This is a genomic window from Glaciibacter superstes DSM 21135 (genome assembly GCF_000421145.1).
Taxonomy (GTDB): Bacteria; Actinomycetota; Actinomycetes; order Actinomycetales; family Microbacteriaceae; genus Cryobacterium; species Cryobacterium superstes.
Genome location: NZ_ATWH01000017.1, coordinates 1 through 94076 on the forward strand (window position 1 = coordinate 1; position 94076 = coordinate 94076).

A 94076-nucleotide genomic window follows, 5' to 3' on the forward strand; every position below is an offset into this window, starting at 1 on the left:
AACTTTGCCCGCAGTGCCGCCTCAACCCCTACGCCAATGGCCATAACACAACGATAAAGCCCAAACCACGAAACACCGGCTTATTTACTGGCACGCCCTAAGTGCGCCTCCTCCGCCGTGCAGGAGGAGCACGGGGCGCCCGGCGCCAACTCGGCTCGCTGTGGCGGGGACGCCGCCGACGTCGACGACGGTGGTGCGCTGTTTCGGGGCAGTCGGGCTGCTTGCGTTCATCATATCAAGAACCTTATACAAGGGTCTGTATATATGCAAGGTTCCTGATATGTTTGACCCATGACGACTTCGCTCAAGGACGTCGGTCTCGCGGTGAAGCGGCTGCAGTGGTGCCATCACCGGGAGGGCAACCGACGACTCGCTCCGGTCGGCCTCTCTCTCGTGCAGTGGGACGTGCTGCGCCATCTCTCACTCGAGCCCGATGCGTCGCTGCACCGGCTCGCGGTGCTGACCTTCCAGACCGACCAGGCGATGGGCGAACTCGCGAGGCGTATGGTCGACCGCGGTCTGCTCCGGCGCGAGGCCGGTCCGGGCCGGATCGTGCAGCACAGACACACCGACGACGGCGAGCAGGCGCTGGCCGCCGGCGCCGACGTGCTCGACACAGTTCTCGACGAGACGATCGGCGCACTCACCTCGCACGAGCGCACCGAGCTCCTGCGCCTCCTCACAAAGGCTGGCAGCGCCTAACACACGGTCCGCTTCGAAGCGGTCAGTCGTTCAGTCGAGCGCGTGACCGTCAGGTGCGTGGCGCTTGAATTTCACCGTTACCACGAGTCCGCCACCCTCGGCCGGCACCAGGTGAAGCTCTGCACCGTGGGCGCTGACGATGTTTTCGACGATGGCCAGCCCGAGGCCACGAGACCTGTGATGTCCGTCGACGATCCGCCCCGTGTTGCGGTAGAACGGCTCTGTCAGCTTGCCGATCGCATCCGTGGGAACGATTGCACCCGAATTGGACACCGTCAACGTCGGCGCCTCATCGCTCCCACTTCCGGTGAATGACGTGGACACGGTGACGACGCCACCATCGTGATTGTGGCGGATCGCGTTGGCGACGAGGTTGGCGACGGCCTGGGCCAGCAGCGTCGGTTCGCCCTCAACGGGCACGTAATCCAGCGCGGTCTTCATGGTGATCCCTCTGGCGTCTGCCTCGGCCTGCGAGTCGGCAACAACGTCTGAAACGAGTGCGCCAAGGTCAATTTCCTGCGAGTGAAGCTCGAGGTTGTCCAGGTCTGCGAGATCGAGCATCGCCTCAACGGTTTCGATGCTTCGGTCGTTTGTTGCGCGCAATCTCTTGATCAGTTCCCGGGACGCCTGCTGATCGAAGGACTCTTCGCCCGCGGCGACATCGAGCATGGCCTGGGTCGCCGCGAGTGGGGTGCGCAATTCATGTGACGCGTTCGCTGCGAACCTTTGGTGAGCGTGAAACGACCTGTCGAGTCGCTCCAGCATGTGGTCGAACGTGTCGGACAGGTTGGTGATCTCGTCTCGTGGGCCCGCGAGCGCAATGCGGTGGTCAAAAGAGCCTGACGCTGCGCGCCCGGCCGCAGCGTTGATTTCCTGCAGTGGCCGCAGAAGTCGGCCTGAGAGCAACCATCCTGCCCATGCACTCGCGACGGTCAGAACGAGCAGAATGACAATCGAAGACACGAGCAATGTGTCGAGAATATCGGCCTCATCACTGACGATAATCGCAAAAGTCTGAGCGTCAGGCATAGCCTCGCCGAGGGGCGCCGGGGTGGACTGGATCGCGTCACGCACCGGCCGCGCGGACTCGGAGTCGGTTGAACCCCCAGTGATCGGCGTCGCCGCCCGAATTGCATAGGTGGGCACATAGCGCATGAAGGCGTAAATGAGCCCAAGCATCAGGGCGCCCGCTCCGCTGAAGAGCAGCGCATAAGTCAGCGTCAGGCGCATCCGAACGGTGAGTCTCTTCCTGCGCCCGTTCGACTCTGTCGCCCCAGTGTCGACGACGGCGTTGGCAGTGCTCAATCTGCGTCCACGATCCGATACCCGCTTCCCGACACCGTCTGAATGATCCACGGTGTGCCGAGCCGACGCCGCAAGTTCGAAATGGTCACTCGGATGGTGTTCGTGAACGGATTGGTATTCTCGTCCCAGGCCTTTTCCAGCAATGCCTCTGCACTGACCACCCCTCCCGCGGCGAGCATCAGCTGCTCGAGAATCGCGAACTCCTTTCGAGAAAGCTTCACGTAGTCGCCGTGGCGGTACACCTCGCGCCGGAAGGCGTCGAGGCGAATCCCGGCCAGCTCAAGGATCGGGGGCGTGGCCGTTGGGTTCCGGCGAGCCAGGGCACGCAGTCGGGCGACGAGCTCTGGGAACTCGAATGGCTTGGACAGGTAGTCGTCGGCGCCCAGGCTCAGGCCGAGCACTTTGTCGTTCAGTCGACGCGCCGCCGTGAGCATCAGCACACGCGTTGCGGGGTGCTCAGCGACGACAATACGACAGACATCATCGCCGTGAGTGCCTGGGAGGTCTCTATCGAGAATGACGACGTCATAGTCGTTGATCACGATCGCTTCAAGCGCAGCGTTTCCGTCGCCAACGAGATCGGCTGCGATTGCCTCTTGCCGGAGCCCCGCGCGAATGGCTTCGCCCAGGTATAACTCGTCTTCGGCGATGAGCACGCGCATGTCTCCCTCTTCCCTTCGTCGGCTGAACGGTCTAGATCCAGTGAAGCACGACTGCTGTTGCGCTTTCATAAAGGTTTTCCTTGACGCTGTGAGTACTCCCCCTCGGCTGGACTGAAGCCCATGACCAAAAAAACCATGCTCAACAACAACGCTGCTCACCCGAATCGACATCGTGGTGCGGGGCTTGCTGCGCTTTTCGCAGTCCCACTGCTCGTGGGAATGCTCTCGGCGTGTAGTCCGAGTGCAGAGAACACAGAATCCGGGCCAGAATCCTCGAGCGGTTCCAATTCGTCTGAGTTGTCCTTCGACGACTGGCAGGTGCAGTTCGCCTCGTGCATGCGCGACGAGGGCATCGACATGCCTGACCCGACCGAGAACGGGATGCAACAGGGCCTGAAAATCGATGAGGGCGGCATGGAGGCCTTTGAGGCTGCGTACGAGGCGTGCACGTCTCAGATCGGCGAACCGCCGGCCTCGCCCGGCGGTGAACTGAGCGACGAGGAATTCCTCGAGTCGCAGGTGGACATGGCGGAGTGTCTCCGTGAGCACGGCATCGATGTCGAAGATCCGAAGAAGGGTGAGGCGCTGACGCTGAGCATGGACATCCCCGCCGACGTCCGCGAGGAATGCGGAGGCTCTAACGGCGGTACTACTGGGGTGCGGCCGGAAGGATCGTGATGTCTGACGAACTCCGGGAACTCGCGCCCCCGTCTTCTACCGGCATGGGAACGCAGAAGAGACCTCGCAGGCGGGTGGTGGTCGTGGCAAGCATCTGCATCGGCGTGCTGGTGCTTGCGGCTGCCGGCGCGGCAGTGGTCGTGACCACCGCACAGGCACAGACCGCGCAGGGGCAGGCTGCCTCGAACACCGGTATCACCACCACCGAGGTGCGGAAGGGCACTCTCTCGGGTGTGAAGCAGGTTTCGGCCACCATGGACTATTCGGATGTTCGGGAGCTCGGGGGAGGCGGTTCGGGTATCGTCACGGCGGCACCAGAACCAGGCGCTGTTATCGGCCGGGGCCAGAGCCTCTTCTCGGTGAACAACGTCCCGGTGATCTTGCTTCACGGTGCGCTTCCGGCGTGGCGGCCGTTTGAGGCGGGCATGGAAGACGGCCCCGACGTCAGGCAACTTGAGGAGAACCTTACTGCCCTTGGATTCTTCGACCGCGAGCCAGACGAGGAATTCGCCTGGTCCACCATGAATGCAATTGAAAGATGGCAGGAAGCGTTGGGGCTCCAGGAAACGGGTCGAATCGATCTGGGCCTTGTGGTGTTCCAGCCTGGCGACGTGCGGATTTCATCCCTTGAGTCTGCGGTTGGTTCTCAGGCCGGCCCTGTTGTCGTGAAGGTGTCTTCCCTGACGAAACGCGTTGAGGCGGACCTCAGGCTGAGCGACCAGGCACTGGGTGTCGTGGGAAACAAGGTCGAGATTCAGCTCCCGGGTGGGACGACCACCGCGGGAACGATCACCGACGTCAGTGTCCCTGTGGAGAAGGAAGCGAACGGTGAAACGTCTGTCGTTGTACCAGTAGGAATAGCGATTGATGACGCCGCTGCTGTCGGCACCCTGCAGAGAGCCGCTGTCACTGTGGGATTCCCCGCTGAGCAACGTGAGAACGTGCTCTATGTCCCTGTTGAAGCTTTGATCGCCCTTGACAGTGAAACCTTTGGTGTGGAGGTTCGGGGCTCCCACGGGGATCTGAAGAAGATTCCCGTCGAGACCGGCCTTTTTGCCGACGGCAAGGTCGAGATCTCCGGCAAGGGGATCACGGCAGGCCTTGACGTGGTGGTGCCGTCGTGACCCGAGACATCGTTGCGCTCAGCGACGTCACTCGGAGCTATGGTGAACCGCCGACCCAGGCGCTGAAGGGTGTCGATCTCACCGTTGAGGAGGGAGAACTCGTCGCCATCGTCGGACCGAGCGGTTCTGGTAAGTCGACGATGCTCAACCTGATTGGAACGCTCGACCGACCCACGAGCGGCACCGCTTTCATCGACGGAGCCGATGTCTCCCGAATGTCGGATGTGCGTCTGTCTGCGTTGCGCGCATACCGGATCGGCTTTGTCTTCCAGCAGTTCCATCTCACTGAAGGATTCAGCGCGATTGACAACGTTGCCGACGGCTTGATCTACACCGGGATCTCCCGGAGACAACGGCGGCTCTTCGCGCGGAAGGCATTGGAACGGGTGGGGCTCGATCACCGCCTTGACCATAAGCCGAACCAGCTTTCGGGCGGTGAGCGCCAACGCGTTGCCATTGCTCGGGCAGTCGTCGGTGAGCCCTCGCTGCTGCTCGCCGACGAGCCAACGGGCAACCTTGACTCGACTTCCGGAGCCGGGGTGGTCGAATTGCTCCGCGATCTGAACGAAACCGGTACGACGGTGATCGTTATCACGCACGACATTGATCTCGCGGAATCACTCCCTCGACGCGTCTCACTCCGTGACGGCCGCATCGTCGCCGATTCTGGGCGTGTCGATTCTGGACGTGCAGCATGAGCGGCATCAACAATCCTGCGAGCAGGAAGAGATCCCGGCTCAGGGGCGGTGACGTGCTCTATCTCGGTACAGCAGGTCTCAGGGCGCGCCCGACGCGGGCAGTGCTGTCCGCGCTCGGGATCGCCATCGGTATCGCCGCGATGATTGCCGTTGTCGGTATCTCCTCGTCAAGTCAGGCCAAGCTCAATGAGCAACTCTCGACGCTGGGAACGAACCTTCTGTCGATGCAGGCTGGGAAGACGCTCTTCGGTAAAGATGCTCAGCTTCCCGAGGACTCCGTCAACAAGGTAGCCGCACTCGACGGCGTGCTGCGGGTTGGCTCAACGGGTAGGGTCACGGGAATCAGCATCTACCGCAGCAATCTCATCGACACCGCTGCGAGCGGCGGTCTGGGTGTCGACGTTGCCTCACTCGGCCTGCCCGCCGTTGTCGGCGCAACCTTCGACACGGGCACCTGGCTCAATGCGGCCAGCTCCGAGTACCCTGCTGTCGTACTGGGCTCGAAGGCCGCGGCGCGCCTGGGTATCGTGTCGGTCGGCTCGCTCGTCTGGCTTGGCGGGCAACAATTCAGCGTCGTTGGCGTTCTCGACCCCGTGGTGTTGGCACCAGAGCTTGACTCCACGGCACTCATCGGCGAAACGATCGCCGCTGAGCTCTTCGGATTCGACCACCACCCCACAACGATCTACGAACGCTCCGCCGACAAACTCGTCGGGCAGGTACGTTCTCTCCTGCCACGGACGGTGAACCCGGCCGCGCCAGACGAAGTCGATGTTGTGAGACCCTCTGACGCGCTTGCCGCAAAGAACGCAGCCGATCAGGCCTTCACCGGACTGCTACTAGCCCTGGGATCCGTCGCACTGCTGGTCGGCGGAATCGGTGTGGCGAACACCATGGTCATCTCCGTTCTCGAACGACGGCGAGAGATCGGCTTGCGGCGCGCGCTCGGTGCAACACGAGGACACATTCGTGCGCAATTCCTCACCGAAGCTCTTCTGCTCTCCGCACTGGGTGGAGTTGGCGGGGCCGCCATCGGCTCCGCTGCCACAGCGATGTTCGCGGTGGTCAACGGCTGGCAAGCCGTGATCCCACTACCGGTGCTCGGCGCCGGTATCGGAGCCACCGTGGTCATCGGGGCCATCGCAGGGATGTACCCGGCAGTTCGCGCTTCACGCACCCCGCCGACCTCGGCACTCGGTAGCTGAACCATCGGTTCCCTCGCACGGGTGAAGCGGTTGTCGGCGTAATCGGGCACGATGGAGGGGTGAGCAGCACTCGACGCGCGTCCCGCTGGATCGCGGTGGTGTGGCGCCGAGGCCTGTTCCTCCTGATCGGCGGGCTCGTTGCGATCCCTTACGCAATCATCCTGGTCTGGGCCGGCGCAGCATGGCTCGCCCCTGTCGAGACGCGCGTCCCTGGGATCTTTTGGCTGCGGGCTGCTGTCTTCCTCATCGTGGCGCTGCTCGCGGTCCCGGCTTTCCTCCCGGTCACCCGCACGCTCGAGCGCACTGCCGCAAACCAGCTACTCGACCTGTCGGTTCCCGAACCGACGCACCGTGCGAGTCCGGTCGACGTGGCCAGGGGCGCCCTGTATTTCGCCGGGCATCTGCTCTCTGGCGGACTTCTGCTCTTCGCGCTCGGCTTCGCGCTGCCGCTGGCGGTGACCTTCGTCGTCGACGCCGGGACCGGGTCTGCTGACGCGGTCGGGCTTGCGCGCGGGATCCTGCCAGGGATAGACACGGATACCGCGGTGATGCTCACTCTCGCGACAACCGGTGTTGCGTTGGTGTGCACTGTGGGTGCCGGCATCCTGCTGCCGTGGTACTCGACCATGCTCCTTGGCCCTTCGGCTGAGGAGCAGCTGCGTGTTGCAGCAGCCAGGGCTGCAACACTGGCGCGCCGGAACGACCTGGCTCGCGAACTGCACGACACCATCGGGCATGCACTCACGGTGACGACCATGCAGGCTGCGCTGGCTCGGCGAACCCTCGAGTCCGAACCGGAACGCACGCTCGCAGCGCTCGCAGCGCTCGCCGAGGTCGAACGTGCCGGTCGTGCGGCCGTCGCCGATCTCGACTACGCCCTCGGCATCCTGCGGCAGGCGGAACCGGGGGAGCCGGGAGCCGGTCGGCGCACCGCTTCGACGGCTCCGCAGCGCACGCTCGGCGAGCTGGACAAGCTCGTCACCGAGACCAGGGCGGCCGGAATCGACCTGCGAGTGATCATTGCAGACCACCTCTCCGCGCTGCCCACCAGTCTCGGCCGGGAGGCGTATCGGATCGTACAAGAGGGCCTGACGAATGCGCTCAGGCACGCGTCCATCGCTCGGGCGACGCTGACCGTCACGGTAACGGATGACGTGTCGATCACGGTGGTCAACCCGGCCATGCGCGTGAACGAACGTGCAGTAGACACCGGACGAGGCGGCAACGCGAGAGAAGGGCGAGGTCTCGCCGGCATCCGTGAGCGCGTCGCGTTGCTCGGTGGCACGTGCGTCGTCGGCCAGATCGGTGGCGAGTGGCGGCTCACGGTGCGCCTGCCGCTGGCAACTGCACCGATTCAGCGCACGGCGGAGTTGAAAACCACGGAGGAGAACCTGTGACCCTGTCCACACCGATCCGGTTGCTGATCGTCGACGATGAGCCGCTGGTGCGCGCCGGCCTTCACGCGATCCTCGAGACCGAACCCGGGTTCGAGGTGGTCGGCGAGGCGTCAGACGGCGATGAGGTCGACGCCCTGGTCACCCAAGTGCGCCCAGACGTCGTGCTGATGGACGTGCGAATGCCCCGGACGGATGGCCTTGAGGCGACTCGGCGGCTGGTCGCGCGCGGCGCGTCTGGCGCGATCGCCAGTGGCGATTCAGGCGAACGGATGCCGCGGGTGCTGATCCTGACGACGTTCGACAGTGACGACTACGTCTACGAGGCGCTGCGAATCGGTGCCGACGGCTTTGTGCTGAAGCGCGCGCAGCCAGAGGAACTCGTGCAGGCGATTCGCACGGTCGCGACGAGCGACGCACTGCTCTACCCGGTGGCGGTGCGGCGGCTGGCCGCCCTGCGCGGCGCCGGGAGCGGACAGGGAACCCGCGTGGCGACGACCCTGAGTGCGAGAGAGCAGGAGGTGTTGCGCCTGGTCGCGCGTGGGCTCAGCAATGCGGAGATCGCCGCAGAGCTGTTCGTCAGCGTCGAGACGGTGAAAACGCACATGGCCGGTATCCTCGCAAAGCTCGGGGTGCGCGATCGCACCCAGGCCGTGATCGAGGCCTACGAATCCGGCTTCATCTCGCCAACGGCATCCGGCTGAGAAGCGCACAGCTCATCGACCGTTACTCAGCCGGCGTTGTGAGTGCTCGAAACGAAGCACGCAGCTCGCGCGCGAAGATCTCGGGCTGTTCGAAGGCGGCGAAGTGCCCGCCGCGCTCCGGCTCACCCCAGTAACGGATGTCGAGGAACCGGCGCTCTGCCCACCTCCGCGATGGTCGCGGGACGTCCCGGAAGACTGCCGCTCCGGTCGGGACATGCACTGCCTCACCGGTACCGAGGGTGAACCATCCGTCCACCGTGGCGAAGCTCTCCCAGTACAGCCGCATCGACGACGCGCCGGTGCCGGTGAGCCAGTAGAGCGAGATGTTGTCGAGGATCTGGTCACGGCTGAGCACGGAGAAGATGTCGCCATCCGAGTCGGTCCACGAGACGAATTTCTCGAAGATCCATGCCGCCTGCCCTACTGGAGAGTCGAACAGGGCGTACCCGAGGGTCTGCGGGCGCGTGGAATGCACTGCAGCGTAGCCGGAACCGGTGGCCGCGGCGCTGGCAAGAGCGTCAAGACCCGCCTGTTCCGTCGAAGTCAGATCATCAAGCGTGGTGGCCTCCGGGGAGACGAGCGGCGGAGTGAGGTGAATACCGAGCACGTGCTCTGCATCCTGCAACCCGAGTATCGTGCTGATACTGGTGCCCCAGTCGCCGCCGCTTGCCCCGTAGCGGCTGTAACCCAGGCGTGCCATCAATACTGCCCAGGCCGCTGCAATTCTCTCAATCCCCCACCCGGTCTCTTCCGGCCGCGAACTGAACCCGTAGCCGGGCACGGAGGGAATCAGTCGTTCACTGTTTCGCGATCGGGCCAGCGCGTCGCCCGAACACGGGCACGCGAGTCGTCGAGGTCCGCTTGAGGAACGTTCACATGGAAAGGAAGAATGTCAGACACCCTCTTATTCTGCACTCGTCACACAGGAGGGTCGAGGCTCAAGCCGACGCGCGCGCGAGGCTACCGCGAGCATCAGCGCTCGGTGAGTTGCTTCCGCACCTCGCGCCGCAGTACCTTGCCGATCAGTGAGCGCGGCAGCTCGTCCACCGCGACAAACCGGCGCGGTACTTTGTAGGCCGAGAGGTGATCCTTGGCGAATCCACGCAGCGCGTCGACGTCGAGCTCCGCCCCCGCCGCGAGAATCACGGCTGCCGTCACCTCTTCCCCTCCGCCGTCGCTCGGCAAGCCGACAACGGCAATGTCGTCGATATCGGGGTGCTCCCGCAGCGCGACTTCGACCTCAGATGGCGCCACATTGAAGCCGCCGGTGATGATGAGCTCCTTCATCCGATCGACGATCGTGATGAAGCCGTCGCCGGAGACCCGCACGATATCGCCGGTGCGCAGCCACCCGCCCGGCAACAGCACCGCTGCACTCTCGTCGGCGCGATTCCAGTAACCGGCGAAGACCTGCGGCCCGCGAATGAGGAGTTCGCCTTCGGCATCCGTTCCCCGTTCGACCGTCACGTCCTCTGGATCGACAACCCGGATCTCTGTGCTCGGGAACGGCACTCCGACGGTGCCGGGGCGACGGCTGGGCCCAACCGGGTTGCCGGCTGCCACCGGCGAGGTCTCGGTCATGCCGTAGCCCTCAACCAGCAGCCCTCCGGTCGCCTCCTCCCAGCGTTCCACCGTCGACACCGGCAGGTTCATGGCGCCGGAGATGGCAAAACGGATGCCGGCCAGGTTCACTTTCCGTTCCGCGGCAGCGCGAACGAGGCGGTCGTAGATCGGCGGCACGGCCGGGAGGAACGTCGGCGGCGTCTTCTTCACCGCGTCGAGCACCAGGCCCTCGTCGAACTTGGGGAACAGCACCAGCCTGGCACCCATGCTCATGGCGAAGGTCAGGCAGAGGGTGAGGCCGTAGGCGTGGAACATCGGAAGCACTCCGTAGAACACCTCGTGCCCGCGTCGCAGCCCCGGCAGCCAGGCTTCACCCTGCACAGCGTTCGCGCGCAGGTTGAAGTGGCTCAGCACTGCGCCCTTCGGGGCGCCGGTCGTTCCGCTGGTGTACTGCAGGATGGCGATGTCGTGAACGCCGGGCCGTGGGTGGGAGCGCTTCAGACGACGGTTGCCCTGCAGACTCTCCCAGAGGATCGCGCGTTTGCCCAGCTTCCCCGCTGTGAGCGCCGACCTGACGGACCGCGCCTTGGCGACCGGAAGTCGCAGCGCCAGACGTGTGCCGAACGGCATCGCCCTGGTGACATCGACGGCGATGACCGTGTCGACGCCGATGTCATCGGGAAAGGCCTGAACGGTGCCGTGAACCTTGTCCCAGACGATGGAAACACGCGCACCATGGTCTTCAAACTGGTGGCGCAGCTCCCGCGGAGTGTAGAGCGGGTTGTGTTCGACGGCGATGGCGCCCAGGCGCAGGATCGCATAGAACGCCACGACGTGCTGCGGGCAGTTCGGCAGCACGATGGCAACGCGGTCGCCGGCGTTGACGCCAAGACGCTGCAGGCCTTCGGCCGCCCGGTCTATCTGCTCCCCCAACTCTGCGTACGTCGTGTCAGCGCCGAAGAAACTCAGGGCGACCCGGCCCCTGTAGGTCTTCACGGCGGTCTCGATCATGTCCACGAGCGACTCGGTTGGCGGTTCGATGGTGTGCGGAACGCCCTCTGCGTACGCGGCGAGCCAGGGCTTGGATGAGAGATCGGTCACCCTGCCATTCTCTCCCTCGATCTTGCGTGCTTGATAGATGACGCCTGGCAGGCAGCGTCATGGGGAGTCGTCCCCATAGGATTCCGCGAAAGACCGGGCTAACCTCTTTTTGAGGGGAACAACCCGGGGGGATGCACCAGTGCACCGGGTCGTCTCGCACCAATGGAGACGACCCAGTGCGCCTGTGCTGGTGGGGTCAGCCCGCCGCCAACTCCTGCTTCACGGCCGCGATGAACGCGTCGATGTCGTCTTCGGTGGTGTCGAAGCCGCACATCCAGCGCACCTCGCCCGTGGCGGGGTTCCAGTCGTAGAAGCGGAATGACTCACGCAGCCGGTCGGCGACACCGGGCGGAAGGATCGCGAACACCGCGTTCGACTCGGTCGGCTGGCTGAATGACAGGCCGGTGATGGAGGCATCCGTCACGCCCTGTTCGAGCGCCGCGCGCAGCTTGGCCGCCATCGCGTTGGCGTGGCCGGCGTTCTGCAGCCACAGGTCGCCCTCAAGCAGCGCGATGAACTGCGCAGACACGAACCGCATCTTCGACGCGAGCTGCATGTTGAGCTTGCGCAGGTAGGTGAGGCCGGTGGATGCCTCAGGGTTCAGAACCAGCACGCACTCGCCGAGCATAAGCCCGTTCTTGGTGCCCCCGAAGCTGAGCACGTCGACGCCGGCGTCGCGTGTGAACGCGCGGAGCGGCACGCCGAGGGTGGCAGCGGCGTTGGAGATGCGGGCGCCGTCCATGTGCAGTTTCATGCCGCGTTCGTGGGCGTGGTCGGCGATGGCCCGCACCTCGTCAACCGTGTACGCGGTGCCGAGCTCTGTGGTCTGGGTGATGGAGACGGCGAGTGGCTGGGCGCGGTGCTCATCGCCCCAGCCCCAGGCCTCCTGGTCGATGAGCTCGGGGGTGAGCTTGCCGTTCGGGGTGGAGACCGGAAGCAGTTTCAGGCCGGCGACGCGCTCAGGCGCCCCCGCCTCATCCGTGTTGATGTGTGCGGTGCTCGCGCAGATGACGGCGCCCCAACGTGGAAGCATCGACTGGAGGCCGATGACGTTGGCGCCGGTGCCGTTGAAGACCGGGAACGCCTCGACTCCCTCGCCGAAATGGCTGGCGAAGACCTCATGCAGCCTGGCCGTGTAGACATCTTCGCCGTAGGCGATCTGGTGGGCGCCGTTCGCTTCCACGATCGCGTCGAGGATTTCAGGGTGGATGCCGGAGTAGTTGTCTGAAGCGAAGCCGCGCGAGTGCAGGTCATGAAGTGGAGTCACCTATCTATCTTCGCGCATCCGTCGGCGCCGCCCATCCGCCTCCGTCGCCACCGCCATGATCCCCGAACACGCCCGCAAAGTCGGGACTCAGCACACTGTTACCCGGGACACGGGGCGAGCGACCCTGAACGGAAAGGTTCATTTCCATCAGAAAGGGTCGATATGTCTGACACACTTGCTCCCGTTCGCACCATCACGTCACCCGTCGGTTTCCGCCTCAGGAAGTCATGGATACTGTTCGCCATCTTCGCGGCACCCGTGTTCTTCACGGTAGGGCAGACGATTTTGCCCTCCCTCCCGGATAACTTCGCGGGAGCATACGAAGGGATGGTCGAGCATCGGGATGCGCTGCTTGCCTCCCGTCTGCTCACTGCGGTTGGCGCGTTCCTGTTCGTTCCGGCCATCGTCGGTATCTGGTCACTGGTTCCGCGAACCGCGCGGGCATCATGGCTCTGCCTGGTCGGCGGTATTGTGTTCGCCGTCGGAACATGGTGCAACGGGCTCTCTGAAGCAGTCCTGGGCTACGCGACCCACGCCGCAACGTCACCCGACGTCGAACTCGAGTCCGGCAAGTCGGTGGTCTTTGCCCTGGATTCTCTCGGTGCGGTCGCGCTGCCCATCTCCTATTTTGTTGTGATCGTGTTCGGCGTGGGCGTGCTGCTGCTTGCCATCGGGCTACTGATCGCCCGCACTATTGCCCTCTGGATGCCGCTGCTGATGATTCTCGGAGCACTGCTCTCGTTCACGTTCGCCGGCATGGGTCTGCTCGCCCTGGTCACGGGACTCCCCATCATCGCGGCGTTCTGGGGCATGGGCGTGCTGACGGCCCGCCGCACGAAAGCTGTCTCAAAGTGAGCGAGGCGCAAGCCTTGACACGTCTGCTGGGCTCAGTCAGTCTCAGTTCATGAGCTCTGAGTTCATGGGCCCAGTCGAAGTCAGCGTGCCGCCGCGGACGGGCGTAGCCCGACTGGCGCCCATAGTGGCCGCCCCCGCGGCGGTACTCGCTGTCGTTGGACTGGTCTTATCACTCCAGACCGATGTGGCCGTTGCTATTGGCGGGCATGTGTACGAAGACGTCATCCTCGCGATCGTGTGGTCTTCACTGGCGAGCCTGATTCTCCACCGGATGCCACGGCATCCGATCGGCTGGTTGTTCATTCTCGTCGGGGCCAGTCATGGCCTCGCGGTTGCGGCCGGCCAATTCGCGCTCGCCGCGGGAGTGAACGGCTGGCCGGGGCGCCTCATCGCGGGCTGGGTGTCGCAATGGGCCTGGGCGCCGGGAATGTTATTACCCCTGACTGTATTGCTTCTGCTGTTTCCTGATGGCCGGGTAGCCTCACCGCGATGGAAATTCGCGCTATGGATAGGCATTTCGGGTGTCATCGGCGTGAGCGCATCGCTCGCGCTTGATCCGCGGATAGCGCTCGGACCTGCGGAGAGTGCCGAGAATCCGATCGGCGTGCTGGGTGCCGACGTGGGCTTTGTTGTGTTCATCATGGTGGTCGTGTTCACTGGCATCGCATCCATCACGAGTCTCATTCTGCGCTTACGGGCTTCCAACGGTGACACCCGTCGGCAACTCGCACCCGTTGCAGTCGCCAGCGCGATCGCAATCCTCGCCCTGACCGCTGCGCCGATCCTGCCGAGCTGGGCACCCGTCATCCAGCTGGTGGCGCTCCCCCTGCTTCCACTCTCCGCTGCGCTCGCGCTGCTGCGGTATCGGCTCTACAACCTGGAGATCATCGTTCGACGTTCGGTGATCTGGGGTGGGCTCACCATCCTCGTCGTCGCGGGCTACGCACTCGTCGTGCAGGGCCTCAGTGCGCTGCTTCGCAGCGAAGACGCCGTGGCGGAATCGTTGTTGGCTGCCGGCGCGGTGGCGCTCGCCTTCCAGCCCGCACGCATCGCACTGCAGACGCTGGCGAACCGCTCCCTTTATGGGGAACGCGATACACCGATCACGGCCATCACGAACATCGGCGAGCGGATGGCGGGCGCCAGCGACCCCGACGCTGCCCTGCACATTGCAGCGGAAGGCCTGCGTGATGCTTTACGGGTTCCCTGGGTGGGAGTGTATGACTCTTCGGATGCCGGTCTCGTCGCTTCGTCGGGATCGGCGCCGGCATGGTCGGCGAACGCGATCAGCACGCGGGAACTGCTGCACCTCGGAAGCCCACGCGGACAGCTTGCCGTGTGCCGCCGGTCACCGCGCGAGACACTGAACGGTGCTGATGAGAGGCTGATCTCGGCTTTTCTCGCGCCGCTGGCCGCAACACTGGCATCCCGGCACTATGTGAGCGACCTGCGTGAATCCAATGAACGCCTTGTGCTTGCCAGGGAGGAGGAGAGACACCGGTTGCGGCGCGACATCCACGACGGTCTCGGCCCGATGCTCGCGGCAGTCGCCACCCAAGCGGACATCGCGATCCTGCGTCAGGAACGCACAGGAGAAATGGGCGACATTCTGGAGCAAGTGCGCACAACAGCGACGGATGCGATGGGCGACGTTCGCAGAATTATCGAGAATCTGCGGCCGCCCTCTCTCACCGAACTCGGTCTGATCGGTGCGATCAAGGAGTTCTGTGACGCGCGGTCGTCGCCGGAGAGTGCGCTTATCTCGGTCGACGGCACCCTTCCCCGCCTTGCCTCCGCCGTCGAGGTCGCCATGTATCGGATAGCCATCGAGGCGGTGACGAATTCGCTTCGGCATGCGGGAGCCGCACATGTTCGGGTTTCGTTTGCAGCAGCGGATGGCGGCGTCATCGTCACTGTCACAGACGACGGTCGGGGTTGGGATGTCGGGGCTACGACCACCGGGATCGGAGTGCCCAATATGCGGGAACGTTGTGAAGAGCTTGGCGGCGCTTTGAGCATCGTGTCGGGAGCCGACGGCACGGTGGTGCGGGCCACTCTTTGGGCGTCGGCCGGAGGCACCTGATGCGCGTGCTGATTTGCGACGATCATCCGGTCTATCGCGCTGGCCTTCGCTTGCTGCTGCTCGAAGTTGGGGTGGAGGTGATCGGTGAGGCGTGCGACGGCGATGAGGCCGTCGACCTCGCCAGGACGACGAGTCCGGACGTTGTAGTGATGGACCTGCATCTGCCCGGGATCAGCGGAGTCGAGGCGACCAGGCGCATACTCCAGGAGAACAAGGGCATGGCTGTCCTCATACTCTCGATGCTGGAAGACGATGTGTCGCTATTCGCTGCGTTGCGGGCTGGTGCGCGAGGTTACCTGCTCAAGGGTGCGGGACACGAAGACATTATGCGAGCCTTGACTGCGGTGAGACGCGGTGAACTCGTCATAGCGTCGGGCCTCGCCGCCGCTTTCCAATCGGCGCTTGCCGGTGCCGTGGGACAAAGCACCCACTTTCCGCAACTCACGCCGCGGGAGCGTGAGATCTTGGAGCTGGTGGCCCGTGGCCGGTCGAACGGGGAGATTGCCGCCGCACTCTTCCTCAGCGACAAGACGGTTCGCAACGTGGTGTCGAGCACACTGGGAAAGCTCAACGTGAGCACTCGGGCCGAAGCCGTGGCAATGGCCCGAGATGCGGGGATTGGTGGGTGACCGAGCGTCAGGCGCGCAGTGCCTTGCGCAGCGGCACCCTGGTGCCCATGCGCAGCAGCGAGTTGCGGTAGATGCGCGAGCCGAAGGCGATCACCAGTGCGGTGGTGACCAGCAGGATCGCCAGCGACAGGATCGGCTCCCACCATTCGGCGGATCCCAGGAAGACGCGCATCGGCATCCCGACCGGTGCGGAGAACGGAACGTACGACATGATCGCCAACACCGTCTCGTTGTCGTTGAAGAAGATCACCAGGAAGTACGGGATCATCACGAGCATCATCACCGGCGAGGTGACCGAAGCGACATCCTCCTGCCGGGAGACCATCGACGCCGTCGCCGCGTAGAGGGAGGCGAGCAGCACGAAGCCGAAGGCGAAGAACACAGCGAACCAGATGATCGACGGCCCGATGTCGACGAGCAGCACGTTCTGCCCGGTCACGGCCAATCCGGCGGAGACGAGCACGCCGATCAGCACGATCTGGCCGAACGCCATGATGCTGTTGCCGACCACCTTTCCGGCGAGCAGTGCCCGCACAGAGATGGTCGACATCAGAATCTCGACGACGCGCGTCTGCTTCTCCTCGACCACGCTCTGCGCGATGGTCGACCCGAAGGTGATGGCTGACATGAAGAACACCAGGCCGAAGCCGATCGCCACCAGGTAGATGAGGAAACCGCCCTGCGACGCCGGGTCGAGCAGCGTGACATCCGGACTGACGCTCAGGGCACCGACCACGTTGGTCGGGACGGAGTCGAGGGCGATGACCTCGACGTCGAGCAGGGAGTCGGCGTTCGAGGCGGGGACAACGGCGGCGCTGACGCTGCCGTCGCGCACCAGTGCTTCTGCGGCGGCGATGTCGTCGGCCGGCACGGACTCGAAGGCCTTGGTGTCTTCGACGGCCTGGCTCGCCGCTCCGACGACGGCGACCTTCGGCAGGCTGGGATTGGCCCCGACGATGCCGCCGACGATGACGGAGCCGACGGCGATGGCGAGCAGGATGCCGGTGGAGATGAGGAAGGACTTGCTGCGCAGTCGCGCGAGAATCTCCCGCGTCGCGACCAGCCAGGTGCTCTGGGCGAAGGTCGGTGCCGTGTGTGTGGGGCGGCCCGCACGCGGGCTGCCGGGCCCGCCGTGGCCTCCCGGCCTGATGGTGGTTGCGGTACTCACTGGACGACCTCCTTGAAGATGGTGGACAGCGACGGGCGCTGCTGGCTGAACGACTGAACCGGGCCGCGCGCTATTGCTTGCTGCAACACGGTCTGGCTGGCGGCATCCGTCTCGGCCTCGAACACGGCGAAGCCGCCGTCGAAGTCGACGACCGAGATGCCGGGAACCTCCCGAATCCAGCCGGCATCGTGCGCGGTCTGGATCTCGAAGCGCGGTTCGCTGTACTGCTCACGCAGCTGTTCGCGCGGCCCGTTCGCCCTGATCTCGCCCTCGGCGATGATGACCAGGTCGTCACAGAGGCGCTCGACGATATCGAGCTGGTGCGAGGAGAAGAGCACCGGTACGCCGGACGCTGCGTAGTCCTTGAGCACGTTCACCACAACTTCGACCGCCATCGGGTCGAGGCCGGAGAATGGTTCGTCGAGCACGAGGAACTCTGGGTCGTGCACGAGGGCGGCAGCGATCTGCGCCCGCTGCTGGTTTCCGAGCGAGAGTGCTTCGACCAGGTCGCCGGCGCGCTCGCCGAGCCCCAGGCGTTCGAGCAGGGTGTCGGTGTTGGCCTTGGCCGCTTGCGTGCTGAGGCCGTGCAGCCTGGCGAGGTAGACGAGTTGCTCGGCCACCTTCATCTTCGGGTAGAGGCCGCGTTCCTCCGGCATGTACCCGAAGCGGCGCCGGTCGCCGGTGGTGAGGGTCTCGCCGTCGAGGCGTACGGTTCCGGAGTCTGGCTGGAGCACTCCGAGGACGATGCGCATCGTGGTCGTCTTGCCTGCGCCGTTGGCGCCGACAAAGCCGGTCATCCGTCCGTTGCCGACGGTGAAGCTGACATCGGTCAGCACCTGGCGTGAGCCGTAGTGCTTGTTGACGTTGGAGATCTCCAGCATTGGCGAGCCTTTCGTTTGCTTCGTGCTTCCACGCTACGCAGGCGCGTCAGTTGCCACATCCGTCGCCAGGGTGAACGGATGCTCCGCCTGGCGGCGGAGACGCACGCGCCAGAATCATTCACCGACGATCATGCACCGACGATCATTTGCCGACGCGACCGATATGAGAATGTGCCTTGGGGTCATCCGGCGAGGCCGCAGCCCGCTGCGCTCGCCGGTAGGTTGAGTCGGGTGAGTCTGGTGAGTGGGAAAGACGCGGGGCGGCCCGGCACGCGACAGTCGAACGCACAGCAGGCAGCGCGCGGGGTGATCCTGCGCGGCCGGGGCATCGGTAGCTCATTCACCTACCTGCTGGCGGTCGGTGTGGCCCTCGCAGCCATATTCGGTCTGATCTGGGGCGCCGTGATGTTCGGCCTGCTCGGGTTGACATACGACGAAGCGGGGTTGGCCTTCGCCCCGACTCTCGCCGTGCTCGGCGGCTTCGCCGGTGCAATCGTCGGCGCCGCGATCGGGCTGGTTTCGGCATCCGTTGCCGCCTTCGTCCTGGTGGCGAGTGCGCTGTTGGTGCGCGTTCCCTGGTGGGGGAAGCCGATTCTGGGCGCCGTCGGAGCCGTGCTCGGGGTGCTCGCCACCGCGTTGGTCGTCGGCCACTGGATGTACGGCCAATTCAGTATGACCTTCCCACTGCTCGATGTGCGGCTGGTGTCGTTGCTCGCTGCCGTCAGCGCTGCTCTGGCGATCGGCTGGGCGGAGCGCTCGCGCATCCAACCGGCACTGGCCGACGTGCGGCCGCTGGCAAGCGACGCAGACCTTCCCGCGCGGGCGATCGTCGTACCAGGGTCGTTCGCCCGTTCTTCAGGCGCTCGCTTTGTCTTCGTCGGGCTGGCGCTGGCGTTCGCCTTGTTGGTCGTTGACCTGGCATTGGTGTTCTGGATGCCGGGCTGGGACCCATCTGAGGAGTGCCCACCGTATGGCGGCGGCAGGTATCTCGCCCACGAGTGGACCACCTTCCCGCCGCAGACCGTGTGCCAGCTCACCGGTGGCACCGTGCAGGTGGTGCCGCCTTTTGTCGCGCCACTGCTGACGATCGGCATCGTGCTGGCCATGGCGCTCATTTCGCTGGGCGCGGTGCTGCTGGCCAGGTCGGTCGACCGGGCCGACCGTGCCGCTGCGCTGACGGATGCGGCTGCGGCGACGGCTGCGGCGGCGGATGCGGTCGGCCGCGCGCGGCATCCGTTTGCCTCGCGGTCTCGGAGTGCCGGTGTGTTCCTGGCAGCGGTCGGTGTGATGTCGCCGGTCTGGATGCTGCTGCTCGGCTGGGGACTGAGCTCTGAGTACGCGACGTCGTCTGCGGAGACCGCGACCTGGTATTTCGTTCAGCTGCTGGTGGCAGCCGCGATTCCACTGACGTCGCTGGTGCTGTTGGGCCTGTCGCTGCCGTCGTCGCTTCCGGCGGCCTCCGCGCTCGGGCGCGGCACGCGCGAGCAGGTGCCGGCGGTGCTCGCCATCCTGTCGGTGTGCACGCTCGCCCTGACGGTGTGGAGTGGCGGGTCCCTGGTGTCGGCGACCGTCACGGGAGCGGCACGCCTCGCGCACCTGGACTCGTTGCCGCCGTATGAGACGGGGCCGGTCGCCCCTGACCCGACCCCTGGGGAGGGCGCCGTGGTTGTGCCCACTCCTGAGGCGCCGAGCACCCTCCTCACAGAAGCCGGGCTTCGAGCGGGGATGGAGGCGCTGCTCGACACAGCGGTCGATGCCGCTGGCCCGGCCGCCGACTGGAACGCCGGGTTGGGGCCGGAAAGTCTCACGTTGTCACCGGTCGCGTGCCTCGACGGCGCCGGCGTCTCGTATCCGTTTCCAGAAGCGACTTTCGCCACCGGTGTCATCACCGACACCAGCACCGACGAGCACGACAGGGAGGTGACCGACCGCAACGTGGCGGCATCCGAGCGGATCGTGGCCGCCTGGGAGCGGCTCGGCTACAACGAAGACAGCGGACTCGGCGGCAACCTCGACCTCGGCGCGCCAGAGGGAGCACCGGCGCTCAGTCTGCACGTTCGGTACTCGTTCGGCTTCGTGACGCTGACGGCCGAGAGCCGCTGCGTCGTCCCTGGGTGATGCGCGGCCTGAGCCTGCGCCGACCCGGGTGACGCGCGCCCCTGTGTACGAATTGCGAGGTCGGCTACAGGTCGGCTACAGAGCGGCGATGGTCCAGCGCGCGGTGGCGAGCTCGCCGGGCTCCAGCACGATGAGGTCGGTGCCGGAATTGAAGGCGTCTGGCGGGCAGGTCATCGGCTCGACGGCGAGGCCGATCCGGCTCTGCGCCGCGTCTGGCTGGTCGGCGGTGTGCACCTGCACCCAGGGGCAGGCGGTGTCCCAGCGCATGACGACGCCGGTTCCGGATGCGGCCGTCAAGCGCACTTCGGCTGCCCCGCCCGCGTCACGTTCCAACTCGGTGAACGCGTGGTCGATGAAGGTGTCGCCGATCACGCGGGGCGCGCCGAAGTCGAAGGCGCTGCCCGCGACATCCGTCAGCTCGACCGGAATCAAGCGATCGGCGGTCACCGTCAGCACCTGCGCGGCGGGGAGAGTGAGTGTCCAGTCGTCGACGCGACCCTCACCCGCGACCAGGTACGGATGCGGACCGGTGCCGTATGGTGCGGCATCCGTGCCCGTGTTGCGGGTGGTGATCGTGGTGCGCAGGCCATCGGCGCCGAGCGCGAACTCGACCCGCACCTGTAGGCGGAACGGGTAGCCGGCCTGCGCCTCGACGGTGGTCGCGAGTAACACGCGCTCTGGCGACTCGCCGATGGCGATGAAATCGAGCCAGCCGACGAGTCCGTGTAACGCATGCCCGCGGGCGGGCTCCGTAAGCGCGAGCTGGTGCTCTGTGCTGCCAGCCTCTGTGCTGCCGGCCGCTGTGCTGCCGAAGCTGTAGCGCCCGTCGACGACCCGGTTCGGCCAGGGCGCCAGCGTTGCGCCGCGGTATGCGGGTCGCACTTCGTCTGCCTCGAACGGCACAACGAGGTCGCGGCCCCGGTGCTGCAGGCGGCGGAGGGTTGCGCCAACACTGGCGATCGTGGCGGTGTAGTCGCCGAAGGCGAGCTCGAACTGGGTTCCGGAGAGGGGCGTCGTCATCCCTCAATTCTGCCGGTGATTCTGCGGGCCGGGTGCCGTGGCCGACTAACGGGGTGACGACGCTCAGGCTGGAGACGCGCCCGGCGTGACGATGCCGTGCTCGTAGGCGAAAACGACGGCCTGGATGCGGTCGCGGAGCCCCAGCTTCATCAGCACCTTCGACACATGCGTCTTCACCGTCGCCTCGCCGAGGTACAGCCGCCGGGCGATCTCGGAGTTCGCCAACCCCTGTGCGAGCAGCGCCAGCACCTCGGCCTCACGCGCGGTCAGCTCGTCGACCGTGGTCGGCATCGGGCGAACGGATGCCGCGGCCGGGCCCGCCTGCGCGTCGGCCGACCGTGCGAAACGTTCGATCACTCGGCGCGTCACATCGGGAGCGAGAAGCGCATCCCCCCTGGCCAGCACCTGCACGGCCTCGACGAGCGCTTCTGGCGACGAGTTCTTCAGGATGAATCCGCTCGCGCCGTGCTGCAACGCGTCGAAGAGGTAATCCTCACGGTCGAACGTCGTGAGGATGAGGACGGCAGAACGGATGCCGGGATCGGCGACGATCTCACGGGTGGCGGTGAGGCCGTCGATGCCGGGCATCTGCACGTCCATGCAGATCACGTCGGGGTTCAACTCTCGTGCCCTGTCGATTGCGCCGCGACCGTCAGCCGCTTCGCCGACAACCTCGATACCGGGCTCAGACCCGAGGATGATGCGGAATCCGGCGCGCACCAGTTCCTGGTCGTCTACCAGCAGAACCCTGATTGGTGCCGTCATCACGCGTCCTCTGGCGGGGTCGGGCGTGCCGCGCTCGCCAGCGGGAATCGGGCACGCACCAGGTAGCCTCCGCGCGGCCGCGCTCCGATGTGGATCTCGCCGCCAACGGCCGCCACCCGTTCCCGCATCCCTTGGTGTCCGAGCCCGACGCCCGATGATATTCCTTGTGCGACATGTGCTGTGGAACCCGCGCGAGGGCCGACGCCGTCGTCGGTGATCTCGAGCTCCGCGGCATCCGATTCATAACGCAGGCGGAGGTCGGCGGTCGCACCAGGTCCGGCGTGCTTGCGCGTGTTGGTGAGCGCCTCCTGGGCGATCCGGTAGATGCTCAGCGCGATGGTCCCCGGTACGTCACGTGGCTGCCCGATGATGCTGAGCGTCACCGGAATACCGGCCGATCGTGACTCTTCGGCGAGTTCCGTGAGCTGTGCCACGCCCCGCGTGCTGCTGCCTTCGCTCGCCGGGGCGGCATCCGTCGGCTGGTCGTCGCTACGCAGCGCGCCGAGCATCGTGTGTAATTCCTCGACGGCGCTCCGTGCGCTCTGCTCGATCTGGCCGAGGGACTGGCGAGCTGCAATGGGGTCGCGGTCAAGGATGCGCCTGGCTGCGCCGGCCTGCACCCCCATGACCGACACGTGGTGCGCAACAACATCGTGCAATTCGCGGGCGATGCGCACCCGTTCCAGCGCCACAGCCTGCGCGGCAGAGCGCTCTCGTTCAACTTCCAATTCACGTGTGCGAGCCTCGAGCGCGGCTTTTCGCCTGGCGGATTGCCACCCGGATTCGCCGAACAGGTAGGCGGCTCCGAAGTAGATGAGATTGATAAACACCTGAAGCATGCCGTAAGCGGCATACGGTGAGAATGCTCCCTCGCGAGACAGGTCTGGAAGCACATTGACCTGGTTCGCTGTGGTGAGCAGAGACCAGAATAGCCAGATGAACATGCCGACAATGATGATGATGCGAACCCACCGGGCGCGCAGGCGTCGCCGGCTCCAGGCACCGACAGTGTAGATGGCGAGATAGAGGCAGATGTTCGAGAACAGGGTGTCCATCGCGCCGAGAGTGGCGCCGACAACGAAGACAACGGCGACGATGACGGCCACCGCTTCCGGCCAGCGCCTGCGAACGGCGAGCGGCAGGGCGATGCAGACGACCCAGAGGGCCGTGAGCCAGACTGGTGCGTCATCGAATAGGCCGGCGGTACGGGTGAGGAAGGCGCTGATTGCGGTGCCGACCGCCAATGCGAGTGCGATCCAGATGTCGGCCCGATAGCCGGCTGGAGTCGGGCTCGGCCGACGCCACCCGTCGCCGAGCGGGTCGGTCGCCCGGGAGTTCTGCGCGGTCGCCACAGTCGGTGCGGTCATTACTCAACGCTAGTCGGGTCCCCCCGCCGCAGCATCCGTCGCGCGGCGGATGCCGGCCGGTAGCCGGGCGTCTTGCGGCACGGGGCAACGAAGGGGCACGGCCAGCCGGCCGCGCCCCGGATCGCTCGACTGCTACGCGTGCATGCGGCGACGACGGACGTACAGCATCGACCCGCCCAGGAGCAGCAGCACGGCCGCGCCGAACGGCACACCGGCATCGAAGCCGGTTGCGGCAAGCACTGCGGCGACGTTCAGCGACACGCTCGAGACATCACCGTAAAACTGACCGACGACAACGAGGGTGTGCGCCCCGGCGCCGAGCTTGGTAAGCACGTCGGCACTCAACGTGATCTGTGCCACGCCGTTGACGACCGGGAAGGTTCCGACCGAGATCGGCGACGAGTACAGGTAGGCGTCGACGAAGCTGTCCGCACCGTCGAAGCGCACGTTGGCGGTGTAGCTCTTCGTCGGGTCCAGGGCGCCGGCGGGAAGTCCCGTGGAGGTCTGTGACGCCGGCGTTGAACCGTTGGCCTCGAGGTACGCCGCCAGGTCGGCCGAATCTGCCACCGGTGCGGCTGCGGTCGGGAGCTCGGGGGCGGCGAGGAAGCCGCTCGTGTAGCTGTCTGCGAAGCCGTCCTTGTGGCCGGCGACCGCCACCCAGATCTGTTTGCCCATCATGTCAGCGGTCACAACGAGGGTCGACGTGTTGGCGCCCTCGATGTCACCCGAGTTCTGTTGGTGGGGAGCAACCGCACCCCACCCGTAGCTGAGCGTCACATCTGCCGCCCAGCCTGCCGGAACGGCGGTGAGCGTGCTGCCAACGGCCTGTGTGCCGGAGATGGTGACGGTGCCCGCGACAACCGAATCCTGCAGGAACACGTAGCGGGCACCGTTGAAGCTGATGCCGGTGACGGTGCTTTCCGTGCCGGTGGTCGTGAGAACACCGAAGCCGTTAACGACCGCGCCGTCTTCAGCGAGCAGGGCATCAGTCAGGGCCTGGAGCGAGACGACAGAGTTCGCCGCGATGTCGCCGATGGCCTTGGACGTCACCCAGGCGTCGGAAAGAGAGGCATTGTTGGTGCCAGTGAAGGGAGCGGACGGACGCAGGGTCGTCCACTTGCCGTCACCGAACGCGAGGGCAATCTGGAAGAAGGCCGGGTCGCTGTCCGCCGTTGTCGTCCACGACAATTCGCCTGCATTGATCGACTCAACCAGCGTGTCCACGCTGAGTTCAGCGCCCTCGTCCAGTCCGTTGAGGATCTGCGATTCGCCTGTGAGCTTCAGTCCCTCTGTGGTGACGCTGGCCCGGTCCGCTGCATCGGCGTAGCCCTGGTGCCAGCCGGCATACGTGCTCTCATCGGGGCGAATTTGGCTCGCGTACACCGTAACGTCGGTGGTCGCGGCCTGCGCTGGCGCGGCTGCGACGAGGGAGACCCCGCCGATCAGTGCCGCGCTGAGCCCAAGGGCGGCGGCCCGGCCCAGCCGTGTCTTGAGTGTGGCCATAGTCATAGTGTCGATACCTCAATCGCTAGATCTGACTCGCTTAATGAGCTAGTTGACCCAGACTGTGGCCGCACGAAAGCGGTAGGCCACAGGCCGTCGGCCAAGATACCCCTTAGCGAAGACTAGTGGCGCGTCGAGCCCGGAATCGTTGTTTGACCCGAACGGGGGCAGACTCTCACCAATACCGATTTCGGGCGGTCGAAACGTTCCGGCGTGCACGGCAGAATCCCGGTTGATCGTGCTGGCGGCGCGCTACTCTGCCGCGTCGGCAGCGACGTCGAACCGTTCGAGGTCTTTCAGCGCCGGGCCCTCCAGCCGCTGCCCATCATGCGAGAAGCGGGAGCCGTGAAGCGGGCAGTCCCACGACTGTTCGGCATCGTTCCAGCCGAGCACACCTCCGAGGTGCGTGCACACTCCAGACACCTTCGAAAGTGCGCCGTCGACCCGGCACAAGCCGACAGGGCTCATTCCCTCCCGGTAGACGTCGCCCTCTCCATCAGACAGCGGCGAGGCGGGCGGACGAGACACCGTTTGCGCCAGCCAGTCCTTGACCAGTTCCACACCGACGCCGGCACCGAGACCCGCGGCATCGGCCGCATCAGAGAGCGTCACCCTGCGCCCGTACAACGTTCGCGCCCACTCCATCTCGCCATCGAGCAGCTGCGACGACAGCGCCAGACTGGCCGCGACCGCATTCGTCATGCCCCACTTGTTGAAACCGGTGGCCAGGAAGATGCGCTCGTCGCCCGGCACGATCGACCCCACGTACGGCGCGTAGTCGAGCGAGCGATAGTCCTGTGCAGACCACGCGTGGGTGCGCACCGCCCCCGGAAAGTGCAGGGCCGTCCACGCCTCGAGGTCGCGCACCTGCGCTGCGGGCGAGTGTTCCCTGCCAACAAGGTGCCCGTTCCCGCCGACGACCAGGTACTCAGTGTCGCCGACTCGCGCCGTGCGCAGCGACCGCCCCGGCTCGTCGATCGAGAGGTACATTCCCTCCGGGATCGGCCCCGGCACGGTGAACGCCAGCGCATACGACCGCGACGGCTCCAAGCGGGCGAAGTGCGCGCCACGGCCCAGAATCGGAGTACCGGTCGCGAGGACAATACGCTGGGCACGAACGCGACCAGCGGATGTCGTGACCTCGAGGCCGTCGCCGTGATGGGCGACATCCGTCACCCTGGTGTTCTCAATCACCCTGCCGCGGCGCTCTTGCACGTCGCGAGCCAGGCGTTCGACGATGTCGAGCGGGTTGATTTGCGCCTGTTCGGCGAGCCGCACCGCGCCGAAGCTGGCAAACGGCAGGTCGCTCTCCGACTCGAGAGTGACATCGAGACCGGCGTTCCGGCAGGCCTCGAACTCCTTCTGCACCGACTCAGCACCTTCCGCCGTGCCCGCGTAGGTGAACGCGTCGCGCATCTGGAACGGCAGTTCGTGTTCAACGCAGTAGCGGAGCAGCCACTTCTGACCCTCGAGGTTCGCCTCGACGTAGGCGCGTGCGACCTCGGCGGAATTGTGGTGCGCGACCTTCGAGAGCTGGCCGCCATGCAGCAGGCTGAGCTTGCCCGTGGTGTTTCCGGTGGTGACGGATGCCAGCTGCCGCGCTTCGAACACCGCGACCGACTCCCCCGAGCGGGCCAGCAGCAGTGCGGTGCAGAGCCCGGCGAGGCCACCGCCGACCACGATCGTGTCGAATGAGGCGTCCGCCACGAAGAGATCAGGCTCAATGGTTCGTGGGCGATCGAGCCAGAGCGAGGTCATGGGTCACCTTCCGTCGTCAGTGCCGGTTGTGGCTCGACCCTACCCCGCGTTGGGTGAGGAATGAAGGGCTCACCCGTCGCCGAGCCCTCGCCAGTGCGGCCGAATCGTCGCTTTGAACGCCGCGGACCGACGATTTGCGCGCACGCGCGTGCTGGGCAAACGGCGATTACGCGCCGAGCCGCACCCGGGTGTTGTTGACGGATGCCGCCTCAGCGTCCCACAGGCCGACCACGTGTTCAGCCAGCTCGGCCTCGAGCCCCTCCAGGGCACGCACGACGAACACTACGGCGGCTGCCGCAGATTCGGCCTTCGCGAAACCCTGCCCGACGGCCCTGGTCCAGGTCTCGGCTGCGGCCTTCGCCGCGGCATAGTTGGCGCCGCCCGGCGTCGGCTTCTCCACCGATACCGACGAAACGATCGCGAGCCGACCGGCCACTGATGCGAGCAGGTCGGCATTGAACGCGCGCGTCGTGTTGCGCAGGGTCGTGACGATGTTGCGGTGCAGCACATCCCAGTCCTCGTCGGTCTGGCCCGCGAGACCGCCACCACCGCGCCAGCCGCCCACAAGGTGGATCAGGCCGTCGATCGTTCCGTGCTCCGCGTGAATCGTCGCCGCAAGCTCGGCGACGGCGTCGAAGGAGGCGAGATCGCAGACGTAGGTGGCGGCATCCGGAACCGCGCCGCGCACCGCGTCCAGACGCGAGGCGTTCGACCCGACCGCGACGACCTTCGCGCCGGCCTCAGCCAGCGCCGACGCCACGGCAATCCCCGCCGCACTGGTCGCACCGGCGATGAGCACGGTGCGACCAGCGGCGGGGAGTGGGCTGAGCCCGGCGGAATCAGTCACGTCCGGTGATTCCCACGGTCGACTCGATGACGGTCTTCATCTTCTTGTCGAGCGCCTCGAAGAACATCGACAACGGGAACTCGTCGTCGAGCACTTCGTCGGTGTACCCCTTGGGCGCCCCGGCAAGCACGTCATCCGAAAGCCCGCGCGCCCAGTTCGACGCGGGGTTCGGTGTGAGCGTCTGCGTGAGCATCTCGTACGCGGCCAGCCAGTGCGCCTTCTTCGGCCGGTCGATCGAACGCCAGTACAGGTCGTCGATCTGCGCGCCGAGCGCGATCACGACCTCCGGTACTCCATCCCAATCGATGGTCAGCTTGGTGTCTGTCCAGTGCAGCACGTGATGCTGGTGCATCCACGCGAACAGCAGCTGCCCGCCGAGGCCGTCGTAGTTGCGCACCCGGGTGCCGGTGATCGCGAACCGGAAGATCCGGTCGAAGATCACGCCGTACTGCACCAGCTTGGCGTGCTTTCGCGCCTCCGGGCTGGCGTTCTCGTCGCGTTCGATCGTGACCGACTCGCGAAAAGCGGTCAGGTCGCAGCGCAGCTCCTCCAGCGAATAGAGGAAGAACGGCATCCGCTGCTTGATCATGAACGGGTCGAACGGCAGGTCGCCGCGCATATGCGTGCGGTCGTGGATGAGGTCCCACATGACGAACATCTCCTCGGCGAGAGACTGGTCGTCGAGAAGGGCAGCCGCATCCTCCGGCAGTTCGATACGCGTGATCTCGGCAGCTGCGCGCACCACCCGGCGGAACCTCGCGGCCTCACGGTCGGAGAAGATCGCACCCCAGGTGAACGTCGGGATCTCGCGCATCGCCACGGTCTCCGGGAACAGCACCGCGGAGTTCGTGTCGTAGCCGGGCGTGAAGTCGAGGAAACGGATCGGCACGAACAGCTTGTTCGTGTACTCCTCCTCCAGCTCCACGATGAACTCCGGCCAGATGACCTCGACCAGCACCGCTTCGACCAGCCGGTTTGTGCTTCCATTCTGCGTGTACATCGGGAAGACGACCAGGTGACGGATGCCGTCGGCCCGGCTCTGCTGCGGCTGGAAAGCCATCAGGGAGTCGTAGAAGTCGGGTACTCCGAAGCCGCTGGCCCCGTTCGTATCAGTGCCGTCGGTACCCGCAGCCCAGCGCTTGAAGTCAGTGACGACGACCTTGAGGTAGGCGGAATCGTGCGGGAACAGCGGGGCGAGTTCCTCGATGGCAGAAGTGATCGTCTCCACCTGTGCCGCGGCATCCGTGTGATCTGACGCCTCGGGGATCGAGCCGTCTTTTACCTGCACGACCTGCATTGCCGTGGCGGCGGCCTTCAGGCGGAGCCACGCCGGGTTGGATTCGACGTCTGCCGCGAGGGAGATCCCGGCGACGGCTGCGGCATCCTCGACAACCTCGGGCTCACCGATCAGTGCTTCAGAAATGTGACTTTCAGCAACGTAATTCGACATGGGAACCTCCCGTCCTCGTGGATCGGCCGCGGTCGCGGCAACTTCATGGTGATATGGCGCAAATCGTGCGCTCATTCCAGCGTATCGCCCGACGCCCGGCGTTTTCCTGCGATCGCGCGCAACGAACGTGCACCGAGCCGCCCGTTTCTGCTCTTAAACGCTCGGCCGAAGAGCCGATTCGGGCGGCTCGGTGCATTGCACGCGAAAGGAATGCGGCTGTGGGTGATGCGGTTGCGGGGCGTGCGACCCGTGCCCACCGGGGTGACACCAGTGGCTTCTACGGGTGCGACCCACAGAGCCTGGCGCGACTCTTAAGGGGAGGGCAAACGCCCCGCAATAGAAAGGAACTGATCATGGACATGAAACTTGAGGTAGTCGTCCTTCCCGTCGGTGACGTCGACAGGGCAAAGGCGTTTTACGAGGGTCTGGGCTTTCGCCTGGATGCCGACTTTGTGATCAGTGACGACTTTCGCGTCGTGCAACTGACCCCGCCCGGCTCCGAGGCATCGATCATCTTCGGGACCGGCGTCACCGAGGCCGAACCCGGCTCCATGCAGGGTCTTCAGCTCGTCGTGTTCGACATCGAGGCGGCACGCGCCGACCTCGTTTCCCGTGGCGCCCCAGTGTCGGACTTCTTTCACGATGCCGGTGGAATCTTCTACCACGCGCCCGGCGGCGAGCAGCGGCTCCCTGGACTCGAGCCGAGCCGCGCCGATTATGGCTCGTGGGCCGCTTTCAATGACCCTGACGGCAACGGATGGGTGCTCCAGGAGATCAAGAACCGGGCACCGGGACGATGAACGAGCCGACCATTATGCCGCAACCATCGATCTGGAGCACCCAATGAAATTCATCGACGCACTCTTCGGGCGCAGCAGGCCAGACCTCCGGGAAGCTGTCTACCCGAACACCGTAGGACTCAATGAGAACGAGATCACGTTCGAGAGGTACGAGTACCTGATCCGAACCGTATTACCGGAGACCATCGAGCAGATGCATGCCGGAGCATTCGCCATGCTCACCTCTGTGCAGCGCGCCCGCGTGTTCGACGTGTTCGTCGACTTCGCCAAGTCTCCGGACGAGCGACCGACCGATTCGAGGCCGGCCACCCTTGCTGAGGCGGCGACGCGGGCGGAACTCCAGAACCCTGGCGTGCTTGCGCGAATCTTCGGCGGCAACTACGGCTACACCGGACTCGGTGGCTCGCTGATGACGGCCATCGTGGGTCACGTGACCCGGTCGGAACTCGCTCTGGCATTCTTTGGCGCCGAATCGTTCGACGTTGAAGCGTTTGCTGACGTGGCGCCGGATCCTGAGGATTAACGAAACGAAAAGGGCACAAACAATGGACATCAGGGACTATGACGTGATCGTCTTGGGCGCGGGTGCTGCAGGCGAGAACGTCGCCGACCGAGCGAGGCAAGGCGGGCTCACCGCGCTTCTCACCGAGCACGCGCTCGTCGGCGGAGAATGCTCGTACTGGGCATGCATGCCCTCCAAGGCGCTTCTCCGGTCGGCCGCCGTCATCCGTGCCGCGCAACGCGTGCCTGGCGCTGCCCAGGCCGTGACCGGAGCACTCGACACCGATGCCGTGCTCGCGAGGCGCGACGCATTCACGAACCACTGGTCAGACGAGAGTCAGGCGGAGTGGGCAGAAGGCGCTGGGATCGACGTCCTCCGCGGGCACGCTCGCATCACTGCTCCCAAGCAGGTGCTGGTTGATCTCCCCGGTGAAGGTGAGATCCACTTGACCGCCCGTCACGCGGTCGTCGTCGCCACCGGATCCGACGCATTCATCCCCGACATCGACGGGCTCAGGGCCGCACAGCCGTGGACCAGCCGCGACGCCACCAGTGCCAGGAGCATTCCGGCCAGTCTTGCCATCATCGGGGGCGGCGTCATCGCCGCTGAGATGGCAACCGCGTACGCCGGACTCGGCGCATCCGTCACCGTGATCTCACGGGGCGCCCTTCTTGAAGGCATGGAGCCGTTCGCGGGCGAGAAAGTACTGGAATCACTCGCCGAACTCGACGTTGCCATCCATCTCGCAACCGAGACAACGCGAGTGAGCCGCGATCAGCAGGGTTTCACCGTGGAGACGAACACGGGTGAAACCATCACGGCAGAGAAGTTGCTCGTTGCGACCGGCCGCTCGCCTCGCACCCGAGACATCGGTCTGGGCGCGATCGGGCTGACACCGGGAGACTGGATCACTACCGACGACACGCTCCTCGTCACAGGGTTCGACTGGCTCTACGCCGTAGGGGACGTGAACCATCGGGCGCTCCTCACCCATCAGGGGAAGTACCAGGCCCGCGCCGCAGGCGACGCGATCGTTGCGCGGGCGAATGGCGCATCTCTCTCGGACAGGCCATGGGGCACGCATGTCGCAAGCGCGGATCATCAGGCCGTCCCGCAAGTGACATTCACCGACCCGGAGGTCGCCTCGGTCGGGTTGACGGCCAGCGCAGCTCGAGACGCCGGCTACCGGGTCCGCGCGGTCGATTACGAGATCGGTGATGTTGCCGGAGCGAGCGTGCACTCAGACGAATACGCTGGCCGCGCCAGGATGGTCGTCGATGAGGATCGCAACGTGATTCTCGGAGCCACATTCGTCGGGCAGGACGTGAGCGAAGTTCTGCACGCCGCCACGATCGCGATCGTCGCCGAAGTGCCGCTCGATCGACTGTGGCACGCGGTGCCCGCCTACCCGACCATCAGCGAGATCTGGCTGCGGTTGCTCGAGACGTACGGCCGACCGGGCAATGGGCACGGCTCGAGCATGGAGGCTGAACCTGCCTACTCGTTCGCTTCAGGTGGATAGATTCCAGGCGGCTACTCGACGGGCGCAGGTTCTCCCGCGAAATCCGCCGCGATGTCCGCGCCAACATCCGTCGTCGGCTCCTCCTGTGCAGCGCCCATGAACTGCGACATGTACAGGGAGTAGTACGCACCGCGCTGCGCGAGCAGAGTCTCGTGGTTACCCTGCTCGACGATGCGACCGGCCTCCATCACCAGGATCGTGTGCGCATCGCGAATCGTCGACAGGCGGTGCGCGATCACGAACGAGGTGCGATCGGTGCGCAGCGCTGCCATGGCGTGCTGCACCAACAGTTCGGTGCGGGTGTCGACGGATGACGTCGCCTCGTCGAGGATCAGCAGTGACGGGTTCGCGATGAACGCACGCGCGATCGTGATCAACTGGCGTTCACCGGCCGAGACACTGCCGCCGTCGGTGTCGATCACGGTGTCATAACCGTCGGGCAGCTGGCGCACGAAGCGGTCGACCATGGTCGCCTCCGCTGCGACGATCACTTCGTCGTCCGTTGCGTCGAGGCGTCCGTAACGGATGTTTTCCTTGATCGTTCCACCGAACAGCCAGGCATCCTGCAGCACCATGCCCACCTGCGAACGCAGTTCGCCGCGGCTCAGCGAGGTGATATCCACGCCGTCGAGCAGGATGCGGCCTCCGGTCAGCTCATAGAAGCGCATCACCAGGTTGACCAGGGTGGTCTTGCCTGCGCCGGTTGGGCCGACGATGGCGACGGTGTGCCCCGGCTCGGCCGAGAAGGTGAGGTTCTCGATGAGCGGCTGGTCCGCGTTGTAGGAGAACGAAACGTTCTCGAACTCCACGTGACCGTCGGTGCGCTCGGGGAGTTCAGCGGTCTTGTTCTCAACATCCTGCTCGTCGGCGTCGAGGAACTCGAAGGTGCGCTCGGCCGATGCCACACCGGACTGCAGCATGTTCGCCATGCCCGCAATTTCAGAGAGGGGCTGCGAGAACTCGCGCGAATACTGGATGAACGCCGTCGCGTCACCCAGTGTCATCTGGCCTGCTGCCACCTTCAGGCCACCGGCCACGGCGATGAGTACATAGGAGAGGTAGGAAACGAACATCATCGCCGGCATGATCGTGCCGGAGACGAACTGTGCGCCGAACGAGGCCGTGAAGAGCTCATCGTTGCGCTTGTCGAACTCCTCCAGCATTTCCTTGTCACGACCGAAGACGCGCACGAGCTCCTGTCCGGAGAAGGTCTCTTCGATGTGCCCGTTCAGCGAGCCGGTGTGCTTCCACTGGGCGGAAAACAGCTTCTGCGAACGCACGCCGATGACGGCCGCGATGCCTGCGGAGAGCGGCAGCGCGATCAGCGCGATCAACGCGAGCTGCCACGACACGATGAACATCATCGCCGCGATGCCGATCACAGTGAGCGCAGATTGCACCAACTGGGAGAACGCCTGCTGCAGCGCGCTCTGAATGTTGTCGACGTCGTTGGTGACCCGCGACATCAGGTCGCCGCGCTGGCGGGAGTCGAAGTAGCTCAGCGGGAGCCGGTTCAGCTTCTCTTCGATGTCCTGGCGCAGCTTGTAGACCACGCGCATCACCAGGCCGTTGAGGATGTACCCCTGCGCCCACATCAGGATGGACGCGACCGTGTACATGCCAAGCACCACAAGAATGAGGCGGCCAAGCACGAGAAAGTCGATTCCCTCGCCAGGAACAACGGATGTCCCCTGCAGCATGTCGGCGAACTGGCCATTGCCGGAGGCGCGGGCCTGGTCGATGACCTGCTCGAGTGTCGCACCGGCCGGCATCTGCGCGCCGAGCACACCGTTGAAGATGGTGTCCATGGCCTGACCGAGAATCTTCGGAGCAAGTACGGTCAGCACGACCGAAGCGACGACCAGTGCCACGACGATCATGAACTTCGCGCGCTCTGGACGCAGGAGGCCGACCAGACGCTTCGCCGACGGCCAGAAGTGCTCGGCCTTCCGCGCTGAGGGGGTACCGCCGAACATGTCGCCGTCGCCCTCTTGCGGCACGTACTCGTTCTCGAGTTCGGTGGTGGTCGCGGCGTCGGTGCCTGTTCCGTCGGTGCCTGCCCCGTCGGCCACGGGCGCTTCGTTCTTCTTCTTTTCGTTTCTGGCCATGGTTACGCCACCGCCTCCACGCTCAACTGGGATTCCACGATTTCCTGGTAGGTCTCGTTCGATTCGAGAAGCTCCTCATGAGTTCCCCGTCCGACGATCGCCCCGTTGTCGATGACCAGGATCTGGTCTGCACCGGTGACGGTTGAGATGCGCTGCGCGACGATGATCACCGTTGCGTTGCTGGTCGCGTCTCCGAGGGCTGCGCGCAGCCGGGCATCCGTCGCAACGTCGAGAGCGGAGAACGAGTCGTCAAACAGGTAGACACGCGGCTCGGCGAGCAGCGCCCTCGCGATGCACAGGCGCTGGCGCTGGCCGCCGGAGACATTCGTTCCGCCCTGGGCGACGGTCTCATCGAGCCCCTTGGCCATGTCACGCACGAAGTCTTCGCCCTGGGCGATGCGAAGCGCGTTCCAGATCTCGTTGTCCGTCGCATCCGCTCGCCCGAATCTCAGGTTGGAACCGATGGTGCCGGAGAACAGGTAGGGCTTCTGCGGCACCAGGCCGATCACCTTCGACACCTGCGCACGCGTGAGGTCTGACACGGGGACGCCGTCGATGGTGACGCTGCCCTGCTGCGCGTCGTAGAGTCGCGGGATCAGGTTGATGAGCGAGGTCTTGCCGGCTCCCGTGGAGCCGACGATGGCGGTCACCTGGCCGGGTTCGGCGGTGAAGCTCACGTTGTCGAGCACTGGGCGCTCCGCTCCCGGGTAGCCGAAGGTCACATCCTGGAACTCGACCCGGCCGCGCGTCGGTGTGGCCACGGTTTCGGTGCGCGAGAGCGCCTGGCTGGAGTCGGTGGTGAGCACCTCCTTGATGCGCTCGGCGCAGACGACCGCGCGAGGGATCATCATCACCATGAAGACGCCCATCATGACGGCCACCAGGATCTGCAGCAGGTACTGCAGGAAAGCGGTGAGCGAACCGACCTGCATGTCGCCGGTCTCAACGCGCTGCCCACCGAACCAGAGCACGGCGGCCGTCGCCAGGTGCAGCACCATCATGATCACGGGGAACATCAGCACGAAGATGTTGCCGACGCGCACCGAGACTTTGGTCAGACCTTCGTTGGCCTTGCGGTAGCGCTCGTTTTCGAAGGGCTCGCGCACAAACGCACGCACAACACGGATGCCGATGATCTGCTCGCGCAGCACGCTGTTGATGCCGTCGATGCGGTCCTGCATCTGACGGAACAGCGGCATCAGCAGGTAGACGAGAATGCCGACGATCACAAAAAGAACCGGTACGGACACCCACACCAGCCAGGAAAGGCCGATATCTTCGCGCACGGCCATGATGATGCCGCCGATGCACATGATCGGGGTTGACACCATGAAGTTCAGGGTCATCAGCACGAGCATCTGCACCTGCTGCACATCGTTGGTGCCGCGGGTGATCAGGGTTGCAGAGCCGAACTTGCCCAGTTCGAGGGCGCTGAGCGAATCGACCTTGCGATACACCTCGCGGCGCAGGTCGCGACCGATGGCCATCGCGGTGCGTGCGCCGAAGTAGACGCCACCGATGGCGGTGACGACCTGCACCAGGCAGACCGTGAGCATCATCACGCCCGTTGACCAGATGAAACCCGTGTCGCCCCTGGAGATTCCCTGGTCGATGATCTGAGCGTTGAGGCTCGGAAGGTACAGGGCGGCGATCGTTGAAATCAGTTGCAGCACGAAGACCGCGATGATCCACGCTTTGTAGGGCCTGGCGTGATGGAGCGCCAGTGAGAGGAGGGCCACAGAAGTCCTTAGGTGAGGGTCGACAGAAGGAGGTTCGAGTCTGGTCGCATCCGAAGCCTGTTCGTCTCGTCGCTGGCGACGTGGCGATCCGGCCGGCCCCAGGTCGGATTCGGAGCGAAAACTCAATGTGTACAGCGTACACGAAGATCGGCTTCTGGTTCGGAAAATTTTCCGGGTGATTGACACCTGTGAATCTCCTGTGTCACTGTATCCCTTGAGTCACTGTGGCCCCACAGCAGTACATCCACCACACAATCGAGGAGCATCGAAATGTCTGAGTCCGCTGCAGTTCCCACGACATCCGCCGCCGCAACCGAGGCGCCGTGGAATGTCCTCTCCATCGTCGGATTTGTCCTTTCCCTGGTCGGCTTCAACGTCATCGCCGTGATCCTGGGGTTCATCGGCCTCAGTCAGGTCAAGAAGACCGGTGAGCGCGGCCGCGGCTTCGCAATCGCCGCCATCATCATCGGCCTGGCCTCGGCGATCCTCTTCATCATCCTCTTCATCGCCCTCGGCGTCGTCGCTGCCAGCGGAGCCATCGTCACGACAAACTGACGTTCCCCTTCACCTGTCGATCCCCCCGTTCACTACTGGACGGGGGGATCGTCGTTCAGGCGGTGCCAGCTTCTGTGCCGGAGTTGACCGAACGCAAACGCCAGAGCGAGGTCACCTCGTTCGATCGCGCGGCGTGGAGCGGGTCTGTCGTGTCGTACGCACGCCGGTGAGTCGGTCGTGTGTCGATGCGCTGGGCGACCGTGAGACCCGCATCCTCGAACAGGTCGAGCAGCTCGCTGCGGGAACGGAGACCGATGCGCTCCGCGATGTCAGACAGGATCAACCAGCCTTCGCCGGCCGGTTCCAGATGCAGGGCCAGTCCACCCAGGAAGCCCCGCAGCATCCGGCTGTCTGGGTCATAGACGGCGTGATCGGTCGACGTGGTTGCCTCAGCCGGTATCCACGGGGGATTGCACACGATCAGGTCTGCCCGGCCGACCGGAAACAGGTCGGCCGGGGCCACTTCGACCTGATCGGTGAAACCGAGTCGTTCGATGTTCTCGATTGCACAGGCGAGGGCGCGTGGCTCCTGGTCGGTTGCGATCACGTGACGGATGCCACGGTGCGCGAGAATCGCGGAGAGCACTCCGGTTCCTGTGCCGATGTCGAACGCGACCAGGTCTTCGAGGGTGCCAGACGGCAACGGTGCGGCAGCGACCAGGTCGAGGTACTCGCCGCGCACCGGGGAGAACACTCCGTAGTGCGGATGGATGAGTGCACCGAGCGCAGGGATGTCTACTCCGTTGGTGCGCCACTCGTGGGCGCCGATGACGCCGATCAGTTCGCGGAGCGAGGTCACGGATGGCTGGTCGCTTTTCCCGTAGCTCTGGGTGCAGGCCAGTCGGACGTCGGGAGAGCGGCGCAAGGGGATCGTGTAGTCGGCGTCAAGTGGGATCAGGAGCATCCCGAGCAATTGCGCGCGGTGGGCGGCATCCGCCCGGTGTTTGCGGAAGGCCGCGGTGAGGTCAGGCGACGGCTTCCTCGTGCCGCGGTCGATGCGTCGGCCGAGTGATCCGAGTAGCTGCCGGGCGTTGTGGAAATCGCCGCGCCATAGCATCGCTGTACCCGACGTGGCGAGCCGGTACGCGGCATCCGTGTTCGTGCGGTCATCAATGATCTCGAGACGCTCTGGAGCTGGCCAGCCGCCCTCCGAATGCCACAGTCCTGTGTGGATTTCGCCGTCTTCGGTCCAGGTGAACGGCAGGTGCTGTGGTCGCCTGAGGTTCAGAGGGAGTGACCGTTGGGACGTGCTGGACATGGCGTCCGCTCCTGTACTGCACCATCGAGCAGGACGATGCCCGGCGCTTTGCTGAGCCCCGAGTATCGCAGCCGCACCTGAACGTTCAGCCTCGCTGCTGCGCGGCCGCGCGAGCCCGCCGTCCGCGTTACTGTAGCGCCGGCACGACCTCGCGCTCGAAGAGCTCGATGCCGGAGCGGTCGTAGGCCGCCTCGGGGAAGTTGTGGACCGAATAGGTCAGTCCGCGCGATCGCATGTCGGTCAGTCGCTCGATGACCTGCTCTGGTGTTGCGGCGATTTCGACACCGTTGCGGTAGGCAGCAACATACTCGGCTGCCTTCGCGTCTCCGATGTAGGGCGCAACGCGTGCTTCGACGGCGTTGATGCGCTCGGCGACCTCCGCCTCGGTCGAGCCGATGATGGTGTAATAGTTCGCCGACCTGGTGATCGCCTCGAAGTCGGTGCCGAGTGTCTCGCAGTGCCCGCGCAGCACGTCGCTCTTGTGCGAGAACTCCTCCGCAGTGCCGGCGAAGTTGGTGTAGTTCGCGTACTGCGCCGCAATCCGCAGTGTCACCTTCTCGCCGCCGCCGGCGACCCAGATCGGGATGCCGCCCTCCTGCAGCGGAAGCGGCCGCACGATGGCGCCGTCCACCTGGTAGTGCTCGCCGTTCAAGGTTGCGGTGCCCGTCGTCCAGGCCTGCTTCATGATCTGCACGCCCTCATCGAGGCGGGCGAGGCGCTCGCCGGCGCGCGGGAAACCGTAGCCGTATGCGAGCCATTCGTGCTCGTACCAGCCGGCGCCGATGCCCATCTCGACACGGCCGCCGGAGATGATGTCGACCGTCGCCGCGATCTTCGCGAGGTGGGCGGGGTTGCGGTAGCTCATGCAGGTGCACATCTGGCCGAGACGAACCCGCTTGGTCGTGGCGGCGAACGCTGACATGAGTGCCCATGCCTCGTGTGTCGCCTCTTCGGTCGCCACCGGAACGGTGTGGAAGTGGTCGTACACCCAGATGGACTCCCACGGGCCCGCGTCGGCGTGCGCGGCGAGGCCGCTCATCGCCGCCCACTGCTCTGCGGGGTCGATCCCGACCAGATCGTGACGCCAGCCTTGGGGTATGAAAAGTCCAAATCGCATGAGCTTCACCTTACTTGCGCGGGAGGTCCGGCTGCGTCATGGTCGGTGGCCGTGGCGTGGACATCGGCGGGCGGGCGGTCGGGCGGGATGCGGGTGGTTGAGCCCACGTCGCGCTGGCAACCCGCACGCGCAGACACCACGCGCAGACACAGTGCCGTTGCAACCCGGCGTAACGCTTCAGGCTGGTGTCCGTGCGTTGTCTGCAGCGAAACTTGCGATGATTGAGACATGACTCGAACTGTTGCCGGCGCCCGCATCCTCATCACGGGGGCGGCGGGCGGCATGGGCCGCCTGTACGCAGAACGGGCCGTCGCCGAGGGCGCGAAGGCCGTGATCCTGTGGGACTCGGATGCGCCGGCGCTCGCCGCCGCGGCATCCGAACTGAATCAGATGGCCGGCCCCGGTACCCGTGTCGCCCCGTATGAGGTCAACATCGCCGACCTCGGCGCGATCGCCCAAGCGGCCCAGCGCGTGCGCGTTGAGGTCGGTAATCCCGACATCGTGATCAACAACGCCGGGATCGTGCGCGGCAAGTTCTTCTGGGAGCACGACAACGGCGACGACACCCGTCCGACCATGCAGGTCAACGCGCTGGCGCCGATGTACATCGCCAGGGAGTTCCTGCCTGGCATGATCGACAACGCCTACCGTGAGGCGCGCATCGTGAATATCGCTTCTGCCGCCGGCACACTTTCGAACCCGCGGATGAGCGTTTACGCGGCGTCGAAGGCCGCACTCATCGGCTGGAGCGACTCCCTGCGCCTCGAGCTCGTGCAGCAGGACCACGGCAACGTCAAGGTCACCACTGTGTGCCCGAGCTACATTTCCACCGGCATGTTCGCCGGAGCCCGCGGCCCGCTGCTCACTCCCATCCTGACGCCGGAATACGTCGTCGACCGGGTGTGGGCGGCCATGCTCGCCGGCCGTCCTCTGCTCTTCATGCCACGCAGCGTTGGCCTGGCACGAGCCCTTCGCGGCATACTGCCGTTGCCGGTCTGGGATGTGGTTGCCGGTCGGGTCTTCGGCGTCTACCGTTCCATGGACCGGTTCACCGGCCGCGCTGACCCCAGCGCCTGACCCCAGCGCCTGTTAGCTGCTGCAGGTCTTCTGGAGGTCCATGAACGAGTCCTGAACCGCGGTGGCGCTGTCCTGGAGTGCGGAGGTGTCTGCGTTCTCCGGGTCTTCGGCGTAGTCGCCGAATGCGTCGGACAGGTCACCCAGCGCGCCGTCGGCCTTGTCGGCCGTCTTCTTGACGTCGTCGTTCGAGATCCTGCCGACGTTCTCGGAGAACTTGTCGGCCGTCTTGCCGATCGCCGCTGCCGCTGCCTCAGGGTCAGCCTGCAGTTCTGAGACGTTCTCAGAGAGTTCCGTCTGAAGAGTGTCCAGCCCCTCGATGAGTACAGTGCAGGCGTCGGCCTTGCTCTGCCCGCCGGCGCAGCCGGTGAGCAGCAGTCCAGCGACGGCGAGTGAGCCGATGACGGATGCGAATTTTGTGCGTTGCGTAAGCATGTGAGTCCCCCAAGAAATCTGAAAATATGACCCCATGACCCTATCAGGGGGGACACTCAGAGCTGGTTCTCAGCCAGCCAACCGAGGAGGACACGCTCGAAGTCGGCCGCCTGCTCGACGTTCGGAAGATGCGCGGTATCGCGGAAGGTACATCCGCTGGCAGTCGGAATCGTCGACAGCAGGAACTCATACTCCGCCAAGTGGTGGGTCAGGTCGTACTCGCCGACGGTGATGAGCGTCGGCACCTCGATGTCAGTGAGGCGGTCGAAGGCCGGCGGGTCTAGGGGGAGTGCGGTCGGGTCTTCTTCGGCGTGCACCACGTTGACGCGGTTCAGCTCGTAGGCGGTGCGCACAAAGTCGGCGTCGAGGTTGTTCGTGTCTCGACGCGGGCCGAATGCCCACAGTTCGGTCTCCAGCCGGGCGAGCAGGTGCTAGTCTTTCGCTTCGACCGCAGCGTCGAGGCCAGCGCCCTGGGAGTTCTCGGCGTCGCTGAGTTCGACATCGGGGAATCCGCTTGGACCGGAACCGATCGTGACCAGCCCGCTCACTCGCTCCGGGCTGTCGACGGCGATGTCGATGGCGATGCCGCCGCCACGGGATGCGCCGATAATCGTTGCCTTCAGGACGCCGAGATGGGACAGGACGGCGAGTGCGTCTGCGCGGTCGGAGTACTCCACGTTCTCGGTTTTGGTCTGGCCGAAGCCGCGGGTGTCGTAACGGATGACGTAATGGTCGGTGGCCAGAGCTGCGATCTGCTGGTCCCACATCCGGAGGGTGGCGATGCCGGCGTGGATGAGGAGCAAGGCGGGCTTCGAAGTGTGGCCGTCGGCCTCGTAGTAGAGCGAGGCACCTGGAACGTCGATGTGCGGCATGGTTCGAGCGTAGCGGGACCGTTGCAGAGGCCGGGAGGGCCGATAGGGTGAATCCATGTCCAGCGACACGCCTCCGCATGACAGCCATGGTCCAGACCTGTACTCAGGGAGAGACCTTCAATCCGGCCGCACTCCCATCGTGGACAGGTATCGCCTGCGCCAGGTGTTGTTCGGCGCTGTCATCGTCATCGCTCTGCGATTTGTCACCGAATTCATCATCGCGCTTGGGAACCTGGCGGTCGCTGCCGGACAACCCTCAGGGGTATTCGGAGGGATGTACGTCGTCCAGATTCTCATCGGTCTGGTGAGTGCCGTGTTCTTCGTGGCGGGAGCGGGAGTGGCTGGGATTTTTATCGCGCCACTCACCGCATCACTCGGCCTGAAATCGCTGCTCGGGAGGCTCGTGATCGGCGGTGCATTCGGCACGATCGCGACGCTGATCGTCGGGTTGATCGTGACGCTGGCAACCAACAACAACTTCAGTTACCTCCTGATGAACATCGTGTACTCCGGCCTCGTTTATCCCGTCGTCGACGGGATCATCAACACCGCTCTCTTCGCCCTCGGCGTCTTCATAGCGAGGTCACTGCCTTCAGCACCTGCAATGCCCGGCCCCGCTCTTCCTTCGTCTGCCGGCTGAGGGTCGGTTTCGCATGCCAGTGCTGATATCCGCCGTTCTCTTCCTGGTCGTCGTCGGCGCCTTGATCGACATCATCACGAAGCAGGACGGGCAGGTGAAACATCTCCCCAAGCTGGTATGGATCTTCCTGGTGATCTTCCTGCCATTGATCGGAAGCATCCTGTGGTTCACGATCGGTCGTGAGTACAACGCGCCGGTTGATCGCGGCACCTTCGCCGATCTGCGTCGTCGTCCGTCGCCCGCGCCCGCGCCTGCACCGAGACAGGCGGCTTATGACATGCGTCCGGCTCGCACCACAGAGGAAGAGTTGGCAGAACTCGATCGGGAGATCGAGTTCCACAATGAACAGGCGCGCATCGAACGCCTCGAGGCCGAGCTGGAGAAACGGCGCAAAGAATCAGAGTGAGGTGCTCTGGTCAGACGGGGAGCCCGATTCAGTGACGGATGCCGCGGCGAGCGTTTCGAGGTGTGCGGCGGATTTCTCCGTGGCGTCCGCTATCCGGCGGAGTGCGCCGATGACGCTGATACTTGCGAACAGCACAACCAGAATCAGGATGACGAACAACCAGGTGAGATCCATGCCGCGACTCTACCGGCTCGCTCAATCCGAGGCTTGCGATTCTCGCTCGAGCGCGTCGAGCATGCAGTCGAGTCCGAACGTGAACTCGTCGCTGTAGTTGTAACCGGGCTGGAGAACATGGTTCGCTGTGAGTTCGGCCAGGTACGGGTATTCATCCGCCGGTAGCTGCGCGAGCATGATCTGCGCCATTACGGCGGTCTCTTCCTCTGTGGTGAACGGCAGGCTCTTCTCCTGCATCGCGAATCCGTAGATGTAGCTGTCAACCGCTGAGAACGCGTGCGCCGCCAGCGCCAGAGAGAATCCGCCGTTCCGGAACGTTCCGATCACCCGATCGTGGTGCCTCAGCGTGGCCGGGCCTGGCTGGGTTCCAGAGTCGCGCAGGCCGATGGCCCACGGATGCCGCGAGAGCGCGTCGTGGAACGACACCGAGCGCTTTCTCATTGCGATCTTCCAGGTGTCGCTGTGCGACGGCAGGTCGATCTCGCCGAAGACGGCGTCAACCATGCCGTTCAGGAGGTCATCCTTGTTGGCAACGTGGTTGTAGAGGGACATCGCTTCGACCCCCAGTTCCTCCCCGAGCCTCCGCATCGTGAGCGCCTCAATGCCGTTGGCGTCGGCCAGGGCTATCGCCGTGTGAAGCACACGGTCCCGATTCAAGCGGGTGCGAGGTTCAGCGGTGGTCTTGCCCAGTGACGCCATTGATTATTCTCCTGTCGTTGCTCTTGACAAGCTTACTACGTACATATACGTTACTTACAACATAAGCTTACGACGTAAGGAAGTAATCATGAGTACAACACAGCACACCTCGAATCGCACAGATTTGTCGCTGTGGCCCGCCGGCCCGAACTTCACCAGGTGGTCGCCGCGCACCGCGGCGCTCGTCTCGGGAGTCGCACTCGCGCTCATGGCGGTGCTGGGAGGCTGGGGCAACTTCGGTGCCATCGTTCCGCTCATCACGCCGGGAGATGCGACAGCGACAGCGACGGCGATCTCTGAGTCTTCCGGACTGTTCCTCGCGGGCATCCTCAGCCTGTTCATCGTCACCGGCCTCGACTTCATCGTGGCCGGGGCCTGGTACACGCTGTTCAAGCCCGTGCGCTCCGGCCTCTCGGCCGTGGCAGCGTGGTTGAGGGTCGTCTACACGCTGCTCTTCATCGTGTCCATCAGCCAGCTCGTCATCGGGTTCTCGCTCCTCGGCGATCCGGAGGCGGCGTTGCCCGCACTGGAGAGATACAACACCATGTGGGTCATCAGCCTCGGTCTCTTCGGTCTCCACCTGTTGCTGATCGGCTACCTGGCATTCCGCTCGGGTTTCGTGCCTCGCGTCTTCGGAATCCTGTTGGTGATCGCCGGGCTCGGTTACCTGGCGGATGCGTTCGGCATGGTTTTCATCAGCGACTACACCGCCACCGTCGCCACCTTCACATTCGTGGGCGAAGTGGCGATCATCTTCTGGCTGCTCATTGCGGGCCGCCGCCTCTCCGCGCACACTTCCGTGGCTGCACGCTAACTGCTGCCGCCGACATCCGTCTCTCCCGAAGGAGCACACAATGAAAGCCATCGTCTCTGCCACCTACGGCTCACCCGATGTTCTCCGGCTGGAAGAAGTGGCCAGGCCGGTGCCGCACGACGGCGAGGTGCTGGTGCGAAACCACGCTTCCGTCGTCACCAAGGCACTCTGTGCCGCGCGAGCCGGCAATCCGTTCATGGCCCGACTGCATTTCGGTCTGACGAAGCCCAAGTGGACCATTCTCGGCACCAACTACGCCGGGGTTGTCGAAGCGGTAGGAAGCTCGGTTACGCGTTTACGGGTCGGCGACAGGGTCTCCGGTGTGAACGTCACCGACTTCGGAGCCCATGCCGAATATGTGTGCGCTCGCGAAGACGGGGTGATCGTGCCGACCCCGGCCAACCTGACCGACAGCGAGGCGGTAGCCGCCTTCGACGGGTCGATCACCGCGCTGCCCTTCCTGCGAGAGGGCGCCCGGCTCCAGAGCGGACAAACGGTTCTCATCAACGGCGCATCCGGCGCGGTGGGCATAGCGGCAATCCAACTCGCCAAACACTACGGCGCCATCGTCACCGCGGTGTGCAGCACCGCGCACCTCCAACTTGTGAAGTCGGTCGGGGCCGATGAGGTGATCGACCGCACGCGTGACGACTTCACCCGAAACCTGGACTCCTACGACGTCATCTTCGACACCGTCGGCACCAGCTCGTTCGGTCGGAGCCGTCGGGCGCTGAAGAGCGGTGGGATCTACCTCACGACGGTGCCGACACTGCCGATCCTGCTGCAGATGTTGTGGACGTCACGCGTCGGACGCAGGAAGGCCGCCATCGTCTTCACCGGTCTTGCCAAGCCTGCCGAGATGGCGCGCAATCTCGCCTCCGTCGCGCGACTCGCCGAATCCGGGGAGTTCATTCCGGTGATCGATACCGTCCATCCGCTCGAACACGCGGCTGATGCGTACCGCCATGTCGAGACCGGCCACAAGAGCGGAAGCGCTGTGATCACGATCGGCACCGCGAACTGATGCCGACCCGGGGTTCGGTGCTGTGACCTGGCCGCCGGGGAACTCGCCGACGACGTGACCGTAGACTCCTTGGAATGGGTGGAGTGCTGATCGGGTTCGCGATCATCGGGTTCGTGATCCTGGTTGGTTACGTCGTCGGTCGACTCGGTATCACCGGTCCCGGCGCCGGGCCGGTACTCAACCGGGTCGCGTTCTTCGTCGCGAATCCCGCACTGTTGTTCACCGTGCTGGTGCATGCCGACGTGCGCATCCTCTTCTCGTCGTTTCTCGCGACCGTGGTCTGCGCAGCCGCTATCGGCATGGTGCTGTACATGCTGGCGGCCCGCATCTTCTTTCGACGCCCCGTCGCAGAGACCGTGCTCGGCGCGATGAGCGCCACCTACGTGAACGCCAACAACATCGGGTTGCCGGTCGCCATGTACGTGCTCGGCAGCGCGCAGTACGTAGCGCCGATCCTGCTGGTGCAGGTGGTCGTGGTTGCGCCGATCATCCTCGCGATCCTCGACATCTCAACCAGGGGCAAAGTGTCGCTCCGCTCGATCCTGACCCAGCCACTGCGCAATCCGATGATCATCGCGTCGCTCCTTGGCGCCGGTTTCGCGACCTTCGGTGTTGGGGTGCCTGACGCCGTGATGGCCCCGCTCGAGCTCATCGGCGGGGCGGCCATCCCGATGGTATTGCTGGCGTTCGGGATGTCGTTGCACGGGCAGCGTCCGCTGAAAGCAGGGTCTGGGAGGAAGCAGGTGGCGGCGGCATCCGTCGTCAAATCTGCGGTGATGCCGATGCTGGCCTGGCTGTTCGGGCGCTTCGTGTTCGGGTTGGAGGGTGCCGACCTGTTCGCCGTGGTCACCGTCTCAGCGCTGCCGACCGCCCAGAACACCTTCAACTTCGCGGTGCGCTACGAGCGCGGAGTGGTGGTCGCGCGCGACACCGTGCTGGTCACGACGGTCGCGGCGATCCCGGTGCTGCTACTGATCGCGGCGCTCCTGGCCTGACGGGCCTGGCCTGACGATGCTGGCCTGACGCGGCTGCTCGCTCGCTGGTAGTCGCCGTTTGCGCCGAGGGTCGCCGCTGCTCCGGCGATTCCGGGCGCGAATGGCGATTCTGGGCGAATGTCGACCGGGGCTGGGGCGGGCCAGCGCTGTGGTGCGGCCGAGCGGTTCGGCTAGAAGATCATCGGGCGGTCGTCGTCTTCACCATCGAGCTCGATGTCGACGACAACGGGAACATGGTCGCTGGGGGCGTCACCCTTGCGTTCATTGCGGTGGATGGAGGCATCCGTCACCAGGTCGGCGAAGGCCGGCGAGCCGAGGATGAAGTCGATGCGCATGCCCTCGTTGCGGGGGAACGCCAGCCGCTTGTAGTCCCAGTAGGTGTAGCCGTCTGGCACGATCGGACGCACCACGTCGGTGAGGCCGGCGGCTTCGAACGCGTGGAACGCGGCGCGCTCTGGCGGTGAGATGTGCGTTGAGACCCCCGGGATCAGCTCCGGCACGTTCTGGTCTGAGTCCAGCGGCACCACATTCCAGTCGCCCATCAGCGCGAGGGCAAGCCCGGGGTTCGCGGCAAGTTCGGCGCGGGTGTGCTCTTCGAGCTTCTCCAGCCAGTCCAGCTTGTAGATGTAGTGCGGGTCGGCGAGTGCGCGGCCGTTCGGCACGTACAGGCTCCACAGCCGCAGGTCGGCGACGGTTACTCCGAGCGCGCGGGCCTCGAGCGGCAGGCCGGGCCCCTCTTCCCCTTTCAGGAAGCCGGGCATGTTCGGGAACTCTGTGGCGACATCCGTCATCGGCTCACGACTCGCGAACGCGACGCCATTCCACTGGCTGAAGCCGTGGATGACCAGTTCGTAACCGGCGTCTTCGAAGAGCTGGGCGGGAAATTGCTCCGGCTTGCACTTGATCTCCTGCATGGCGAGCACGTCGATGTCTTCTCGCACCATCCAGTCGACGACGCGGCCGGAGCGAGCACGGATCGAGTTGACGTTCCAGGTGGCGATGCGCATGGGGTCCAGCCTATTTGGTTGCGCGGATCCGTCGTGAGTGTGCCTCTTCCGGCCCCGAGTGACCGGCGGAACGGGCACTCTCGACCGGAACGGGAACAACGGATGCTTGACGGAGCGTGTAAACCGGTTTAGTTTGGTCTAAACCGGTTAAGGCCATCGCCTCAATCCGGCATCTCGACGCGGAGGGGCAATGGGCGCACGTAAGCCGAATATCTCAGACGTCGCCCGGAAGGCCGGTGTCAGCAACGGCCTTGTCTCGTTCGTGGTGAACAATCGCCCTGGGGTGGCGCCAGAGACGCGTCAGCGCATTCTCGACGCGGCCGGTGAATTGGGTTGGCGACCCAGCCCGTCTGCACGGTCGTTGTCGCTGAAGACGTCCTTCGCGCTGGGGCTCGTGATCAGGCGCAAGGAAGACCTCATCAGTGCCGACCCGTTCTTTCCTGCCTTCATTGCCGGGCTGGAATCCGTGCTGGCATCGGAAGGCCGCGTACTCGTGCTCAGCGTCGTGTCTGACGTGGCAGCCGAACTCCGAACCTACAGAACCCTGGCCGAGGACAGCCGCGTTGACGGGTTCATCCTCACGGACCTCCAGCACAACGACACACGGTTCAAGCTCTTGGAAGAACTCGGCGTTCCGGCCGTCGCGCTGGGGCGCCCTGGCGAGGGTGTCACCGTTCCGTGTGTTCAGCTCGACGACACCCGGGGGATTGCTGGGGTAGTCGAACATCTTGTCGGCCTCGGCCATACCCGCATCGGCCACGTCGCCGGCGACCCGGCAATGGTGCATGGCGGCCGTCGGCGTGAGTCGTTTGACGCGGCGATCGCTGAGGCTGGACTGGACGGCACGCTCGTGATCGAAACAGACTTCTCGGCGGGCGGCGGGGCAGAAGCGACACGAAGGCTGCTCGACAACCCTCACCCGCCGACCGCGATCGTGTATGCCAACGACCCCATGGCCGTCGCCGGGCTCGGTGTGGCGCAGCGCCGCGGCCTGCGGGTCCCGGACGACCTCTCCATCACCGGCTTCGACGGCACCGATATCTCTGGCTACGTCTTCCCCGCGCTGACCACCGTCACAAGCGACCCGGTCGAGTGGGGCAGGGTCGCGGCACGAACGCTGCTCGCCTACATCGCCAACGGGAAAGCCGACGACGTCGAGCTGCCGCCCGCTGCTCTCCTCATCCGCGAATCCACGAGTCCACCCGCCCGTCATGACGGAGCGTTTCCCGCCGGAGTTCCGGCATCCGCACGCGGCACCGCAGCCGCACACAAATAAGGAGTACATCGTGCATCGACGCACACTCATCGGCATGACCGCCTTGTCCGCCGCAGCCCTCCTCGCCCTCACCGCATGCAGCGGAGGGGGAGCCGACAACTCCGATGCGCTCACCAGTCGTGGAGACATCACGATCTGGTACTCGAACAATGAACAGGAAGTCGCCTGGGGCAAGGCGATGGTCGAGGCCTGGAACGCCGACCACCCGGATGAACAGGTCAAGGGGCAGGAGATTCCGGCCGGAAAGAGCAGTGAGGAGGTCATCGGGGCTGCGATCACCGCCGGCACCGCGCCCTGCCTGGTCTTCAACACTGCGCCCTCTGCCGTCGGGCAGTTCGAGAAGCAGGGCGGTCTCGTCGACCTGACCACGTTCAAGGACGGCGCTTCATACATCGAGGAACGCAGTGGCGACATCGCCGACCAGTACACGTCAGCCGATGGTGGCTACTTCCAGATGCCCTGGAAGTCCAACCCGGTAATGATCTTCTACAACAAGGACATGTTCGCCCAGGCAGGGCTCGACGCGGAAAACCCGGCACTGTCGACCTACGACGAGTTCCTGGCCACCTCGAAAATACTGGTGGATTCCGGCGCAGCACCCTTCGCAATCTATCCGGCACCGACCAGTGAATTCTTCCAGACCCAATTCGACTTCCTTCCGCTGTACGCCGCCGAAACAGGTGGTACCGGTCTGGTCGAAGACGGCAAGGCGACCTTCGCCGATGAAGCGGGCGTCGACGTAGCCACCTTCTGGGAGACCCTCTACACTGATGGGCTGGCCGGCAAGGAGCAATATCAGGGCGACTCGTTCGCCGACGCGAAGGCCGCAATGGCCATCGTCGGGCCGTGGGCCATCTCCGTATACGACGGCAAGGTGAACTGGGGGTCTGTGCCTGTTCCCACCAAGGACGGCACAGCAGCCGAAGAGACCTACACTTTCAGCGATGCGAAGAACGTGGGTCTCTACACGGCGTGCAAGAACCAGGCAACGGCGTGGGACGTTCTGAAGTTCGCCACGAGCGAGGAGCAAGACGGCCAGCTCCTGGAACTGACCGGACAGATGCCAATGCGTGCGGACCTGCCCGCTGTCTACGCTGACTACTTCGCGGCGAACCCGGCATACGCGCAGTTCGGCGACCAGGCGTCTCGCACGATCGAAGTTCCGGCGGGCAGTAACACCGTCGAGATGCTCCAGGACCTCCGCGATGTGTACACGAAGGCGGTCATTTCGGGCGACGGCGACCTGACGAAGGCTCTGCAGGATGCCGCGGACAAGGTCGACGCGCTGGCCGCGAAGTAGCGACCGATGTCCTCCACCACAGGGGTGCGGCCGGCCGCGGAAACTACAGGTTCTCGCGGCCCGGTCAGCCGGCGGCGCCGTGGTTCGCTGACCAAGCGAGTCTTCGGCAAGCATCCGCTTGGCTGGCTGCTCAGCGCACCGTACCTCATTTTTGTGATCGCAGTATTTGCGTATCCACTGGTCTTTGCCGCGTATATATCGCTGCACGACTACTTCTTTTCCGCCCCAGGCGCCACCGTCGACCGGCCGTTCACCGGAATCGACAATTATGTGACGGCTCTGACTGATCCGCGGGTGTTGCGTTCGTTCGGCAATGTGGGCATCTTCCTTCTCATCAACGTGCCGCTGACCGTCGTGCTGTCGATTGTGCTCGCCTCAGCCCTCAACAAGGTGGTTCACTTCCGGGCATTTCTGCGGGTGAGCTACTACGTGCCATACGTGACGGCCAGCGTCGCGGTGGTGGGGGTGTGGCTGTTCCTGTTCAACGGAGGCGGGCTGGTCAACAGCCTTCTCGGGCCGTTGGCTCCGGATCCGTCCTGGCTGATCAACTCGGCCTGGGCGATGCCGACCATCGCCCTGTTCGTCACCTGGAAACAGCTCGGCTTCTACATCCTGCTCTACCTCGCAGCGCTTCAGAACGTGCCGAAGGAGCTCTATGAGTCGGCATCGACGGATGGCGCAGGCGCGTTTCGGTCCTTCTTCTCCGTGACCGTGCCTGGGGTGCGGCCGGCGACCGTGCTGGTGTTGCTGCTCGCGACCGTCACCGGCGCGAATCTCTTCACCGAGCCGTATCTGCTCACGGGGGGCGGGGGTCCTGACGGGGCATCCGCCTCACCGGTTCTGATCATGTACCAGCAGGGAATCCAGCAGGGTAAACCGGGTTATGCGGCGGCGATTGGCGTCGTACTGGTGCTGTTCGTGCTGGTTCTTGCGTTTCTGCAGTATCGGTTTGCGAGCGGGAAGGAAGACTGATGGCCATCCGACATCGCGTACCGGGCCAACTAACTCGGGGCCAGTCCATCCTTCGCGGCGTAGTGCTGTTCGTCGGTGCGGTCGTGTTCCTGTTCCCCTTCTATTACATGGTCATCGGGTCGCTCCAGGCGTCTCCTGACACCTCTCTCGGCGGGGCGTTCCCCAACCCGGGCAACATCACCGGCGAGAACTACGTCGCGATCAACAGCAGGGTGAACCTGTTCCAGGGACTCCTCAGCTCGAGCATCTTCACGGGCGGTGTGGTGCTCGGAACCGTCGTCTTCGGGCTCCTCGCCGGATACGCGCTTGCGGTTCTGCAATGGCGCGGACGCGGCGCCACGTTCGCGCTCGCGCTGCTGGTGCAGGTGGTCCCGTTTCAGCTGCTCATGATCCCGCTCTACGTGATGATCGCCAGGAACTACGGGCTCGCCGACAACTATCTCGGCATGATCCTGCCGTTCTTCATCAACTCGACGGCGGTGGTGATCTTCCGGCAGTACTTCCTGCAGGTTCCGAAGGAGCTGTTCGACGCGGCGCGGATCGACGGCGCCGGAGACTTCCGGCTGCTCTGGCAGGTGGCGATCCCGTTGGTGCGGCCAGCGCTGGTCACCGTGGTTCTGCTGACCTTCATCGGCCCATGGAACGAGTTCCTGTGGCCGTTCCTGATCACGAAGGAGGCGAGCATGCAGCCGTTGGCGGTGTCCCTCGCCAACTACATCAGCACGGTGGCCGCGTCGACCGCCAATCCGTACGGCGCGATGCTTGCGGGCGCCGTCGTGCTCGCTGCGCCGGTCGTCGTGCTCTTCATCGTGTTCCAGCGGTACTTCATTTCGACGGACATCGGGTCCGGCGTGAAAGGCTAGAAATGTCATTCCCATACACACTCACCCGCGTCGGTGTCGTCATGACACCGGAACCGGGCAATGCGCAGGAAGCCGAGGGTGTGCTGAACCCAGGCAGCGGACGGGGTCCGGACGGCGAGCTCTATCTGCTGCCCCGGATGGTCGCCACCGGAAACGTGTCGCGGGTCGGCCTGGCGCGGGTCATCGTCGAAGACGGTGTGCCGGCATCCGTCGAGCGCCAGGGAATCGTACTCGAGCCCGATCGGGGCTGGGAACGTGGTGTCGACAACGCGGGTGTCGAAGACCCCCGCGTCACCTGGATCGCCGAACTCGGCCTGCACGTGATGACATATGTGGCCTACGGCCCGCTCGGTCCACGGAGTGCCCTGGCGACCTCGCCCGATCTGCGGGAGTGGACCAGACTTGGGCCGGTGCTGTTCGAATACGACGACGCGCTCGACATGGACCTGAACCTGTTCCACAACAAAGACACGGTGTTCTTTCCCGAGGCTGTCGTCGGCCCTGACGGTGTGCGCAGCTTCGCGGTGCTGCACCGGCCGATGTGGGATCTTGGCGAAATTCGACCAGGCCAGGGCGTTCGCGTGCCGGCCGGCATCGACGACGAGAGACAAAGCATCTGGATCAGCTTCGTGCACACGGATGACGTTGCCAAGGACATCCGTTCGCTCACGTACTGGCGCGGTCACCGCATGCTCGCGGCTCCCGAGTACCCGTTCGAAGCCGTGAAGATCGGCGGCGGGCCGGCACCGCGACGGGTGCCGGAGGGGTGGCTGATGCTGCACCACGGTGTCACCGGCGTTATTCGGAATGCGATGGAACAGCAACAGAACGTGAACTATGCCGCTGGAGGCATGATTCTCGACGGAGACGAGCCATGGCGGGTGTTGGCGCGCACGGAGACGCCGTTGCTGGCCGCGGAAACCGACGATGAGCGCAGCGGAATTGTGCCGAATGTGATCTTCCCGACCGCCATCGAAGAGATTGGGGCCGAGACATATGTCTTCTACGGCATGGCCGATTCGAAGATCGGCGCAGCCAGACTCGACCGGTCGGATAGCCGCGCGTCTCAGCGTAGTCACTTTCGTTCAACAGACCGGAAGTGACGCTCTCGACCGGAACGGGAACAACGGATGCGCCGAGTCGCGTTGTAGCCAGCGGCGCCGGTCGATGGAATGATCGGGAGACGGCCAACCAACAGCGTCGCTCAACACCAGCGTCACTCAACAGGCAGGATGGGTCCATGACGGGATTGCAGATCGGCTACGCGGCCATGCTCGAACAGTTCGCTCCGACCGAGGCGGTGGCGCTGTCTGCGTATGCGGAGGAACACGGCTTCAGCGGCGTGATGGCGGCGGACCACTTCCAGCCGTGGGTGCCCGCACAGGGGCAGTCCTCCTTCGTCTGGAACGTGCTCACCGCGGTCGGGGAACGAACCAAGGGAGACTTCGGGCCCGGCGTGACGGCACCGACGTTCCGCTGGCATCCGGCCATGGTGGCACAGGCATCCGCCACCCTGGCCGCCATGTACCCAGGGCGGCACTGGCTCGGGCTCGGCTCCGGCGAAGCGCTGAACGAGCACGTCGTCGGCGGCTACTGGCCAGAGGCGCCGGAGCGCATCAACCGCATGTTCGAGGCCATCGAGATCATCTCGAAGCTGTTCACGGCATCCCTCGCCGGCAAAGACGTCAAGCACTCCGGCCAGTTCTACAAGCTCGAGTCGACCCGGCTGTGGACGATGCCGGAGGTTGCCCCAGAGATCCTGGTCGCCACGGCTGGCCCGGTCACCGCCAAGCGCGCGGGCCGTCACGCCGATGGGCTGATCACGGTGGGAGCGCCGCTCGAGAAGATCTCGATGCTGTTCGGCAAGTTCGACGAAGGCGCCCGCGATGCAGGCAAAGACCCGTCGATCATGCCGAAGGTGCTGCAGCTGCACATGAGCTGGGCCGAGACCGATGAGATCGCGATGGCGAACGCCATGCATGAGTGGCCGAACGGTGGCATGAAGTTTCCCAAGGGCGATATCCGTTCACCGTTCGAGCTTGAGCAGATGGCCAAGCTGGTTCGCCCGGAGGACTTCGAGGGCCGCATGATCATCTCCGCCGATCCAGACGAGCACCGCGCGTACATCCAGAAGTTCGTCGACCTCGGCTTCGACCGCATCTACCTGCACAATGTCGGGCGCAACCAGCGCGAGTGGATCGAGGTCTTCGGACGCGACGTGCTGCCGAAACTCGCCAGATAGTGGCGCCAGAGTCGCTGCAGGTCTTCGTTCTCGAGGGGCTCGGCGAGATCGTCGCCGGCGACGACCTGGTGGCGCTGATTGCGGCGTCAGCCCGTGGTGGCGCTGTTCCGGACACCGCTGCTGACATAGCGATGACGGATGCTGCCGGCTGGCTCCTGCAAGACGGCGACATTCTTGCGGTGACCAGCAAGATCGTCTCCAAGGCCGAGGGTCGCACGGTGGCCGCGGCCGACCGCGAACAGGCCATCACCGACGAGACGGTGCGCGTGGTCGCAACGCGCGAGCACCCCGGTGGGGTGACCCGCATCGTCGAAAACCGCCAGGGTCTCGTGCTGGCCGCGGCCGGAGTCGATTCGAGTAATACGCCGGACGGCACGGTTCTCCTGCTGCCCGTCGATCCGGATGCGTCGGCGCGGGCATTGTGCGTCGGGCTCCGCGATCTCACGGGGCTGCGGCTCGGCGTGCTGATCACCGATACGGCAGGCCGCCCATGGCGCGAGGGCCAGACCGACATCGCGATCGGTGCGGCTGGACTGGCCGTGCTCGACGACCTGCGCGGTACGACGGATGCCGGCGGTCGCCGCCTCGATGTCACGGTCGCTGCGGTCGCCGACGAGATCGCCGCCGCGGCCGACCTGGTGAAGGGAAAAACCAGCGGAAACCCGGTGGCAGTGGTACGCGGGCTCGGCCGGCTGGTCGGCGTGCTGGCGACGCCGGGTTCGGCGCGCGGCGCGCGGGCGCTGCAGCGCTCTGGTGAGCACGACATGTTCCGTCTGGGGAGCGCAGAGGCGTATGCCGAAGGATTCGCCGCAGGCAGAGCCGCGGGCAGAGCCGCGGGGATCGCCGGAAGCGGACCTTAGACGGCGTGCGGTCCGGTCATCGGGCGCTCCGGGGCGGGGACCGGGTTGCCGCGGACGGGGGCGTGCAGCCAGGCACCGAGAGCGTCACTGAGCAAATCGATCGTCTCGGTGATCCGTGCGATTTCTGACGCATCCATCTCGGCGGTGACCCCTGCGATATCAGCGCTGAGTTGCTCGTATACCCATTCCACAGCGTGGTGACCCGCCGGAGTCAGCACGATCAAGAGACTGCGGCGGTCATCGGGGTTCTTGGTGCGCGCCAAGAACCCCGCACGTTCAACCCGGTCAAGCAGAGGCGTGATGGTTCCTGAGGTCATTTCCATTTTCAGGGCGAGATCTCGTGGGGTGAGCGGACTGCTCTCATAGAGGTGACCGAGGGCGGCCAGATCGTTGCGTCCAAGATGAAGCTCTTTGGCCTGCGCATCCCGGAAGGTCTCTCCACTTCGAACCAACTGGCCCAAGCTCACCGACAATGCACGAGCCTGATCTTGCTTCCGAGGCAAATCGTTTGCTTCTTCTTCCATGTCTCTTTACTCCCAAGCTGTTTGAGTTCCGTCAAGCTTAGCGGGTCAGCTGCGAAATGCCCAGAATTCTGCATAATTACAGGCCTCAACAAGATTGATGAGCAAGTTAGTTGCATCAGCGTTTTACTTGTGTTAGCTTTTTACCAATATCCGAGCTACTTCGCTCCCCACCCAAAAGATTTGGAATCCTATTATGCTGTCTTCTCTCGTTGCCATGCAGTCGTTCTTCGTTTCCGCCAAAGCTCGCCTCTCGCGTGAGGAGACCGGCGCCACCGCCGTCGAGTACGGCCTCCTGATCGGACTCATCGCCGTCGCGATCGTCGCCGTGCTGGTCGTTCTTGGCCCGCAGCTCGCGGCACTCTTCCAGGGTGTCTCCTCCAAGCTCCCTGCCGTCACCACCCCGTAGCTCCCGCGGCGGTGTGCGCGGGTTCCCGGCGGATCCGACGCACACCGCTTCCATCCACTCGTCCTCCTGGGGGTTATATGCCTGACCTGCGTGCCGAGCGTGGCGCGGTCGCTGTAGAGTTCGCCCTCCTGCTGCCGGTGCTGGTCGTCCTCCTCGTCGGCATTCTCGAATTCGGCGTTGCCTATGGCGCGCAGATCAGCATCACCGGCGCTGCCCGTGACGGCGCCCGAACCATGGCGATCGAGAGTGACCCGGCACGAACCCGAAACGCCGTACGAGCCGCAGCGCCGGCGCTGGATCCGACGATCACCGACTCTCAGATCAGCATCACGACATCGGCGGGAGCCTTGATGAACGTCTGCAAGCCGGGCGAGACGACAACGATCACCGTCACCTACCCCTATACGTTCCTCACCGGGATGTTCGGGGCGACCGTCACGATGAGCGGTAAGGCGGCCATGCGATGCGGCGGCTGACGAACGACCGGTTCCGGGAAGAACGCGGCGGCATGGCGGTGATTGTTGCCCTGGCGATGGTGGCGCTCCTCGCCGCGGTAGCAGTGACGGTCGACGTTGGCGCAATCTATGCCGAGCGGGCGCAACTCCAGAACGGAGCAGACGCCGCGGCCCTCGCGATTGCAGAGGACTGTGCCGGAGGGGCGTGCGGCGATCCCACGGCTACCGCCCAGGATCTGGCCGATTCCAACGCGAATGACGACGCCGCCACCATCGAGGCGGTTGACTTTCCCGCGACGGGCGCGGTGCACGTCACAACGAGCACGCGCGAGGACGGTTCGAACGCGGGTGAGCTCGCATTGACTTTCGCGCCCTTGCTCGGCATCGAGAATGCCAAGGTCGAAGCTGAGGCGACGGCGGCCTGGGGAAGCCCGACGAGCGGTCCTGCCGTGCTGCCCCTGGCCTTCGCGCCGTGCAACTTCCAGCTTGACGGCGCCATCCAGGTAGTCAGCACACATGGTGCCTCCGGCGGAGGAACCTGCTCAAGCATCAGCCCATCGGGACGTGTGCTTCCTGGGGGATTCGGCTGGCTCGCTGACCCAACCCAAACATGCAGCACCACAGTGAGCACGAGCACGAACGCTGCGGTCAGCGGCAGCACCGGGGTCAGCATTTCCTCCGCGTGTTCAGTCGTTCTCTCCGGGCTGGCCGACGAAACCGTGCTCCTGCCCGTCTATGAAGACGTTGGGAGCACCGGGAGCGGCGGCTGGTACAAGATTCGGGGCTGGGCCGCCTTCACCATCCTCGGTTGGAACTTCCCAGGATCACTGTCCAGTTACCACAACACGATGTACGCCGGCGCGAACTGTGCCAACACCTGCAAGGGACTGATCGGGCGGTTCGTGAGCTTCGTGTCCCTCGACGACAGATTCACGATGGGCGGCCCGAACCTCGGGGCAACCATCGTGACCCTAACAAGGTAAGGCCGATAGAGTGAAGATTCGATTGATCAGCGCCCTGATTGCGCTCGCGATCGCCGTCGTTGGTGTTGCGCTTATCGCCTCCTATGTTCAGGATGCCGACCATCGGGCTCTGGCCGGCGCCGAAACGCGAGATGTGCTCGTCGTCTCCGAAGCCATCCCGGCGGGTACGCCGACCGAGCAGCTCGCCGATTACGTTCAGTTGAAGACGCTCCCGATCATGGCAATCGCAGACGAGGCCATCGCAGACCTCAGCGATTTCTCCAGCACGGTGACCTCCGTCGGGCTCGTCTCCGGCGAACAACTCCTGAGCTCGCGACTGGTTGATCCGGCGACACTGGAAGCCGGATCAGCGATCCCGGTGCCTGACGGCCTCGAAGAGGTGACGATTCAGCTGGGAGCGGCCCAGGTTGTCGGCGGAGAGGTGAAGGCAGGCGACGCGGTCGGCGTGTTCATTTCGTTCGCAGAATCCCCGAGCACTCCTGGGATGACGCGACTGGCGTTCCAGGAGGTCCTCGTGACCCGGGTCCAGGGCGGTCCACGTGAGGCCTCCGCCGATGCGCCATCGACCGAGGTCATGCTCGTCACACTGGCACGATCGGCCGCCGATTCTGAATCGATCATCTTTGCGGCCCAGTACGGTTCGATCTGGCTGTCGAAGCAGTCGCGCGACGCTCCAGACCCTGAGACGAGCGGGGTCACCAGGGCTGATGTGTTTCGATGAGCCGATTCGTTCTCATAACCAGCGATTCAGCTCTTGAAGATCGTGTCCGGGCAGCGATCATGGGTGGCCTCTCCGGCACCTTGCATGTTGCCGCCGGCCTGGCGCCGGACGAGTTGTCTCAGGTGCTGTTCGACCCGGGCGAGGCGACCGAGGTGCTTCTTTTCGGCCCTGGAATGGCGACCGAGGATGCGTTGCGGCTCGCTTCCATTGTCGACGTCCAGCATCCCGAGATCAGCCTGGTGCTGGCTGCTCGCCCCGATCCAGAGTTGGCACTTTCCGCGATGCGCGCCGGAATTCGGGACATCCTCGACCCGGGCTCAGAGCCCGAGGCGATCCGGGTTCTGGTGGAGCGAGCCTGCCGCTCGGCCGAAAGCCGGATGTTCGGCACGAACCGCAAGCAGCAGAGCGCGCCGAAATCGGGACTGATCATCGTCGTCGCATCGTCGAAGGGTGGAGTCGGCAAGACCACTCTGGCGACAAACATCGCCGTCTCGCTTGGACGGATCGCTCCGATGTCCACCGTGCTCGTCGACCTCGACGCTCAGTTCGGTGACGTGTCAAGCGCACTGCGAATCGATCCCGAACACACCCTCTTGGACGCCGTGACCGGCGCTGCCAAGGACGACTCCATGGTGCTGAAGGCGTTTCTCAGCGTGCACCACAGCTCCATTTACGCTTTGTGCGCACCAGGCTCTCCTGCCGAGGCCGACGGCATCCGTGGTGATGACGTTGCGCACCTCCTCGAACAATTGGCCAGCGAATTCCGTTACGTGGTCGTCGACACGGCACCGGGATTGGGTGAACAGACGCTCGCGGCGCTCGAAAAAGCGACCGAAGGTGTCTTCGTGTGCACCATGGACGTTCCCAGCGTGCGCGGTTTACGCAAGGAGCTGGACGTAATGAATCAACTCGGTTTCGCGAGCAACCGTTGTCTCGTCGTGAACATGGGCGACCCATCCGGCGGACTCTCTGTTTCCGATATCGAGGCGACCATTGGCGCGCGGGTGGATCTCGTGGTGCCGCGATCCAAAGATGTCGCCTATTCGACGAATACCGGCGAGCCGCTTCTCCAGCGGACGACCAAGGGCGCAGCCGCCAAAGCCCTCGATCGCCTCGCCGGCCGCTTCGATCCTGCGCGCCAGGCGGAGATGGAGAGAGGCCGGCACAAACGGGAGGCGCTCAAATGAAGCTTTCAGAAAAGCTTGCCCAAGCCGGCCATGAGCCCCTCCCGCCGAGCCGCGAGGAACCGTCCGGCACTCCGGTTTCCGTCGCGTCCATACATCGTGAGATCCCAGCGGTCGATGCATTGCGAGCGTTGAAGGCAAGGGTCGGAGCGGCGCTCTTCGAACGGCTGGGTAGTCGCCTCAACGATCCGAACCTCGCCGAGCAGGACCTGCTGACGTTCGCTCGAGAAGCGCTCACCGAAATCGTCGAGGCGGAGAGGGTCCCCCTCAGCAACGCCGAACGGCAGCGGCTGGTGCAGCAAATCAGCGACGATGTGCTCGGGTACGGTCCGCTGCAGCCGCTGCTCGACGATCCATCGCTGACGGAGATCATGGTGAACGGCCCCGACCAGATCTTTGTCGAGCAGGACGGGCGGCTGCGGCTCAGCCCTTCGTCCTTTCGCTCTGAAGAACAGCTGCGACGGGTGATCGAAAAAATTGTCTCGCGAGTAGGGCGACGGATCGACGAGTCATCGCCGCTTGTCGACGCCCGCCTCGAGGACGGGTCACGCGTCAATGCCGTGATTCCGCCCCTGGCGGTAAACGGCTCTTCGCTCACCATTCGCAAGTTCGCCGCCGATCCGCTCAAGGTCGAAGACCTGATCGCCTTTGGTTCTGTCTCCCCCGAAATGGCCGAACTCCTGGAGGCCTGTGTGCGAGCCAACCTCAACATCATCGTGTCAGGGGGAACGGGGACGGGGAAGACGACGCTTCTCAACGTGCTCTCATCCTTCATTCCGCCGGGAGAGCGGATCATCACGATCGAAGATGCCGTCGAATTGCAACTCCAGCAGGCGCACGTCGTTCGTCTTGAGAGCCGACCGTCCAATATTGAGGGGAAGGGCGAGATCACGATCCGCGATCTTCTCCGCAATTCCCTCCGGATGCGGCCGGATCGAATCGTCGTCGGGGAATGTCGCGGTGGTGAGGCGCTGGACATGCTGCAGGCGATGAACACCGGACACGACGGTTCCCTCTCCACAGTGCACTCCAACTCACCGCGAGATGCCATCTCCCGGATGGAGACGTTGGTTCTCATGGCCGGCATGGATCTCCCGTTACGCGCCATCCGCGAGCAAATTGCATCGGCGGTGGACGTGATCGTACAGCTGACGAGAATGCGCGATGGGAGCCGGCGGGTGACGCACGTAACGGAGGTGCAGGGAATGGAGGGCGACATCGTCACGTTGCAGGACGCATTCGTGTTCGACTACTCGGCCGGAATCGACAGTTCAGGACGGTTCCTGGGGAAGCCGGTCTCAACGGGCGTGCGACCGCGATTCGTCGACCGATTCATCGACCTCGGCATCACGGTGTCCCCGAGCGTTTTCGCTCCCCGGGCGAGCGGGCGACTCTGATGCTCATCGCAGCTGTCGCACTCCTCTATCTCGCCACAGCCGTTGTGATCTTCGGCGTCGCTCGTGCGAAAAATGGCCCGATCCCATTGGAACGCCGTCGTCCGCCGGAAGCCGAATCAATGACGACCCTGAGCCGCGCCACGGAGACGGCAGCCGAAACGATCTCCGGAGTCCTGTCGAAGCAGGGGTGGTCGCGCCCACTGGCCGCCGCGCTCGAACGGGCCGGAATCAAGATGGCTCCGGCGGAATTCCTGATCCTGGTCGCATCGGCGATGTTCGTTGCACTGTTGATCGGTTTCCTGCTCGGCGGCCTCGGCATGGGTCTCCTCTTCTGTGTCATCGGTCCTCTCGTTACCAAGATATTTCTGGCGACCAGAGAATCGCGCCGGAGGAAGGCATTCGCCAACCAGCTCGACGACACGCTTCAGCTTCTGGCTGGCGGCCTCCGTGCCGGCCACAGCCTCTTGCGGGCGATCGATGCGGTCTCGCACGAGGCAGAGTCACCAACGAACGAGGAGTTCGCGCGCGTCGTGAACGAAACGCGGCTAGGACGCGATCTGGACGATGCGCTTGAGACGTCTGCGGCCCGAATGCGTAGCGAGGACTTCAGCTGGGTCGGCCAAGCGATCGCCATCCATCGCGAGGTCGGGGGTGACCTCTCCGGCGTGCTCGATGAAGTAGGACACACCATCAGGGAGCGCAATCAGATGCGCCGACAGGTCGACGGATTGAGCGCAGAAGGAAAGACCTCTGCCTACGTGCTTTTGGCCTTGCCATTTGTCGTCCTGGGCATCCTCAGCGTGACGAGCCCCACCTACGTTGCCAAGTTCGTCGAGTCCCCCGTCGGCTTCGGGATGATTGCCGCCGCTGTCGTGATGCTGATCATCGGCGGACTTTGGATGAAGAAAATTGTCAGTTTCAAGTTCTGAGCGGATGCCGCGGCCGAGGGCGGCGCGCCCGCCTGGCAGATCGAGCCGAGAGAGGAGGCTGTGATGCCGATCACCCTCGTGGTTGCGATCATTCTCGTCGCAGTATCCGTGCCCCTGGTGGCATGGCTGCTGACGCCGGGCGACCGTCGAGCTCGCCGGGACATTCGCCAGAACCTCGCTCAAGGGCTCGGCGGCCCCGACCAACCAGGCGCCTCCGAATCTCCCACCGGGTGGAGAATCGCTGGATGGTTCGTGGTTCCGGCCAATCGAAGCAAGCTCGATCAACTCCTCGCGCTCGCCGGCCGGCCCGCCGGATGGCCCATGCCTAAGATCCTTAAAGCCAAGCCGCTCCTGGCTCTCGTCGCAGGCTTCCTCGGGGCAGCGCTCTTCAGCGCAGCCCCGACCGGCTGGATGCTGGCGCTCGTCCTTTCGGTCATCACGATCGCCTACTTCGTGCCAGACCTATTGCTTTACAGTCGGGGAATCGAACGCCAGGCGCGGATCGGACTCGAACTCGCGGACACCTTGGACCAGATGTTGATCGCGGTCGAGGCCGGTCTGGGTTTCGAAGCCGCCATGTCACGGGCCGGCCAGAATGGGAAAGGCCCGTTGGCCGAGGAGCTGGTCCGTACCCTGCAGGACATGCGCGTGGGGATGTCGCGGAAAGAGGCGTATCAATCGTTGGCGCGGCGCACGTCGGTGCCCGACCTTCGTGCGTTCATTCGAGCGGTTGTGCAGGCAGACAGCTACGGCATCTCAATCAGCGCTGTTCTCCGTACTCAGGCAAAAGAGATGCGCATCAAGCGGCGCCAGCGAGCCGAAGAGAAGGCAATGCAGATCCCCGTGAAGGTTCTCTTCCCGTTGATGCTCTTCATCCTCCCCGTCCTGTTCATCGCGGTCCTTGGCCCAACAGTGATCACCGTGGTCGGCAGCATGTGAATAAGCTCGTGACGTGGTGACAGGAATCAGGTGGCGATGATCCCCGCGCTCTTCGTATGCCTTGTCTTCATGTTGGGAGGGATAGCGGGCGGCGTGCTCCAGCGCTGGCTGTGGCGGCATCTCCCGCAACTGGGCGAGGCGCCGCCTCCTGGGTTGGCCGCTGACATCGGTACCTCTGTGGCCACGGCAGTCGCGACAGCCGGTGCTGCTGCCATGGGTGGGGCGACCTGGTCGGGTCTTGCCTACTGCATCTTCGCCCTCTTCGCCGTCCAGATTGCCGTTGTCGACTGGCGCTCGAGTCTGATCCCGAACATTCTGGTCATACCGGCGGCGATCGTTGGGCTGGGGCTGTTGCTTCTCGCCGCGCTGACCGAAGGGCGATGGGATGACTTGATCAGAGGAGCCGCCGGGGCGAGCGGTCTGTTCCTGGCCTACCTGATTCTTGCGCTCGTCTCACCGACCGGCCTTGGCATGGGCGACGTCAAGCTGGCCGCGTCTGTGGGTCTATACCTGGGCTTTCAAAGCTGGACAGCTCTCATTCTCGGTGCCGCTGCCGGGTTCATCATCGGTGCGTGCGTGAGCCTCGTTCTGCTCGCGTTCCGGCGCGCCAAACTGCGCACGAACGTTCCGTTCGGTCCGTCGATGCTCGCCGGAACGGCCCTTGTCCTGGTCGCCGCCGGCTTGGCAGCCGGATAAGTGAAGCGCCGTGCTACAACGCGTGAGGCCCAGTGCGGGGAGGCGGTGGGGATACTGGTTCGACGCCTGGAGCGGCCTGAACTCGAGCGTCCAGTGCCCGGCTGAAGAGGTCGAGCACCATGGCCAGGGTCTCGGCATCCGGCTCGCTGATCTCTGCCAACACTTCACGCATCGCGACATCGAGCTGATCATGAATCCAATCCAGCGCGTGCTGTCCGGCTGGCGTGATCGTGATCAGCAGACTCCGACGATCGGCAGGATTCTTGTTCCGGTTGAGGAACCCGGCCTCCTCGACACGGTCCAAGAGCGGCGTGATGGTGCCGGAGGTCATTCCCAACAGCGCAGCAATGTCCCGCGGGGTAAGCGGACCGCTGTCGTAGAGATGGGCCAGAACGGTGAGGTCGTTGCGGCCAAGTTGTAACTGCTGTGCGCGGGAATGACGGAACTGTTCCCCGCTTCCAAGGAGCCGCCGTAGCGCGACGGTGAGTGCTTGGACCTGATCATCGGGTGGATCAAGGGCATTCATTATGGTCACTTCTCTTGACTCCCAAGCTGGTTGATAATCCTCCAAGTTTACCGATTGCACATGCTGTCTAGTGCCATTTCGGACCAACTAATTAAAAAGATTGCTGGTCAAGTTAGTTGTACGAATAGATTGCTTATGTTATCGTTTCCTTGTTCTCGTGTGGCTTGATACACATTCTTCAGTGCGACAGTCCTGCGAGCGTCCCATCCGAATCCCCCCGGTGCGCACCGTGCATAGGCACGCCTTCGTGCGCCCCGGGGTAAAACTAAGGAACCACTATGCGTAAGTCCAGCAAGCTCATCACCGCTCTCGGCATCGCGGGCCTCGTCGCCGTCGCCGGAACGGCCTTCACGGCCACCAGCACCATCGACCAGGCAAACAAGATTGTCGGTTCCACGAACCAGACGATCAGCGGTGTCAGCGTCTCCAGCGTGGAATACACCACCGACGCGACCACCGACACGACAACTGCCGTCGCATTCCACGTCGCGGAAGACCTCGCCACCACGCCGGCAACAATCACGGCCTCCATCGGCGACGGCACGACGACGCAGGCCGCGACCAACTGCACTCAGACGGCGGTCGCTGCGTCCGTTGACCCGGTCGTTCCTGCCAGCACCGATGTCGTCTGCACCTTCGCGGGGCTTGTCAACGTCATCCGTCTGGACATTTCGGCCAGCTAGCACCCAGCGATGCCGGGGCCGGCGTTGCCAGCCGGCCCCCGCACCGCATCCGCTATCACCTATGCGTACTCTACGAATCCTCGTGGTTCTCCTCGCCGTCGCCGCCGGTCTCTGGCTGCTCCCGACCGCTATCGGCGGGGGTGCGTCCTATGTGGTGACCACCGGCAACAGCATGGAGCCAGGGTTCCAAACCGGCGATCTGGCCGTGCTCCACCGGGCCGACAGCTACAACCCGGGAGACGTCGTCGCCTACCGTAGCGCGCGTATGGACACCATCGTGATGCATCGCATTGTTGCCGTCAACGACGGGGAGTACAGCTTCAAGGGCGATAACAACATTTTCATCGACCCAGAGACACCCTCGTCTTCCGAATTCATTGGTGCACTCGTCGTTCGGATCCCGCAGGGCGGCGCGTGGCTCGAGCACCTCGCATCACCGGCCGGCCTCGGGGTTGCGGCATTCATACTGCTGATCGCGGGAACCGGGACGGCGTCCCTGTCCAGGCGAAACCGGAGACCAGGAAGACCATCTATGTCACGCAAGACCACATCGCGGCCCTCTTTCAGTTCTTTTCCGGCACCGGTGCGGATCGGGGGAGCTGTGGTCGTTCTCTCCGCCGCCCTGGGTGTCGCCATCGGACTGCCGGCCTGGTTCGGTGGACCTGTCGAACGAACAGCCATCGCCGAGACGCCGAGCACTGGCAAGATGAGCTTCTCGTATCAAGCCACCGTGGCGCAGAGCCCGGTCTACGACGGCACGACGGTCACGTCGCCAGACCCGGTCTTCCGCAACCTCACCGAATCACTCGAGATCGGCTACGTCTACAACGGCGAACCGGGATCGGTGCAGGTCACGGCAGAGCTGTCCGCAGGGAGTGGGTGGCATACCAGCATCCCCCTCAGCCCACCGTCCGACTTCACCGATGACGGCTACGAAGGAAGCGTGCTGCTCGACCTCGACGCTCTTGAAGCCAGGGCGCGGGCCGCCGCCGAGGTCACCGGTATTCCTGCCGGACCGATCACCGTCTCCGTCACACCACACATCGAAACTGCGGCCGGGCACAGTTTTTCGCCCGCACTCCACCTGGTTCTTGCGCCATTGCAGGTGAGTTTGAAGGACGGCCCTGCGGCCTTGACGGTGCGCGATACGGCGACTGTGGCGCAGCCCGCCGTTGCCGCTCGGCTCCTTCAGCTCGGCAACTGGAGCATCTCGGCGATGGATGCTCGGGTCCTTTCCCTCGCGCTCCTCCTGATTGCGCTCCTCGGCGGCGTGATCGTCCTGCTCGGCGGCAAGCACGCGGTTGCCGCGGGGGAGCGCGCCGTTATCCGACGTCGATACGGCAGCCTGCTTGTGAGCGTCGGTCCCGTCCCGCTATCGGGTCGACGGGTCTTCGACGTGGCCGACTTTGAGTCGCTGGTGAAGCTGGCCGAGCGATTCGGGTCGCTGATCCTGCATTGGCAGACCGACGATGGAGAGACCTTCCTCGTCCAGGACGATAGCGCCACCTATCGGTACCAGGAGAATGCCCATGATGCGGAATCCTCGCGCCCAGCGGCACCATCCTCGGATTCAGGCGCCACTTCGGATTCCGGTGGCGGCTGTTAGCTGCTGCCACGCACCACGAGGGAGTGCGGCACCACGATCTGCACCGCAGGCAGGTCAGGCGAGTCGATTCGCTCGATCAGGCGGTGAACGGATGCCGCGGCGATGTGCCGCTTGTCGATCGAGACGGTCGTCAGCGAGGGGTTGGAGAAGCGGCCCTCTTCGATATCGTCGATGCCGACAACCGCGACATCCTCCGGGATCCGCAGGCCGGCGTCGAGAACCGCCCGCATCGCGCCCATTGCCAGCAGGTCTGAGTAGCAGAAGATCGCGTCAGGACGCCCGGCCTCGGCCAACAACCTGGCCGCGGCCTCGTAGCCGTCGACGCGATGGTAGCGCGCGGCGGGAACGATCAGGGCGGGATCCGGGGTGACGCCGGCCTTCGCCAAGGCGGCAAGGTACCCGGCGGTTCGCTGCCGAGGCGTCTGGTAGTCCTCGAGCGGCTGGTCGCCGATCGCCGCGATGCGGCGCCTGCCCCGGTCGATCAGGTGCTGTGTGGCATCGTGCGCCGCACGTTCGTTGTCGATCGCGATGTGGTCGAAGCGGCCGGTGAAGGTGTGCTCTCCGAGCAGCACCAGCGGGAGCGTGGTCGCCTGGTCCATCTCGGCGATCTCCGACTGGGTCACGAGCGGACTGAACAGGATGCCGTCGAAGAGCATGTTGCGATCGTTGCCGACCAGCAGTTCGCGTTCGCGTTCGTGATCGTGTGCGGTCTGGTCGATCATCACCCGGTAACCGGCATCGCCTGCGACATCGATCACGTCGCGGGCAAGCTCGCTGAAGTACGGGACGTCGATCTCAGGGATGATGAGCGCCAGCATGTGAGTCCGCCCGGTGCGGAGGTTGCGCGCGAGCAGGTTCGGACGGTATTCCAGCTCGTCGATCGCGGCGAGAACCCGGGCGCGAACCGTGTCGCTGACGTGGAGATATCCGTTGACCACGTTGGACACGGTGCGCGGCGAGACGGCCGCAAGCTTCGCGACGTCCTTCATGGTGACAGTGCTCACAAGACTCCTTCGACTCCAGCAAGTCTACATTTGCATCGTGGCAAATTTCCCGCTACGTTTGCATCGTAGCAAATGCACCGCACCCGTCCGATAACCCCCATCCCACTCAGACACGAGGGAGTGTCATGCCCGTTCCACAGCGCATCACCCACGTCAACGACGGTGCCCGCCGCGCCCCGTCCATCCTGCGGAAGACGGTGGCCCCCGCGGCCATGCTGGCCGCTTCTGTTCTTGTGCTCACCGGCTGCGGCCCAGACATCGGCGCGGAGAGCGCATCAGCCGTGCTCAGTGCGCCGACATCGGACTCCCCATCGGGCGAGATCACGATCTGGGACCGCTCCGGCGACCTGTTCAATGTCTTCGACGGCGTCATCGAGAAGTTCAACGAGAAGTACCCGGACATCACGGTCAACCATGAAGCGGTCGACATCGACGCAAAACTGCCGAACACGCTGATCACCGCCACCGACGTACCGGACGGGGTGTTCCTCGACGATGCGAAGGTCGCCGGTTTCGCCGACCAGCTCTACGACCTGTCCGACGTGCTCACGCCTTACCTCGAAGACATCGCCCCGCAGAAGGTCGATGTCAACTCCGTCGACGGCAACGTCTACGGAGTGCCGTGGGACCTCAACCCCGGGCCCCTCTTCTACCGGGCAGACATCCTGCAGGCTGCGGGGGTGGACCCGGAGTCGATCGAGACCTACGACGACCTGACGGATGCCGCCCAGAAGGTTAAGGACGCCAATCCGGATGCCGGGCCCATCCACCTCGAACAGTCGGCTTTCCTCGGGCAGCTGTGGCTGGAGATGTTCGCGAGCCAGCAGGGCGCCAGCCTCGCCGACGAGAACGGCGAACTGCAGCTGGACTCTCCCGAGTACCTGAAGATCCTCACCTGGCTCGACGACGTGAACAACTCGACGACGTGAACAAAGCGGGTCTCGGCACACGCGCGGAATACCTCGGTCCGACAGACCTGGCGACACTGGAGAGCGGCCAGCAGGTGTTCGTTCCGTGGTCGATCTGGTGGGACTTCGCCCCACAACAGCTGTTGCCGGAGACGACGGGCAATTGGGCGGCCATGCGTCTTCCGGCCTGGGAAGACGGCGGCTCGCGAAGCGGCGCGATGGGCGGGGCGAGCTTTGTGATCCCCAAGGATGCCGAGAATGGCGACCTTGCCTGGCTGTTCTACGAGTTCCTGGCGTTCGACCCTGAGGGCTACGCCGCCGTCTACGGACCGAACGACATCTACCCGAACGGCCTGAACACCTCCATCCCGGCGTACTCGCCCGCTGCCGACCCGGCAACACCCCTCTTCGGACCGATCGACGGACTCGGCGGCCAGGACCTGTGGACCACCGCGATCGAAGCCGGCAACGAGATTCCGGGCAGCGCTCCGATTCCGCAGTGGTGGGCGGGCGCCGTCGACTACCTGGGCAACAACCTGCAGAGGATGTTCGACGGCGACCTCACTCCGGAGCAGGTCATCGAACAGTCGACGGAAGAGATCCAGACCAACCTGATCGACAGGTCCTGACACCGGTCAGGATGCCGGCGCACAGGCAAAGAGGAAAGACACCCTGATGAGTTCCACCAGCGTCGTTTCGGCGCCCGGCGCCTGACCTCGCGGCGGCTGGCCCCTTACGCCTTCGTGTTCCCGTTCGTGCTGCTCTTCCTGGTGTTCAGCATCTACCCGCTGGTCTTCACCTTCCGGTTGAGCCTCACGAACTGGAACGGGTCAGGGGTCGCCCGCTGGGGGGGCTGGGAGAACTACACCTACCTGCTGACCAACCCTGCGTTCTGGTCTTCGCTCGGCAACTCAGGCGTGCTCTGGTTGCTCATCGTCCCTCTGCAGCTGGTGCTTGCCCTGCTCGCCGCCGTCGTGCTCAACAACTCGAAGCTGCGGATGCGGGGCTTCTACCGCACCGCGTTCATCGTCCCGTTCGTCACGCCGCTGGTCGCGATGGCGCAGATCTGGATTGTCGTCTTCGACACGAACTATGGCGCAGTCAACGGCATCCTGAACCTCTTCGGGCTTCCCGACATCGCCTGGCTCACATCGACGGAGTGGGCGAAGCCCACGCTGGCGCTCCTGTTCCTGTGGAAGACCACGGGTTTCGGGATCATCATCGTGCTCTCAGGGTTGCAATCGATCCCGGCAGACATCTACGAGGCGGCCTCGCTCGACGGCGCCAGCCGCTGGCGGCAGCTGGTGAGCATCACCGTGCCGATGGTTCGGCGCACCCTGATGTTCCTCACCGTCATGCAGACGCTCGCGGTGTTCCAGATGTTCGCCGAGCCGTTCGTGATGACGGATGGCGGGCCGTACGGGTCGACGACGACGGCGGGCTTCTACCTCTACAATCACATCACTCGGTCCGACCTGGGAACCGGTGCGGCGAACTCGTTCCTGCTGGTGATCATCGCGATGATCCTGTCGCTGTTCTTCGTCCGCCTGCTCAGAGCGAAGGACTGAGATGACCACGCTGACAACACTTCGTCCCCGTCCTCGCTTCGGCATCGGCCAGCATGTGTTCCTGGTGATCCTCACGATCGCCTTCCTGGCACCCGTCGCCTGGGCCATCCTCTCCTCGTTCAAGCCGGCCGCTGAGATCATCACCGACCCGCTCGGGTTCGACCCATCCAGTTTCTCGCTCGGCAACTACGCGGCGATGTTCCAGGATGTTCCGATCGCAACGGGGTTCCTGAACACCGGCATCGTCCTGGTCTTCAAGGGCGCGATCACGCTGTTCTTCGCGCCGCTGGCCGGCTTCGCCTTCGCCAAGTATGAATTCATCGGCAAGAACGTGATCTTCGGCGCCGTGCTGCTGACGCTCATGCTGCCGACGATCGTGCTCATCATCCCCCTGCTGCTGGAGATGAAGGAGTTCGGCTGGGTCAGCACCTACCAGGCGCTGGTGCTGCCGGGATCGATCGACGCCTTCGCCATCTTCTGGATGCGCCAGGTCATCACGAGCGTCCCGGACGAACTCCTCGATGCGGCGCGGGTCGACGGCTGCAGCGAGTTCGGAATCTTCTGGCGCATCGTGCTGCCGGTCATCCGCCCTGGCATCGCCGGCATCGCCGTTCTCACGGTGATGAATATCTACAACGGCTTCGTCTGGCCGGTGGTCATCGCCACGGGGGAGAACATGCAGACCCTGCAGGTTGTGCTCTCGACGCTTGCCCAGAACATCACCGGCAACAAGATCGGCGCCGACTTCGCCACGGTCTGGGGCGAACTGCTCGCGGCGTCGACGATCGCCCTCGTTCCCCTGCTCGTGATCTTCATCCTCCTCCAACGGCACTTCATCAACGGGATCCTGGCCGGCAGCGTCAAGGGCTGACCTGGCATCGTTCTCGCCACGATTCATCACGCTTGTCTCACCACGCGTGTCTCACCACCGAAGAAAGGCATCGAAACACCATGCGTCACACCATCACTCGCGATCAGGTCCGTACGGACCGCGCGCAGCCGGGAACCGACGGCGCTCTCCAGCCGTATCCCTCCTTTCCGCGGCCGGATCGCGACCGTTCGAGCGCCTGGCTGAACCTTAACGGCACCTGGGACTTCCTCGCCGATGTCGGCGCCCAGTTCGGCGATGCTGCGGCGCTCCCCGACGGTGAATGGGATGCCGGAATCGTCGTGCCGTACTCATGGGAGACCCAGGCATCCGGGGTCGCCAGGTCCTGGCTGGAGACCGCCTGGTACCGCACGACCTTCACCCTGCCTGAGGCGTGGCTTGGCCGACGGGCCATTCTCAACTTCGGCGCAGTGCACCGCGAGGCCCGGGTCTGGGTCAACGGTGTTTTCGCCGGTTCGCACGCCGGCGGGTACACACCGTTCGAGTTCGACATCACGGATGCCGCGGGAGCCACCGCAAGCGGATCCGGTGTTGAGGTGGTTGTCCGTGTCAGCGCACCGTCCGACAAGCGCGAGATCGCGCACGGCAAGCAGCGGTCGATCCCGCGTGACGACTACGACGGCGTCAGTTTCACCCCGACTTCTGGAATCTGGCAGGGGGTCTGGGTCGAGGCGCGTCCGTCCACGCACGCCACCGTCGTGAGCCTGCGCGGGGACAGCCTCGACGGGATCGATGCGGTCGTGACCGTGGGCGGGCCAAACGCCGGGTCCGCGACGGTCACCGTTCGCGCCGTCGACCGCGACGGGCGCAGCGTGGAGGATGTCGCATCCGTTGCCGACGGCCGTGCCGGCGTGCGTCTGCCGATTGCCGACCCGGTGTTGTGGTCGCCTGAGGACCGGCACCTGTACACCGTGACGGTCACTGTCACCACAAGCGACGGGACGGACACCGTCGGTTCGTTCGCCGGGCTGCGGAGCATCGAACGAGACGGAGAGCGGCTGTTGCTCAACGGCGAACCACTGTACCTGCGTGGCGTTCTCGACCAGGGATACTGGCCGGGCAGCGGGCTGACCGCGCCGGACGAGTCGGCGCTCGAGCTCGACATCGATCGGGCGGCGGATGCCGGGTACAACCTCGTTCGCAAGCACCTGAAGTTCGAGGACCCGCGTTGGCTGCACGCCGCCGACGTGAAGGGCATGCTGGTCTGGGCCGAGCCCGCGTCGACGAGCCGGTTCCTGCCAGCGGCGGTGGACGCTTTCGAAGAGCAGATCGAGGCGATGGTCGAGCGTGACGGCAACCACCCCAGTGTCATCGTCTGGGGGCTGTACAACGAGGAATGGGGCATGGACTGGGACATTCCAGGCGACCCTGACAAGGGTGCAACTGTTGAGAGGGCGTATGACTTGCTCGCGGCGCTGGACAGCTCGCGTCCGATCGTGGACAACTCGGGCTGGACGCACGTCAAGACCGACCTCGTCGACTGGCATTGCTACGACGAGGCCCCGGCCGGCTGGGCCGCGCGCGTGGCTGCGCTCGCCGACGGCAGCGAGGACTCCTTCCCTGTGCGCCTCGCGCCCGACTACATCCCAGACAAGGCGATCTACGCCGACGACCGGGTGCCGCGCACCGGCATCCCGTTCCTGAACAGCGAGTACGGCGGCGGATTCACCAACCTCGAGCGCGGCTGGCACCTGCGCTGGCAGACGCAGGAGCTGCGCAGGCACAATCGGATCGTCGGCTACGTGTACACCGAACTCGCCGATGTCGAGCACGAGACGGCTGGTTTTCTCTACGCTGACCGGTCGCTGAAGGACCTCGGCGGGTTCCCGCTGTCGATGGTGAATTCGGAGACGACCCTTGTGCTCGACGTGGTGCCGCTGGAAGCAGGGACCGATTGCGCGCCGGGGCGGGAGGCGTTCGAGGTGCCTGTGTATGTTTCACACCACGGCCGGGCGGCGTTAGTGGGACGAATCGCCAGCGCATGGACACCGGCCGGATCGCCGTTGCCGGAGGTTGCGGCCGGACAGGTTGTCGCCGTGGATCTTGCGGTGAGTCCATTCGTACTCTCGGGCGCAGTGACGGTGCAGGCCGTGCTTCCCGACGATCGGAACACTGGCCGGCTGTGGATCTGGTTCGAGGTCGACGGTGCGCAGGTGGCACACGCGTTCCTCGACGTTGGCGTGCTCGGCTAGCCCGTTCGGGTGTGGCCTTGGCGCCCGGTTCAGGGCCGGGCCCGCACCGTGACGACTGCCGGGCCGTGCGCGGCGGTACGCAGTGCGGCGACTCACAGCCGATTGCACCCGAATAGGGGGGAAAGTGCTTGACAGTTCCAGCGCGCGTGAATACGCTGCTTGAAACCTTTCATTTTCTCGAACACGGTGTCAGCGTCGCCACGACGGAAGTGGTACGACGCTGCCCATTTCGCCCCGGTTCAGGCCCGGTTTCGGCTCGTATTCGGGCTGAGATCGAGGCATTGATCCCGTAATTGGAGAATTCCGATGAGCATCAGCACCAGTCGTTTCACCACCAGCCGCCGTTCTTTCCTCAAGGGGGCGGGCCTCGTCGCCACGACGGCAGCCCTGGTGCGACCCATGCAAGCCGCCGCCGCCGACGCGGCGGCCGCTGAAGAAGCCGCGACCTACCACCTGGAGAACGGATTTGTACGCCTCTCCGGCGCTTACGGCAAGCTCACCGAACTGTCTTGCGACCCGACCGGCGCCGGAAACTACGAGCCAACGACGTTCAGCTCGGTCTTCCTCGGGAAGACCGACTACTTCGACGCCGTCTTCAACGAGGGAGTCACCCCGACGGTCACAGAGACGAAGCTCAGCCTGGCCGGAATCCAGATTCCCGCGCCGGTGAGCCTTCGCCAGGAAGAGCTGAACGCGCCCGTGCAGCTGGCCCCCGGCCACACGCTTGGCCAGTCCTTCACTGCGACGGCAAGCCAGTTCTCCCGTGTCGGCGGCCAGTTTCCGACCTGGAGCAACCCGAACTCTTCGATGAAGCTGACCCTCTACGCTGGTACCCCTCCGACCGGTCTCACGGAGATCGGCAGCACCGTGTTGAGCCCGTTGCAGGACAACGGTTGGGGATACCTCGACGTTCCCGCTCAGCCCGCCGGCATCTATTACCTCGAAGTCTCCGAGGCGTCAGGCACCCCTGGGTGGTGGTGCCGAAGTGGCGATGTCACCGTCGACGTTGGCGGGGCCTCATTCAGCGATCGCCAGAAGCTGTCCGGACGCACCATGACCATCGACGTCGTCGGATTTGAAGTCGACGGCATCGCAACGTGGGACCTGGAGCTCTCCGGCCCCACTCTGGCCATGTCGTATGAGATCCAGTGGCAGGCCGATCCCCGTGCTGACCTCGGAATGATGCTGGGCACCTCGTGGCTCTATGACGGGTACTCCATCGATTACGCGGATGGCGTGCTGTTCAGTCGCTTCTTCGGCGACGACGGCCACTACATGCCCTCGCACCAGCTGAAGCGCCGCACCACCTGGACAACGCCCGTGGTGGGAAAGGAGTGGATAGCGGCGACCGGTACCGGGCCGTATGACCTGAAGATCACCGCACCCTCGCCGAGCATGGACGGCGCAATCACCAGCGACGCCATGGCGCTCTCGCTGAACACCGGCGACGCCGAGCCGGCATCCGTCATCTCGCGGTCGATCGCCATCGACGTTCAAGCCCACACCGAGGCGCTGCCGGAGGTCTTCCCGGTCTTCGTGGCGTCCGACCAGGGCAGGGCGGCGCAACTCTCGACGTTCTACTGGGAGCGTGCGCTGAGCTTCCGCTTCGAAGGGCACGCAGCCGATTGGGCCGATTGGGAAGGCCGCATCCTCGACTGGACCGGCACGATCGGTGCCAAAGCCCAGGTGGACAGCCTGCTGAACACGAAGCAGGACGACGACGGATACGTCTGGTCATGGCCGGATTCGCAGGGCTGGCCGTTCCCTGACCCGGCTGTCTACGACAGCAGGCACTTCACATCGAACGCGATGTACATCCTCGCCGCCTGGCGGTACTACTCCTGGACCGGCGACGCCGCCTTTCTCGACACGATGCTGCCGCGGGTCAGAAGGGCGATGGACTTCTACCTCGACACCCTCGGTGGCAGCAGCGGCATCGTCACGATCTTGTCGCCAGACCACAGCGGGCGAGACGGCGCCGTGCCGTCCAACTACTGGGACATCACCTCATACGGTCATCTGGATGCCTTCCTCAATGCCTATTTCTACGGTGCTCTCGAGGCCATGGCCCAGCTCGAAGAACACGTGCACAACAACAAGCGTGCGAAAGAGTTGCGGGCGCTGCGTCCGTCGGTTCAGAAGAAGTACAACGAACTGTTCTGGAACGAGACTGCCGGCAGATACGTGCAGTGCATCGACGTTGACGGCGTCACCCACGACTTCGGTTCGACCTACGTCAACCTGGAAGCGGCATCCTTCGGGCTGCCATCAGCCGACCAGGCCGCCCGAATCTTCGACTGGCTCGACAACGGTCACACCGAACTGCAGAACTCGGTCGTGCTGATGGAGGGCGGGGGCCTCGCGCCGAAGATACAGCCTGACCACACCATGGGGCAGAGCTTCACGGCCAATGCGGCGTTCACGAGTGTGGCCGCGCGTTTTGCCACCTACAGCGAGCGCGGCGCCGCCTTCAGGATGGTGCTGTACCAGGGACTGCCGGGCGACCCGGCATCCGTTCAGGTCGCAGAAAAGCAATTCGGCGACTGGGGTGACGGCCAGGTGGCCTATATCGATCTGCCGAAGCAGGCGCCTGGCGTGTACTACCTGGAGGTCTCGAACGTCACAGGCACGCTCGCGTGGTGGTCGTCGATGACCGTCGAGCCGGGCGCGCTGGCGTATTCAGATGGGTCGCCGGCAACGGATGCCAGGTCACGCTTCCTTGCAGCGCTCGGCGAGCACTTCGAGGGCCCGGCAGACATCTACTCGGCGTGGGTATATGCCCCGCGGGCGACGACCAGGCGAAACAGCTATTGGTTCTTCCTGAACAACCTCACCGTACCGTGGGGCAACCAGGTGCAGGACGGCGGCACCATCCTCTACACCTCTGGGTTCGACGTGATGGCTCGCGCCCGCTACCAGGGCGCTGACGACGCCTGGGCGCGGATGACCGCAATTCTCGACCGGTGGAGCGAACCAGACCACCTGTGCGGAGGCACGCCGCTGTTCCGTGGCGAGACCACGGTCGACAGCGGAACGAACAGCACGCAGGTCGGCACCGACATTCCGTTCCCGGAGAGCGGCCTGGCACCGGCGAGCTTCCTGTACGCCTTCATCGGGATCGAGGCGGAACCGGATGGCCTGGTGATCACGCCGAACCTGCCGTCTTCGCTGAGCGAGGCGGGGGTTCAGAACCTCGTCTGGCACGGGAAGAAACTGCAAGTGATGGTGACCGGCAACGAGATCAGGGTGACCGGCGACGGCGTCAACATCACGAAACACTACAAGCCCGGCAAACCGGTGCGGTTGAAGACGAACCAGCTCTCGCACTGACGAATGCCGCGGGTGCGGATGCAGCGGCGCTCCGCACCCCGCTACCCGAACGCGATGACCGGGCGGCCGGACTCCGGGTGCCGCAGCACGACGGCGTCGACCTCGAAGACCGAACGGATGAGGTCTGGCGTCAGCGTCGCATCCGTCGCCCCAGCGGCCACAACGCGGCCGCGCTGCAGCACAATCACGTGATCGCTGTAGCTCGCGGCCAGGGTCAGGTCGTGCAGTGCGGCCAGCGCAGTGACCCCTTGGGTGGCCAGCGATCGCACCAGCGCCAGTACTGACAGTTGCGCGCTGATGTCGAGGTGGTTCGTCGGCTCGTCGAGCAGCAACAGCGACGGCTGCTGGGTGAGCGCCCTCGCCAGCTGCACCCGCTGCCGCTCGCCGCCAGACAGGGTGTGGAATCGCCGCGCCGCGAATGACGACATGCCCACCGTCTCGAGCGCCTCGTCGGCAATCGTGCCGTCTTGCGCGCTGTCGCCGGCGAGCATCGACTGGTGCGGCGTGCGTCCGAGGAGCACCACCTGCCGAACGCTCAGCTCAACATCGGTCGCCGAATCCTGCTCCACGAGCGCCACCCGCCTCGCCCGTTCGCGCCGCGGCAGCGACCCCAGGTCGGTGTCATCGAGCAGAACCGTGCCGCCGCTCGGCCGCCGCGTCGCCGCGATCAACGCGAGAAGCGTCGACTTGCCCGCGCCGTTCGGCCCGAGCAGGGCCGACACCGACCCAGACGGAACGCTCACGTCGACACCGTCGACCAGCATCCGCCCGTCGATCGTGTAACTCAGTCGCGACGCCTCGAGCATCAGGCGATCGCCTTCCGCCGCCAGAGCAGCACGGCGAACACCGGCGCGCCGATCAGCGCGGTGATGATGCCGACCGGAATCTCCCGCGGGTCGAACACCGTGCGAGCGAGCGTGTCGGCCCAGATCAGGAACACCGCACCGCTGAGCGCGGCGAGCGGCAGCAGCGCCCGATGCGCACCGCCCACCACGAGCCGTACAGCGTGCGGCAGGATCAGCCCGACAAACCCGATCGAGCCGCTCACCGAGACCATGGCGCCGGTCAGCACGGCGGTGCCCGCCAGCAGCAGCCAGCGGGTTCCGTTCACGTTGACACCCAGAGCGGATGCCGCCGTGTCACCGAAGGCGAACGCATCCAGCACCCTGCCGGTGACCAGGATCGGCGTGCCGACAACGGCGATCGCCACGGCGACGATGAGCACAGACCACCAGGTCGCACCACCCAGCGAGCCCATCAGCCAGCCCAGGATCTCCCGGTACGCATCACCCTGCGCCGACCAGAAGATCACAAACGACGTCGCCGCGCCGGCCAGGGCGGAGACCGCGAGGCCGGCAAGCACGGTGCGGGTCGGGGTGATCGCGCCGAGCGAGCTCGCCAGCCCGAGAGTCGCGACCAGCGCCAGCATCGCCCCGGCGAACGCGGCGAGCGGCAGCACCAGGCCGAGCCCGAGCAGCAGCACGGCAACCGCACCGAGCGACGCGCCGGAGGAGAGACCGAGCAGGTACGGGTCCGCCAGCGGGTTGCGCGTCACCGCCTGCATCACCGCGCCGCTGATCGCGAGCCCGGCGCCGACCCCTGCCGCGGTCAGAACGCGCGGGAGCCGCAGCTCCCAGACCACGCCGTCGAGCAGTCCGGGCAGGGGCGATTCACCGAAGCCGAGGTGATGCAGTACGGAGCCCCAGACATCCGTCGCCGACAGCGACGCCGGTCCGATGGCGACCGCGAGGGTGACGGATGCCACCAGCAGCACCGCAAGCAGCGCACCGGTGAGCGCGGTGCCGGCTCGGCCTTTCGACCGAGCCCGCACGCCAGGTGCCTGCGCGGTGGGGCCCCGAGCGTCTGGTGCCCGCGGGTCAGTTGGCCGCGTCATCCAGCTTCTTCACCTGGTCGACCAGCGACTGCACGGTTTCGACGTTGCGCACGCCGGCTTCCGATGCGGGGAACGGAACGATGAGGTAGCGCTTGTTCTTCACGGCGTCGAGCTGCGCCGTGACCGGGTTGGCCTCGAGCACGCCGATCTTCTTCTCGGTGCTGCCCCAGGCCGAATCGACCAGCACGATCACGTCTGGATTGGCCTCGACGACGACCTCCCAGCTGAGCGACGACCAGGTCTCGTCGATGTCTTCGGCGATGTTGGTGAGGCCGGCCGCGTCCATCATGATCTGCGGGGCGCCGGAGCCGGCGCCGACGAAGGGTGTGTCTGAACCGGAGCTGTACCAGAGGGCGGTGGTCTCGCCCTTCGCAGGCTTGACGGCGTCGAGCGCGGCGCGCTGGTCGGCGACCAGCGTGGCAGCGGCATCCGTCGCGTCGAAGATCTGACCGACCTGGGTGATCTCGTCGAAGACGTCGTCGAAGGTGAGCGGGTGCGGCTGGTAGCCCTCCTCCTGGCAGGCGGCGGGGGACACAATGGTGTTCAGGCCGAGCGTGGCGAGGGCCGCGCGGTCACCGGCGCCTTCAGCCGAGAAGTTCGACTCCCAGCCGGCATAGACGAGGTCGGGGTTCTGCTCGAGCACGGCTTCCTGGCCGGGAACGCTGTCGCTGATCACCGGAACGTCGGCAGCGGCATCCGCCCACTGCTCTGAGACGGGCCCGTCGGAGAACGATGAGGCGACGATGTGGTCGCCGAGCCCGAGGGCGAGCAGCATCTCGGTGGAGGTCGACTTGATCGTGAGCACACGCTCTGGTGCCGAGTCGAAGGTCACCTCTGTGCCGCAGTTGTCGATGGTGAGCGGGTAGCCAGAGCCCGAAGCCGACGGGCTTTCGGTGGGGTCGGCAGCCGGCTCCGGCACACTCGCGGCGCATCCGGCCAGGAGCAGGGCGGATGCCGCGGTGGCGACGGCGACAAGGGGGAGACGGTGGCGGCGCTTCGGTGACATGAATTCTCGCTCTGAGTGGGCCCGGCCGCGCACGCGTGCGGTCACATCGTCGGTCTGACAGCGCCAAAGCGACGATGCGCACGCACTCGCGAAGGCGAGCGGGCGTTTCGATTGGGGGAGCGGGGCCGTGCGATAGGCGGCGACGGATGCGACCTGCCGCCCAAATCCGGACGGGCTCACCCGGTCAGAGCTAACCGGTGGTCGCTTTCCAGCCTATGCCCAATCGGCGGGGGCGCGGTCGCGACTCATCCTCCTCGACGGATCTCCTCGACGGATCAGGCCCAACGGGCGGTGAGCGTGTGCGGGCCGGGAGTCACGGCGGGCTCCGGACCGGCCGCAGCCGCGGCCAGCGCCCGCGCCACCGGCTCGATGTCGTCTGGCAGGGCGCCCGCCGTCACACGCACGAAGGCCGCGCCGTCAGCGCCACCAGCCGGTGGCGCGGCGAAGAACGGTGCACCTCCCGCGACCCGAATGCCGGATGCCGCCAGCCGCACGATGGCGTCGCGCTCATCGGCCACAGGCAGCCACATGTTGATTCCGTCTGCCTGAGGCACGGCGAGGCCGAACGAAGCGAGGGCATCCGTCAACGCCTTCTGTCTGGCGAAATACATGTGCCTGGCCTCGCTGATCTGCGTGATGCTGCCGGGGTTCGTGAGCAAGTCGTGCAGAATCTTCTGCAGCATGCGGCTTGTCCAGCCTGGCCCCAGCATCCGTCTCGACACGATCGGGTCGACCAGGCGGGCCGGCCCGCCGAGCGCCGCGATGCGCAAGTCTGGGCCGTGCGATTTCGAGAAACTGCGCACGTGCAGCACTCGCTCCGGGAGCCAGCGCCCGAGGCTCACGTCTGGCGCGACGCTGATCTCGCCGGAGTGGTCGTCTTCGATCACCACCGTGTCTACGGCCTGTCGCGTCGCCCGGAGCAGCATGGCCAATTCTTCCGCCCGTTCGGCCGGCATCGAAGCGCCGGTCGGGTTCTGCGCCCTTGGCTGCAGGATGACGGCGGCCGGCGCCAGCGCTAGTGCGGCTGCGAACGACGCCGGCACAATCCCGTGCTCGTCGATCTCCACCGGCAGCCGCTCCACCCCGATCTGGTCGAGCAGGTCGAAAAACGGAGGGAATCCGGGGTTCTCCACGATGACCCGGTCGCCGAACCTGGTCACCTGGTCGAGGCTGCGGGAGATGGCATCGAGGGCGCCGTCGACGACGGTGATCGCGGGGGCCGGGTACGACCATGACTCCGCCAGCACCTGCAACAACTCAGGAATCACGGGGAGATCCTGATAGCTGGGCGTCACCGCCCGCTCAGAGACCCGCGACAGCGCCGGCCCGAGCGCCGGCAACAGCAGGGGGTCTGGAGTGCCGCGCGACAGGTCGAGCCGCGTCGCCTGGGCGTTCGGCGCCATCGTTTTGCTTCTGGCCGGCAGCCACGACGGCGCGGCGTCCAGCACGAAGGTGCCGCTGCGCCCGCGCGACGCGATCAGGCCCACCGACGCCAGCGCGCGCCACGCCTGACTGACGGTCGCCGGGCTCACTCCGAGCGTGCTGGCGAACTCGCGCACGGTGGGAAGGCGGTCGCCGGGTGACAGGCGGCCGGATGCGATCAGTCGCCCGAGCGCTGCGGCAATGCCGGCAGGGGTGCGGGTCTCGATCTCGTCGATAAAGATTTGCATGATCACTTGCCCTTGGCTGGTTCAGGCGACAGGATGATTAACGCGTGCGTCATACAGAGAAACACAATAGAAATGTTCACGTTGAATAATAACAAAGCCGGGTAACGCATCCTGGTTCGTGAACCGAAACGACAATCAGATTTCGATCAACGAGGATTGGATGGCACCACACGTGACCGCAGAAAACGTGACAACACCGAACGTGACGGCAGCGGATTCGAGAACCGTTCGAGCCGCCATCACCCAGACCACCTGGACCGGCGACAAAGAATCGATGATCGCCAAGCACGAGCAGTTTGCTCGGGACGCCGCGGCAGACGGTGCCCAGATCATTTGCTTCCAGGAGCTTTTCTACGGCCCGTATTTCGGCATCACCCAAGACAAGAAGTACTACGCATACGCTGAAGCCGCTGATGGGCCAATCGTGCAGAGGTTCGCCGCGCTGGCCAAAGAGCTGAACCTGGTGATGGTTCTCCCCATCTACGAAGAGGACATGCCGGGCGTCTACTACAACACGGCCGTCGTCGTCGACGCAGACGGCACGATCCTGGGCAAGTACCGCAAGCACCACATTCCGCACCTCGACCGGTTCTGGGAGAAGTTCTACTTTCGGCCCGGCAACCTCGGCTACCCGGTCTTCGAGACGGCCGTCGGCCCGATCGGCGTCTACATCTGCTACGACCGGCACTTCCCGGAGGGCTGGCGCGAACTGGGCCTGAATGGTGCCCAGATCGTCTTCAACCCCAACGCCACGAAGCCTGGACTTTCGAACCGGCTATGGGAGCTTGAGCAGCCCGCTGCCGCTGCCGCCAACGGCTACTTCGTCGCCGCGCCGAACCGTGTCGGCACCGAAGACAACGAATACGGCGACCTCGCGGTTCCCTTCTACGGCAACAGCCAGTTCGCCGACCCGCAGGGCAACATCGTCGGCGGCTACGGCAGCGGTGATTCAGAGGAGGTCGTCATCCGCGATCTCGACCTCGACATGATCCGCCAGGTGCGCGACGACTGGCAGTTCTATCGCGACCGCCGCCCGGACTCGTACACGTCGATCCCTCAGCCGTAACGACTGCGAAGGAGCAGAGGATGAAAACCCTCATCAAGAACGGCACGGTCGTCAACTCCACCGGCACAGCGCAGGCCGATGTGCTCATCGACGGTGAGACCATCGCGGCCGTGCTCGCGCCAGGTTCCTCCCTGCTCGGCTTCGACGTGGAGAACAACGTCGACACCGTCATCGACGCGGCGGGCAAGTATGTGATCCCTGGCGGGATCGACGCCCACACCCACATGGAGATGCCTTTCGGCGGCACCAATGCCAGCGACACCTTTGAAACCGGCACCCGGGCCGCCGCCTGGGGCGGAACCACCAGCATCGTCGATTTCGTCGTGCAGTACGCCGGAGAGAACGTGCTCGACCAGTTCGCGCTGTGGCACGAGAAGGCCCGCGACAACTGTGCCATCGACTACGGCTTCCACCAGATCCTCTCCGACGTGCAGGATTCCTCGCTCACGGCGATGGACGAGCTGGTCAAGGAGGGCGTCTCCAGCTTCAAGCTGTTCATGGCGTACAAGGGCGTCTTCCTCTCCGACGACGGCCAGATCACCAAAGCCATGCAGCGGGCTGCCCAGAACGGCAGCATGATCATGATGCACGCCGAGAACGGATCCGTGATCGACCTGCTGGTACAGCAGGCGGTCGCCGCAGGCAACACGACGCCGTACTACCATGGCCTCACGAGGCCGTGGCAGGCGGAGGAGGAGGCCACCCACCGGGCGATCATGCTGGCGAACCTCACCGGTGCACCGCTGTACGTGGTGCACGTGTCGGCCAAGCAGGCCGTCGCGCAGATCGCCACCGCACGTGACAACGGCCAGAACGTCTTCGGTGAGACCTGCCCGCAGTACCTCTATCTCTCGCTCGAGGACAACCTCGGCGCCGAGAGTGATGAATGGGGCAGTTTCGAGGGTGCCAAGTGGGTGTGCTCGACACCGCTGCGCTCGCGGGAGGAAGGCCACCAGCACCACATGTGGCAGAGCCTGCGCACCAACGACATCCAGATGGTCTCCACCGACCACTGCCCGTTCTGCATGAAGGGCCAGAAAGACATGGGCCTGACCGACTTCTCCAAAATCCCGAACGGCATCGGGTCGGTCGAACACCGGATGGACCTGCTCTACCAGGGTGTCGTCGACGGCAACATCTCCCTCGAACGCTGGGTCGAGGTCACCTCCACCACGCCGGCGCGCATGTTCGGCATGTACGGCAAGAAGGGCGTCATCCAGCCAGGAGCCGACGGTGACATCGTCGTCTACGACCCGAAAGGCCACACCTCGATCGGAGTCGACAAGTCCCACCACATGAACATGGACTACTCCGCCTGGGAGGGCTACGAGATCGACGGCCACGTCGACACCGTGCTCTCGCGCGGCAAGGTCGTCATCGATGACAACCAGTACCTCGGCACCAAGGGCGACGGAAAGTTCTTCAAGCGCGGTCTGAGTCAGTACCTGATCTAGCCGTAGACCGAACACCGCACCTCACCACACCACCAGCCCAGCCGACCCGGACAGCGACAGGACACCAGATGGATTTCGGAGCAGTTCTCCAGACCAACCCGCCGTCGGCCAGAACGGTGCAGCTCGCCAAGCTGGCAGAGGACCACGGGTTCAGCCATGTCTGGACCTTCGATTCGCACCTGCTCTGGCAGGAGCCATACGTCATTTACAGCAAAATCCTCGCCGAGACCCGCAAGATCATCGTCGGCCCCATGGTGACCAACCCGGCCACCCGCGACTGGACGGTCACCGCGTCCACCTACGCGACACTCAACGAGATGTATGGAAACCGCACGATCTGCGGCATCGGCCGCGGCGACAGCGCGGTGCGGGTCACCAACGGGGCGCCCACCACACTGAAGACGCTGCGCGAATCGATCCACGTCATCCGTGAACTGGCGAACTCGCGGCCGGTCGAGTACAACGGCGCGACCTTGCAATTTCCGTGGAGCACCGGGTCGAGCCTCGACGTCTGGGTTGCGGCATACGGGCCGCTTGCGCTGAAGCTGGCTGGTGAAGTCGGCGACGGTTTCATTCTGCAGCTGGCTGACCTCGACATCGCGAAGTGGATGATCCAGACGGTTCGGGATGCCGCGGCGAACGTCGGGCGCGACCCGCTGGCCGTGAAATTCTGCGTTGCCGCCCCGATGTACATCGGCACCGACGTGACTCATATGCGCGACCAGTGCCGCTGGTTCGGCGGCATGGTCGGTAACCACGTCGCCGACATCGTGGCCAAGTACGGCACCAACGGCGGCTCGGTCGGCGGCACTGCAGGCGGCGCGGGCGGCGGCATCCCGACCGCTCTGACCGACTACATCAAGAACCGTGAGGGGTACGACTACAACGAGCACGGCCGAGCGGGCAACACCCACACCTCGTTCGTGCCCGATGAGATCGTCGACAGGTTCTGCCTGCTGGGCACGGCAGAGGAACACATCGAGAAGCTGAAGGCGCTGAAGGCCCTCGGCGTCGACCAGTTCGCCGGCTACCTGCAGCACGATAACAAGGAAGAGACCCTGCGGGTCTATGGGGAGACCGTCATCCCGGCCATCGCGGAACACATCGTGGCGAAGGCATGAATCGTTCCGGCCGGGGTACCACGTGGCGCCGTATTGCAACCGGTGCCCTGGGCATCGTGCTGCTCTGCGCTGCCTGGGAGCTGTACAAACTGCTCGGCCCGGCAGATGGTGTTGTCGTCGGCGGCCTCACGATCCTCCCGCGCACCAGCGACCTCGCCATGCCGCACCTGTGGACCATGGCAGAACGGGTGCTCGAACCGGTCACCGGCGCTTCGAACGCCGTGCCGATGTGGGAAGCCGTGCTCCAGGCATCCCTCTTCACACTCGGCATCTCGGCCGTCGGCTGGCTGGTCGGGGTCTCGGTGGGGCTCGCGCTCGCCCTGCTCATGCAGCGGTTCCGGCTCGCAGAGCAGGCCGTGCTGCCCTGGGTGATCCTCAGCCAGACCGTGCCGCTCATTGCCATCGCGCCGCTGGTGCGTCGGTGGGGCGCGCAGATCCACTTCGGAGAGTTCACCTGGGAGAACTGGATGTCGGTGGCCATGATCGCCTCCTACCTCGCGTTCTTCCCGGTGTCGGTCGGCGCCCTCCGTGGCCTCTCCTCACCCGACGCCGCCCACGTCGACCTCATGCGCTGCTATTCGGTCGGCTGGTGGAAGACGCTCTGGCGCCTGCGGCTGCCGGCCAGTGTCGGTTACCTGTTGCCCGCGTTGCGCCTCGCTGCGGCAAGCGCCGTGATCGGTGCAGTCGTCGCCGAGGTGTCGATCGGGCTTCGTGGCGGCATCGGCCGACTCATCGTCGAGTATGCCGGCGCGGCCGGCGGTGACCCAGGCAAGCCTTGGGCGCCCATTTTCGGATCCGTGCTGGTCGGCCTGGTCGCCGCCGGATTTGTCGGCCTGATCGGCCTGTTCCTTCGTCGATTCCGCAGGGGAGAAGTTCCGGCATGAGATCCCAGTCCACAGAATCCGAATCGTCGGCAACGGATGCCGCTGCACTCCGGGCAACGGATGCCGCTGGACCCCGGGCAACGGATGCCGCTGCTGACGACGCGGTCAAGAACGCCACTAGCAGCGGCGCCACCGACGGCCATCGCGCCGTCGACGTGCAGGGCGTGAGCCGGGTCTTCAGCGGGCGGAAGGGCGCATCCGTCACCGCGCTCGACGACGTGAGCCTGACGGTCGCGCCGGGAGAATTCGTCTCGCTGATCGGGCCGAGCGGTTGTGGCAAGAGCACGCTGCTGCGGTTGATCGCCGACCTCGACGAGCCGACGGCCGGGCAGATCCAGGTCTTCGGCAAGACCGCCAGGCAGGCGCGCATCGACCAGGCCTACGGAATCGCGTTCCAGCAGGCCGGCCTGCTGCCGTGGCGCACGGTCAGCGGAAACATCGACCTGCCGCTCGAACTGCACCGCGTGAACAAGGCGGCCAGGAAGGCACGCGCAGCCGAACTGCTCGAATTGGTTGGGCTCTCCGACTTCGCTGCACACTACCCAGACCAGCTTTCCGGCGGTATGCAGCAGCGTGTCGCCATCGCCAGGTCGCTGGCCGAGAGCCCCAGTCTGCTGCTGATGGACGAGCCGTTCGGCGCCCTCGATGAAATGACGCGGGAACGGATGCAGAACGAACTCGTGCGCATCTGCGGAGAAACCGGCGCTGCCGTGGTCTTCGTCACGCACTCGATCCCTGAGGCGGTGTTCCTGGCCGACCGCGTGGTCGTCATGTCGCCGCGTCCCGGACGCATCCGGGACATCCTGAGCGTGAAGCTCGGCGACACCGGGGAGCGCGGCGAGAACCTGCGCGAGGAGGAGTCGTTCTTCCATGCTGTGAGCCAGGTGCGTGAACTGCTGCACGGTGAATCGCCGAATAGTGAATCGCCGAATAGTGAATCGCCGAACGGCGTGCGCGGAGTGGAGACGCGATGATGGCTCCGGAACGCGGGAGGTGCGGACGCGATGACCGCTGAATCCCGATTGGTCGCCCGCCCAGGGCTGGGCTTGGCACGCACCGCGCTCGCTCCGATCGTGCTCGGAGTTGTGGTGGTGCTGCTCTGGCAGTGGGCGGTCACGGCGCTGGCGATCAAACCGTTTATCCTCCCCGGCCCATTTGCCATCGGAGAGCAGTTCACCACCAACATCGGCAACGTTCTGCAAGGGATGGCCGTCACCGGCTGGAATTCGCTCGTCGGCCTCGTGGTCGGCTCCGTGATCGGCATCGTTGCCGCGATCATTGCAGCCCTCATCCGGGTGCTCGACGAGATAGCGGCCCCGATCGTGGCTGCGCTCGCGGTGGTGCCGATCGTCGCGCTCGCGCCGGTGCTCTACACGATGTTCGGCGCCGGAGCAGAGACCGCGCGGCAGATCGTGGCTGGGCTCGCCGTGTTCGTACCGGTGTACTTCAACACACTGAGGGGGCTTCGGCAGGTGCGGCCAGTGCATCGCGACCTGATGCGCTCATACGCCGCCAGCAGGTGGCAGGCCACGCGCACCGTCACGCTGCCCACCGCGCTGCCATTCGTCTTCACCGGACTTCGCATCGCGTCGTCGCTCGCCGTCATCTCGGCCCTCGTCGCCGAGTACTTCGGCGGACCGGTTGGCGGCCTCGGCCGGGCGATCACCTCGTCTGCCTCCAGCAGCAACTATGGGCTGGCCTGGGCGTATGTGCTCGGGTCGATCATCCTGGGGCTGCTCTTCTACTGCGCGGCCATCGGCCTCGAAAAGCTCGTCACCCGCAGGCCGGGTGGCTAGACGCACTACCAGCACCACCCGTGAACGACCGAGCAAGGAGGAAGACATGAAACACAGCACACGATGGCTGGGTACCGTAGGTGCCCTCGCCACGGCCAGCGCGCTTGTCCTCACCGGATGCAGTTCAGGAGGCGGCGGTGGCGGGTCTGACGAATCCGGCGACGGGGCGGGCGACCTCACCCCGGTGACCCTCCAGTTGCAGTGGGTGGCGCAGGCCCAGTTCGCCGGCTACTACGCCGCCGTCGACCAGGGTTACTACGAAGAAGAGGGCCTGGACGTCACGATCGAGGAGGGCGGACCCGATATCGTTCCGCAGGACGTACTCGCCTCCGGCGACGTCGACTTCGCGATCTCGTGGGTGCCCAAGGTGCTCGGTTCGATCGAGCAGGGCGCCAACATCACCGACGTTGCGCAGATATTCGAACGCAGCGCCACCACGCAGATCTCGTTCAAGGACAAGAACATCACCAAGCCGGCCGACCTGGCCGGCACCAACGTGGGCAGCTGGGGCTACGGCAACGAGTGGGAGCTGTTCGCCGGCATGCAGAAAGAGGGTGTGAAGCTCGAGGACATCAGCCTGGTGCAGCAGGCGTTCGATATGACCGGATTCCTCTCCGGCGACATCGATGCGGCGCAGGCGATGACCTACAACGAGTACGCGCAGGTGCTCGAGACCGTGAACCCGGAAACGGGGGAGCTGTACCAGCCGGAAGACCTCAACGTCATCGACTGGAACGACGCCGGTACCGCGATGCTGCAGGACGCCATCTGGGCCAACGCCGACAAACTCGAAAGCGACGCTGACTATGCCGAAACCACGGTGAAGTTCATCAAGGCTTCGATCAAGGGCTGGATTTACGCGGCAGAGAACCCACAGGAGGCTGCTGACATTGTGACCGCTGCCGGGTCGACCCTCGGCCAGAGCCACCAACTCTGGATGACCAACGAGGTCAACAAGCTGATCTGGCCGTCCACGAACGGGGTCGGATTGATAGACGAGGCTGCCTGGGCCAGCACGGTGGACATCGCGCTGAACACCAAGAATGAAACCGGCGCCACCATCATCACGGCCGATCCGCCCGAAACCGCGTACTCCAACGAGTACGTGCAGAAGGCGCTTGATGAGTTGACCGAAGAAGGGGTCGACATCATGGGTACCGACTACGCGCCCGTCGACGTCACCCTGAAAGAAGGCGGAAACTGACCCGTCGACAACAACTATCGCTTCGCGCCGCGGCCAGCGGCATCCGTCACCGCGGCGCGAAGTCCCAACAAGAACAAGAAAGAAGCACGATCAGCGTGAACGACATCAGTGTGAACGACACCATTTCGGCTGAGGCGGGCGCCCGCGCCATCGAACTCGACCGAGCGCACGTATTCCACTCCTGGTCGGCGCAGGGCGCCCTCAAGCCGATCGAGATCGCGGGCGGCCTCGGCTGCCGCGTCTGGGACCACTCGGGGAGAAACTACCTCGACTTCTCCAGCCAGCTGGTCAACGTCAATATCGGCCACCAGCATCCGGCTGTCGTCGCGGCGATCATCGAGCAGGCGAACACGCTGACGACGGTCGCCCCTGCGACGGCGAACCTGACGCGTGGCGAAGCGGCCAAGCGCATCACCGAACGGGCGCCGAACGGCTTCAACAAGGTGTTCTTCACCAACGGTGGAGCGGATGCCAACGAGAACGCGATCAGGATGGCGCGGCTGCACACCGGCCGCGACACCGTGCTCTCGACGTACCGGTCGTACCACGGCAACACCGGCGCGGCCATTGTGTCGACGGGAGACTGGCGTCGCATTCACAACCAGTACGCGCGCGGCCACGTGCACTTCTTCGGACCGTACCTCTACCGCAGCGAGTTCTGGGCGACCACACCTGAGCAGGAGTCGGAGCGGGCGCTTCGGCACCTGGAGCGGGTGATCCAGAGCGAGGGCGCCGCGACCATTGCGGCGGTGCTGCTGGAGACGATACCCGGCACGGCCGGCATCATGATGCCGCCGCCGGGGTATCTGGAGGGAGTACGCGCACTCTGCGATCGCTACGGAATCATGCTGATCCTCGACGAGGTGATGGCCGGATTCGGGCGCACGGGCCGATGGTTCGCTTTCGACGACTATGACGTTGTGCCAGACCTGATCACCTTCGCAAAGGGCGTCAACTCCGGTTATGTGCCCACCGGTGGCGTCATCATCTCTGACGCGATCGCCGCCGATTTCGACGACACCGTCTTCCCCGGCGGACTGACCTACAGCGGGCATCCGCTCGCCATGGCGTCGATCGTCGGTGCGCTCGACGCGATGAGCGCGGAAGGCATCGTCGAGAACGCGGCGCGAATCGGTGCTGACGTGCTGGCGCCGGCGCTCTCAGGGCTCGAGGCGAAGCATCCGATCATCGGTGAGGTGCGCGGCACTGGCGTCTTCTGGGCGCTTGAGCTGGTGGCAGATCAGGAGACCCGAGAGCCCGTGAGCGCCGCGGTGATGGGGCGGATCAAGTCTGAACTGCTGGCTCGCAACCTGCTGCCGTTCGTGCAGGAAAACCGCATCCACGTCGTGCCGCCGTGCGTCGTCACCGACGCCGAGGTCGCCGAGGCCATCGGCATCTACGACGAGGTGCTCGGGCTCGACCTGCTCCTCGGCACCTGACCCCATACCGTTCGACGGAGATTCTGCGTCAGACGACCGGAATCGCTGTGAAATCGGCCGTTTTCTCCGAAATCTCCGTCGAATGGTCACACTCCCACTCGACCTGAAGACCAACAACAGAAACAGAAAAGAAGAACAATGAACGACACTGCAGTTCTCAACCACTGGATCAACGGAGCGAGCGCCGCTGGCGACTCCACGCGCACGGCGCCGGTCTACAACCCGGCAACGGGCGCCGTCGCCAAGCAGGTGCGGCTGGCAAGCGCAGCGGATGTCGGCACCGCCGTCGCCGCGGCGCACGCCGCGTTCCCCGCCTGGCGCGACACCTCGCAGGCGAAGCGCCAAACGGTGATGTACAACTTCCGCGAACTGTTGAACTCGCGCAAGAACGAGCTGGCCGACATCCTCACCGCCGAGCACGGAAAGGTCACGAGCGATGCTCGCGGCGAGATCGCTCGCGGACTCGAGGTGGTCGAGTTCGCGCTCGGCATGCCGCACCTGTCGAAGGGCGAGTTCTCAGAGAACGTCTCCACCGGGGTCGACGTCTACACGTTGCGCCAGCCCCTCGGCGTTGTGGGCATCATCAGCCCGTTCAACTTTCCCGCCATGGTGCCGATGTGGTTCTATCCGATCGCCATCGCGGCTGGCAACGCCGTCGTGCTGAAGCCGAGTGAGAAAGACCCGTCTGCCGCGAACTGGATGGCAGAACTCTTCCACGAGGCCGGCCTCCCAGACGGCATCTTCAACGTCGTGCACGGTGACAAGGAGGCCGTCGACGCCCTGCTCGTGCATCCAGACGTCGAGTCGATCTCGTTTGTCGGTTCCACCCCGATCGCCAAGTACATCTACGAAACGGCGTCCTCGCACGGCAAGCGCGTGCAGGCCCTCGGCGGTGCCAAGAACCACATGCTGGTGCTGCCAGACGCCGACCTCGACTTGACGGCGGATGCCGCGGTGAATGCCGGGTTCGGATCCGCCGGTGAGCGCTGCATGGCGATCAGCGTCATCCTCGCGGTCGAACCCGTCGCCGATGAGTTGATCGCGAAGATCACCGAACGGATGAAGGGCCTGAAGATCGGCGACGGCATGCGCGGCACCGACATGGGGCCGCTGATCACCGAGGCGCACCGCGACAAGGTGGCCTCGTACATCGACCTCGCCACCGAGGACGGAGCGGATGTCGTCGTCGACGGTCGCGGCGTCGAAGTCGACGGCGAGGCATCCGGATTCTGGCTCGGCCCGACCCTCTTCGACAGGGTCAGCACCGACTCCAAGGTGTACCAGGATGAGATCTTCGGCCCTGTGCTGTCGATCATCCGGGTGGCCAGCTACGAAGAAGGGCTCGAGATCATCAACCGGGGCCGCTACGGCAACGGCACCGCGATCTTCACCAACGACGGCGGGGCAGGGCGCCGGTTCCAGCACGAGGTGCAGGTCGGCATGGTCGGCATCAACGTGCCGATTCCGGTGCCGGTGGCGTACCACTCCTTCGGTGGCTGGAAAGACTCGTCATTCGGTGATGCGAAGGCATACGGCCCGAACGCGATCTCGTTCTTCACGCGCGAGAAGGCCGTGACCAGTCGCTGGCTCGACCCGAGCCACGGCGGCATCAACCTCGGCTTCCCCGAGAACCACTAGTCGCGTGAGGGGTCAGCTTTTCCTAGTGTGGACGTCGCGGCACTAGGAAAAGTTGGCTCCTCACAGGCCGCTGACGGATGCCGTGTGCTGGGCCTGCACGCGGGCCGCCTGGGCGCGCAGCACGTCGACCACCGTGCGAACGGCCAGGCGTTCTGCGCGGTCTGGCCGCATCAGCGCCACGATCTGGCGCTCGGCGTCGACCCCGCGCAGCGGTTTCAGCACCAGCTCCTCTGACTGGCCGCCGCCCGAGGTGTAGCGCGGCATCAGCGCGATACCGAGCCCGGCCGTGATGAACGCCTCGATCATGCGGAGGTCGGCGATCCGCTGAGTCACATCGGCGCGCTCGCCGGTCTGCTGCTCGATTTCGTGCAGGATGCGTTCGAACGGGAAACCGATGGGAACGCCGATCCAGGTCTCGCCGACGACATCCGTCGCCCCGACCGACGCGCGGCCGGCCAGGCGGTGGTCAGCCGGCATGCCGACGTCGAGTGGCTCGCTCATGAGGGGAACGACCCGCAGGCCGCGCCCACCCCACGCCGGCTGGCCGCGCATGGTGTGCGCGAGCACGATGTCGAAGTCGGCCGTCAGCGCGGGGAAGTCGGCCAGCTCAGGGTCCATGTCGGTGCAGTGCACGATGAGCCCCTCCACCTCCGCGAGTTCCTGCAGCGCGCCGGGCAGCAGCATCTGCCCGGCTGTGGGGAAGGTCACCACGCTGACATCGCCCGTTGCGTGGTTGCGGAATTCGTCCCAGACCGCTGTTGCGCGTTCCAGGGCGACCGCGATATCGGCGGCGCTCGTGGCCAGCGCGCGCCCGGCATCCGTCAGCACCAGGCCACGCCCGCTGCGCTCGGTGAGCGGCAGGCCGGCCTCGCGTTCGAGCACCTTCAACTGCTGTGAGACAGCGGATGGCGTGCGGTGCGTCGCCCGCGCGACCGCGGTCACGCTGTGCCGTTCTGCCAGCTCGCGGAGAAGTTCGAGTCGCTGCACGTCGAGGCGTTGTGCGTTCATGAAGCCAGCCTACATATTCAATGCAGAACTATGCGATTGTGCTGCAAGGTCTTGAGTGGTGGAATGAGAACGTCGAACACGAGCAATGGCGCCACCGTCATTCGGCATCACCCCACTTCGAAAGGCACCATCGTGTTCATCATCCTTGCTCTCCTCGCCGTCCTTGTTCTGACCTCTGCCGTCGCCGTCTTCGTTGACGTGAAGAAAGACGGTTACCGCCAGATGCCAGAGCGCAACCTCGTTCGCATCTTCTAGAGGGTCGCGCCGACAGCCCTAGTATGCGAGTGGACGACCGTCAGAGCAACGGATGCCGCGGCAGCAGCCAGCACGCCGACACCGAAGTCGTCGTGAGGCTCCGGTTCTGACGCCGAGGCCGAGCCGGCAGTATCCGATTTTGCCACCTGGTTCAACCTCGACCTTCTGACCGGGGAACCGGTGCTGATGCGGCTGATCGCCGCTGAATCCGCCGAGCGCCTCGCCGAGGTCGGCGATGACGAGTTGGTCGCGGCCGCCCTGGCGAGCCTCGAGCCGTTCGCCGACCCGGCCACGGGCCAGGTGCGCGAGACCGGCGCGCCCACCGGCCGCCGGCGCCTGCCGAGTAGCCCGGCCACCCGAGCCGTGTGCGCCGACCCGGCCTGGGCACCCGATCTTGCCCTGGGCACCCGAAATTGTGGGTGCCCAGTGTATTTCCGGGTGCCCGGGTGCTCGGTCGACATGACCGACGCCACAAGCCTTACCGTGGATACGAGTAGGTACGTTAGTCGGGCATGGTGATTGGGCTGAGGAGAATTCGATGCACATGCTGGGGGGTCCTTCAGCACGGCAATGGAGTCGGCCACTGTGGCCGTTGTCAACAGCATTGATGTTGTTAATCGTGGCAAGTGGAGTCGCATACTTCGCATCCGGTGCCACCGCGGAGACGCTGCCGGTTTGGCTCGCTGGCCTGATGCTTTTGACCTGTGTCAACTTTGCTGTGGTGATCACCTTGGTATTCGTCTTCTTGGCTAAAGCGATTCGTGAATCGAAGCACGGCTATACGACTGCAGTCGGGCTGTATCCCGAGCTTCCGCTCCTCGACTCGAAGACTGGCGTTGTGCTGGCCGAAGCGGGAGCTCGACGAGAGAACCGGGGCAAGTAGGTGCGCGGGAACATCCGCTGGAGATGGTAGCGTCACGCCCGTGAATATCTGGATGCTCGCGCTTGGAATTGCATGGATTCTATTGGGAACATTCGTACTCCTCAACCGAGACCGGATGCTTCGGTGGAGCCAAAAGCATCTGCGACAAAACGTCGGCGAGATCGGTCGATCTTTCGCGGAAGCCGGCAAGGCCCGCCACATGATCGTCCCCGCCATTGGAACGGTCGTCATCGGCGTGGTTCTCATCATCCAAGCCACGATCCACGGGTAGATGAAGCGAATTCAAGCCGCTGCCCTATGCGCGCACGCGACCACTCGCCCGGCGCACGTGCTGGTCAATGCTCTAAAGTTGGGGACGTGACAGACCCACGCGCCCAGCTCATCGACTACATCGCGGCCGACGCCGTCTTCCACGGTGACTTCACACTCACCAGCGGCAAGAAGGCCAGCTATTACGTCGACCTCCGCAAGGTGAGCCTCGACCACCGCGTTGCGCCACTCATCGGCCTGGTCATGCTCGACCTCATCAAGGACGTTCCGGATGTAGCGGCCGTCGGCGGCATGACCATGGGCGCCGACCCGGTGGCGGCGGCTGTGCTGCACCAGGGTGCTGTCCGCGGCGTCGCCTATGACGCGTTCGTGGTGCGCAAGGAGCCGAAGGATCACGGTCGCGGCAGGCAGGTCGAAGGTCCGGATCTCGCCGGCAAGCGCGTCATCGTGCTCGAAGACACCTCAACCACCGGCGGATCACCGCTGGCCGCCATCGAAGCGCTCCTCAAAGTGGGCGCTGAGATCGCCGGCGTCGCCGTGGTCGTCGACCGCAATACCGGAGCGCGGGAGGTCATCGAGGCCGCCGGCTACCCGTACTTCGCCGCGATCGGACTCGAAGACCTGGGACTCGCCTGATGGCGAAGAGCGACGAGCCGGACGACGGCGGGCTCGACTGGCTGCAGTCGCAGCTCGGCGCGGACAACGAGCATAATGACGACGACGAACCCGGCGACCCGGATAAAACTCGTGATTCGGACACGCCAGAGCGTGCCTCAGCCGAGGAGCCGGCCTGGTTCGCCTCACTGCCTGCCCGCACCGAGAAGGTCACGCCACGTGCTGCGGAGCCCGTTACTGCGGAGCCCGTTACTGCGGAGCCCGTTACTGCGGAGCCCGCGGCTGCGGTATTCGACACCGCCGAGCCGCCGACTGCCAGACTTGAGAATCGCAGCCTTGAGACCCGCAGCCCTGAGACCCGCAGCCCTGAGACCCCCGGCGCCCAGACGACTCCAGCACCGGGTTCCGATCCAGAACCGGTGACGGATGCCGCAGCGCCCACCTCGGCATTCTCCTGGGGTCTTTCGCCGACCGACGAACCCGACCCCAAGATCACGCCTCGCGTGAAGCCCGAGCCGACATCGGGGTCGGAAACTGAACCCGCGCCAGCTTCGGCAGCAACACCAGCCGATTCGCTGACGCACGTCGATTCGCTGAGACCGGCCGCGCCCGTCGCGCCGCCCTCGTCTCCTCCTGTCGCACCTCCCGTCGCACTTCCTTTCGCAACGGCGGACGATGTGCCCATCGTTCCGGCCGCTCGCCCCGACCCTGCCGATGCAGACCCGGCGCCGCCGGCGCCCGCCGAACCGGCAGTACCGGCACCCGCCGAACCGGCAGTACCGGCACCCGCCGAACCGGCAGTACCGGCACCCGCCGAACCGGCAGTACCGGC

The 94076-nt window shown here is 64.9% G+C and carries 91 protein-coding genes and 1 pseudogene; 59 read left to right on the plus strand and 33 right to left on the minus strand.

What is annotated here, in order from left to right:
• Positions 1 to 291 precede the first annotated feature (291 nt).
• Positions 292 to 702: a MarR family winged helix-turn-helix transcriptional regulator gene (locus tag K323_RS0120560; protein ID WP_022887144.1), complete on the plus strand. Its 411-nt coding sequence runs from the start codon at positions 292 to 294 to the stop codon at positions 700 to 702.
• Positions 703 to 732: 30 nt separating this feature from the next.
• Here the strand turns inward: K323_RS0120560 and K323_RS27650 are convergent, their stop codons facing one another.
• On the minus strand, positions 733 to 2007 hold the full coding sequence (locus K323_RS27650) for a sensor histidine kinase (protein ID WP_022887145.1): 1275 nt from the start codon (positions 2005 to 2007) through the stop codon (positions 733 to 735).
• Positions 2004 to 2669: a response regulator transcription factor gene (locus K323_RS0120570; protein WP_022887146.1), complete on the minus strand. Its 666-nt coding sequence runs from the start codon at positions 2667 to 2669 to the stop codon at positions 2004 to 2006. The genes K323_RS27650 and K323_RS0120570 overlap by 4 nt, the downstream gene beginning before the upstream one ends.
• A 120-nt stretch (positions 2670 to 2789) precedes the next feature.
• Here K323_RS0120570 and K323_RS29145 point away from each other — a divergent pair, with 120 nt between their 5' ends.
• The 6 genes from K323_RS29145 to K323_RS0120600 are packed head-to-tail and all read left to right on the plus strand — an operon-like array spanning position 2790 to position 8472.
• Positions 2790 to 3347, plus strand: coding sequence for a hypothetical protein (locus K323_RS29145; RefSeq protein WP_022887147.1), 558 nt, complete (start codon positions 2790 to 2792; stop codon positions 3345 to 3347).
• Complete coding sequence (locus K323_RS0120580) at positions 3347 to 4471, plus strand: peptidoglycan-binding domain-containing protein (protein ID WP_022887148.1); 1125 nt, start codon at positions 3347 to 3349, stop codon at positions 4469 to 4471. Before K323_RS29145 ends, K323_RS0120580 begins: the two co-directional genes overlap by 1 nt.
• Complete coding sequence (locus K323_RS0120585) at positions 4468 to 5169, plus strand: ABC transporter ATP-binding protein (RefSeq protein WP_022887149.1); 702 nt, start codon at positions 4468 to 4470, stop codon at positions 5167 to 5169. Before K323_RS0120580 ends, K323_RS0120585 begins: the two co-directional genes overlap by 4 nt.
• Entirely contained in the window at positions 5166 to 6374 is a 1209-nt protein-coding gene (locus tag K323_RS0120590) for an ABC transporter permease (RefSeq protein ID WP_022887150.1), read from the plus strand. Before K323_RS0120585 ends, K323_RS0120590 begins: the two co-directional genes overlap by 4 nt.
• A 59-nt stretch (positions 6375 to 6433) precedes the next feature.
• A complete protein-coding gene (locus K323_RS27660) occupies positions 6434 to 7771 on the plus strand; it encodes a sensor histidine kinase (protein ID WP_022887151.1) in 1338 nt (445 codons plus the stop codon).
• On the plus strand, positions 7768 to 8472 hold the full coding sequence (locus K323_RS0120600; protein WP_022887152.1) for a response regulator: 705 nt from the start codon (positions 7768 to 7770) through the stop codon (positions 8470 to 8472). Before K323_RS27660 ends, K323_RS0120600 begins: the two co-directional genes overlap by 4 nt.
• Before the next feature lie 22 nt (positions 8473 to 8494).
• On the opposite strand, the gene K323_RS27665 is transcribed toward K323_RS0120600, so the two are convergent.
• The 3 genes from K323_RS27665 to K323_RS0120615 all read right to left on the minus strand — a co-directional run bounded on the left by K323_RS27665 (position 8495) and on the right by K323_RS0120615 (position 12403).
• Positions 8495 to 9253: an alpha/beta fold hydrolase gene (locus K323_RS27665; RefSeq protein WP_022887153.1), complete on the minus strand. Its 759-nt coding sequence runs from the start codon at positions 9251 to 9253 to the stop codon at positions 8495 to 8497.
• 191 nt (positions 9254 to 9444) lie between these two features.
• Positions 9445 to 11136 carry a long-chain-fatty-acid--CoA ligase gene (locus K323_RS0120610; RefSeq protein WP_022887154.1) on the minus strand — a complete coding sequence of 564 codons (1692 nt, stop codon included), beginning with the start codon at positions 11134 to 11136 and terminating at the stop codon, positions 9445 to 9447.
• Positions 11137 to 11332: 196 nt separating this feature from the next.
• Complete coding sequence (locus K323_RS0120615) at positions 11333 to 12403, minus strand: threonine aldolase family protein (RefSeq protein ID WP_022887155.1); 1071 nt, start codon at positions 12401 to 12403, stop codon at positions 11333 to 11335.
• A 162-nt stretch (positions 12404 to 12565) separates the two neighbouring features.
• On the opposite strand from K323_RS0120615, the gene K323_RS0120620 reads away from it, so the two are divergent.
• The 3 genes from K323_RS0120620 to K323_RS0120630 are packed head-to-tail and all read left to right on the plus strand — an operon-like array spanning position 12566 to position 15970.
• On the plus strand, positions 12566 to 13258 hold the full coding sequence (locus K323_RS0120620) for a hypothetical protein (RefSeq protein WP_022887156.1): 693 nt from the start codon (positions 12566 to 12568) through the stop codon (positions 13256 to 13258).
• Positions 13259 to 13307: 49 nt separating this feature from the next.
• Positions 13308 to 15341 (plus strand): sensor histidine kinase, encoded by a 2034-nt coding sequence (locus K323_RS0120625; protein ID WP_084697555.1) that lies wholly within the window; start codon positions 13308 to 13310, stop codon positions 15339 to 15341.
• Positions 15341 to 15970, plus strand: coding sequence for a response regulator transcription factor (locus K323_RS0120630; RefSeq protein ID WP_022887158.1), 630 nt, complete (start codon positions 15341 to 15343; stop codon positions 15968 to 15970). The genes K323_RS0120625 and K323_RS0120630 overlap by 1 nt, the downstream gene beginning before the upstream one ends.
• 7 nt (positions 15971 to 15977) lie before the next feature.
• Here K323_RS0120630 and K323_RS27670 read toward each other — a convergent pair whose 3' ends face one another.
• On the minus strand, positions 15978 to 17138 hold the full coding sequence (locus K323_RS27670) for an ABC transporter permease (RefSeq protein ID WP_022887159.1): 1161 nt from the start codon (positions 17136 to 17138) through the stop codon (positions 15978 to 15980).
• The gene (locus K323_RS0120640) at positions 17135 to 18019 is read right to left on the minus strand and encodes an ABC transporter ATP-binding protein (RefSeq protein WP_022887160.1); all 885 of its coding nucleotides are present in this window, start codon (positions 18017 to 18019) and stop codon (positions 17135 to 17137) included. Before K323_RS0120640 ends, K323_RS27670 begins: the two co-directional genes overlap by 4 nt.
• A gap of 231 nt (positions 18020 to 18250) precedes the next feature.
• On the opposite strand from K323_RS0120640, the gene K323_RS0120645 reads away from it, so the two are divergent.
• Positions 18251 to 20137 carry a hypothetical protein gene (locus tag K323_RS0120645; protein ID WP_157509525.1) on the plus strand — a complete coding sequence of 629 codons (1887 nt, stop codon included), beginning with the start codon at positions 18251 to 18253 and terminating at the stop codon, positions 20135 to 20137.
• A gap of 75 nt (positions 20138 to 20212) precedes the next feature.
• Here K323_RS0120645 and K323_RS0120650 read toward each other — a convergent pair whose 3' ends face one another.
• The 7 genes from K323_RS0120650 to K323_RS0120680 form a co-directional block, all read right to left on the minus strand.
• Positions 20213 to 21157 carry an aldose 1-epimerase family protein gene (locus K323_RS0120650; protein ID WP_022887162.1) on the minus strand — a complete coding sequence of 315 codons (945 nt, stop codon included), beginning with the start codon at positions 21155 to 21157 and terminating at the stop codon, positions 20213 to 20215.
• A 63-nt stretch (positions 21158 to 21220) separates the two neighbouring features.
• Positions 21221 to 21922, minus strand: a complete 702-nt coding sequence (locus K323_RS0120655) for a response regulator (RefSeq protein ID WP_022887163.1) — start codon at positions 21920 to 21922, stop codon at positions 21221 to 21223.
• On the minus strand, positions 21922 to 23289 hold the full coding sequence (locus K323_RS0120660) for a sensor histidine kinase (protein ID WP_022887164.1): 1368 nt from the start codon (positions 23287 to 23289) through the stop codon (positions 21922 to 21924). The genes K323_RS0120655 and K323_RS0120660 overlap by 1 nt, the downstream gene beginning before the upstream one ends.
• A gap of 132 nt (positions 23290 to 23421) precedes the next feature.
• Positions 23422 to 24792, minus strand: a complete 1371-nt coding sequence (locus tag K323_RS0120665; protein ID WP_022887165.1) for a hypothetical protein — start codon at positions 24790 to 24792, stop codon at positions 23422 to 23424.
• Between the two features lie 252 nt (positions 24793 to 25044).
• Positions 25045 to 26550 carry an FAD-dependent oxidoreductase gene (locus tag K323_RS0120670; RefSeq protein WP_022887166.1) on the minus strand — a complete coding sequence of 502 codons (1506 nt, stop codon included), beginning with the start codon at positions 26548 to 26550 and terminating at the stop codon, positions 25045 to 25047.
• A 166-nt stretch (positions 26551 to 26716) separates the two neighbouring features.
• Positions 26717 to 27397 carry an SDR family oxidoreductase gene (locus K323_RS27675; RefSeq protein WP_022887167.1) on the minus strand — a complete coding sequence of 227 codons (681 nt, stop codon included), beginning with the start codon at positions 27395 to 27397 and terminating at the stop codon, positions 26717 to 26719.
• Entirely contained in the window at positions 27390 to 28847 is a 1458-nt protein-coding gene (locus tag K323_RS0120680) for a DUF6421 family protein (protein WP_022887168.1), read from the minus strand. The genes K323_RS27675 and K323_RS0120680 overlap by 8 nt, the downstream gene beginning before the upstream one ends.
• A gap of 353 nt (positions 28848 to 29200) precedes the next feature.
• On the opposite strand from K323_RS0120680, the gene K323_RS0120685 reads away from it, so the two are divergent.
• From K323_RS0120685 to K323_RS27685, 3 genes are read left to right on the plus strand one after another with little or no spacing between them, the layout of a single operon-like run.
• Positions 29201 to 29647 carry a VOC family protein gene (locus tag K323_RS0120685; RefSeq protein ID WP_022887169.1) on the plus strand — a complete coding sequence of 149 codons (447 nt, stop codon included), beginning with the start codon at positions 29201 to 29203 and terminating at the stop codon, positions 29645 to 29647.
• Positions 29648 to 29690: 43 nt separating this feature from the next.
• Positions 29691 to 30170 (plus strand): hypothetical protein, encoded by a 480-nt coding sequence (locus K323_RS27680; RefSeq protein ID WP_022887170.1) that lies wholly within the window; start codon positions 29691 to 29693, stop codon positions 30168 to 30170.
• Positions 30171 to 30192: 22 nt separating this feature from the next.
• A complete protein-coding gene (locus K323_RS27685; protein WP_022887171.1) occupies positions 30193 to 31671 on the plus strand; it encodes a dihydrolipoyl dehydrogenase family protein in 1479 nt (492 codons plus the stop codon).
• 11 nt (positions 31672 to 31682) lie between these two features.
• On the opposite strand, the gene K323_RS27690 is transcribed toward K323_RS27685, so the two are convergent.
• Both K323_RS27690 and K323_RS0120705 read right to left on the minus strand, forming a co-directional pair.
• Complete coding sequence (locus K323_RS27690) at positions 31683 to 33779, minus strand: ABC transporter ATP-binding protein (protein ID WP_022887172.1); 2097 nt, start codon at positions 33777 to 33779, stop codon at positions 31683 to 31685.
• 2 nt (positions 33780 to 33781) lie between these two features.
• A complete protein-coding gene (locus tag K323_RS0120705; protein ID WP_022887173.1) occupies positions 33782 to 35518 on the minus strand; it encodes an ABC transporter ATP-binding protein in 1737 nt (578 codons plus the stop codon).
• Positions 35519 to 35788: 270 nt separating this feature from the next.
• On the opposite strand from K323_RS0120705, the gene K323_RS27695 reads away from it, so the two are divergent.
• Positions 35789 to 36073: a DUF4190 domain-containing protein gene (locus K323_RS27695; RefSeq protein WP_022887174.1), complete on the plus strand. Its 285-nt coding sequence runs from the start codon at positions 35789 to 35791 to the stop codon at positions 36071 to 36073.
• A 55-nt stretch (positions 36074 to 36128) separates the two neighbouring features.
• Here the strand turns inward: K323_RS27695 and K323_RS0120715 are convergent, their stop codons facing one another.
• Both K323_RS0120715 and K323_RS0120720 read right to left on the minus strand, forming a co-directional pair.
• Positions 36129 to 37331, minus strand: coding sequence for a methyltransferase (locus K323_RS0120715; RefSeq protein WP_022887175.1), 1203 nt, complete (start codon positions 37329 to 37331; stop codon positions 36129 to 36131).
• Positions 37332 to 37458: 127 nt separating this feature from the next.
• Complete coding sequence (locus K323_RS0120720; RefSeq protein ID WP_022887176.1) at positions 37459 to 38448, minus strand: LLM class F420-dependent oxidoreductase; 990 nt, start codon at positions 38446 to 38448, stop codon at positions 37459 to 37461.
• 228 nt (positions 38449 to 38676) lie between these two features.
• Here K323_RS0120720 and K323_RS0120725 point away from each other — a divergent pair, with 228 nt between their 5' ends.
• A complete protein-coding gene (locus K323_RS0120725) occupies positions 38677 to 39525 on the plus strand; it encodes an SDR family oxidoreductase (protein ID WP_022887177.1) in 849 nt (282 codons plus the stop codon).
• Between the two features lie 12 nt (positions 39526 to 39537).
• On the opposite strand, the gene K323_RS0120730 is transcribed toward K323_RS0120725, so the two are convergent.
• The 3 genes from K323_RS0120730 to K323_RS27700 all read right to left on the minus strand — a co-directional run bounded on the left by K323_RS0120730 (position 39538) and on the right by K323_RS27700 (position 40829).
• Positions 39538 to 39957 carry a hypothetical protein gene (locus K323_RS0120730; RefSeq protein ID WP_022887178.1) on the minus strand — a complete coding sequence of 140 codons (420 nt, stop codon included), beginning with the start codon at positions 39955 to 39957 and terminating at the stop codon, positions 39538 to 39540.
• Between the two features lie 56 nt (positions 39958 to 40013).
• A complete protein-coding gene (locus K323_RS0120735) occupies positions 40014 to 40310 on the minus strand; it encodes an alpha/beta fold hydrolase (protein WP_022887179.1) in 297 nt (98 codons plus the stop codon).
• A 78-nt stretch (positions 40311 to 40388) separates the two neighbouring features.
• Positions 40389 to 40829, minus strand: coding sequence for an alpha/beta fold hydrolase (locus K323_RS27700; RefSeq protein ID WP_022887180.1), 441 nt, complete (start codon positions 40827 to 40829; stop codon positions 40389 to 40391).
• Positions 40830 to 40884: 55 nt separating this feature from the next.
• Between K323_RS27700 and K323_RS0120745 the strand changes: the two genes are divergently transcribed.
• Together K323_RS0120745 and K323_RS0120750 are read left to right on the plus strand one after the other, a co-directional pair.
• Complete coding sequence (locus tag K323_RS0120745) at positions 40885 to 41469, plus strand: hypothetical protein (RefSeq protein WP_022887181.1); 585 nt, start codon at positions 40885 to 40887, stop codon at positions 41467 to 41469.
• A gap of 13 nt (positions 41470 to 41482) precedes the next feature.
• Positions 41483 to 41875: a PLD nuclease N-terminal domain-containing protein gene (locus tag K323_RS0120750; RefSeq protein WP_022887182.1), complete on the plus strand. Its 393-nt coding sequence runs from the start codon at positions 41483 to 41485 to the stop codon at positions 41873 to 41875.
• On the opposite strand, the gene K323_RS0120755 is transcribed toward K323_RS0120750, so the two are convergent.
• Entirely contained in the window at positions 41867 to 42049 is a 183-nt protein-coding gene (locus K323_RS0120755) for a hypothetical protein (protein ID WP_022887183.1), read from the minus strand. The two genes, K323_RS0120750 and K323_RS0120755, sit on opposite strands and share 9 nt — an antisense overlap.
• A gap of 21 nt (positions 42050 to 42070) precedes the next feature.
• Positions 42071 to 42748, minus strand: coding sequence for a TetR/AcrR family transcriptional regulator C-terminal domain-containing protein (locus K323_RS0120760; RefSeq protein ID WP_022887184.1), 678 nt, complete (start codon positions 42746 to 42748; stop codon positions 42071 to 42073).
• An 88-nt stretch (positions 42749 to 42836) separates the two neighbouring features.
• Here K323_RS0120760 and K323_RS0120765 point away from each other — a divergent pair, with 88 nt between their 5' ends.
• The 3 genes from K323_RS0120765 to K323_RS0120775 all read left to right on the plus strand — a co-directional run bounded on the left by K323_RS0120765 (position 42837) and on the right by K323_RS0120775 (position 45581).
• Positions 42837 to 43562: a DUF4386 domain-containing protein gene (locus K323_RS0120765; RefSeq protein WP_022887185.1), complete on the plus strand. Its 726-nt coding sequence runs from the start codon at positions 42837 to 42839 to the stop codon at positions 43560 to 43562.
• A 40-nt stretch (positions 43563 to 43602) separates the two neighbouring features.
• Positions 43603 to 44586, plus strand: coding sequence for an NAD(P)-dependent alcohol dehydrogenase (locus K323_RS0120770; RefSeq protein ID WP_022887186.1), 984 nt, complete (start codon positions 43603 to 43605; stop codon positions 44584 to 44586).
• 74 nt (positions 44587 to 44660) lie between these two features.
• Entirely contained in the window at positions 44661 to 45581 is a 921-nt protein-coding gene (locus K323_RS0120775; RefSeq protein ID WP_022887187.1) for an AEC family transporter, read from the plus strand.
• 170 nt (positions 45582 to 45751) lie between these two features.
• Here K323_RS0120775 and K323_RS0120780 read toward each other — a convergent pair whose 3' ends face one another.
• Entirely contained in the window at positions 45752 to 46588 is an 837-nt protein-coding gene (locus K323_RS0120780; RefSeq protein ID WP_022887188.1) for an exodeoxyribonuclease III, read from the minus strand.
• Between the two features lie 190 nt (positions 46589 to 46778).
• Here K323_RS0120780 and K323_RS27705 point away from each other — a divergent pair, with 190 nt between their 5' ends.
• The 7 genes from K323_RS27705 to cofE all read left to right on the plus strand — a co-directional run bounded on the left by K323_RS27705 (position 46779) and on the right by cofE (position 54101).
• The gene (locus tag K323_RS27705; RefSeq protein ID WP_022887189.1) at positions 46779 to 47864 is read left to right on the plus strand and encodes a LacI family DNA-binding transcriptional regulator; all 1086 of its coding nucleotides are present in this window, start codon (positions 46779 to 46781) and stop codon (positions 47862 to 47864) included.
• A gap of 10 nt (positions 47865 to 47874) precedes the next feature.
• Complete coding sequence (locus K323_RS0120790) at positions 47875 to 49164, plus strand: extracellular solute-binding protein (protein ID WP_026851936.1); 1290 nt, start codon at positions 47875 to 47877, stop codon at positions 49162 to 49164.
• Positions 49165 to 49170: 6 nt separating this feature from the next.
• Positions 49171 to 50136 (plus strand): carbohydrate ABC transporter permease, encoded by a 966-nt coding sequence (locus K323_RS0120795; RefSeq protein WP_022887191.1) that lies wholly within the window; start codon positions 49171 to 49173, stop codon positions 50134 to 50136.
• Positions 50136 to 50999: a carbohydrate ABC transporter permease gene (locus K323_RS0120800; RefSeq protein WP_022887192.1), complete on the plus strand. Its 864-nt coding sequence runs from the start codon at positions 50136 to 50138 to the stop codon at positions 50997 to 50999. The genes K323_RS0120795 and K323_RS0120800 overlap by 1 nt, the downstream gene beginning before the upstream one ends.
• A 2-nt stretch (positions 51000 to 51001) precedes the next feature.
• Positions 51002 to 52102: a glycoside hydrolase family 130 protein gene (locus tag K323_RS27710; RefSeq protein ID WP_022887193.1), complete on the plus strand. Its 1101-nt coding sequence runs from the start codon at positions 51002 to 51004 to the stop codon at positions 52100 to 52102.
• 137 nt (positions 52103 to 52239) lie between these two features.
• Positions 52240 to 53241 carry a TIGR03557 family F420-dependent LLM class oxidoreductase gene (locus tag K323_RS0120810; protein ID WP_022887194.1) on the plus strand — a complete coding sequence of 334 codons (1002 nt, stop codon included), beginning with the start codon at positions 52240 to 52242 and terminating at the stop codon, positions 53239 to 53241.
• Positions 53241 to 54101 carry a coenzyme F420-0:L-glutamate ligase gene (gene cofE, locus K323_RS0120815; RefSeq protein WP_022887195.1) on the plus strand — a complete coding sequence of 287 codons (861 nt, stop codon included), beginning with the start codon at positions 53241 to 53243 and terminating at the stop codon, positions 54099 to 54101. Before K323_RS0120810 ends, cofE begins: the two co-directional genes overlap by 1 nt.
• Here the strand turns inward: cofE and K323_RS27715 are convergent.
• On the minus strand, positions 54098 to 54625 hold the full coding sequence (locus K323_RS27715; protein WP_022887196.1) for a MarR family winged helix-turn-helix transcriptional regulator: 528 nt from the start codon (positions 54623 to 54625) through the stop codon (positions 54098 to 54100). The genes cofE and K323_RS27715 overlap by 4 nt on opposite strands.
• A gap of 193 nt (positions 54626 to 54818) precedes the next feature.
• Here K323_RS27715 and K323_RS0120825 point away from each other — a divergent pair, with 193 nt between their 5' ends.
• The 9 genes from K323_RS0120825 (at position 54819) to K323_RS0120865 (ending at position 62335) form a co-directional block, all read left to right on the plus strand.
• A complete protein-coding gene (locus tag K323_RS0120825) occupies positions 54819 to 55031 on the plus strand; it encodes a Flp family type IVb pilin (RefSeq protein WP_022887197.1) in 213 nt (70 codons plus the stop codon).
• A gap of 77 nt (positions 55032 to 55108) precedes the next feature.
• The gene (locus K323_RS0120830; RefSeq protein WP_022887198.1) at positions 55109 to 55507 is read left to right on the plus strand and encodes a TadE/TadG family type IV pilus assembly protein; all 399 of its coding nucleotides are present in this window, start codon (positions 55109 to 55111) and stop codon (positions 55505 to 55507) included.
• Positions 55495 to 56469, plus strand: a complete 975-nt coding sequence (locus K323_RS0120835) for a pilus assembly protein TadG-related protein (RefSeq protein WP_022887199.1) — start codon at positions 55495 to 55497, stop codon at positions 56467 to 56469. Before K323_RS0120830 ends, K323_RS0120835 begins: the two co-directional genes overlap by 13 nt.
• 10 nt (positions 56470 to 56479) lie before the next feature.
• Positions 56480 to 57190, plus strand: coding sequence for a Flp pilus assembly protein CpaB (gene cpaB, locus K323_RS0120840; RefSeq protein WP_022887200.1), 711 nt, complete (start codon positions 56480 to 56482; stop codon positions 57188 to 57190).
• Entirely contained in the window at positions 57187 to 58377 is a 1191-nt protein-coding gene (locus K323_RS0120845) for a CpaE/TadZ family protein (protein WP_022887201.1), read from the plus strand. Before cpaB ends, K323_RS0120845 begins: the two co-directional genes overlap by 4 nt.
• On the plus strand, positions 58374 to 59771 hold the full coding sequence (locus K323_RS0120850; RefSeq protein WP_022887202.1) for a TadA family conjugal transfer-associated ATPase: 1398 nt from the start codon (positions 58374 to 58376) through the stop codon (positions 59769 to 59771). Before K323_RS0120845 ends, K323_RS0120850 begins: the two co-directional genes overlap by 4 nt.
• On the plus strand, positions 59771 to 60700 hold the full coding sequence (locus K323_RS0120855) for a type II secretion system F family protein (RefSeq protein ID WP_022887203.1): 930 nt from the start codon (positions 59771 to 59773) through the stop codon (positions 60698 to 60700). The genes K323_RS0120850 and K323_RS0120855 overlap by 1 nt, the downstream gene beginning before the upstream one ends.
• 63 nt (positions 60701 to 60763) lie before the next feature.
• On the plus strand, positions 60764 to 61639 hold the full coding sequence (locus K323_RS0120860; protein ID WP_022887204.1) for a type II secretion system F family protein: 876 nt from the start codon (positions 60764 to 60766) through the stop codon (positions 61637 to 61639).
• A 36-nt stretch (positions 61640 to 61675) separates the two neighbouring features.
• A complete protein-coding gene (locus tag K323_RS0120865; protein ID WP_022887205.1) occupies positions 61676 to 62335 on the plus strand; it encodes a prepilin peptidase in 660 nt (219 codons plus the stop codon).
• 13 nt (positions 62336 to 62348) lie between these two features.
• Here K323_RS0120865 and K323_RS29150 read toward each other — a convergent pair whose 3' ends face one another.
• Positions 62349 to 62861 (minus strand): MarR family winged helix-turn-helix transcriptional regulator, encoded by a 513-nt coding sequence (locus tag K323_RS29150; RefSeq protein ID WP_022887206.1) that lies wholly within the window; start codon positions 62859 to 62861, stop codon positions 62349 to 62351.
• Positions 62862 to 63139: 278 nt separating this feature from the next.
• On the opposite strand from K323_RS29150, the gene K323_RS0120875 reads away from it, so the two are divergent.
• Together K323_RS0120875 and K323_RS0120880 are read left to right on the plus strand one after the other, a co-directional pair.
• The gene (locus tag K323_RS0120875; RefSeq protein ID WP_022887207.1) at positions 63140 to 63544 is read left to right on the plus strand and encodes a hypothetical protein; all 405 of its coding nucleotides are present in this window, start codon (positions 63140 to 63142) and stop codon (positions 63542 to 63544) included.
• Positions 63545 to 63605: 61 nt separating this feature from the next.
• Positions 63606 to 65150: a signal peptidase I gene (locus K323_RS0120880; RefSeq protein ID WP_169515710.1), complete on the plus strand. Its 1545-nt coding sequence runs from the start codon at positions 63606 to 63608 to the stop codon at positions 65148 to 65150.
• Here the strand turns inward: K323_RS0120880 and K323_RS0120885 are convergent.
• Positions 65147 to 66154 (minus strand): LacI family DNA-binding transcriptional regulator, encoded by a 1008-nt coding sequence (locus K323_RS0120885; RefSeq protein WP_022887209.1) that lies wholly within the window; start codon positions 66152 to 66154, stop codon positions 65147 to 65149. The two genes, K323_RS0120880 and K323_RS0120885, sit on opposite strands and share 4 nt — an antisense overlap.
• A 125-nt stretch (positions 66155 to 66279) precedes the next feature.
• Between K323_RS0120885 and K323_RS30305 the strand changes: the two genes are divergently transcribed.
• From K323_RS30305 to K323_RS0120910, 6 genes are all read left to right on the plus strand, one after another.
• On the plus strand, positions 66280 to 67083 hold the full coding sequence (locus K323_RS30305) for an ABC transporter substrate-binding protein (protein ID WP_211219883.1): 804 nt from the start codon (positions 66280 to 66282) through the stop codon (positions 67081 to 67083).
• The gene (locus K323_RS30310) at positions 67080 to 67691 is read left to right on the plus strand and encodes a type 2 periplasmic-binding domain-containing protein (protein ID WP_211219884.1); all 612 of its coding nucleotides are present in this window, start codon (positions 67080 to 67082) and stop codon (positions 67689 to 67691) included. Before K323_RS30305 ends, K323_RS30310 begins: the two co-directional genes overlap by 4 nt.
• Positions 67692 to 67805: 114 nt before the next feature.
• A complete protein-coding gene (locus K323_RS27730) occupies positions 67806 to 68630 on the plus strand; it encodes a carbohydrate ABC transporter permease (protein WP_022887210.1) in 825 nt (274 codons plus the stop codon).
• 1 nt (position 68631) lies between these two features.
• Entirely contained in the window at positions 68632 to 69501 is an 870-nt protein-coding gene (locus K323_RS0120900) for a carbohydrate ABC transporter permease (RefSeq protein ID WP_022887211.1), read from the plus strand.
• A gap of 80 nt (positions 69502 to 69581) precedes the next feature.
• A complete protein-coding gene (locus K323_RS27735; protein WP_022887212.1) occupies positions 69582 to 71711 on the plus strand; it encodes a glycoside hydrolase family 2 protein in 2130 nt (709 codons plus the stop codon).
• Between the two features lie 306 nt (positions 71712 to 72017).
• Positions 72018 to 75041: an MGH1-like glycoside hydrolase domain-containing protein gene (locus tag K323_RS0120910; RefSeq protein WP_022887213.1), complete on the plus strand. Its 3024-nt coding sequence runs from the start codon at positions 72018 to 72020 to the stop codon at positions 75039 to 75041.
• Between the two features lie 41 nt (positions 75042 to 75082).
• Here K323_RS0120910 and K323_RS0120915 read toward each other — a convergent pair whose 3' ends face one another.
• From K323_RS0120915 to K323_RS27740, 4 genes are all read right to left on the minus strand, one after another.
• Complete coding sequence (locus tag K323_RS0120915) at positions 75083 to 75847, minus strand: ABC transporter ATP-binding protein (protein WP_022887214.1); 765 nt, start codon at positions 75845 to 75847, stop codon at positions 75083 to 75085.
• Positions 75847 to 76935 (minus strand): putative F420-0 ABC transporter permease subunit, encoded by a 1089-nt coding sequence (locus tag K323_RS0120920; RefSeq protein ID WP_022887215.1) that lies wholly within the window; start codon positions 76933 to 76935, stop codon positions 75847 to 75849. The genes K323_RS0120915 and K323_RS0120920 overlap by 1 nt, the downstream gene beginning before the upstream one ends.
• Positions 76919 to 77941 (minus strand): putative F420-0 ABC transporter substrate-binding protein, encoded by a 1023-nt coding sequence (locus tag K323_RS0120925; protein WP_026851941.1) that lies wholly within the window; start codon positions 77939 to 77941, stop codon positions 76919 to 76921. The genes K323_RS0120920 and K323_RS0120925 overlap by 17 nt, the downstream gene beginning before the upstream one ends.
• 275 nt (positions 77942 to 78216) lie before the next feature.
• Complete coding sequence (locus K323_RS27740) at positions 78217 to 79611, minus strand: aminotransferase-like domain-containing protein (protein WP_051147469.1); 1395 nt, start codon at positions 79609 to 79611, stop codon at positions 78217 to 78219.
• A gap of 160 nt (positions 79612 to 79771) precedes the next feature.
• Between K323_RS27740 and K323_RS0120935 the strand changes: the two genes are divergently transcribed.
• The 9 genes from K323_RS0120935 to K323_RS0120975 all read left to right on the plus strand — a co-directional run bounded on the left by K323_RS0120935 (position 79772) and on the right by K323_RS0120975 (position 90213).
• Positions 79772 to 80677, plus strand: coding sequence for a nitrilase-related carbon-nitrogen hydrolase (locus K323_RS0120935; protein WP_084697565.1), 906 nt, complete (start codon positions 79772 to 79774; stop codon positions 80675 to 80677).
• Between the two features lie 20 nt (positions 80678 to 80697).
• The gene (gene hydA, locus K323_RS0120940) at positions 80698 to 82131 is read left to right on the plus strand and encodes a dihydropyrimidinase (protein ID WP_022887219.1); all 1434 of its coding nucleotides are present in this window, start codon (positions 80698 to 80700) and stop codon (positions 82129 to 82131) included.
• 68 nt (positions 82132 to 82199) lie between these two features.
• A complete protein-coding gene (locus K323_RS0120945; protein ID WP_022887220.1) occupies positions 82200 to 83252 on the plus strand; it encodes a TIGR03842 family LLM class F420-dependent oxidoreductase in 1053 nt (350 codons plus the stop codon).
• Positions 83249 to 84136, plus strand: a complete 888-nt coding sequence (locus K323_RS0120950; RefSeq protein ID WP_022887221.1) for an ABC transporter permease — start codon at positions 83249 to 83251, stop codon at positions 84134 to 84136. The genes K323_RS0120945 and K323_RS0120950 overlap by 4 nt, the downstream gene beginning before the upstream one ends.
• Positions 84133 to 85110 carry an ABC transporter ATP-binding protein gene (locus tag K323_RS27745; protein WP_022887222.1) on the plus strand — a complete coding sequence of 326 codons (978 nt, stop codon included), beginning with the start codon at positions 84133 to 84135 and terminating at the stop codon, positions 85108 to 85110. Before K323_RS0120950 ends, K323_RS27745 begins: the two co-directional genes overlap by 4 nt.
• A 30-nt stretch (positions 85111 to 85140) precedes the next feature.
• On the plus strand, positions 85141 to 85932 hold the full coding sequence (locus K323_RS0120960; RefSeq protein WP_022887223.1) for an ABC transporter permease: 792 nt from the start codon (positions 85141 to 85143) through the stop codon (positions 85930 to 85932).
• A gap of 46 nt (positions 85933 to 85978) precedes the next feature.
• Positions 85979 to 87136: an ABC transporter substrate-binding protein gene (locus tag K323_RS0120965; protein ID WP_022887224.1), complete on the plus strand. Its 1158-nt coding sequence runs from the start codon at positions 85979 to 85981 to the stop codon at positions 87134 to 87136.
• A 95-nt stretch (positions 87137 to 87231) separates the two neighbouring features.
• On the plus strand, positions 87232 to 88575 hold the full coding sequence (locus K323_RS0120970) for an aspartate aminotransferase family protein (RefSeq protein WP_022887225.1): 1344 nt from the start codon (positions 87232 to 87234) through the stop codon (positions 88573 to 88575).
• 138 nt (positions 88576 to 88713) lie between these two features.
• Positions 88714 to 90213, plus strand: coding sequence for a CoA-acylating methylmalonate-semialdehyde dehydrogenase (locus K323_RS0120975; RefSeq protein ID WP_022887226.1), 1500 nt, complete (start codon positions 88714 to 88716; stop codon positions 90211 to 90213).
• Between the two features lie 60 nt (positions 90214 to 90273).
• On the opposite strand, the gene K323_RS0120980 is transcribed toward K323_RS0120975, so the two are convergent.
• Complete coding sequence (locus tag K323_RS0120980; RefSeq protein WP_022887227.1) at positions 90274 to 91221, minus strand: LysR family transcriptional regulator; 948 nt, start codon at positions 91219 to 91221, stop codon at positions 90274 to 90276.
• Between the two features lie 63 nt (positions 91222 to 91284).
• Here K323_RS0120980 and K323_RS0120985 point away from each other — a divergent pair, with 63 nt between their 5' ends.
• Positions 91285 to 91476, plus strand: coding sequence for a hypothetical protein (locus K323_RS0120985; protein ID WP_022887228.1), 192 nt, complete (start codon positions 91285 to 91287; stop codon positions 91474 to 91476).
• Here the strand turns inward: K323_RS0120985 and K323_RS29935 are convergent.
• Positions 91473 to 91883, minus strand: coding sequence for a hypothetical protein (locus K323_RS29935; RefSeq protein WP_157509527.1), 411 nt, complete (start codon positions 91881 to 91883; stop codon positions 91473 to 91475). The two genes, K323_RS0120985 and K323_RS29935, sit on opposite strands and share 4 nt — an antisense overlap.
• A 212-nt stretch (positions 91884 to 92095) precedes the next feature.
• On the opposite strand from K323_RS29935, the gene K323_RS0121000 reads away from it, so the two are divergent.
• The 4 genes and pseudogenes from K323_RS0121000 to K323_RS0121015 form a co-directional block, all read left to right on the plus strand.
• Positions 92096 to 92359 (plus strand): hypothetical protein, encoded by a 264-nt coding sequence (locus K323_RS0121000; protein WP_157509528.1) that lies wholly within the window; start codon positions 92096 to 92098, stop codon positions 92357 to 92359.
• Positions 92360 to 92399: 40 nt separating this feature from the next.
• Complete coding sequence (locus K323_RS0121005; RefSeq protein WP_157509529.1) at positions 92400 to 92630, plus strand: hypothetical protein; 231 nt, start codon at positions 92400 to 92402, stop codon at positions 92628 to 92630.
• An 86-nt stretch (positions 92631 to 92716) separates the two neighbouring features.
• Positions 92717 to 93265 carry an orotate phosphoribosyltransferase gene (gene pyrE / locus K323_RS0121010; RefSeq protein WP_022887233.1) on the plus strand — a complete coding sequence of 183 codons (549 nt, stop codon included), beginning with the start codon at positions 92717 to 92719 and terminating at the stop codon, positions 93263 to 93265.
• Positions 93265 to 94076 (plus strand): annotated as a pseudogene (locus K323_RS0121015) (hypothetical protein); the annotation flags it as partial. The gene pyrE and the pseudogene K323_RS0121015, both read left to right, overlap by 1 nt.

Excerpts from the sequence above, each read along its gene's own strand:
- K323_RS0120680 (WP_022887168.1), bottom strand. The coding sequence starts at position 28,847 with ATGTCGAATTACGTTGCTGAAAGTCACATTTCTGAAGCACTGATCGGT.
- K323_RS0120730 (WP_022887178.1), bottom strand. The coding sequence starts at position 39,957 with ATGCTTACGCAACGCACAAAATTCGCATCCGTCATCGGCTCACTCGCC.
- K323_RS27710 (WP_022887193.1), top strand. The coding sequence starts at position 51,002 with ATGTCATTCCCATACACACTCACCCGCGTCGGTGTCGTCATGACACCG.
- K323_RS29145 (WP_022887147.1), top strand. The coding sequence starts at position 2,790 with ATGACCAAAAAAACCATGCTCAACAACAACGCTGCTCACCCGAATCGA.
- K323_RS0120795 (WP_022887191.1), top strand. The coding sequence starts at position 49,171 with ATGTCCTCCACCACAGGGGTGCGGCCGGCCGCGGAAACTACAGGTTCT.
- K323_RS0120670 (WP_022887166.1), bottom strand. The coding sequence starts at position 26,550 with ATGACCTCGCTCTGGCTCGATCGCCCACGAACCATTGAGCCTGATCTC.
- K323_RS27715 (WP_022887196.1), bottom strand. The coding sequence starts at position 54,625 with ATGGAAGAAGAAGCAAACGATTTGCCTCGGAAGCAAGATCAGGCTCGT.
- K323_RS0120945 (WP_022887220.1), top strand. The coding sequence starts at position 82,200 with ATGGATTTCGGAGCAGTTCTCCAGACCAACCCGCCGTCGGCCAGAACG.
- K323_RS0120720 (WP_022887176.1), bottom strand. The coding sequence starts at position 38,448 with ATGCGATTTGGACTTTTCATACCCCAAGGCTGGCGTCACGATCTGGTC.
- K323_RS0120880 (WP_169515710.1), top strand. The coding sequence starts at position 63,606 with ATGCGTACTCTACGAATCCTCGTGGTTCTCCTCGCCGTCGCCGCCGGT.
- K323_RS0120770 (WP_022887186.1), top strand. The coding sequence starts at position 43,603 with ATGAAAGCCATCGTCTCTGCCACCTACGGCTCACCCGATGTTCTCCGG.
- K323_RS27690 (WP_022887172.1), bottom strand. The coding sequence starts at position 33,779 with ATGGCCAGAAACGAAAAGAAGAAGAACGAAGCGCCCGTGGCCGACGGG.
- K323_RS0120860 (WP_022887204.1), top strand. The coding sequence starts at position 60,764 with ATGCCGATCACCCTCGTGGTTGCGATCATTCTCGTCGCAGTATCCGTG.
- K323_RS0120910 (WP_022887213.1), top strand. The coding sequence starts at position 72,018 with ATGAGCATCAGCACCAGTCGTTTCACCACCAGCCGCCGTTCTTTCCTC.
- K323_RS0120800 (WP_022887192.1), top strand. The coding sequence starts at position 50,136 with ATGGCCATCCGACATCGCGTACCGGGCCAACTAACTCGGGGCCAGTCC.
- K323_RS27740 (WP_051147469.1), bottom strand. The coding sequence starts at position 79,611 with ATGCAAATCTTTATCGACGAGATCGAGACCCGCACCCCTGCCGGCATT.
- K323_RS0120660 (WP_022887164.1), bottom strand. The coding sequence starts at position 23,289 with ATGACCGCACCGACTGTGGCGACCGCGCAGAACTCCCGGGCGACCGAC.
- K323_RS0120925 (WP_026851941.1), bottom strand. The coding sequence starts at position 77,941 with ATGTCACCGAAGCGCCGCCACCGTCTCCCCCTTGTCGCCGTCGCCACC.
- K323_RS0120570 (WP_022887146.1), bottom strand. The coding sequence starts at position 2,669 with ATGCGCGTGCTCATCGCCGAAGACGAGTTATACCTGGGCGAAGCCATT.
- K323_RS0120715 (WP_022887175.1), bottom strand. The coding sequence starts at position 37,331 with ATGTCCAGCACGTCCCAACGGTCACTCCCTCTGAACCTCAGGCGACCA.
- K323_RS27695 (WP_022887174.1), top strand. The coding sequence starts at position 35,789 with ATGTCTGAGTCCGCTGCAGTTCCCACGACATCCGCCGCCGCAACCGAG.
- K323_RS0120560 (WP_022887144.1), top strand. The coding sequence starts at position 292 with ATGACGACTTCGCTCAAGGACGTCGGTCTCGCGGTGAAGCGGCTGCAG.
- K323_RS0120935 (WP_084697565.1), top strand. The coding sequence starts at position 79,772 with ATGGCACCACACGTGACCGCAGAAAACGTGACAACACCGAACGTGACG.
- K323_RS0120920 (WP_022887215.1), bottom strand. The coding sequence starts at position 76,935 with ATGACGCGGCCAACTGACCCGCGGGCACCAGACGCTCGGGGCCCCACC.
- K323_RS0120835 (WP_022887199.1), top strand. The coding sequence starts at position 55,495 with ATGCGGCGGCTGACGAACGACCGGTTCCGGGAAGAACGCGGCGGCATG.
- K323_RS27735 (WP_022887212.1), top strand. The coding sequence starts at position 69,582 with ATGCGTCACACCATCACTCGCGATCAGGTCCGTACGGACCGCGCGCAG.
- K323_RS30305 (WP_211219883.1), top strand. The coding sequence starts at position 66,280 with ATGCCCGTTCCACAGCGCATCACCCACGTCAACGACGGTGCCCGCCGC.
- K323_RS27700 (WP_022887180.1), bottom strand. The coding sequence starts at position 40,829 with ATGCCGCACATCGACGTTCCAGGTGCCTCGCTCTACTACGAGGCCGAC.
- K323_RS0120980 (WP_022887227.1), bottom strand. The coding sequence starts at position 91,221 with ATGAACGCACAACGCCTCGACGTGCAGCGACTCGAACTTCTCCGCGAG.
- K323_RS27680 (WP_022887170.1), top strand. The coding sequence starts at position 29,691 with ATGAAATTCATCGACGCACTCTTCGGGCGCAGCAGGCCAGACCTCCGG.
- K323_RS0120810 (WP_022887194.1), top strand. The coding sequence starts at position 52,240 with ATGACGGGATTGCAGATCGGCTACGCGGCCATGCTCGAACAGTTCGCT.
- K323_RS0120950 (WP_022887221.1), top strand. The coding sequence starts at position 83,249 with ATGAATCGTTCCGGCCGGGGTACCACGTGGCGCCGTATTGCAACCGGT.
- K323_RS29150 (WP_022887206.1), bottom strand. The coding sequence starts at position 62,861 with ATGAATGCCCTTGATCCACCCGATGATCAGGTCCAAGCACTCACCGTC.
- K323_RS0120845 (WP_022887201.1), top strand. The coding sequence starts at position 57,187 with ATGAGCCGATTCGTTCTCATAACCAGCGATTCAGCTCTTGAAGATCGT.
- K323_RS0120755 (WP_022887183.1), bottom strand. The coding sequence starts at position 42,049 with ATGGATCTCACCTGGTTGTTCGTCATCCTGATTCTGGTTGTGCTGTTC.
- K323_RS0120590 (WP_022887150.1), top strand. The coding sequence starts at position 5,166 with ATGAGCGGCATCAACAATCCTGCGAGCAGGAAGAGATCCCGGCTCAGG.
- K323_RS0120625 (WP_084697555.1), top strand. The coding sequence starts at position 13,308 with ATGAGCTCTGAGTTCATGGGCCCAGTCGAAGTCAGCGTGCCGCCGCGG.
- K323_RS0120830 (WP_022887198.1), top strand. The coding sequence starts at position 55,109 with ATGCCTGACCTGCGTGCCGAGCGTGGCGCGGTCGCTGTAGAGTTCGCC.
- K323_RS0120850 (WP_022887202.1), top strand. The coding sequence starts at position 58,374 with ATGAAGCTTTCAGAAAAGCTTGCCCAAGCCGGCCATGAGCCCCTCCCG.
- K323_RS0120725 (WP_022887177.1), top strand. The coding sequence starts at position 38,677 with ATGACTCGAACTGTTGCCGGCGCCCGCATCCTCATCACGGGGGCGGCG.
- K323_RS0120775 (WP_022887187.1), top strand. The coding sequence starts at position 44,661 with ATGGGTGGAGTGCTGATCGGGTTCGCGATCATCGGGTTCGTGATCCTG.
- K323_RS0120780 (WP_022887188.1), bottom strand. The coding sequence starts at position 46,588 with ATGCGCATCGCCACCTGGAACGTCAACTCGATCCGTGCTCGCTCCGGC.
- K323_RS27705 (WP_022887189.1), top strand. The coding sequence starts at position 46,779 with ATGGGCGCACGTAAGCCGAATATCTCAGACGTCGCCCGGAAGGCCGGT.
- K323_RS0120900 (WP_022887211.1), top strand. The coding sequence starts at position 68,632 with ATGACCACGCTGACAACACTTCGTCCCCGTCCTCGCTTCGGCATCGGC.
- K323_RS0120965 (WP_022887224.1), top strand. The coding sequence starts at position 85,979 with ATGAAACACAGCACACGATGGCTGGGTACCGTAGGTGCCCTCGCCACG.
- K323_RS0120855 (WP_022887203.1), top strand. The coding sequence starts at position 59,771 with ATGCTCATCGCAGCTGTCGCACTCCTCTATCTCGCCACAGCCGTTGTG.
- K323_RS27685 (WP_022887171.1), top strand. The coding sequence starts at position 30,193 with ATGGACATCAGGGACTATGACGTGATCGTCTTGGGCGCGGGTGCTGCA.
- hydA (WP_022887219.1), top strand. The coding sequence starts at position 80,698 with ATGAAAACCCTCATCAAGAACGGCACGGTCGTCAACTCCACCGGCACA.
- K323_RS0120640 (WP_022887160.1), bottom strand. The coding sequence starts at position 18,019 with ATGCTGGAGATCTCCAACGTCAACAAGCACTACGGCTCACGCCAGGTG.
- K323_RS0120745 (WP_022887181.1), top strand. The coding sequence starts at position 40,885 with ATGTCCAGCGACACGCCTCCGCATGACAGCCATGGTCCAGACCTGTAC.
- K323_RS0120765 (WP_022887185.1), top strand. The coding sequence starts at position 42,837 with ATGAGTACAACACAGCACACCTCGAATCGCACAGATTTGTCGCTGTGG.
- K323_RS0120750 (WP_022887182.1), top strand. The coding sequence starts at position 41,483 with ATGCCAGTGCTGATATCCGCCGTTCTCTTCCTGGTCGTCGTCGGCGCC.
- K323_RS0120760 (WP_022887184.1), bottom strand. The coding sequence starts at position 42,748 with ATGGCGTCACTGGGCAAGACCACCGCTGAACCTCGCACCCGCTTGAAT.
- K323_RS0120665 (WP_022887165.1), bottom strand. The coding sequence starts at position 24,792 with ATGGCCACACTCAAGACACGGCTGGGCCGGGCCGCCGCCCTTGGGCTC.
- K323_RS0120865 (WP_022887205.1), top strand. The coding sequence starts at position 61,676 with ATGATCCCCGCGCTCTTCGTATGCCTTGTCTTCATGTTGGGAGGGATA.
- K323_RS0120875 (WP_022887207.1), top strand. The coding sequence starts at position 63,140 with ATGCGTAAGTCCAGCAAGCTCATCACCGCTCTCGGCATCGCGGGCCTC.
- K323_RS0120985 (WP_022887228.1), top strand. The coding sequence starts at position 91,285 with ATGAGAACGTCGAACACGAGCAATGGCGCCACCGTCATTCGGCATCAC.
- K323_RS0120580 (WP_022887148.1), top strand. The coding sequence starts at position 3,347 with ATGTCTGACGAACTCCGGGAACTCGCGCCCCCGTCTTCTACCGGCATG.
- K323_RS0120960 (WP_022887223.1), top strand. The coding sequence starts at position 85,141 with ATGACCGCTGAATCCCGATTGGTCGCCCGCCCAGGGCTGGGCTTGGCA.
- K323_RS0120630 (WP_022887158.1), top strand. The coding sequence starts at position 15,341 with ATGCGCGTGCTGATTTGCGACGATCATCCGGTCTATCGCGCTGGCCTT.
- K323_RS0120650 (WP_022887162.1), bottom strand. The coding sequence starts at position 21,157 with ATGACGACGCCCCTCTCCGGAACCCAGTTCGAGCTCGCCTTCGGCGAC.
- K323_RS0120915 (WP_022887214.1), bottom strand. The coding sequence starts at position 75,847 with ATGCTCGAGGCGTCGCGACTGAGTTACACGATCGACGGGCGGATGCTG.
- K323_RS0120975 (WP_022887226.1), top strand. The coding sequence starts at position 88,714 with ATGAACGACACTGCAGTTCTCAACCACTGGATCAACGGAGCGAGCGCC.
- K323_RS27745 (WP_022887222.1), top strand. The coding sequence starts at position 84,133 with ATGAGATCCCAGTCCACAGAATCCGAATCGTCGGCAACGGATGCCGCT.
- K323_RS0120685 (WP_022887169.1), top strand. The coding sequence starts at position 29,201 with ATGGACATGAAACTTGAGGTAGTCGTCCTTCCCGTCGGTGACGTCGAC.
- K323_RS0120655 (WP_022887163.1), bottom strand. The coding sequence starts at position 21,922 with ATGACGGCACCAATCAGGGTTCTGCTGGTAGACGACCAGGAACTGGTG.
- K323_RS0120620 (WP_022887156.1), top strand. The coding sequence starts at position 12,566 with ATGTCTGACACACTTGCTCCCGTTCGCACCATCACGTCACCCGTCGGT.
- K323_RS0120825 (WP_022887197.1), top strand. The coding sequence starts at position 54,819 with ATGCTGTCTTCTCTCGTTGCCATGCAGTCGTTCTTCGTTTCCGCCAAA.